This is a genomic window from Agarivorans sp. MS3-6 (assembly GCF_054112545.1).
On sequence record NZ_CM134202.1, the window covers coordinates 1993529 to 2108105 of the forward strand.

Sequence of the window (114577 nt, forward strand, 5' to 3'; positions counted from 1 at the left end):
GCATATGCAGTGGTAGCAAAGACCATGACGATCAGAGTTAACAATACTTTTCTCATTTTACAAACTTCCTTGTTTAATAACTAAAAGATAGCGCCGCCGTAGGCAGCCATGTTGAATCGGTCTGTTTGTGATAGAAAAACGAAGCCAAACCACAAAGCTGACAACAACCATAATATCAATTTTCACTATTTTTATCAGATACCTAGAACACAAAATGACAAAAAAGTCATTAATAGACATAGTGAAATGAAGGGAAAGGAGGAGCAGTCATTCGCTGGTATACAATTGCTAAGCGTGAAGGGACAACTCAATCAAAGGTCTGCCGCATAGGCTTAGTGGTTTGCTGAAACAGCAGACATAAAAAAAGCGCCCTTAGGCGCTTTTTCGTTACTGTATAGCGTAAATAAGGCTGGCTTATTTTTTGCCCAGTACAGCGAATTTCTTGTTGAAACGATCAACACGACCACCAGTATCAACGTTACGTTGCTTACCAGTGTAGAACGGGTGACATTTGTCACATACGTCTAGGAACATAGTACCAGTGCGAGTAGATTTAGTTTCGATTACGTTACCGCAAGAACAAGTAGCAGTAAGTACTTCGTAAGTTGGATGGATATCAGTTTTCATGGATTACCTCAATACTTGGGCCGTATCGCCATTTGGTCGTCACAATTGACACCAAACACCATACGAAAGCAACTCTATCAGAGCCTATAAATTTTAGGTGGCGGATCATATAAGAAGCCACCTAGCTTAGCAAGTACCCTGAGGCAATAAGCGAATAAAAAAACAACAAGGGCTTAATTTGCCCCACAGCGCACTCTACCAGTAGAATGAGTTAGGTTTTTCCTTGAGTTTACTAATTAGTGTCTATCGTTCGTGTTGCTTTAGCTATACCCCTGCGTCGCCTATTTGATTACAGCGTGCCTGACAACAGCCCTATGCCGGTAATTGGCAGCCGGGTTAAGGTACCGTTTGGCAAAGGTGAAAAAGTAGGTTTAGTGGTTGAGCACCCCGATGAAAGCGACATTGCTTTAGATAAGCTTAAGCCTTTCAGCGAAACCTTAGATAACCAAGCCTTATTACCAGAGAGCTTGTTTAAGCTACTTAATTGGGCCAGTTCTTACTATCACCACAGCTTAGGCGATGTATTAAACCAAGCGCTTCCTAGCTTATTACGCAAAGGTGACCCCGCTAAGCCTAAAACCGTGGTGGCGTGGCAACTTAGCGAGCAAGGCCAACAAGCTGAGCTAACCCGTTTTAGTCGCGCCCCCAAACAAGGGGTGATTATTGGCGCGTTGCAGCAACAGGCTAATTATCAGCTTAGTGATGAACAGTGTAAAAAAAGTGACTTTTCTCGCCCTGCCTTAAAAGCCTTACAAGAAAAAGGCTTTATTACGAAGCTTGAAGTAGCCCCCAAGGTTGAAGATTGGACTCAACAAGACACCAAAAAAACCCAGCCGCTAAACCTCAACGCAGAGCAAGCTATTGCCGTCGCCGCCATTAACCAAAGCTTGTCGAGCTTTCAGGCTTTTCTTATTGAAGGCATTACAGGCTCGGGTAAAACCGAAGTCTACCTCAACGTAATAGCCGAAGTGCTGGCAAAAGGGCAGCAGGCCTTAGTACTGGTACCTGAAATAGGCTTAACCCCACAAACGCTAGCCCGATTTGCCGAGCGTTTCAATGTACCGGTGTATGCCATTCACTCAGGCTTAAATGATAGCGAGCGCCTCAATGCATGGATAAAAGCCAAGCAAGGCGAGGCGGGCATTATTATTGGTACACGCTCGGCGGTATTTACGCCAATGGCAAGGCCTGGGGTGATTATTATCGACGAAGAACACGACAGCTCATTTAAGCAACAAGACAGCTTTCGCTATCATGCTCGCGATCTTGCCATTGTGCGGGCTCGCTTAGAAAAGATCCCTATAGTGTTAGGCTCGGCGACCCCTTCTTTAGAGAGTTTACATAATGCGCTATCGGGGCGTTACTCTCACCTTGAGCTAAAACAGCGGGCTGGCAGTGCCTCTTTAGCCGAGCAACAACTGCTCGACATTCGCCAGCAACCCTTGTCTTCGGGCTTATCTCCGGCCTTAATTAAAGCCATGCGCATAGAGCTAAAAGCTGGCCGCCAAGTGATGCTGTTTCTTAACCGCCGTGGTTACGCGCCAGCACTGTTATGTCACGAATGTGGCCATGTGTGTGAATGTGAACGCTGCGAAGCCTATTTTACCTATCACCAACAACCAAGGCACCTTGCTTGCCACCACTGCGGTAGCCAACGAGCGGTGCCCCATCAGTGTACTCAGTGTGGTTCTACCAACTTGGTCACTACCGGTTTAGGCACCGAGCAGCTGCAAGAAGCCCTGTTAGACATTTTTCCTGAATACAAGGTGGCCCGCATTGATCGTGACAGCACTCGCCGTAAGGGCAGCTTAGAGCAGCTACTCAATGACATTCACGCTAATCAATATCAGATCTTAATTGGTACGCAAATGCTAGCCAAAGGCCACCACTTTCCCAATGTTACCTTAGTGGCATTATTGGATATTGACCATGCCCTGTTCTGTTCTGATTTTCGTGCGCCCGAGCGTTTAGCTCAGCTTTACGTGCAAGTGGCCGGGCGTGCTGGCCGCGCCAACCTGCTAGGCAAGGTATTGTTACAATCGCACCACCCAGAACACGAGCTGCTGCAAGATTTAATCAACAATGGCTACCAACATTTTGCTCGCTTTGCGTTAACTGAACGCAAAGACACCGAGTTACCGCCCTTTAGTTTTCAGGCGCTGTTTCGCTTTGAAGCCATCGACGGCAATGCAGTCACCGAGCTTAGCCAGCAGCTTTATCAAATAGCCCAGCCACTACAACAAGGCAACACTTGGGTATTTCCACCGATGCCTGCCCCGCAGGCGCGCCGTGCCGGAAAATATAGAATGCAGCTGCTGATTCAAGCTGAGCATCGCCCTAACTTGCATCAACTGGTTCATCAATTACTGCCGCAATTAGAAAGCCTAAAACTGAGCAGAAAAGTGCGCTGGTCTTTAGATATAGACCCTTACGACATGCAATAAGCCGTGTAGTTTTAAATCGGCAATCGGCGGCTTTCAGCCAACAAGCTCCAGCATTGACTTCAGGCGATTTGAGCCGGTGAGGCGAAGTAAGCAGAATTAGCCTAGATAAGAGATAGTTTTCACGGCAAATTGTCGGTAAAATGCCCGCTTTGTACATTCTATTTACGCGAGATTGGTGTCAGCCTACATGAAAGAGCTTATTCAACAACTTCTGGAACAAACGGTCACAGCCCTGAAACAACAACAGGTGCTTCCTGAAGGATTCGAACCACGTATCCAAGTAGACCGAACCAAAGATAAAGCTCACGGTGACTTGGCGACCAATTTAGCCTTAATGGCTGCCAAACCTGCAGGCAAAAATCCACGAGAGTTAGCCCAGCTAATTGTTGATAACCTACCGGCATCAAGCTTGGTAGAAAAAACCAATATTGCTGGCCCTGGATTTATTAACTTCTACCTAAATAACGATTGGTTAGCCGCGCAAATCGAAGCCATGGCAACCTCTGCTACGGCCAACGTTAAGCCTGTTGAAAAAGCCCAAACCATTGTGGTGGATTATTCAGCCCCTAACGTAGCCAAAGAAATGCACGTAGGTCACCTGCGCTCAACCATTATTGGTGACGCGGTAGTGCGTACGCTCGAATTTTTAGGTCACAAAGTCGTTCGCGCTAATCACATTGGTGATTGGGGAACGCAGTTCGGTATGTTAATTGCCAACTTAGAAGAAGTAGAAGCCCGTGGTACCGATGCCGGTGACATTGAACTGGCCGACTTAGAAGTGTTTTACCGTGAATCTAAAGCCCGTTACGACAGCGATGAAGTATTTGCCGAACGCGCCCGTAACTACGTGGTTAAGCTACAAAGTGGCGATGAATACTGCAACACAATGTGGCGCAAATTGGTCGACATTACTCTTAGCCACAACCAAGCCGTATACGATCGCCTAAATGTATCACTCACTAAAAATGATGTGATGGGTGAGAGCATGTATAACAACATGCTACATGACGTGGTCAACGATCTTAAACAACAAGGTTTAGCGGTTGAAGATAACGGCGCCACGGTAGTATTCCTTGATGAATACAAGAATAAAGATGGTGACCCTATGGGAGTTATCATTCAGAAAAAAGATGGTGGCTTCCTGTATACCACTACCGATATTGCCTGTGCCAAATACCGCTATCAAACACTGCATGCCGATCGCGTGTTGTACTTCATTGACTCGCGCCAGCACCAGCATTTAATGCAAGCATGGAATATTGTTCGCAAAGCCGGTTACGTGCCTGAAGACGTACCGCTAGAGCACCATGCTTTTGGCATGATGTTGGGTAAAGATGGTCGTCCATTTAAAACCCGCAGTGGCGGCACGGTTAAATTAGTTGATTTACTAGAAGAAGCGGAGCAACGCGCGCAAACCTTGGTGGCCGAAAAATCTCGCGATTTAGATGCCGAGCAACAAGTACAAGCAGCAAAAGCTATCGCTATGGGCGCAGTAAAATACGCCGATCTATCTAAAAACCGCACCACCGATTACATCTTTGATTGGGAAAACATGTTGGCCTTTAACGGCAACACGGCTCCGTACCTGCAGTACGCTTATACCCGTATCCAATCAATCATTCGCCGCTCAGAAATTGACGTAGCCAACTTGCAACAAGCGGTTAGCCTTGACCAAGATGCTGAAATTGCCTTAGCGCAAAAGTTAATTCAGTTTAGCGACGCGGTGCATAACGTAGCCAACAAAGGAATGCCACACATGATGTGTAACTACCTTTACGAGCTAGCCGGTGCATTTATGACCCTTTACGAAGCCTGCCCAATCCTTAAAGACGATGTTGAGACCGAGGTAAAACACAGCCGCTTACGTTTAGCGGCGTTAACTGCCAAGGTACTTGATCAAGGGCTCTCATTATTAGGAATTGAGACCCTGGAACGCATGTAAGCATGGCTAAAGACTATGTAGGCCGTAGCAAGCCTAAGAAAAAACCGGCGGCTAAATCTAGCCGCGCGGTGAGCAACCAAAAACGCTTCCCTTTTGCCCTAGCAATTACCGTGTTGCTGGCGATTGCTGGGTTTTCGGTATTGCTATTTAACATTAAAGGCACGGCCCCGACACCGGCGCTAGAGTTAAGTGAAATAGTCAAACCGACTAAACCCGCTAAACCGGCAGCGGTATTGCCTGACCTGCCTAAAGAGCGACCTTACGTCAAAGAGTTAGAACAAAAACAGGTAGAAGTAGAACTGGCCGCCAAACCCAGCAAGCCAGCCAAACCCTATCAAATGCAGTGTGCGTCTTTCCGTAGCCGCGATAAAGCAGAAGAGAGTAAAGCCTTAATTGCTTTTGCTGGTTTAGAGAGCCAAATTCGCCGTACCGACGGAAAAAATGGCGCTTGGTATCGCGTGGTGCTAGGGCCCTATCCAACCAAACGTGACGCAGAGCGTGATAGGCACATTTTGCAACGAGCCAAAATTAACGGCTGCCAAATTTGGCATTGGAACTTTTAAGCCATTAATGATTAATTACGCCAAACTCACTTAGTTTGGCGTAATTAATAACCCCTTTATCATCACCAGCAATCTGCCCTCAGCATTTACCCTCTGGCACTCTCGAAAAGCTCAATACCGCATCGTTAAAGTCGATGATGTTGATAAAAAACACATGTAATTAGTCATAATTTTCAAAAAATACAACGCTAAACGATTAAAAATATTACTTATTTGAACTTGTTCTCAAATATGTTATAAAAATGTAGCTAGGCTAGTATGTTAGGTACAACTAAAATATGCGGCAGGACTATTTAGCTCATTGACCGCTACTCGGACAGGAACGCGAAGTAATGGAAAACACCGATCTAGAGCAACTAGAACGACGCCGATCTATGCGACTCGACTTAGAAAACGAACCCGTACTGCTAAAATGGATGGATAGCAACGGTGACGCCCAGCAATTAGAGGCTACCTGCATCGACATTTCGCGCCGCGGCATGTTGATTTTGCATAGTGACGATCTACAGATAGGCACCAAGCTAACGGTATTATTCACCTCTGAGCATTCTGAAGCAAAAGAGATGCAAGCCAAAGTAGCGCGCTGCCATCGTAAAAACTTTTCTACTTACCATATGTTTCTGTTATTGCTATAAAAAGTACATCTAAGTAAGCAAACTTAGTACTTTGTCTTATACTTATTAAATCACTACCAACAGACAAGATTGGTAGCAAGGAAATATTTAGTAAGGAGAAGGCCATGTTGATATTAGTAGGTGGGGAAAAAGGTGGTAGCGGTAAAAGCTGCTTGGCCCAAAATATCGCCGTACACCTTAAAACCGATCTTGACGCTAATATCTTGATGGTTGATTGTGATCCACAGCGCACCACCTCAGATTGGATCCAAGCGCGTAACGAAGATGAATCTCTCCCCAGTATTAACTGCATTCAACTGTACGGTAAAATTCGAAAAGACCTGTTAAGCCTAGAAAGCGCTTATGATTTCGTGATTGTTGACTGTGGCGGACAAGATAACCTAGCGATGCGCGCGGCTATGTCGGTCGCCAAATACGTGCTTATACCCCTTCGGCCCAAGCGACGAGACTTAAAAACCTTGCCTCACATGGAAGACATGTTAAGTACCTGCAAAATGGTTAACCCCAAAATGGTGGCCAATTTTGTTATCACCCAGTGCCCAGCCCTACCCAGCCAAGCCAAACGAATTTTAGATGCTAAAGATGTCTGCCGGTCCTTTGGCTTAGACGTGCTTGATTCGGTCACCTTCACGCGAAATATCTACGATGATAGCGAAGAGAGTGGGCGCTCAGTGATAGAAATCGAGCAAGATGGTAAGGCGGCAGCCGAAATAAAAGCCATTGTTACCGAGATGCTAGCTATTCAACAAGAAGACTCTCATGAGTTTAACTGATTTAAAAAAACAATCGCTGTCTCGTAACAAGCGTAAAAAAATATCAGTCGATGATTTCATCAACGATGCTGAGAATTATGCCCAAGGCAAACCCAGTGTCGCCACACTAAAAGCCGAAGCAAAGCCGCCCAAAAAAGCACACCCCAATTTTCGTCACTGCACCTTTACCTTTGATAATCTTGCGATTGTTCAGCTGCAGCAAGCATCAACTCAACATACACTCCCAAAATCAAAGTTATTGAGGATGCTACTAAAACAATTTTCCTCGCTTGATATCCAACAGCAACAACAATTGTTAGACAAACTGCAAGACAACTAAATCCGCTCAAACCTTGAAAATAGTCTAAAGCTCCCCCATCTCATTTTTATAACAAAGCTAACTCTTAGAGTAAGCCAAATTAAATGAGGAAATAACGTGACTACTATCGTCTCCGTCCGCCGCAACGGCAAAGTGATCATCGCTGGTGATGGCCAAGTATCACTTGGCAACACAGTAATGAAAGGTAACGCTAAAAAAGTCCGTCGCTTGTATCACGGTCAAGTATTAGCGGGTTTCGCCGGTGGTACAGCCGATGCCTTCACGCTATTCGAGCGCTTTGAAGCTAAGCTTGAAATGCACCAAGGCCATCTCACCAAGGCCGCTGTAGAACTGGCCAAAGATTGGCGAACTGATCGCATGTTGCGCAAATTAGAGGCCTTACTGGCAGTGGCCGACAGCGAAGCATCATTAATCATTACCGGGAACGGTGATGTGGTTCAGCCAGAAAACGACTTAATCGCCATTGGTTCAGGTGGCCCGTTTGCTCAATCAGCAGCGCTCGCTTTGCTTGAGAACACCGATTTAGGTGCTCGTGAAATTGCCGAAAAAAGCCTAACCATCGCAGGCAATATTTGTGTGTTTACTAACCTAAACCATACTATTGAAGAATTAGACGCTAAAGCCTAAGGCTTTGCAGGAAGAAATTATGTCGGAAATGACCCCAAGAGAAATCGTCTCAGAATTAGACAACCACATTATCGGCCAAGCCGATGCTAAACGTGCAGTAGCCATCGCCTTACGTAACCGCTGGCGCCGTATGCAGTTAGGCGATGAATTACGTCAAGAAGTGACCCCTAAAAATATCTTGATGATTGGCCCAACGGGTGTCGGTAAAACTGAGATTGCACGCCGATTAGCTAAGCTTGCTCATGCACCGTTTATCAAAGTGGAAGCGACCAAATTTACTGAAGTAGGTTATGTAGGTAAAGAAGTTGAAACCATTATTCGTGACCTCGCCGATGTCGCGTTTAAGTTAACGCGTGAACAAGAAACTGAAAAGTTTCGTTTTCGCGCCGAAGACCAAGCTGAAGACCGCATTTTAGACGCCTTGCTCCCCCCCGCGAAAGACAGCTTTGGCCACGATGAGAAAAAAGAAGATAACTCTACTCGCCAAGCATTTCGCAAAAAGCTACGCGAAGGCCAGCTAGATGATAAAGAAATTGAAATTGATGTTGCCCAACCCCAAGTTGGCGTAGAGATCATGGCGCCTCCAGGTATGGAAGAGATGACCAATCAATTACAAGGCATGTTCCAAAACCTATCGGGTAATAAAGACAGCAAAAAGCGTAAGGTAAAAATCAAAGAAGCCTTCAAGTTATTGATCGAAGAAGAAGCCGCTAAAATGGTTAACCCTGAAGAGCTAAAAGAAAAAGCCCTTCACGCGGTAGAAAATAACGGCATTGTATTCTTAGATGAAATAGACAAAATTTGTAAACGTGGTGACACCTCAGGTCCAGATGTTAGCCGTGAAGGCGTACAGCGCGACCTACTACCCTTAGTAGAAGGCTCAACCGTTAGTACTAAGCACGGCATGGTAAAAACTGACCACATCTTGTTTATTGCTTCAGGGGCGTTTCAAGTGGCGAAGCCTTCAGACCTTATTCCTGAACTACAAGGCCGATTACCGATTCGAGTAAGCTTAGATGCTTTAACCGCTGAAGATTTTGTCAGAATTTTAACCGAGCCAAACGCCTCATTAACCGAGCAGTATAAAGCCTTAATGGCCACAGAAGGTTTGAACATCGAGTTCACCGAAGACGGCATTCGCCGCATTGCTGATGCCGCTTGGCAAGTAAATGAACGTACCGAAAACATTGGTGCGCGTCGCTTACACACAGTGATGGAAAAGCTGATGGAAGAGTTAAGCTTTGTAGCATCGGATAGTGCAGGCCAACAAATCACTATTGACGCTGACTATGTAAATAACTCGCTAGATGATTTAGTGGCCGACGAAGATCTAAGCCGCTTTATTCTGTAAGCACTGTAACGCTGCTTCAGTCTGTAAGTACGATAAAGCCGCCGCTAAGGCGGCTTTATTCGTTCCACCTTCTCTCTCGCTATACCTTTGCCCTTGGGCATTCCTGAATAGATCTCATTTCTTAATTGAAAACCGCCACTTAGCGTTTATACTGGTAGCGCTAACTCGGCCAAAATCAGGATCCAAACCATGGAATATAATACCTCAGAACTTTGTGACCTATACGCAGATACGGTTGACGTTGTAGAACCCATGTTTGCCAGCTTCGGTGGCAGAAACTCTTTTGGGGGAGAAATCACTACGGTTAAGTGCTTTGAACACGCAGGGGTAATCTCACAAGTGGTACAAGAGTCGGGAACTGGTCGAGTATTACTGATTGATGGTGGTGGTTCGCTACGCCGTGCCCTGGTCGATATAAACATTGCCGAAACAGCCGCTGAAAATGAGTGGGACGGTATTATTGTTTATGGTTGCGTACGTGATGTAGACGCCTTGGAAGATTTAGATATCGGCATTCAAGCCTTGGCTTCTATTCCGGTTGGCGCTGACGTCAACGAAGAAATTGGCGATGTAAATATCCCGGTAAACTTTGGTGGAGTGACCTTCCTTCCAGAAGATCACATCTACGCAGATACCACAGGGGTAATCTTGTCACCTGAGCCCCTCGACATCGAGTAAAGGCTCAAGGTAAGCATTTACACCTACTCGGCGTGAACGTCTTCAATACGGCCTAATAAGGCTTTTAGACGTTCCTGCCAAGATTGCTGCTCTTGTAATAAACGGCCATTTTCATCACTTAGCTGGCTGTTTTGTTCTTTCAGTTCATCAATTTCCATACGTAAAAGCTCAATGCTATCTACTGCTACTTGAACTTTCGCTTCTAATTTTTCTAAAACATCAAAAGACATCTACATTACTCCCATTAACTGTGTCGAGCTTCGCTTAAGCATTTCTTTGCCAAGCTAGCGTCATGTATAAATGAACCCTAATTGGCGCCCACGTATTGATAAGAACGGCTTTAAAGCAGCATACTCTTGTCATCTTTAGCCAACAAGGGTAGAACAGTATTTACCTAACTAGTTGTCGAATTTATAGTCATGAAATTAAAGAAAGGCCGTTACCAGCATTACAAAGGTGCTGATTACCAGGTTATTGATACCGTTATTCACTCTGAAACCGAAGAGTTACTAGTACTGTACCGCCCACTTTATGGGGAAGGCAAACTGTGGGTAAGGCCCTATGAGATGTTTTTTGAAACGGTGAATGTGAACGGAGAGCAAGTGCCACGATTTGCGTTCATCGAGGCACTTAAAGAATAGGCCTAAATATTTTGTCCCATGTCGATAGCCGGCATATCGCAACTTGGCGTACCCACTACTTTTGCGGGCACGCCTGCAACGGTGGTGTGAGCCGGTACATTTTCAAGTACCACACTGCCCGCGCCCACTTTAGCGCCACGCCCCACTTCGATATTACCTAAAATTTTTGCCCCTGCACCAATCAGTACCCCTTGACGAATTTTAGGGTGACGGTCACCACGATCTTTACCGGTACCGCCTAGCGTCACCGATTGTAAAATAGAGACATCATTCTCAATCACTGCTGTTTCACCCACCACAATTCCAGTGGCGTGATCGAGCATAATGCCTTTACCAATGGTTGCAGCTGGGTGTATATCCACCGAGAAAACGGCAGATATTTGGTTCTGAATATAGCGTGCTAAAGCCAAACGCCCCTGATGCCACAACCAGTTAGCCACTCGGTAACCTTGCAGGGCATGAAAGCCTTTTAAATATAACAAAGGAATAGCGTAATATTTCACTGCTGGATCTCGATCTTTTACCGCCACAATGTCGGCGGCTACCGCTTCCAATATGCAAGGGTCAGCAATTAAGGCTTCTTCGATAAACTCGCGCAACAAGATGGCCTGAACCGTTGAGCTATCTAATTTACTGGCCAACTGAAAACTCAAGGCCGAGGCAAGAGTATGGTGATTCAAAATCGTTGAATAGAAAAAGCTCGATAGCATCGGTTCATCTTCAGCCATACGGTGTGCTTCATCGCGTACTTGTAGCCACACGGTTTCCGCTAACGTTTGTTTGATTTGATAGTCCTTTAACTTTTCCTTTGCCACACTTTCACCTTACTCGAGCTCTAATTTCTTTTCTAGCGGAACCACCGACTGAGGGTCTTGGTGGATCAATACATCGGCTTCAGGCCATTGTTCAATCATTGCATCCTCAACCTTATCAGCAATGATATGCGCCTGATAAAGACTAAGTTTATCATCTAGTTCTAAATGAAGCTGAATAAATTTTGTCTGCCCTGACTGACGGGTTCTAATATCGTGAGCACCTAAAACATCGGGCACAGACAACGCGGTATTATATACCTGTAACTGGAAGGATTCTGGCAGTTCTCTGTCTAGTAGATTCTGTACTGAGTCTTTGGCTATTCCATAAGCGCCATAACAAATGTAAAGCGCAATCAAGATAGCAAACAAGCCATCGGCCCAATACCAGCCATACTGGCTAAGTAGCAAAGCAATCAACACCGCCGCGTTCATGTAAATATCCATGGCGTAATGCATCGAGTCGGCTTTAATCACACTGTTGTTGGTTTTAGCGACCACATAGCGCTGAAACAACACCAAAGCGATGGTGATTACAGTCGATATTATCATCACAATAATACCCAACTGGCTATGCTCTAGGGCTTTAGGGTGAAGCAGTTCGGTGGCGCCGCCATATAACAGCATGCATGCCGAACCGGTGATAAAGGCCGCTTGGGCCACCCCCGCTAAGTGCTCGGCTTTGCCGTGACCAAAACGATGTTCTTTATCAGGGGGTTGTAAGGCGTAGCGGATCGCCAGTAGATTGACTAACGACATGCCAATATCCATTAGCGAATCAATCAGAGAGGCTAATATACTGACCGCGCCAGTATAAAAAAATGCAGCGCTTTTAATCACCAATAAAGCCACCGCTACACAGGTGGCAACCCATGTAGCTAAAGTGACTAAGCGTTTATAACTTTGCGGTTCCACGTTAATACTTCAGCGAGGTGTTTGCTAAAGTATAACGTTTAGTTAGTTTGAAGTTTGACCTTTTTTGCCGCCCTTCTCCATACGCTGCTGGTGTTTTTCCATTTTTTGGTTCACCAACTCTTGGTATTTTGTCTGCTGTTCAGGCGTTAGTAATTGATATACCTGATGCTGAGCTTCTAACTTATCTAGCATGCGGCTTTGTTTCATCGCTTGCTGCTGAGTAATCAGTGTTTGGGCCGCGTCTTTATCGAACGTCGCTGAAGTGATAATAGCCATGCGCTGCTCATGCATCATTGCGCGCTGTTCAGTATTTGGCTGTTGCTTCTTCTGCGCTTGCATAATTGCTTTCACTTGCTGTTTTTGCTCTGCACTTAAGTCTAACTGTTTCATCATATGCATTTCAGCGCGCTGATCTTGTTTACCGCCTTGTTTTTCACCTTTAGCAGCGAAAGCAACAGGGGCCACAACTAACGCACCTACAAGTGCTGTTACTAGTAATTTTTTCATGATGTATTCCTCGGGTTTGTTAAGTCCTATTAAGTGTACATATGGCAATGCAAACAAATGCCAGCAAAGTGTAAAGCAATGTAAAAGCGCCAAATAAACCCTACAAAGCTCATTAAGTTTTGTACAATTTAACTACCAGTCAAATCAAAGAGAATCATTAGTGAAGCTGCTATTAATAGACGACGATAAAGAGTTAACTGAATTACTCGGTGAATTATTAGAACTTGAGGGCTTTGCTTGTGACATTAGAAATGACGGTATCAGCGGCTTAGCGCAGCTGCAGCAGCAGTCTTACGATTTAGTATTACTAGATGTAATGATGCCCGGAAAAAATGGCTTTGAAGTATTAAAAGACCTACGTAAGAACAACCAGCAGCCAGTATTAATGCTAACCGCAAAAGGCGATGAAATAGACCGAGTACTAGGTTTAGAGCTGGGAGCCGATGACTACCTTGCCAAGCCATTTAGCGAACGCGAGTTATTGGCAAGAATTCGCGCCATTTTGCGTCGCACCCAAGTGCCGGTAGCCACAGACAATCATACAGAGCTTATTTGCCACCAAGACTTAAGCTTGTCTATCGCTAAACAACAAGCTCACTGCGATGAACAAGAGCTGGACCTCACCAGTACTGAGCTATTACTACTTCAACAGCTGCTTGAGCATCCCGGGCAATTGTTAGATAAACACGATTTAAATAAAAAGGTGCTAGGCAAACGCCTACAAGCTTTTGACCGCAGCTTAGATATGCACATTAGTAATTTAAGAAAGAAGATCCCGGCTAGAAAAGACCAGCTACCCAGAATTAAAACGGTTCGGGGTAAAGGCTACATGTGGCTAGAGTGGTAAGCATGAAACGTTTCATAAACAACTTATTTGTAAAAATATTTGTCTCGTTTTGGATGATTTTGCTGGTGACGGCATTTGTATCCATTAACCTGTCGCAAATGCTCAGTACCGATAACTTTCCTGCGCCGAGCTGGGCCACCAAGAGCTTAGCCGAATTCTCAAAACGCATTGAAAGAAGCCCACAAAAAGCGCTACAACCAAGGCAAGATTCACACTTCAAAGCACGGTTTGGCAAGCCCTTCTTAGTGGACGCAGAAGGCGTGGTGGTTAATCAACCCCAAGTGAGTCGCAGTATGCGCCGTTTTATCGCTAACCATGATGCACTCAGCAACCCTAGAGTCACCTTAGACAAGCAACATATCTTAATGGGACCACAGGCTGTTACCCTGAATGACAAAAACTATTTGTTATATGTTGAGCGACGCAGCAACCCAGAACAAATGAATGCCTTACGCCACTTTGGGGTATCCCCGTGGTTTCTCTCCATGGTGGCTATCGCCTTGAGTTTAGCGCTGTGTTTTCTGCTAACAAGGCATATCGTTAATCCTTTAAAGCGGCTTCAAGCGGCGGCCAACAAAGTATCATTAGGACAGCTAGATACCCCATTACCTGAGATATCGCGCGGTGACGAGATTGGCCAACTATCTGACAGCTTACAACGTATGGTCGATACCCTTAATCAAGCCATTAGTAACCAACAGCGCTTATTGAGCGACATATCGCATGAGCTTCGCTCGCCCTTAACTCGCTTAAACATGGCCTTAGCCATCAGTAAGAAGCGCCAAACCAGCACCCCTGAAATGGAACGCATCGAGCGCGAATCTCAACGCCTCGCAGAGATGATCAATGCTTTATTGTCATTATCTCGCATGCAGGTAAACGCTAAGCAACAATCAATAGCGTTAAGCGATGTAATGAATGACTTAGTCAATGACTGTGAGTTTGAAGCAGAGCAACTACATAAGCAGTTTTCAGCCCGTTTTCCAGAAGAAACAACACTGGTGTGTTACCCGCAGTTGCTCAGTTCGGCTATCGAAAACATTTGTCGCAATGCATTGAAATACGCCAGTAAAACGGTCTCGCTAAGCGCCACCATTGAACAGCAGCAGTTATTGATTACGGTGCGTGATGACGGGCCGGGGCTTGACGACAGTGAGCTCAGCAATATCTTCCGCCCTTTTTATCGTAGTGGCGAAGCGCGCGACCGAGACAGCGGCGGTGTGGGCTTGGGTTTAGCTATCGCTGAATCAGCCATTCGCCAACACGGCGGCGAGATCAGCGCCAAAAATCGTCACAGCGAACTGAATCAATTGAGCAAAGGGCTAGAAGTTAACCTGCGCTTGCCACTACAATAGCGCTTTTGCAGCGACTTGGACTAACCATGATTAACATTGTGCTATATGAACCAGAAATACCACAAAATACCGGCGCAATTATCCGTTTAGCGGCGAACAGCGGCTGTAACCTGCATTTAATCGAACCCTTAGGTTTCGCTTGGGACGATAAGAAAGTAAAACGCGCCGGGCTAGACTATCACGAGTTTGCTGAGGTTAAGCGCCATGCTAATTACCAAGCCTTTCTAGATAATGAGCAACCCAAGCGCTTATTAGCCTGCACCACCAAAGGCAGCGGTTTTCATAGTGACTTTAGCTTTGAAGCGGGTGATTACTTGATGTTTGGTCCTGAAACTCGCGGGCTACCCGACGAAGTATTATTGCAAATAAGCAGTGAGTTTCGTTTACGGATCCCCATGCTGGCCGACAGCCGCAGCATGAATTTGTCTAATGCGGTATCAGTATTTGCTTACGAAGCGTGGCGCCAACTAGGCTATATCGACGCAGTATAATAGCCTTGCTACTCCCAATATGACTATTTATGGCGCCTTAAACCAGCGATGCTGAATGAGGGCGCGATAATAGATATACCCCAAACTCAGCCCTCTTGCCGCCATAAAGCCACTCATGGCAAACCATAAAGCATGATTGCCCCAGGCTTGGCTTAGCCACCAAAGCGGAAAAAATACCGCGACACTGGCCAGTAACATTGAATTTCGCATGATTCGGCCTTCGGCAGTGGCAATAAACACGCCGTCTAAGATAAAACACCATACCGCCACCAGCGGCAGTAAAACCATCCAAGGCAGATATTGGTTGGCCGTTGTTCTGATGTCGGCAATGTCGGTTAATAGGGCCACCAAGGCCTCACCAAACACGGCAAATAAGCCACTAAACCCAATGCCAGCAAACAAGGCTAGCAACAAACATCGGTTTATCACCGACACAAATTGCTGCCGGTCTTGTTGGCCTTTGGCCTTGCCCGCCAGCGCTTCAACAGCATAGGCTAAGCCGTCTAAACCAAAAGACACAAACATCAAAAAGTTTAGTAATACCGCATTGGCTGCCACAATATTGTCACCAAGGCGCGAGCCCTGAAAAGTGATAAAAGCAAAGCAAGCCTGTAAAGCCAGTGAACGAACAAATATGTCTCTATTGAGTCTAAACAAGCCACCTAATTGCAAACGGTTAAACCCGCTAAAACACTCAGCCCAATCAGGTAAACCCTCAAAGCGACGCAAAAATTGCTGCCGACACAGATACAAGCCAACGGCTAAGCCAAGATAATCAGAGATGACCGTGGCTAAGGCCGCGCCAAACACGTTCATGTCAAAACCAACCACTAACAGTACATCTAAGGCAATATTCAGGCTGTTGGTTAGCATTACCAATAGCATCGGCGCGCGTGCGTTTTGCATGCCCAGCAACCACCCCAGTAATACCATATTAAGCAGGGCTGCTGGCGCCCCCCAAATCCGCGTAGCGAAGTATTCTCTGGCGTAAAATTGTACCTGATCACTGCCACCAGCTAAGCGCATCCCTAAATCTAAAATGGGAGTTTGTAACAACAACAGCATTAAACCTAAGCTAAGCGCGATAAGCCCTGAGTTAATCCCTAGATGAATAAGCTGACGTCGATCGTTCGCACCCGACGCTTGAGCCGCAAGCCCAGTGGTAGACATACGCAAAAAGCCACATAGCCAAAACACCAGCGTGATCATAATCGAACCCAGCGCCACCCCAGCCAAATAGTATGAGTGGTCTAAATGACCGATCACCGCGGTATCCACTAAGCCCAGTAATGGAATCGTAATATTCGACAAAATCATCGGAATAGCGATAGCGGCAATAGCCGAAAAACGAGAAGAATGCATATAGGCTTAAACGAGGGGCAATAAGCAGAGTTTAAGAGCTGGCGATAACAGCGGCAACCGTTAAATGGTTAGACGCTGATAAAGAATACATCGATGACGATAAAGCGAGAAAAATAACACTAGCCGAACAGCAGTGTTCGGCTAGTGACGGGTGGGTATCACAGCATTGCAAACAACCAATGGTCGGCCAACAAGGCCACAAACAACAACATCAAGTAAACGATCGAATAACCAAATAGTCGCATTGCATCTCGCTGGTTGTCCCCTTTGTATAAACGCCACGCCAAATAAATAAAGCGCAAGTTAAGCACACAACTGGCAGCCAAATAGAGTAAGCCGCTCATGCCGACTAAAAACGGCAACCAACACACGGCAAACAACAAAAAGCTATACAGCAGGGTTAAGATTTTAGTAAATGGAATGCCGTGAGTGACCGGCAACATCGGAATATTCACTTTGGCGTAGTCATCACGACGGGCGATAGCCAACGCCCAAAAATGCGGAGGCGTCCACGTAAAAATTAGCATCACCAATAACAATGGCTCGGCCGACACGCTGTTGTTTACCGCTGTCCAACCTAATAAGGGCGGCATGGCGCCAGCTAAACCGCCAATCACAATGTTTTGCGGTGTGGCGCGCTTTAACCACAAGGTATAAACCACGGCATACCCCACCAAACTGGCCGCGGTTAGCCACGCTGTTAAGGGATTAACCCACCAATAAAGCATGGCAAAACCGACTATTGATAATAGCGAGGCCCAGCTAAGTGCTTGCCAACTGGCAATGGCGCCGGTGGGTAATGGTCGCTTATGGGTTCGCGCCATTGCCGCGTCGGCTTCACTATCAATGTAGTGATTAAACGCCGCAGCCCCGCCCGCCATTAAGCCAATACCCAGATTACCTATCAGCAATGCCTGCCAAGGAGGAAGCCCAGAGGTAGCTAAACAAGCCCCTACCACAGAGGTAAGCACTATCAGTGCCACCACTTTAGGTTTGGTAAGCTTATACAGTGCTCGCCAATTGATCCCTTTGTTTAACTGCCTAGGCTGGGTTAGCGCGTTCGATTTCGCCATAATGCCTCTCCTTCTGCAATACACGCTTACTACTCAGTGTAGCGCTTTGATAATGCGCAACCACTAAACTAATCAGACACAGCAGCAACATCGCCGCCATTAAATTATGTGCCACCGCTACCGCCAGCGGCACCTGCCAAAGCACGTTAGCCACACCTAAACCAACCTGCATCAGTAATACAAAAATTAAGCGCGAGGCTCGCCCGCGAGTAATGTCACTGTGACGCTGCTGAATAAGGCTCAAGGCCAGCACTAACAAGTAAAAAGCCGTTACGCCGGCCCAAATTCTATGGGTGACATGCACGGTGATTCGTTGTTGGTGACTCAATACCCCAAACTCGTAGTTATCACCGCTTCGTTCAGGTAAAGGGTGAAAAGCATCCACTTGATAACTGGCGGTCCAGTCTTCATGACATAGCGGTAAGCCTTGGCACGATATGGCTGAATAATTGGCCGATGTCCAACCACCTAACGCAATTTGCACCACCAATATCGCCAAACCTAACCATAGCAAGCGTCCAGAACGAACATTTCTTGCCAACGGTCGCTGACTTATCAGCAACCAAGTAAACAATAGCGCAAGCATCGAAAAGCCTCCCAGCAAATGCCCCATTACAACAATGGGCATTAAGCCAAGCGTAACGGTAAGCATTCCCAGCAGGGCTTGAAAAACAATCAGCACTACCGACGCCACCGCAATAAATCGGTGTTGTTTGCGCCACAAGGCAACGCCCGCTAAGCCCACCACCAGCAAACCTAAACTACCGGCGAAATAACGATGAATCATCTCGTTCCACGCTTTGTGCGCTTCTAGTGGTCGCTCGGGGAAGGCGTTTTCGGCATGCTCAATATGCTCCGCCGTTTGCGGAACCGCCAATCGGCCATAACAACCTGGCCAATCGGGGCAACCTAATCCAGCATCGGTTAAGCGGGTAAATGCGCCTAAACCAATCACCACCACCGCGAGTAAAATTGCGGCAATCAATCCTTTTTGCATAACTCTCCCTCTAACTACTGAAAACGAGAATTTTTAATTAAGCGTTTTAGGTCGGTAATCAAGCCTTTAACCTGCTCGTCACCCAAACTAGGTTGATAGCTCAAAATCACCCAACCGGTGGGGTCTACCACTAACCACTGTTGATCATAACCCGCCAAAGCCTGATTACGTTGGGTAAGACGTAACTGAGCAACCCCTTCATCAATGGTCGCTAATTGCTCAACACTTAGCTGAACATCATTGAGAAGCGCCATCCGTTGCGTTTTTTGCTTAGCAATACCTAAGGCTAACCAGGCATTATCTAACTTGCTCCACTGCTCAACACACTGCTCTTCACACTGTTGATGTACCACTTGAGCAATTGACCATTTTCCGGGGGTGTAGTTTTCTAACTGCAAGGGGGGCTCTAACCATTGCCCATGGCTTAATACACCACGCTCAAACCAGCCCATATTTAATACCAACCAAGCCAGTAGCAATGGCACTAAAAACACCGAAGCCACGAGTAACATGGTTTTTTGATGACTCTTCATGACGTTTCCTTGTCTCGGTTATGCCAGTAAAAATAGCCCGTTAAGCCTGCAGCGACTAAAGCCATAAGCAACCATTGCACTGCATAGCCTAGGTGTTTTGCAGGCGATATAGAGACCAACTGCTTAGGCGAGTGGTCTATTTGGCTATCTAATACAAAGGGTAATAAGTCTATTTGCCAATATTTGGCTACCGCCTCAATATTGAGCTGCTGAACCCTTAGGCCTTGCGGTAAATCTTCTAACCAATACTGCTGATCTAGCACCAAGGGCAAACTTACTTGGCGTAAGCGATATTGCTCAGGCAATGCTTGAGCCACATCGGTTAGCGGTAATTGGCTTCTATCGTAAGACGCTTTATACCAAGCTAAACGCACCAATACATTGCCCTGCGGCGTATGCCCAACCACATACGCGTCGTAACCTACTTGGCCATCTTGTACTTGGTTATCTAACCAGAGTGAGTAATTTGAACGCTGCATGTCTGAAACATGCACCAACTGAAAGGGCACGGGGCCTTGCTCTAGGGCTTGCGGCAAACTGGTTTGCACTAACGATTGCTGCTGATATTGGTCTAACAACTGCTGTTTTTGCTCGCTCCGTTGCCATTGCCATAATGAAAGCTTGACCATCAAGACTATCAGCGCAAACATAAGCAACACAAACAGCAGCATGCGGTAAGACGCTGTTTTTTTATTAGCCTGTAGAGAGAACTTTGTTATGGTCATAAAACTTCTAATCACCGCACTCATTCTGTTTGTGGTTATTAATATGGTGTTTGCACTACGGGTAATGCTAAAAGGCGGCGATAAACCCATGAGCCATTATTTAGGCCGCCGCCTTATATTAAGTGTTATCGCTATCGCCATTGTATTGCTGGCGCTAGCCACGGGCTTAATTCAGCCCAACCCCCGTCCTTATTAGTGTTTACCCAAAGCGCTTTACAGCACGTACACAAAGATAAATAGTGTTAACCACACTACGTCTACAAAGTGCCAGTACCAACTCGACGCCATAAACGCAAAGTGACTCTTACCGGTAAAATGGCCCTTTAATACGCGCAAGAACATTACCGTTAACATGATTGCGCCTAAGGTCACGTGCAAACCATGAAAGCCAGTCAGCAAGAAGAAAGTATTGCCATAAATGCCCGAGTCGAGTCGTAGGTTCATTTCTTGATAGGCATGAACATATTCTTCAACTTGAAAAAACAAAAAGGCAAAACCCAATACCAAGGTAATGGCTAACCACAGCTTTAGCGGGCCGCGTTTATCTTTTTCTAAACTCACGTGAGCAAAGTGCAAAGTGATAGAAGAAATCACCAGAATCACCGTATTCAACAAAGGCAAGCCGTACCAGCCCATGGCTTCGGTGGTGGTGCCACCTGGGGTTTGAATTAGTGGCCATATGGCTTCAAATTCCGGCCACAATACCGCGCCGGTCATTTCGTTATTACCGGCCCCACCTAACCATGGCACCGCAATCATTCGGGCGTAGAACAAGGCCCCAAAAAAGGCGCCAAAAAACATCACTTCAGAAAAAATAAACCAGCTCATGCCTTGGCGAAACGAACGATCCATTTGCGCGCTGTACAAGCCGTCCATGCTTTCTTGAATAACATTGCCAAACCAACCAAACATCATGGTGATGATCACCACAAAGCCACAGGACAATATCCATACTCCATAGCTTTGTTCACTGTTCATCTGCTGTACGGTAAATCCTGCCCCCATTGCGATTAAAAATAGGCCTACTGCGCCAACAATCGGCCAAACACTTTGGGCAGGAACATAATACTTATCATAAGGCTGCGTCATTGCTCACCTCTCCCTCTGCACTCGCTTGTGCGGTTTTCGATTCATTTAGCTCAACGCCCTCTACGGCAAATAAGGTGTAAGCTAAGGTTAATGTGTTTATATCTTTGGGTAACTCCGGGTCAACGTAGAAAAATAACGGCATGTCTTGTTGCTGACCAGGCGCCAGCGTTTGTTGTTCAAAACAAAAACAACTGACTTTTTTAAGATGATTAGCGGCCAAGCCGGGGCTAACCGACGGCACCGCCTGCACAGTTGAGCGCTTAGCCGTTTGATTAGTAGCACTAAAGTCCACTTGCAGCGTTTCACCGGGATGCACTTTGACCCGATTAACTTTAGGGCCAAATTTCCAATTTAACCCCTGTGGTACGTAGCTGATAAATTCTACGGTCACGGTGCGCAGTTCATCGGTGCTCATGCTCACTTCGCTAGCTTGCTTAGCCGTTTTGCCATTTATACCAGTAACTTTACAAAATACGTCGTACAAAGGTACTAAGGCATAGCCAAAGCCGAACATGGCAACCACTACAATCAGTAGTCGCACCACTAAGCGGCGATGGCCTTGCATGTTACTTAATCTCCGGTGGAGTGGTGAAGCTATGGTAAGGCGCGGGTGAGGGTAAGTTATCCCACTCTAGCCCTTCTGCACCTTCCCAAGGTTTGGCTGGCGCAGGCTCACCACTACGAATACATTTAATCACCATGTATAAGAAAATAAACTGTGATAAACCAAAGGCAAAGCCACCAATACTGACAATCGCATTCACATCAGCAAACTGCAGTGCGTAGTCAGGTATTCGCCGTGGCATGCCCCCTAGACCTAAAAAGTGCATTGGGAAGAACAACACGTTTACCGACACCAGCGAGCACCAAAAATGCAAACGGCCTAAACCTTCGTCGTACATTTTACCGGTCCATTTAGGTAGCCAGTAATAGGCCGCGGCCATAATCGAGAATATGGCACCAGTAACCAGAACATAGTGGAAGTGCGCCACCACGAAATAGGTATCGTGGTATTGGAAGTCAACCGGGGTAATGGCCAGCATCAACCCCGAGAAACCACCAATGGTAAACAACACGATAAAGGCGATAGCAAACAACATGGGGGTTTCAAAAGAAATTGAGCCTTTCCACATTGTGGCAACCCAGTTAAAGACTTTTACCCCTGTAGGCACCGAGATCAACATGGTGGCGTACATGAAGAACAGCTCGGCTTGCACCGGCATCCCCGTGGTAAACATGTGGTGAGCCCATACCACAAAACTTAAACCGGCAATGGATGCGGTGGCGTAAACCATCGACGAATAACCAAACAACTTCTTACGCGAGAAGGCAGGAACAATCGCCGAGATAATACCAAACGACGGCAAAATCATAATGTACACTTCAGGGTGACCAAAGAACCAAAAGATGTGTTGGAACAACACCGGATCTCCGCCACCAGCAGCATCGAAAAAGGAAGTACCAAAGTACTTATCGGTCAATACCATGGTGACCGCCCCTGCCAATACAGGCATCACCGCAATCAACAAAAATGCGGTAATAAACCATGTCCATACAAACAGCGGCAACTTCATGTAAGTCATACCCGGAGCGCGCAAGTTCATAATGGTAACAATCACGTTGATCGCCCCCATAATCGAGCTAATCCCCATAATATGAACCGAAAATACAAACAGAGCAGTACTATCAGGGCTGTAGGTAGTAGACAACGGCGCGTAGAAGGTCCAACCAAAGTTAGGGCCACCACCTTCCATAAATAATGACGCTAACAACATGGTAAAGGCGAACGGTAAGATCCAAAAGCTCCAGTTGTTCATCCGGGGTAATGCCATATCTGGCGCACCAATCATCATAGGTATCAGCCAGTTCGCTAAACCTGTAAATGCTGGCATTACTGCACCAAACACCATAATTAAACCGTGCATGGTAGTCATTTGGTTGAAGAAGTTTGGTTCAACTAATTGTAACCCCGGCTGAAATAGCTCAGCCCGAATCACCATCGCCATCGCGCCGCCAGTAATAAACATGGCAAAGGCGAACCAAAGATACATCGAGCCAATATCTTTGTGGTTAGTGGTTAATACCCAGCGCATTAAGCCGCGAGGGGCGTGATGATGGTCGTCATGCTCTGCATGAACGTCACTAATCGTGCTCATTATTACTCTCCCTACTGCGCTGCATTCTGCACGGCCACAACATCCTTGGCCTGCACTAGATCACCCGTATCATTACCCCAAGCATTTCGCTCATAGGTAATCACCGCCGCCAACTCTTTTAAGCCCAGTTGTTTACCAAAGGCCTGCATCGCGGTACCCGGCACACCATTTACCACCACATCAATGTGTTTGCTCACGTCGCCCACGGCGATTGGGCTAGCTTTTAGCCCAGGGAATACTCCCGGCAAACCTTCACCATTAACCTGATGACAAGCAGCACAGCTTTTCTCATAAACTTTTTCGCCCAGAGACATCAACTCGTCTTGCTCCATGGTCATCGCCACTAATGCAAGCTCTTGTGCCTGTTTGGCTTGATAAGCGGCTTCTTCTTCAGCCAGCCACGCATCGTATTCTGCTTGCGGTTTGGCTATCACTACAATGGGCATGAAGCCGTGGTCTTTACCACATAGCTCTGCACATTGGCCGCGGTAGATGCCCGGTTTATCGATAATCGTCCACGCTTCGTTAATAAAGCCTGGATTGGCATCTTTTTTAACCGCAAAGTCTGGCACCCACCAAGAGTGAATAACATCTTCAGAGGTCATTAAGAAGCGAACCTTCTTACCCACAGGCAACACTAAGGGCCGATCAACCTCGAGTAGATAATTAGCGCGTTTGCTCAGCTTGCCGTTCACTTCGTCCCAATCAGATGCCAGTACACTGTAATACTCTAACTCTTGGTCAAAGTACTTGTAGTGCCACTTCCATTGCGAGCCGGTAACTTGAATCGTTAGGTCTGCATCGGAGGGATCTTCCATGGCGAGTAAGGTTTTAGTCGCAGGGATCGCCATACCAATCAAAATAACGAAAGGGATGACCGTCCAAATAATCTCGACTTTGGTACTTTCATGAAACTGAGCCGGAACGGCCCCTTTAGATTTTCTATGATGAAAAATGGCCCAAAACATTGCGCCAAACACCAGAGCACCAATTGCACAACAAATATAAAAAATTGTCATGTGCAAGCCATAGACTTGCTCGCTTATTGAGGTGACACCTGGACGTAAATTGAATGACATTTCTTCCGCGTATGCTTGCGACGTAAAGAATGTCAGCAGTAATAGCTGTATCCATCGGCCCACAGCGCTCTCCTTTGCTAGTAGCCAACGACAACAACTTCCCAAATCAGGAAGTGGCTGCGAATAAAGGGATAACTCCCACCCCGAACCAACAGGTTGCAACCGCTAAACACAACCTACTGCTTATAAATTAACCTTTAAGTTATGGAATTGTAAATAAAATGTTTATTTTTTTATTGCGAGAGATAAAAGATGTGATGATAACGACAAAAGCCCAAATCAAATTGATTTGGGCTTTAAAATGCGGGAACTATTGTAAAACTTAAGCTTACATCCAATCGGCAGTGCGAATAATGCCGACAGCTAAGCCTTCAATTTCAATGCTCTGATACTCTAAATCTACCTCAATGGTACTGAGCTCTTGGTTTTCAGGATGCAAATAAACCATTTTGCCATCGCGCTCAAAACGTTTTACCGTGACATCATCTTCCAAGCGGGCTACCACCACTTGACCATTGTGAACATCGCTGGTTTTATGCACCGCCAATAGGTCGCCGTCCATAATACCAATGTCTTTCATGCTCATCCCTTGCACACGTAGCAAGTAATCTGCGTGCGGCTTAAATAAATTAGCATCAACCGCATAGTGAGACTCTACATGCTCTTGCGCCAAAATAGGCTCGCCAGCGGCAACCTGCCCAATCAGCGGTAAACCCGCTTCTTCAGGTTGTTGATTAGCAGCCGGTGTAGACAAATAGGCATCGGCAATGCGGATCCCGCGAGAGGCGCCAGGGATCATTTCAATTGCGCCTTTTTTCGCTAAGGCTCGTAGGTGTTCTTCGGCAGCATTGGCCGAGCGAAAACCCAGCTCTTTAGCTATCTCGGCACGAGTAGGCGGCATACCTGTATCTGATATATGTCGTTGAATAAGTTCAAACACTTCGGTCTGACGGGGCGTTAAGGGCTTCATAGTCTACCTGTAAGTTTATACAGCACACTGTTAGTATATACAGCATTAGCGATGAAGCAAGGTTTTATCTAGGATCAAGCTATAGTGTGTAGGTTTCAGTTTCATTGAAATGCTTTCCGCTACGTTGAAACTACACCCGATATTTCGTGACACCCGTGACAAATAAGTAGAGGTTGGGGTAATAGACGGATACGAACAGCCGAGCTAACTCATTTTTGGACAAATGCGTGTTACGTTATTAGCTCAAATATCGGTGGTTCGGATTAGATTCAGTACGGTTAGATCGGAGTTAACGCCCGGTTTTGGGGCGGACTTGGAGCTGCGAAGCAGCGGAAAGGCCGTCCCAGCCCCAACGGGGCGATAACAACCGCTTGTTAGGTGATTCATTTATGACAGCCGTAGAAAACTCTTATACTCAATCACGATATCGTACTTAACTCCCGCTTGCTTTAACCGACCTACGATATGATTCGCGACCTCATTTGGCCGCTCGTGCGCATATTGGACATCAACAACTAAGATATATTTCCCATCTCTCTTAAGTTCGACAAGCATGACGGCCTCCCCCTCATACTCACCACTCCAAGATCTCAACAACTCGTTACGAGGGCTGTTAGCCCAGCGGTTATAACTTCGTATCCAAGGCTTTTTATCCTGAACCAAGCCATTATCACTGCAAAAATTTTCAATGGCGCTATCAGTAATACCGTTGCTATCAGCTAATTCAATCACTGCAAAATTACCACATGCAGTCAACGGAAGGATAACGAAAAATAAAGCCACTCGAAGCATCATACTTTTCATCTGACATCACCTAGACATAATGATCCCCGGTGAAAGTGCCGACCTCCTGCGTTTATCGTGGGGTAGTCAAACTAGAGCCACACTGTTAGATGCAAAGTCTTAACAGAACAGGAGATCGACATGTCTACATCTAGCACGTTTTTTATTGGACCAGATGTTCACAAAGAAACCAAAGATGCCGCTTATTGTGTTGATAATTCGAGAGATGAGCCTGTGTTCCAAGGCACAATTCCCACCAATATTCGTTCTATCAACAAACTTATCAAAAAATACAAAGACTTGGCTAGTCATCTTTGTGTGGTTTATGACGTTGGGCTTTTTACATTGGGCTGCTGTTGCTTCAATACACATCGCGATCCAAACCGACAACAATAACAATGTCGTTACTCAGCTATGCCCTTGCTGCCAACACCCCATGCACTGCACTGCACTGGCACTGGCCTTAGCCGAACGAGCTAGCCGAAAGGCGAACAGTATAAGGAGAATGGCTGGGCTTAACATGAGGATGAAAATACACATAAAATAACAACTTAGCACTACGCCAAACGGGTAAGGGCTTAACGCCGTTGACCCCGTCTTAGCCAAACTCGCCTTGCGAAAACTAACAAGGCCTTGGCCCCGCCAACAGCAACACCGTTATTGACTATAGAAGGGAGCATCGGGCTTGTTCAACACCCGAATAAGGTGTCGGCTGCGCGACACCTATTCTTATTTGTTATGTGCACGACGCTCACTTACACCGAACTAGCTAACCAAACGAAAGACAAGCTTGCAAGAAAAACAGCAACAGGCACAACTGAACATACCCAAAAGTCAGAGTAAACAGCATGACGCCTTGCCCTGATGCCATCAACAAATGAAATAAGAATAAGCACCAAACAACCGACGCCGATATAGAAGTGCTTGCTGAATCCATCCTCTATTCCTATTTCCAAGAATACAGGAGAAATCAGAGCAGCAATCCAAGTAAATGCCACTGCTTTAGCGCCAATAAAGGTACTGTAAGAGTCTTTATTCATAGTTCCAAGTGCACATAACGCCGTAATTTGCGGCCGTAGTGTAGGTGCGAAGCACCGAAACGGAGGTCCAGTGAGGGCAGCGAACGAGGCAAGATTACCTTGTTAAGCGATTCTTGGCACACGACTGGAATCGTTTACCTGTTTATTTAGTTCTTTTAGTTTATTCAATGATATTTGAAACTGACCATTACTTGGAGTTTTCTTGCCGGCGAACTGCTTCCATACCAACTTGCCCGGCCCATTATAAGCTTCTTCAAATTTACCATTTGGAAGAATCTTAATAATAATTGTGTGTTCTGGCTCACTACGAAAAGCCACTGACTTTGCTTGAGTAGCTTTAATCTCTACTTCCTTTCCGTCTCTGGCTATAGCATCAAAGCCTTTGTTCGATGCTGTTTTTAATTCCAAACCATATGCATCTGCCACAAGGCATTCACCGATACTGCCGACCATATGACCGTCGGGCGTAAAGTGGCGCCCTGGAAACATAGCTTCTAGCTCGCTCACTGTTGAGTAAAGCTGCTTGATTAATCCTTGAAATTTATCGTGATCCATATTTTCGCTTCACGCCTTGCGAAGGGGTGAAGGGGCGAAGTGCGCAGCACTTTGTCCTGCTTGCGCAACTTGTTACATGCAGTCTCATGACTTGGCTGATTTAATTAGCTTACTGATTTGTTCAATTCCATCATAAGTTGATGGAAGGTTTCCTTCATCTGTTACTATTCCTGAAAAAATTACATTTTCAAATTTTTCAAGTGAATCGGCGTCCTGCTTTTTAATTTCACTAGAATAATCGGAATAGTGCTGAATAAAACGGCATAGTGTTTTTCGAAGGTCAATTTGTAAAAGTTGAGACTTTACTGATTTGTAGTTAAACAGTAATACCCTGAAATAATAGATTGCAATGGCGGCTAAAGATAGCATTGGGAATATTGATACTATAAGCCCATCTTTGATAACAGAAATATCGTCTATGTGCATGAAGATTATGACAAACTCAGCTAGAACCGGAAGGACGATAAGTACAGACAAAATCTTTAACCAGAAAAGTATATTGTCTCTTTCGGAAGATTTGGTTGTGGCGAGATCATCAAAGCCTTGATATAAACCTACAAAGTTAAAACCGTTTTCATATTTTTCCAGTGACTCCTTAAGCTTGTTTACTCTGATTTCTTTAGCGGACAGCTCAGTTTCCCAGTCCCCTTTGAGCTTTTCGGCCTTAGCCGAAACCGCGTTAAAGTCTTTAATGCTTTCAATAGAGTCGCTATTGGCAATTACTTTAAATATGGCAATTGGCATATCTCGAATAGCATATTCAATTTGCTCTTTAGCATCGTGCTCAAACGAATCGACATTATTGAATACAAAGCGTCTTGCAGCTTCAAACTCCATGGCAAGATCATTTTTCATTGACAGATAGAGCTCAAATAAGAATCTAAAACACATTGAGCAAATGTCATCTAACCGTTTCTTATCGAATTCTTTTTCTTCATTTGAAAGCCGGCTTATAAATTGATCGCCAATCCAATCGATATTTACTTCGCACAGTTCATCCCACTCTTTCGGCTTGTTGGCCATAGCACTTGTGACTAAGCGAATTAAGCTATTTCTTTGCTTTTCAAAGTCATCAACAGGTACAAGCCCATCGATTTTATGCTTAAACGTTGCAAGCACTGTTTTGCTTTGGCTAGTGTCGAAAAGAATCTTCATTTATTTACTCTTTAGTGCGCTGTAGGCATGTAACGCCTCAAACAGTGGCGCGCGCTAGCGCGTCCAGCCACACAGTGGCGTTGCTGCTTTGACTTGTTGAACGAAGCCGCTCTGCGGCAGAGTGCATAGCAGCAGATATCTCATACTCAATGTTACGCGGCCAATCGGTCGTGATTAACCGGAGTATGCAGCATGAACCCTAGCCAACAACATCGTTATAATGCTTTATATAAACAACACCTTACCAATTTAACCTTACAAGGGAAACGCCCAGCTACCATTGATGCGTATTCGCGTGCGGTACGTCGTATTTCTGCCCACTTTGACCGCTGCCCTGATACCTTAAGCACCGCTGATTTAAAGGCCTATTTTGCTCAACTGATTAGCAGCCATTCTTGGAGCACCGTGAAGTTAGACCGTAATGGCTTGCAGTTCTTTTATCGCTACACCCTCGATAAACAATGGCAGTGGTTAAACATTGTAAAACCCCCTCAAGTGAAACGCCTACCCGATATCTTAAGCCCTGCGCAAGTAGGCTTAGTGATTAGCATGACTCAACAACCCCGCTATCAAGTCTTCTTCTTGGTGTTGTATTCCATGGGGCTGCGCTTGAGCGAGGGCTTACAGTTAACCATTTATGATATTGACAGTCAGGCCATGCACGTCCATGTGCGTGATGCTAAAGGCGGTAAAGACCGCTTAGTGCCCATGCCGCATCGCACCCTTCAGGTTTTGCGTCACCATTGGCAAAGCCATCGCCATGCGAGTTTGTTATTTCCGCGCCAAGGTAAACAGGTGGATGTGCCTATGGATAAAGGCGGTGTACAAAAAGCCTTGAAGCGGGTATTGCGCGATTGCGGTATTCATAAACCCATTAGTCCTCACTCGCTGCGCCATTGTTATGCCACCCATCTGCTTGAGCAAGGCTTGGATTTACGCTCCTTGCAACACTTGCTGGGGCACGCCAGTTTAAACACCACCGCGCGCTATACCCAGTTGACCCAAGTGAAACAATTAGATACGGCAAGGGCGGTGAATACACTCACCGACTCTCTCACCTTAATGTGGCCGTAGCCATGAGCACCTTTATTGATTTACTTCACCAACATGGGGCCAAGCTTGCCCCGCTTTTAGGGGCGGATGCTAAACGGGCAATGTATGCCATGCTGCGCTGTAAAACTGAGCAACAAGGTCAGAGCCATTGGCAGTGTGAGCATTGCCCCCATCATGACCAATTGACGCTTTCTTGCGGCCACAGGCATTGCCCGCAGTGCCAACATCATTGCACCACTGGCTGGTTAACTCGCCAACAACATAAGCTGCTACCCACTACTTACTTTATGGTGACCTTTACCCTGCCTTATGAGCTAAGGGCTTTAGCCCGCGTGCAGCCTAAAGCCTTATACCAAATCATGTTCAAGGTGGCATCAAGCCTGTTAAAGGACTTTGCCAAACGCCAGAACAAGGGCGAATTAGGCTTTACCGCGGTACTGCATACCCATAGCCGCCAGCGTAATCTGCATCCTCATTTACATGTATTGGTGGCCGGCGGGCGCTATCACGTTGCTAAGCAGCAGTGGCATCACACCAACAAGCAGTACTTGTTTAACGCCTTTGCACTGGCCAAGGTATGGCGAGGGAGAATGCTGGATGCGATTAACCACCACAAGGCGCTGCCTCTGCCCAAGGCGATACCCGCTAAGTGGGTGGTAGATTGTCGCAACGTAGGTTTTGGACTGCCCGCGCTACAGTACTTATCTCGCTACTTGTATCGCGGGGTCTTGCCCGATAACGCCATCATCAGTACCCATAACGGCCAAGTGAGTTTTAGGTATCAAGATAGCCAAAGCCACACCACCAAAATCCGCACCCTGCCTACCTTGCAATTCTTAAAGCTTATCTTGCAGCATGTATTACCCAAGGGCTTACAGCGGGTGAGAGATTATGGTTTCTTACGGGGCAACGCCAAACAGGTATTGCGGCGTATTCAGTTACTACTGCGAGTGCCTCAACGCGTTAACCTCGCCGTGCTCCAAACCGACAACAACAGCGCGACCCGGCCATGCCCTTGCTGCCAACACCCCATGCATTGCACAGGCATTAGCCGAACGAGCTAGCCGAAAGGCGAACAGTATAAGGATAATGGCAGGGCTTAACACGAGGATGAAAACACAAAAAAACAACAACTTAGCACTACGCCAAACGGGTAAGGGCTTAACGCCATTCACCCCGTCTTAGCCAAACTCGCCTTGCGAAAACTAACAAGGCCTTGGCCCCGCCAACATCAACACCGTTATTTACTATAGAAGGGAGCATCGGGCTTGTTCAACACCCGAATAAGGTGTCGGCTGCGCGACACCTATTCTTATTCGTTATATTTTATGCTTTTGCACTATTTAATTTCTATTCTCACACAACTAGGAGGTAATGACTCAGGAGCGAGTCCTTCTCCATTTGTACAATCCCAGATGATTTTTCTTTGATCATTTTCTGCAGGGGTAAAGATAAGCTGTCCTTTATTGGTATTAACCGTCAGGGCCATATTATTATTATCGAGTGTCATCAAAGAACCGTCTGGCAATTCAGTTTGAATGTTTAATGCTTCTAATGATTCAGGAACTACTTGATTATTTTCATAGTAGAGTCCAAGAGCATCACGCGCAGCTTGTGACTCACTAATACTTACTGTCAATACTGCTTTGTTAGTATATTGTTGGTACGCAGGTAGCGCCACAGCGGCTAAAACACCGATAATATATACTAAGATTAAAACACCAAAGCCACCTCCCAATCGGCCAGCAAAGGGTACGAATACAGCTAAACAATATGAAAAGAAGCTACGTTTAGGCATCGTAGCTTCAACGTCCATTACTCTGGCAGCACGTTTAGTCAACCAAGGGTAACCAGCAGTCAATTCATGAAATGACATCCAAAAGCTAGACGAGTGATTAGCTTGCTTTACATATGAAATAATATCAATATTTTTCCAGCGTTCAACACCAGCAGCAAGGGCAGCAAGAGCACGAGCAGCGCCTTCAGGAGATTTGCAACAAGCTAATCCGTGTCTATCACATGTTGTTTCCCGCGCACGAGAGTAGGCTGCCCCCAATAGAGGTAACCAGAGAACAGGCCACCGTAGCAAACCGCCACTTAAATGCTTCTTACGCAGATGTCCAAGTTCATGACCGATATAAAAGCTAACTCCATCTTCATGTTTATCCATCGCATCAACTACATCAGTCATTAAAACTACATATTCTGAACCGAGGAATTTTGTTGCAAAAGCATTTAGGCCTCCATTTCCGTTTAATATATAAGCCTGTGGTCGTGATTTTATTTCTAGCTGTTCACAACAACTAACGAACTGTGCATATAAATCAGGGAATTGTTGCTCAGATAACTCAACACCATTACCTTTGATATGTGCAATTAGTGAAGATTGAGCGAATAAATATAGTATGAACCCAAGTGCTAATAAAATCAGAGCTATTCCAAAAGAGCCTATAATTAAAGCTAACCAAGCTATAAGACCTAGTACTAAGGTTATGGTTCCAAGTGTGCGCTCTCGTGGATATGTAAGGTGTTTCAATTTCAACTTCCTTTTGAGTGATTTAATGAGGAAACAAATGCTTACCCGTTTTAAAAATATAACGCCGCAATAAGCGGACTAAAAAAATGGGTTATAATGTGTAGCGAAGCGAAACGTAACCCACTGTTTTAGTTCCGTTTAATTGCCTTGTTATGTGCTGGAGCTAACAGCTAGCTTCAGCCCTAAAGCAACAAATACAGTACCAACAACTTTATCCAATAGTATACTTACCCGTTTACTACTTCTAATTTTGTTAGTCAGTTTGGATGCAAGTAATACATATGTAACTTCAACAATAACTGCGACTGCAACAACCAACAAACCCAAATAAAGTAACTGCATAGGAACAGCTCCATGCCCATCTCGAATAAATTGAGGTAAGAATGCCATAAAAAATATAGCAACTTTGGGATTCAGTATGTCGACCAGTACACCTTCCTTATACGCTTTCCAAGCGGACTCTTTCGGTTCACCATTTGATGTGATATTTAAACTAGTACCTGCCGAACGAAACGATTGATACGCGAGATATAATAAGTAGCCAACACCGATGTATTTAACGATTGTAAAAGCAATCGCAGATGAGACTAAAATTGCAGACAAACCTAGCGATGCAGATGCCACATGAAAAAGAGCACCAGTACAAACTCCAAGTGCAGACGCTATACCAACTTTTTTTCCGTTAGCAATTGTCTTAGTCAATATATATAAGAGATCAGGGCCAGGTGCAATATTCAGCGCCAAAGCAGTAGAGAGGAATAAAATCCAAAAATTCAAATCAGACACGAAAACTCCTTGTTTCGATAAATATAAAAAGGCACATAACAGCTTGTTAATAGGAAAAATTCCTTGTTTAAACAAGGGATTTTTCCTATTAACATACATTTGATAAAACCCAGATTATCACCTTTCCTAAGCTGTATCAGCCACCTAGCTCGAAAAATAACAAAAACATCAGCACAAAAGAATGCAAGCCTTTGTGGAAAGAAGGAATCACAATTTATATGTGTATAAGCACAGCGCTTTATCCACAACAGTAGAAAAATTATGGGTACATAAGACTCTGGGCAGTCCATTGAGAACCTTGAAAGGTTCGCTTAGCTACCACATAGCGTTTATGATCTAAGCGACTTGCAGGCATAATGAGTTAACACGCTGCCTCATTGAACAAAATAATCGCGACTCTACGCAAGTTGGTAGAAAAATAGGCGTTCAAATTTTGCCGCTATCTTATGTTACCGCTAGGCTTAAGCCATCTTTTCCTTAATGGATATTTTCTCAATGAGCATTAAAAAAAATCAAGTTATCGCCCTTTCATCGGTCATTTTACTGGCTACAGGGTGCTCACCAGCACCGGGTATAGCGTCCAGTGGAACTATCAGCGATTACCGTGGTTCAGCAAGTATTACGCAAGGTGCTGCTCACACCTTGGAATCGAATATATTTGAGTGTGAAAACGGCCGTAGCCGAGTTGCAGGTATCGGTGAGATTACCGATTCAGAAGGGACAGTTTGGACGGTTCCAGCTAAAAACCATTTTACTACAGCACCAAAAGCTATCGACTTATACGAAGAATGCGCAAGCATCACCCCGCAAAGCCTTGCTAACGTAGACGAAGCCTCTGTACCCGTCGCGGTGGTCGATACTGACGGTGAAGAAATCACAGGCTATATCTTTGCTGACAACTACTTTGAGTTATACATCAATGGCACGCTTGTAGCGGTAGATACCGTACCGTTCACCCCCTTTAACTCTAGCATTGTGAAATTTAAAGTTAAAAAGCCTTATACGATTGCAGTAAAAGTCATTGATTGGGAAGAACACTTAGGTTTGGGTACTGAAGATAACCGTGGAAAGGCCTATCACCCTGGTGACGGTGGCTTTATTGCAAGCTTTAGTGATGGAACGGTGACAGGTTCAGATTGGCAAGCTCAAACATTCTATACTGCGCCTATTTACGATCTAACCTGTCTGACAGAAGTTGAAAACAAACGTCTGTCAGAGACTTGTACTACAGAGGGTACAGATCACGGTGAGCATGCTTACGCTGCCCATTGGGCAACGCCAAGCAATTGGATGGCTAAAGAATTTGATTCAAGCTCTTGGCCTCAAGCAACCTTATATTCAGAAGATGAAATAGGTGTAAATAACAAAAAGGCCTACATGAATTTCATTGAAAAATTCAGCGGTGCAGGGGCCAGTTTTATTTGGTCAACTAATGTCGTACTGGATAATGAAGTGTTACTGAGATACGAAGTAAAATAAATCTTTGATAGCGCCTCTTTCTACATTGAAGCAGACAATGATGCGTGTAACGTCCATTCGGTTGCAGTGGCTCATGCACGGTAACAACCGTACTGAACACTCAGGCTACGCGTTAGCGAGTAAGCCCTTTTTCAACAAGGCCGCTAGTTGATTTTTTTCTTCTGCGTCGAACATATTTAACATTATATCCATGTTTACAATATGGGCATCGAGGGCTTCGTCGAGTTCTGTTGTGCCTTGCTCGGTGAGCTTTACCTTGCAGCTTCGGCGATCTTGCTGGCTGGCAATCCGCTCTATTAAGCCACGCTGAACCAGTTTCTCAATCCAAGTGCTCACTGCGCCCGATGACAACATTAAGGTTTTGTAGAGTTCGGTAGGGGTAAGAGGCACTTGGCTACGGCGCAGTGTTGCTAATATATCAAACTCGATACTGCTTAAATTGTGTTGCTCAAACACCCCGTCTAACTGCTTTTGCCACATAGCATTTACTTGCCGTAAACGCCCAATAATGCCCATTGCAGAGCAGTCCATATCGGGCTTTACCTTGCCCCACTGCTGCAAAATGTTGTCTACCGGATCCTTCATCGATAATGCCTAATTAACTATCTTTTTGAAAAGATACTTGAATAAAAGTGAAAATTCTATTACTTTTCACAAAGTGTCTTTTTGAAAAGATACATTATTGAAAGATAACTAAGCATGGCAAACCGTTATGACACTACGTGAAACCCTCAGCACAGTGGCACTTACCGCTATTGCACCCATTGTGTGGGGCAGTACTTATTTGGTCACCACAGAATTATTGCCGGCGAATAGCCCGCTAACCGCAGCCATGCTACGCGCACTGCCTGCTGGCATAGTGCTCGTGCTATTAACCCGAACACTGCCGCGTGGGCATTGGTGGCCTCGCCTATTGGTACTTGGTTTTCTAAATATTGGTTTCTTTTTTTACTGCTTGTTTTTTGCCGCCACACATCTACCCGGGGGGATGGCTGCGCTTGTCATGTCGATTCAACCGCTGCTGGTCATGGCCCTTAGCTACTTTTTGCTAAACAGTGCGTTAAGCATAAAACAGATGGTGGCAGGCTTGATGGGCATAGCTGGTATCGCTTTGTTGGTAGTAAACAATCAAGCTGAATTGAGTACCCAAGGTATTTTAATGGGCATGTTAGGGGCCGTCACCATGGCTTATGGCCTAGTAATGACCAAGCGCTGGGGCCGACCAAAAGGAATGACCTTGCTGGGTTTTACCGGTTGGCAACTGCTATTGGGCGGCTTAATGCTGCTACCTGTGGCTTGGTCAATTGAGGGCTTACCTAGCCAACTAAGCCTTAAAAGCCTTGCTGGGTATAGCTACCTGAGTATCATGGGCTCGGTGCTCGCCTATTCGTTATGGTTTCGTGGTATTGAAAAGCTGCCGACAATTACAGTGTCATTTTTAGGCCTGTTAAGCAGTGTGTCGGCTGTGGTGCTTGGCTATATAGTGTTAGGACAATCACTCACCTGGCTGCAGCTGTGTGGCGCATTAAGCATTTTTGTTTCTATTTTGCTCGCAGCATCAAAAGCCAACAGCACACCGCCAACCGGCATCTTGAAAACTCAAGCAAACGCTGCATAAGTTTCTTCATCTAGGCTGGCGCTCAAAGTATTGTTCAACCAGCTTCAAATGAATAAAACACTAGGCATGTAAGTTCTGATACTAAAGTAACCGTGACTCCAGAGGGTGGGTTCCCCAGCGAACCTACTCATCTATAGTTAACTGCAGGGCGGTTTACCTTTTCACAGCCAGTGCATTGCCTAATCAAGTACGAAGAATCTGCTAAGGTGGCTCTGCCCCAGAGCGGCCCCATTTATTCATTTATTTTGACAAAAAGTATAGAAAGTCTCTTTCTTACCGATTATCTTCAACTCAACAAAGTAATTTTTTCTCAAAGCAGAACAAGCCTTCCACCAAAAGTAATATAATAAACGGGCGTCTCCTCTTTTTGTTTTCTTCAAGTAAATATTTATCAGTAAAGATAACTTTTAAGCCCCATGCCAGTAAGTGAGGCTTATGCTTACTGGCACTCCCTCCCAATAACAGCCAATTAGCCAATTTAAGGCTCCGCCAAGCTTTTAGCCCTTGCTATTTACGAGTGTTTTAAACGCCCAAGTTTTAGTATTGCCTCAAAAAACTTGAGGCTTGCTCGAACAATAGCCAAAAACGAGAATCTCATCACGGCTAAAGTACTATCATTATAAAATAATACAATAACTAGCATGCTACATTTATTGGAAGGGATTGTATGAACGTAACTAAATCTATCGCTCTAGGTACCAGCTTACTTACCAGCTGTCTGGTTTTTTCTGCTCACGCTTATGTTCAAGATCCTCAGCTTACTGAATACCGAGCAAATAAAGGAAAAAGCTCAGTATGGCTATCTCATGAAGACTCTAAAGAAGGTTATGGGGATGTGGGTAGCTCTAAAGACAGTGCATTTGACGCCGAAGGCTCATCGCGCTTTCGCTTTAAGCGCGATGTGGCCTATCATGACTTCAATTCGACTCCAGGCTTAAGCCAAATTGTTAGTGGACTACCCAAGAATACTGACATGACCTACTCACTCTATTACTGTGATAAAAAAGGGAATAACTCGCCAACTAAATTGCACTTTGGTGTAAGAACAGTGGCTGATAGTGCTCCCTTGACCGGTGATGTCATTGCCGATAGCAAAGCGCATGTCAGTGAGTTAGCTATGGCTCCTCAAGGTAACAAGAAGTGTTTCCGCCAAGTGAGTGTAGACTTCAACACCGGAGCCAATACTAGCGTTGAAATATTCAGCTTACTGGAAGTCGATACCTCGGCCGAGCTCAGCCTAGATAAAGAGCTTGAAGTCAGGGTTGATGAGTTCTCGATTACCAAGAAGTAAACTGCTAAACACTAGGTAGCATTTAGTATTAACGCTACCTAGTACTGCCCCAATACTTTCGTAAGCTAAACCATCCTCACACCATCTTGCTGATGACTTTGTGCTCATCGCAATTCAGCTACAGCTATTTGCCAGTTGCCATGTAATAATTGCTGCTTGAACCATCCACTCTAGCTGAGCTTGTAACCCCAAGCCGATAGGCCATAAGTGAAAAAAATAGCCATATTCGCCGATGTGCAAAACATCTATTACACCTGCCGTGAAGCTTATGCCAAACAGTTTAACTATCGTCGTCTTTGGCAACAGTTGCAGCACCAAGGAGACATCGTTGCCGCCTATGCTTATGCTATTGATCGCGGCGATAATCAGCAGCTTAAATTTCAAAGCGCCCTAAAACACATTGGTTTTGAGGTGAAACTTAAGCCTTTTATTCAACGCAGTGACGGCTCAGCGAAAGGTGATTGGGATGTGGGGATAACCATTGATGTACTAGAAGCTGCGCGCGAAGTAGATATAGTGGTGCTACTCTCCGGCGACGGTGACTTTGCGATTCTGCTTGATAAGATCACCCAAGACTACTCCGTTGAAGCCTTGGTTTACGGCGTACCGAGTTTAACCGCGCATGCTTTAGTTAATGCTGCTAGTAACTTTCAAGCTATTGAGCAAGACTTATTGCTGTAAATGGTCGCTCTCTATATTACTGTTTAACCACATTAAACTAAGCTAAGCACCGTTAATCTGTAAAAAGCTGTCATTTTTTACCCAATTTGTAATCAATTTCAGCTATCATCGCGCCCCACTGTAAATTCTACAGCGATATACACTTTATCTTTAACCCTCGAAGAGGACGCCATTTTGAGCCAAACCGATTTTTCTACTTTAACGCTACATGCGGATTTATTAAGTAATCTAGAGACCCTAGGTTATAGCTCAATGACGCCTATTCAAGCGCAAAGCCTGCCAGAAATTCTAGCTGGTAAAGACGTTATTGCGCAGGGTAAAACTGGTTCAGGTAAAACTGCAGCCTTTGGTTTAGGTTTATTAAATGCTTTAGACGTTAAACGCTTCCGTATTCAAAGCTTAGTATTATGCCCAACTCGCGAGTTAGCCGACCAGGTGGCTAAAGAAATCCGTAAACTGGCTCGTGGCATTCACAACATTAAAGTACTAACGCTTTGTGGTGGCATGCCATTTGGCCCACAAATTGGCTCACTGGAGCATGGTGCGCACATTGTGGTCGGCACTCCTGGGCGCGTAGAAGAACACTTAAGCAAAGGCACTTTAAAGCTCGATAATATTAAAAACCTGATTCTAGATGAAGCCGACCGCATGCTAGAAATGGGCTTTCAAAGCGCCATTGATGCGATCATTGATTTGGCTCCAAGCGATCGTCAAACCTTATTGTTTAGCGCCACCTTCCCTGAACAAATTGAAAGCATTTCTAAACATATCATGCGAGATCCGGTGCGAGTTGAAGTCGCCAGCACCCATGATAACTCTTCGATATCTCAGCACTTTTTTAAAGTAGACGACAATGAACAGCGGATGCTAGCTTTGCGCTTACTGCTATTAGAACATCGCCCTACCTCTAGTGTAGTGTTTTGTAATACCAAGCGAGAAGCCCAAGAAGTGGCCGACGAATTGCTCCAGTTTGGCTTTAGTGCATTAGCGCTACACGGTGATTTAGAGCAACGCGATCGTGACCAAACCCTGCTGCAATTTGCCAATAATAGCGCCTCGGTGTTAGTGGCCACCGACGTAGCTGCACGAGGTTTAGATATTGATTCGCTAGATGCAGTGATTAACTATCATATTGCGCGTGATGTTGAAATCCATGTGCACCGCATTGGCCGTACTGGTCGTGCCGGTAGTAAAGGCATAGCCTGTTCGTTATTTAGCGATAAGGAACACTTCAAAATTGCCTTGTTAGAAGATTATTTAGAGCGCCCTATCGAAGATGAAGACCTACCATCAATGGCCTTGCTAAATAAAACACCTAACCAACCATTAATGGCTACCTTGCAGATTGATGGCGGCAAAAAGCAAAAAGTAAGAGCTGGCGATATTTTAGGGGCTTTAACCGGTGAAAATGGTATTGCCGGCTCTCAGGTAGGTAAAATCAACCTATTCGATAACCGCGCTTATGTCGCGGTAGAGCGTGAAGTACTTAAGCGTGCACGTAAAAAACTAGAACACGGTAAAATGAAAGGCCGCTCGTTCCGCGTGAGGCACTTAACGCTATAAGTGCAGAACAACGTTAAACGCCAGCTCGCAGCTGGCGTTTTAATAGGTATTGTAATTAAGCACCAAACTGCCACCTTTAAGCACACTGCCATAATTAAACAGTAAACCAATACTAACATTGTCTAACCAACCCGCTCCGTAATGCCCCGTGCCCATTAACAAATCAACACCAAATTCGTAATAATGCGGTGTTTGAAAGGCTTCATTGGTATTCCCCGTAAGATCGACACGAGACGCCGACAGCTCTCCAGAAAATGCGATGTCCCAGATTCGTCCAATGGGATGAGAGTAATACAGGGTATTGCGCCACGAACTGGCTTGTATATCTACTTGGTGGCTAGCAATGTCAGAGCCATAAGATTGGCCATAAATATATGAATAACGAGAGCGATATTTAAGCTTATGATTGGTCCAACGTTTCTGATATTGCAAAGCTAAACTGGGTTGTAACATCCACGCATTTAGCGAAAAATTAGTGAGAACGCCATCGAAAACAGGCTGAAATATTTGGCTAACAGAATTATTGTAAGTGTAGCGCTGCTCTAACCTGCGAATACTGCCACCTAATTCACCACTAAAGCGCCAGTTAGCAAAGCTATCCCAATGAATTCCACCGGCTAAATACCCTGAGTACAGTTTCAACTTTTCTTGATCGCGAGTCGGATCTAGCTCCTCAAACAGTGTGATGTCATGGAAACGCTGGGTATACCCCAAACGTCCGGTCGTGTAAGTTTCCCAACCTTGACCACGCCAAGGTAAGCGCAAGGTTAGCGGTAGGGTGAGCGTTTTGAGCTCGTTTTTTAATCGGTTGGCATCATCCCCCCCTAGGTTATCGTCGTCTATTGGAATAAAACCTGAGGGGTCAAAATTCACAAAGCCAATGGTCACTGTTTCGCGATCATGAATCACCGCGTCAGCGGCAAAAGTTCCCGCTATATTACGTTCAAGAATCGGCAAAATTTCATTTTCTAAATGACCGTCTTTTAAGGCTGCCCGAGAACTAGCGGCTACTCCACAGGCCAAGCATATAAGCCATAAGCTGTTTAGCCATTTCGCCTTATTCATCCTTGAATAACCTTTCAATATACACCTCATCTACGCGGTAAAGGCTGAGACCTTGCTCGCTTTTATTTATCTCGTTCTCGCGATAGCGCTCATTTAGCTTAGCCTACTGGTTTTTGATTTAACAAACTAAGGATGTTGTTTAAGCAATCAACTACCATTTTTTTGCTTCAAGCAATGCTTGTTGAAACAGCGGCCAATTCACCAAGTGTTGCTGATAGCGCCCTGCATTACCATCAAGAGTTACACCATATTGCAGCAAGCGTAACGCCATCAGCGAATAAAAGGCATCAACCGCGCCTGCATGTCCAAACGCGAAACTCGGACCAAATGGTTGCCAAATACAGGTTAAGCGCGCTATTTCAGACTGGAGTGGAATAGTTGAAGCGGTATCTGGCGTCTGTAAAAGTTGAAAAGGTAATTGGCTGCGAATCAGTGAAAAACCCGAATGCAACTCTGCTAAATAACTTCGGGCGATAGCACGTTTACTGGCGCTGGCTGGATAAAGACCGCCATTACACAGCTCATTGGCAAACTCTGTTATCGCCAAAGAGTCATGAACGCTCACCTCTTTAGTGTGTAACACCGGCACTAACATCGTCGCAGATTCAGCTCGTAGCTGCTGCTGATAACCTGCATCACCCAAAGCAATCGTAGTAATATCAAAATCTAACTTGGCCAACTGCAGGCACAAATAGGCGCGAATCGACCAGGTAGACTCACGCCCTACCACGAGATTTAATTTTGGCTGCATTCTATTCTACGCCCGCGGTGACTTTTAATGCACGCTGGCGACTATAGATGGTAAGCATAATGCCCCCTAACACCAAACTGGCAGATAACACAAAAGTAAGCCCCAAGGGCTCGCTAGCAAATAACCAACCACCAACGGCGGCAATAATCGGCACTAATAGCTGCAATACTGCGGCTTGGCTCGCCGAAAGACCCGATAATGCGACATACCAAATCCAATAACCTAAACCCGAAGCCAACGCGCCCGACATAACCGCAAGTAAAATACCTTGCAGACTTAGGCTTGACTGGCTGGCTAGCCACGGCAACAACAGCACTAAAAAGGCTAAACTACGCCAAAAATTAAAACAAGTATCGCGGCTGGGGCTGGTCGACCTGCGCCCATTTAAGGTGTAAACACCCCAAGCACAGCCCGCCAGCAACATTAAGATAAAACCGACAATAGATATTGAGCGTTGCTCGGACGGGGCCAATAACAGCACCAAACCACTAAAGGCTAAGGCTATACCTAAACCCTCACCCAACTTTAAGCGAGCCCCCTTAAAAATAGAAATGCCCACCATGGTGAGTTGCACCGCAGCAAACAAAATCAAAGCACCAATGCCGGTATCCAAATACACATAAGCGAAAGAAAAACAGCTGGCATAAATAAACAGCATTAAACCTGACAACCAACTGCCTTTAGCCTTGCTAGCATTGTTATCTTGCTTAAGGGTAATCAGTAAAGCGAGCGTGAATGCGCCAGCAATTAAGCGAATACTGGTGAAGCTTGCCGCGTCAATTTGTTGCTCACCCAACGCTAAACGGCACAATACCGAGTTGCCCGCAAACGCAATTAAAGCGATAGAGGTACTCAACCAAGTCAGTAAAGGTGCAGGTTTATTCAATGTCTGACCACACAGCAAACTCATTACCGCTAGGTTCACAAAAATGAAAGCGCCGCCCCCCCGGAAAACTAAAAATAGTTTTAGTGATTTGCCCGCCAGCAGCCTCTACCTTAGCCAAGGTTTGCTCAAGTTGCTGGCTATAAAACACCAGCAGCGCTGCGCCGTTTTCGCTCGACGATTTAAGAGCCGCTTGATAAAACCCTCCATCTAAGCCTTGCCCCGAGAACGCAGTGTATTGCTCACCAAAGTCGACGAACTGCCAGCCAAAAGCCTGAGTAAAAAACTGTTTAGTCGCCGTTAAATCGGCACTGGGAAATTCCACATAATTAAGCTTTTCGTGTTGGTTCATCTTTATTTCCTTATCCGCTTATCGCTTAAGCCTGCCTATACAAACAGGGTTCCTTGCATGTAGGTGGTTGCATGTCCTGCGACAGTGACACTCTGCTTGTTTAAGGTACAGTGCAAAACACCTCCCCGAGCAGAAGCTTGGTAAGCCAGCAATGTTGTTTTATTTAAGCGCTTTGCCCAAAAAGGCGTAAGACCGGCATAAGCAGAACCCGTCACCGGATCTTCATAACCACCATTAGCCGGCCAAAAATAACGCGAAACAAAATCATATTGCTTACCTTTGGCGGTGACCACAACATCATAAGGAGCCAGCGTTTTGATCAATGCTTCGTCTATTTCAACCGCCTCAACGTCGGCTTGCTGATCATAGACCGCAAAATACGCTTGCTGATTTCGTAATATTTCTAGTGGTTTAATCGATAAGCCGTCTAACAACGCGCTAGGTATTGGCTGCAGGCTTGGTTCATGTATCGGGAAGTCCATTTCAATCAACCCCCCCTCTGCGCGACGAGCCAATAAATCCCCCACTTGCGAGGTTGAGAACTGCAGCTTGTGCAATGTTGGCTGCTGGCTAAACAAAAGATGTGCAGCCGCTAGCGTGGCGTGACCACAAAAATCGACCTCACAGATAGGGGAAAACCAGCGAATAGAATAGTGAGCCGAGCCCAAAGGGATCAGGAATGCTGTTTCTGAAAGATTATTTTCTATAGCGATGTTCTGCATCAAACTGTCATCTAACCAGCTGTCTAAAATGATCACCGCAGCAGGATTACCTTTGAATAAACCCTGACTAAAGCTATCTATTTGATAAATATTTAAAGTCATTACATTCCTTGTTATTAGACTAATTGCCAATAGCCCAAGTACTTAGCAATATGCGTCTGTCAACTTTACACAACGCACTCATCTGAACAGTTGGAGAAAGATCACACATACACCTTTACATTACCCCAATATACGTTACACTTCTCTCGCTGGTAAAGGTTACAGCGGATATTTATGCCCCATCAAGCGCGTTGATTTTTCGAAATTTATACCTGTTTGTTCGTAAGTAATTTCTGCATCTTTCGGCACCCTATAATTTACCCGTTTTTGGTGTGAATTTTATTTATTATATTTTGGAGATTACTCATGGCTACAGGTCGCGTAAAATGGTTTGACGAGCAAAAAGGTTTTGGTTTCATCGAGCGTCCAGACGGTAAAGATGTATTCGTACATTTCCGTGCTATCAAAAGCGATGGTTACAAAACTTTGGCTGAAGGCCAAGAAGTACAGTTTGAAGTAGAAGAAGGTCCTAAGGGTCCTCAAGCTGCTAACGTAACTGTTGCTTAATTTGCTTTTAAGGCATTAGTATCCATTTAGTCTTAGACTAATTAGACACTAGCTTTAAGCTAAAAAAACGGTCCTTGTGACCGTTTTTTGTTTTCTGGCGTTTAGTCAATTTAATTGGCTTTACAGTTAAAAGCCTGCTGAGCTGCAGCCGCTACATGAATCGCCGTAGTATCGTAAAGTGGTACTTGAGTATGTTGCTGCTGAACCAATAAGGCTATTTCAGTACAACCCAAAATAATTGCTTGTGCCCCACGAGCCTGTAAATGCTCAATCTCAGCCAAATAACTCTGTCTCGACGCTGATGAGATGATCCCCTGACACAATTCTTGATAAATAATCTGATGTACTTGTTCCATAGCAGCACTTTCAGGCACTAATACCTCAATGCCTTGCTCAGCAATGCTTCCTTTATAAAAATCTTGCTCCATTGTGAAACGTGTCCCTAACAAGCCTACCCGCTGAACGCCATCTTTAAGTAAACTTGCGGCCGTTGCATCGGCAATATGCAATAACGGAATATTAATCGCCTGCGCTACTTGCGGGGCCACTTTATGCATAGTGTTAGTAGCAATCAGTAAAAAATCAGCACCCGATGCTTCAACAGACAAAGCGGCTTCTATCATCTTGTCGGCAAGTGCGAGCCAATCCCCTTGATGTTGTAGTGATTCAATTTCTGCAAAATCTACGCTAACAAGGTTGATCTTGGCTGAATGCAGCCCGCCTTTTATTCGCTTTGCGGCCACATTGAGTTGTTGATAGTAACTTAGGGTCGACTCCCAACTCATGCCACCAATAATACCAATAGTAAGCATGACAGCTCCTTATTTCTGGTTTACCACTTAGTGGGTTGCTCGATTTCATATAAATCGTCGGCGACATTATCCATCCGCTTTTGGATCACTACCTGAGCATCTTGTAGACCTTGGTTATAATAAAACGCGCCCAGTTCTTCAGAGAAGAAATCTAACAGAAACTCGGCATCAAACTGACCCACTTCAATATCCAGCTGTTGTTCGCAATAAGCTTGAAGCTTGTCGACTAAGGCGGTTTTTTGCTCACGAGAGAACGCTATTTTAGACATGTTTAACTTTCCTCTGCGACTCGTTGCTCTAAGGCTTCAATTTGTTGCTCAGTTTTTATTTGTCGCTGCCAATAACCCACATTTACCCAACGACCAAACTTACGTCCAATCCGCTCGAACTCTGCCACTTTGTGAAAACCTAAACGCTCATGTAACGCAATGCTTGCTGGGTTAGGCAAAGCAATCCCACCAATCAAGGTGGCAATTGGGTAGTCTTCAAGTAAGTCTATTAACTGGCTATATAGTGCCTTTCCCACCCCTTTACCTGCGGCATCCTTGGCTAAATAAATGGAGCATTCGGCAGCAAATCGATAGGCGCTCCTCGGCTTCCATTGCCCTGCATAGGCATAGCCGAGTATTTTTTCATCGCGCTCAAAAACCAACCATACATAATGTTGTTGTAGCTGGGATATTCGCGCTGCAATTTGCGCTACATCCAGTTCCACTTCCTCGAACGTCGCACTAGAGTGCCGAATATAGTGATTATAGATATCACAAATTTGCTGACTATCCGCCTGCTCGGCATCTCTGATCATGGCTGCTTCCCTTACTGCTATGCAACAAACACTTAGGTTCAATTTATCGGCAATTATTGGTTTTCACAATAATTAGTTCAAGCATCTTTGCATAGGGAGTATTTTTAGTGGCAATTACAAGCGCTTAGGGAGTGCATTTCAGCGTTTGGTAAACTCGTAAGCGAACCCTTTCACATCATCGCCTTCATCGAGAACGGCTAGCTACGCTAATTTATATTGCGAGTGAAATGGTGACTTTTAATATCAAAGCCGTTGCGTAAATAGAAGCGATGGGCAGCAAATCGCTGTACCCCCGACCCCAAATGCAGCTGCTGACACTGTTGCTGTTTAGCATAATCTATCAGCCAATTTAGTAGTACTTGTCCAGCGCCTTGTGAACGCATAGCTTCAATAGTCACCAAATCATCAAGGTAGAGATGCTTTCCCCAAGATAGCTTCCAGCCAATAACAAAGCCAGCGACAGCGATTACCTGCTGGTTGTGACAAAGATACGCAAGCTGATAACCATGCTGACGTTGCAGCTGAATCTGTTCAACTAATTGCGCTAAGGAAAAACTGGGCCTTAGCTCCTGCATTACTGCTGCCACGCTCGGCAATTCGGCCTCTGATTCAAGTCGTTTAACCTGCATGACTTGCTTCCTCGATAGATTTACTTATGGCGCCAGTTGCTTGATCATCCATACATCACAGCCCTGATGAATTGAACCACTGAAGGGTTTATCTAGATGATCAAACCCTAAAGCTTGGTATAAGCTAATAGCCGCTTTCATCGTACTCAAGGTGTCCAAATAACACTGCTGATAACTCATCTGCTTCGCCGCCTTTAAACAGTGTTCTGTCATGGCTTTACCGATGCCGAGACCTCGGTGGCGAGGAGCGACAAACAATTTGCGTAACTCACAGGTCGCCGATGCTTGATCAAAGGGGGCTATGCCACCACATCCCACCACTTGCTGGTCTAACATCGCCACCCAATAAGCGCTACCTGGCAGCGTGTAGTGTTGACTCATGGCTTTTACTTCAGCATCTGAAGGACCAAACCCTTCACCCACTGCACCAAATTCTAGGCCGCCCTGCTCAATAAGCTCGCACACTGCACGATCATGAACAGCTTCAATGGGAATAATCAAAAAACTCACATTGAGCTCCAAACAAGAAATTTAACGCTAACAGTAAAACCTAACAGAGGAGCTGTATAGCCTTGAAAGCTTAGCTTAACAAGGCTATATGACATTATGGTTTCGCGGTGTCGGTTTCTGGCTCAGCAAATACTTCTGCTACCGAGCTGCGGGTTAACTCACCTTTCAAGTTGCCTTCTTCATCTACCACAGGTAGTGAGAAGTGGGTTTCTAATGAGTCGGTTAACACACTTTCAATCACCGCATCAGGAGAGATGGTAGGTACGTCTTGGTATTCGCTAACTTCTAACTTGGCTTCGCCAGGAATTTTAGACGCTTCTTCCAGTGAATCTTGAGTTACGATCCCCTGATAACCTTCTTCTGTGACATGGTAGGCATAATCGCCTTTTAGGCGTTTCATTTGCTGTAGGGCTTCGCCAATGGTATCAGCCGTAATCCGACGCGCTGGCGGTTGCATCACCGTTTCAACGGTAAGCGCTCGTGCGCGGTTCACGTCTTTGACAAACGCTTCCACATAATCAGTTGCTGGATGCAATAGAATATCGTCAGGTGTACCTTGCTGAACCATTTCGCCATCTTTAAGAATGGCAATTTTATCCCCCAAGCGAAGGGCTTCATCCAAGTCATGGGTAATGAAGATAATGGTTTTGTGCAGGCTCTCTTGCAGCTCAATCAATTGGTCTTGCATCTCGCTGCGAATCAGCGGATCAAGCGCCGAAAACGCTTCGTCCATTAATAAGATTTCAGCATCAGTACACAACGCCCGTGCTAAGCCAACTCGTTGCTGTTGGCCACCAGATAGTTGCGAGGGGTACTGCTGTGCATAGCCTTCTAGACCTACAGTATCTAACCACTGCTGAGCTTTAGCCAAACGTTCTTCTTTAGCAATGCCTTGAACCGACAAGCCATAAGCGACATTATCAATCACACTGCGGTGAGGCATCAAACCAAAGCGTTGAAATACCATCGACATTTTGTGACGACGGAAGTCTTGAAGTTGCTTCGGACTCAACTTCATCACGTCTGTGCCTTCAACGCTAATAACCCCTTCGGTAGGGTCTATCAAACGGTTAAAGTGACGAATTAAGGTAGATTTACCTGAGCCAGATAGACCCATGATGACAAAAATCTCACCCTGATTAATTTCTAGATTAATGTCTTTCAGGCCTAAGGTATGACCGGTTTCAGCGAGTATTTTGTCTTTTGACTCGCCCGCTTTTACCCGCGACATAACTTCTTTAGAGTTATGACCAAATAGCTTGTATAAGCCCTCAATTTTAATTAGTGGCTCAGTCATGCTTTAGTCCTTGCAGATGCGCTTGAGTTCGTTTTGCGTAGGCTTGAGACACGCGATCAAAAATGATGGCCAGTGCCACAATCGCTAAACCATTGAGCAAACCCAAGGTGAAATACTGGTTAGTAATTGATTTTAATACCGGTTGACCTAAACCTTTCACACCAATCATTGAGGCAATAACAACCATCGATAAGGCCATCATAATGGTTTGGTTAATCCCCGCCATAATTGTAGGCATAGCTAAGGGAATTTGCACACCAAACAAACGCTGTGAGGAGCTCGCACCGTAGGCAGTGGCAGCCTCTAAGACTTCTTTATCTACTAAGCGAATGCCTAGATTAGTAAGACGTATAACTGGGGGGATACCATAAATAACCACGGCGATAACACCCGGTATTTTACCAATGCCCAATAACATCACGACAGGGATCAGATAAACGAAAGCGGGTAACGTTTGCATCACATCTAACATTGGAGTAATGATTGCCTGAGCACGATTTGAGCGCGCCATAACAACACCAATAGGTATACCCAAGGCTATCGCTAACATTGTACACACGGTAATAATGCTCATTGTTCGCATCATATCTTCCCACATGCCAAAGTAGCCTACCAACAACAGTGATACAACCGAGCCGATGACCAGCTTCCAAGAGCGGCTAGCTAAATACACCAAGCCTGCGCATACAATTAACACCAGCCACCACGGCGTGGTGATTAACAACTTTTCGAACCAAACTAAAAATTGTAGGAGGGGATCAAAAAACGATTCGATGGCTTCACCATACTCTCGCGAAAAATTACGATATGCACCATCTAACGACTTACGAATAACAGTGAGATCGGCTCGGCTCATTTGTGGAAAACTTTCTAACCACGACGAATCCGCCATAAAAAATACCTCTAAATAAAAAACGCGAAAGGCCAACGTTACGTTGGCCTTTTTTTTAACTCAAATTACATACTAGCTAAAGCTTTACTTACCTTCGCTGCTACATCTGTTGATACCCATGCTTTCCAAGTATCGGGGTACTCAGTCAAAAAGTGATACATGCTGGCATCACCATCGGCCTGGTTATCTTCCATCCAAGCTAATAGTTCATTCATTTGCGCATTAGTGAAACTACGTTTAGTTATGTAGTCATAAGCTTGCGGTGCTTTACTCGCAAAACTTTCAGTCGTCACCGAATGTACTGGTGAAGGTGGGTACATAGTGACTTTAGGGTTTTCACACCCTTCTTGGGTGGTACAATTTAGAAATTCTTGCTCATCAATACCGTTCCCAGTATCAACCTTAACCATTTCGTATTTACCCAATACAGCCGTTGGCGCCCAGTAGTAACCAAACCAACCTTGCTCACGGTTATACGCTTTAGCAATGGAGCCTGATAAACCAGCACCTGAACCTGGATCGATCAGTTCAAAACCAGATTTTTCGAGTTCTAATGCTTCAAAAAGGTTATTAGCAGAAATTTGGCAGTTCCAGCCTGCTGGACAGCCATAAAAACCTGACAGTTCTTTGCTTTCTGGGTGAACAAATAGTTTAGCGTGCTTTTTTACACCTTCAATGGTGGCTATCTCTGGGTATTTATCAACTAAATACTTTGGCACCCAAAAACCTTCTTCGCCACCGTCAGACAAAGACTTACCAGCAAAACGAATACGCTTTTCAGCTACGCCGCGGTCAAGTACTTCTTTGGCTGAATTACTCCACAATTCAGGAGCAATATCCGGCTCGCCTTTTTCCATCATAGAAACAGTGGTTGGCATGGTATCGCCTGGCACGAGCTCGGCATCACAACCATAGCCATGTTCCAGAATAAATTTGTCTACGTTGGCAATCACCGTCGCTGAACTCCAGTTCATATCTGCGATGGTCACACTGCCACAGCTTTCTTCGGCTTGAGCAAAAGTGCTCACCAATAATAATGCTGCATATCTTAACTTCATATCCCTATCCTTCCCTGTTTAACTTGCTTTACCTAAAGAATCATACACGTCTAATAGTTAGAGCTCAAACTAACCACTGTATATATCCACTCGTTTCACTATAGGATATACTTCGGCAAAACCAATAAGGCCTGTTTTTATCCATGCAAAAATCTGCTTACTGGCAAGATGTATTGATTTCACTTCGCAAAATTATTCGCGCTACTGACCTGCAATCTAAGCGTATAGTAAAAGCCTGTGGCTTAACAATTCCGCAGGTAATGGTGCTTAGAGCCATTGAAGAATTAGGCACAGTAACGGTAAAACGTTTATCCGATCAGGTATCTTTAAGCCAAGCAACCGTTACTACTATTCTCAATCGCTTAGAAGAACGTCAACTCATAGAAAGAGTTCGCAGTAGTACCGACCGACGTATTGTTAACCCAAGGTTGACCGAGCGAGGGGTGGATATTCTTACTACCGTACCGCCACTGCTGCATGAAGAGTTTATTCAGCGTTTCGAAGGTTTAGAAGATTGGGAAAAAACCCAAATTCTTTCTTCGTTGCAGCATATCGCTTCAATGATGGACGCTGAATCGATCGACGCTTCACCTTTATTGGATATTGAGCCACCGATAAAAGATCTACAGCGCTAGTCAATTTACTTTCAACTCAAATCAATTTGAGGTGTTAATCAGCTATTTTTGACCGGGCTAGAATATTGGTTTCTACACCATCTAAACTATGTTGGTTTTTCTTAGCCCAATATTTTTGTATGCCGTCATCACCTTGCTTTAGCGCCCACTTGCTTAGCTCTTCACGCGGAGCCACATAGTCGAAAAACGGCACCGCCATACCACAAGAGCTTTGCACCATATCAATATCCAACAAGTACAATTGACGAGCGCCATCCCGATTAGGAAATAACCCTATGTGTTCTTTCCAGCCTTGATCAGCTCGATGGATAGCTTGAGCTTTACCGTATAAGCGCAAAATAACGGGCTTCCCCTCAAACGCGCAGAACATAATGGTCATGCGAGGGTCTTGACTAACATGCGCGGCGGTTTCATTGCCACTGCCAGTAAAATTCAGCCAAAGCACCTGATGTTGATTAAGCACTCGAAACGAATCCATCCCTTTTGGTGAAGTATTCACCCTGCCTGTTGCGGCTGCAGTGGCTACAAAAAACATCTGTTGTTGCGCTATAAACTCAATGTGCGCCGGGATCATGGCACTAAATTGCTTGCCCATGTTGTCTTTATCCTTAAAAACCATGCTCTGAGTATGACAAGCTACAAACTTATCAATTAATCATCATAAAACAGTGCTATCGCTTTGTTATGAAATAAAAGAAGATCTAGTTCACGTTTTTTATGCCTCTCATAACCCTAACTCTATAGCAGACCTAAGATTAGACAAAGCATGGAGGCTATATGTACAGACTTCTCTATTTATTGATATTTTTTACGGCACTTGGTGCCACCAAGCCACTCAATATTCCCGGGTCATCAGCGGGAAATACTCTACCCATAGTTTTAGCCCAAGAGATTGTAAAGCGCAGTGATGTTTATAGTTCACTAAGTTTCCCCTATGGTGAAATCGGTGACATTTCTTTTGCAAAAACCCTCGCAGACCTCAATGGGGGAGTGGTTGACTTACTTTGGACCGCTACCTCGGCCGATCGAGAAGCAGCACAGACGGCTGTTTATTTCCCCCTATATCGCGGTACCTTAGGTATGCGCTTAGGCATTATTGAGCAAGCCAATCGCGAAATATTTAGCCAAGTCACTAGCTTTTCACAAATGCAGCAATTCATTCCTTGTCAGGGCAAACTTTGGGCTGATACTGCGATACTTGAAGCCAACGGTATTAAGGTAGCCAAAAGCCTCGGCTACGGTAATATATTTGCCATGTTAGAAGCTGACCGCTGTGATTATTTCCCACGCGGAATTTTTGAACCTTGGAGCGAAATTAAACGTGAAGCTAAGTACAATTTAACTGTCGATTCTTATGTCATGCTGCGCTACAAAATGCCTTTCTTCTTTTTTGTGAAAAAAGATAATCAAGCCTTAGCCAAACACCTTAATGACATCCTCTATCAAATGTTTGAAGACGGCAGTTATCAAACATTATTTCTCAATGATCCTGATGTAAAAAACGCACTCAATCTCGGAAAGTTAGAGAAACGCACCGTGTTTGATTTAGACAACCCCTACCTCACCGATAAAGTAAATGCCATTCCACAGAAGGTATGGTTCGACCCATTAGCAGGAAAATAAATTATGAAAACAATTACTTCAAAACTGATCGTCCTGCTTAGCGTAACCATTTTAAGCTTAGGAATTGTTGCTGTTAGTATTCTTTATTGGGCCACTAAATCAACCCTTACAGAAGGTTATGACAGCAGCAAGCAAGCCCTGACTAAACAGATGACCATCATTCTTAAAGAGCCGGTATTTGTCTATGACCTTGATGTGATTCAATCCATCATCGATGCCTTTATCGATGAGCCGATGATTGTTGGTATTAAAGTGAGCGACCAGCGCGGCAAGTTAATGGCCGAAAATCATAACTCGGGCTTCAGCTCCGATGAAACCATTAGTATCGATTTAGATTGGGATGGCAAGCCCTTAGGTACCATTGAAATAGGGGTAACAAAGCAAGCCATTAATTCGGCCCTAGCCAATGAACTAACTGAAGATGTGCTCACCATCATTTTGCTAATGGGCCTAATCATTATTCTAATTGTGTTCTCGCTACGTAAGTTGGTAACAACCCCCCTCGCTGAAGTCAACAAAGTGCTGGCGGGTATTGCTCAGGGCGATGGTGATTTAACCGCTCGCATTCCCATTAACACCGAAGACGAAATTGGCCAATTGGGCGATAACTTTAATAGCTTTATCGAAACCGTACAAACCATTGTGCAAGACATGGCCGAGGCAGCCACACAATTAGAGTTAGTATCGGAAAACGTACGGGTGATTAACGACAAAAATACCGCCAATACCTTTGAGCAAACAGAACTCACCTCAACCTCTTTGAGCAACCTACAACAGTTAGGGGTGGCCACCAAAGAGATTGCAGGCAACGCCGAAAATACCGCAGGCCGAACCCAAGAAGCTTATCAACTATCACTCGATGGGCGAAAGGCAATTGATGCCAATATTGTGCAGGTCACCGAGTTGGTTGAAAACCTTGACCGCACCGCCGAAGAGGTGACGAACCTAAAACAAGTGAGCGATAACATTGGCAGTGTACTTGATGTGATAAAAGGGATCGCCGAACAAACCAACTTACTGGCACTGAACGCCGCTATCGAAGCCGCCCGCGCCGGAGAATCTGGCAGAGGTTTTGCGGTGGTCGCCGATGAAGTGCGCGCTTTAGCCAGTAAAACCCATGAATCAACCACTGAAATTGAATCTATTATTGGTGACTTACAAAGCCAAGCGGAAACCTCATATCAAGCAACCCAAGAAAGTAAAAAAATGGTAGGCCAGACGATTTCTTCTGCTGAGGGCACTGGTGAGTCATTAGTACAAATCAACCAAGAAATGAACTCAGTAAACGACATGATTACCATGATAGCCAGCGCCAGTGAGGAACAAGCCAATGTGACGAGCGCGGTCACCAACGATATGGAATCTTTAAGTATGGGCGCGCAGTCGTTAAGTGACGATAGCAAGCAGCTACAACAAGCTACCGAGGACCTACTGGAAGTGGGCCAGCAATTGGTTACCCAAGTCAATCGCTTTAAGTATTAAGCCGCTAGCCACTGTTCAAGCAATAGCTTAAGCGCTCAGGCTTAAGCTATTTTTTTGCTTGGCACTTAGACAATATAGAATCTAAATGACTGGCGAAGGCTTTGCGATCAGCTTGATTAAGCGCAGCTGGCCCACCCGTATGCACCCCGCTAGAGCGCAAAGTATCCATGAAATCACGCATGTTAAGCCGCGACTTAATATTACTTTTAGTATAAAGCTCACCGCGTGGGCTTAATGCCTGCCCTTGCTTAGTAATAACTTCATCGGCCAGCGGAATATCCGCGGTGATCACTAAGTCACCTTCGGCGACCCGCGCGACTATTTCGTTGTCGGCTTCATCAAAACCCGCACTAACTTGCAGGCTAGATATCACCTTAGATGGCGGCGTTTTAATATATTGGTTGGCCACCAGTATCAAAGGTATTTGAGTGCGCTCGGCGGCGCGAAACAATATTTCTTTGATCACCACCGGACAGGCGTCTGCATCAACCCAAATCTTCATCTACAGTTACTCATTCATATTGTTTGCTGGCTACTATGCCAAGTTAATTATCGATTACAAGATCGCCCGCATATCGATATTTTCGAGCTCGGTGTTAAAACGGCCATATTCAACAAAACCACAGGCTTGATAAAAATGACGAGCACGCTGATTGGTTGCTTGGGTTCCTCCCATTAATACCATACTGCGCGCACCCTGCTGTTTTAGCTGCTGCATCAATGGACGGATAGCAGCAGAAGCTAAGCCTAGATTTTGATATGCATCGGCAATACAGGGCGCAAATATTACATCGAGTGGCGAGACTAAACTGACCCCTTGTGCCGAATAACGCTTAGCTTCATCCTCAGAAATGTTGTGCTCTAGAATGAAGTAACCGGCAATAATGCCTTTATCTTCTATCACCCAACGCTGCGCACTGTCTTGCTTAAGACCTTGGCAGAGAATTGTTGCGTGTTGCGGGGTGAGAGGATGTGGACCAAAGCGGCGAGTTGTCGCGGGGCTTAATGTCTGCAAGAATTCGCCAAACGCCTCGCTGTCGCTCGCCTCTAATAAACGCAAATTATATTGACGGCCGTCTTTCGCTTGAATAAGTATTGCCGACATCCTCCCTCCTATTTAACATTAACACTAGGCAGTGCACGCTTATGGCCTGCTATTGCCTCACCGCAACAAATACGTTTGATAGCGACATTTTTAGTAACACTATCACGAACATCAAGCCTAGGCTCAAGTGGTATGGACGCACATGCAAACTAAACCTTCAAGGGCTTAGCAACATCCTTTTAGCGTTGTTGGATACTAGAAACACCCTCACTGCTCTCAAATAACCAGTAGCCATTCAAAGGCAACCTTACGGTACTTCCGCAGATAACCATAGCAACTACCTATCTGGCTGTTCAGCCTTTAAAACAGGAAAAACACCCGTGTAACTGCCATACTCAGCCAAGCAATCCTAACAATTCTTTATTAATAAATAATTGTTAGGCTTAACTCTGCCAGCAATGATGGCGCAAACAGCTAAGTTACTGTAAGCTGCACGCCCCGCTAATTCTGCGGCCATGCTTAAACCACTTATCATAAGAGACGATTCTATGAGCTTTGACTCCCTGGGTTTATCTAAACCCCTTCTTGAAGCCGTTGCCTCACAAGGCTACGACACACCTTCGCCTATTCAAGCCAAAGCCATCCCTGTGATTTTAGAAGGTAAAGACATCATGGCTGCCGCGCAAACCGGTACCGGTAAAACCGCTGGCTTCACTCTGCCTTTACTAGAATTACTAAGTAAAGGGCCTAAAGCACGCGCAAACCAAGTGCGCGCCTTAGTATTAACACCAACCCGTGAGCTAGCCGCTCAAGTGGGTGAAAGTGTGAGCACCTACGGGAAGAACTTACCATTAAGCTCAACCGTGGTATTTGGTGGTGTTAAAATTAATCCACAAATGCAAAAACTACGTCGCGGTGCAGACGTGTTAGTAGCGACTCCAGGCCGTTTATTAGACCTTTACCAACAAAATGCCTTCCGCTTTCAACAGCTAGAAGTGATTGTGTTTGATGAAGCAGATCGCATGTTGGACATGGGCTTTATCCACGACATCAAAAAGATTTTGGCTCTGCTGCCTAAAAAGCGTCAAACCTTAATGTTTTCAGCCACCTTCTCTAACGACATTCGCACCTTAGCGAAAAGCTTAGTGAACAACCCCGTAGAGATATCGGTAACCCCTGCCAATGCAGCGGCTCCCACCGTTGAACAGTGGATTGTTCCTGTCGACAAGTCAAAGAAATCAAGTTTGCTGACTCGGCTGATTCACGATAACAAGTGGCAGCAAGTATTGGTATTTAGCCGCACTAAACACGGTGCTAACCGCTTGGCCAAGCACCTAGACCATAGCCAAATTACCGCAGCAGCAATTCATGGTAATAAAAGCCAAGGCGCGCGAACTCGCGCACTAGCAGATTTTAAAAGTGGTGATGTAAGAGTATTAGTGGCGACCGACATTGCAGCGCGTGGTTTAGATATCGACCAATTACCACAAGTGGTTAACTTTGACCTACCTAATGTATCTGAAGATTACGTGCACCGGATTGGTAGAACTGGCCGAGCAGGTTCTACCGGCGAAGCCATTTCATTAGTATCAGCTGATGAGATTGCTGAATTAAGTGGCATAGAGCATCTAACCGGCAAATTATTAGAGCGGCGCATCATGGAAGGTTTTGAACCTTCGGCTATCTTACCGCCAACCACACTCAGTGGTAAGCCAATCAAACCGAAGAAGCCGAAGAAACCAAAGCAGGGGCGTAATGACCACCGAGATGGTCAACGTTCAAGCGAAAATGCGCGTGGCAATAAGCCTGTAGGTAAAAACCGCCGTCATACCGGTGGTGGTACCGCTAAATCTAGCGCGCGTTTTTCAAAACCGGCCGCTAAATAAGCCTGCCCCCCAGCGCTCGCTGGGGGAACTATCTACCCTAGAAACTCTCTTCTCACGGATTTACTCGACTTAAACTGTCCGCCAAAGGCCGAGGTTTGCGTGCTAGAACTGGCGTCCATGACCCCCCGTGATTTAACACAGTAATGGGTAGCGACCATAGAAACCGCCACATCGTCAGTGCCTAACAAGCTTTGTAATGCCACCAAAATCTGTTGAGTTAAGCGCTCTTGCACCTGCGGACGTTGAGCGAAGAAACGCACGATGCGATTAATTTTAGATAAACCAATAATGTTATCTTTGGGAATATAAGCCACTTTGGCGAGGCCATCAATGGTGACAAAGTGATGCTCACAAGTGCTGGTGAAGGCAATATCAGAGATCTTGACCATCTCTTCTACGGACATTTTGTTCTCAATAATGCTAATTTTTGGGAAACGGGAGTAATCCAAACCCGAAAACACTTCATCAACAAACATTTTAGCAATGCGGTGTGGTGTTTCAGCCAAGCTATCGTCACTTAAGTCTAAGCCTAAGGTTGCTACTACATCGGTCAACGAGGCTTTGATCTTCTGGTACTTCTGCTCATTGCTTAATTGATTGTCAACCAAAGGGGTCTCAATACCCTTTTCAATCAATGCTTGGCGAACTTGGATTGCCTCAGGTGACAAGCAGGCGTCTTTTCTAAATTGTTTTTCGGCTAACGCTACTTTCATAATCACTTCCTTTAGATAGTCTTTCTTGTTTTATCCACCACACTCAAATTAACAACACTATTAACCCTAGACCAGATGTCGGCCGCCGTCTAAACCGATTGTTCGACCGGTTATATACTGACTGTTCATAATGTAGTTAACCGCTTCTACGGCTTCAATTGCACCAGGCTCAATCGCCATTAACGATTTAGCCAGGGCTTTAACTTTGTATTCTGCTTTGTCACCTTGGTTAAACATCAGCAACGAGGGCGCAATACTATTCACTTTTACCGCAGGTGCAAGCTGTGCAGCAAAAGAATGAGTAAGATTAGCTAAGCCAGCTTTACTCGCTGCATAAGCAATATGCTTCGCGCTGCCTTTGTCTGCGACAAAATCTGTCATATGAATAATGTCGCTAACTTGTTGGTTGTTCTTGAGCAACTCGCTAAACGCTAAGTTCATTTGATAAGGGGCACTGACATGCACACACCACATCAAACGCATTAATTGGTGTTGGTTGTCCATAGCCGCATTGTTAAGCCATTGAGAGGCGTTGTGAATCACTGCACGCAAAGATGGGTAGTGCTGCAATATATGGCTTATAAACGCATTAATGCCGCTTTCATCGCTAAAATCGGCCTGCACACAATCGGCTCCCAGCTCTCGCAATGCCTGCACTGCGGGTTTGTCACTTCGATAAGTGATAATCACCGGGTATCCCTGCTGCAGTAAATTTTCTGCAATGGCTAAGCCCAGCCGCTGTGATCCACCAGTAATCAGCACCGGCGCTTGACTAATCGGCGCCTTAAACACTGTTACGCGATCCAGATAAGGTCACTGATACCGAGTCAGCAAAACGCAGCGCGTGCGGTTTATCCACGGTAATACTGGCTTTAATCACCCGCGGTTCATCCATCGCTAACGTGAGTAAGTCAGCACACAGTTTCTCTAGTAAACGAAAATGCCCCTGCTCTACATGCGCGATCATCGCTTTAGTAATAACCTTGTAATTGAGCGCCAAATCTTCACTGTCGGCTTCACAAGCCTTGGTAGCCTGATAGCGAATTTCGGCATTTATGACAACATCTTGCTGCTTACTGAGCTCTTCTTCGTTAAAACCAATATAAGTACGCAAGCGCAAATTGGTGATAGTAATCAGCGCAGGGTCTAAACTAAAACTGCTCGCCAGTGGTGCAAGATTAGATACATTAGTCATTCATTTCTCTCTTGTAATTTAATTCTGTTACTACATACCTAGCGCAGTTTAACTAGGAATAACAAGCCTGGGTCTTTATTTAATTGGCTTTTGTGCTGTCGACAAGCTTAACTTGATGGCTGCTTATTTATCACCAAACTGACCGAACCCACTTCAAAACCAAACTTACGCATCACCGATTCATTAACAATGGTTGTTGAATTGACTAAGTACATCTTGTCTTCAACCACTATGTCTAAAGGTTTGTCTCGGTACTGAATGGTTAATACATAGTCCATAAACAAGGCATTACCGGCTAAATGCATTTCTGCCGGCTGGTTAACATCGTTAGCACTAGCCAAATAGCCACCATCAGCTTGCTTCTTTAAGGTCCAAATGCGTTGCTGTGACTCGCCGTCATCAAAAATGAATTGTTCGTCGAGCGTGCCAACCCCTTGTTCATCCCAACTGGCGTCAATGGTGACATTGAAATAACGAATTAATTCACCGGAGCGATTTTTGACAATGCCATGCGCTGTTAAACTGCCGGAAAAAAAATCTTCCAACACTAATTTGGGTTGGTTACTCGCATAACTGTCGACATCGGCGCTTGAACAGCCCCATAAGCCCGCCATTAAACCGAACAGCAATAAAAAGCGTCGATAAACACTGGATGCCAATTGCATAAAATTCTGCGCCACTTTTAGAATATATAATGATTACGGGAGGGCTTATAGAAACGATCTACTTGTTTAAAAGAATAGTTAGTTCCAATCTCGGGGCGCTAAGTCTAAACATTTGGTACACGACAAATGCAGGCCTAACATGCTTGAGCGCCCTTTGTAGGTGGTGACCCAAGGACGGTTTTGCCAAGGTGGGATATGCCGTACATGTTGAACATGACCACAAGCTAGGCGAGCCACCCAGTGTTGCTCACTATCAAGCTGAAAACCCACAATCACTCTTTTCATGGCCACCCTTAGCGCCTGAACATATCCCGCAACACCATGTGAGTGCGCACCATCACCATTTTGTCCATCTGTTCCAACTGCAGGCGAATCTCTTCTAGGCGAGCCATGGAAGGCACTTCAACATACAACAACATATCGACGTCTCCCGAAATCGCCTGACACCGCTTTATTTCAGGAATACCACGCATAAATGCGGCATAAGCTTCGCAATTGTGTTCGTTATAGCGTAGTTCGAAATGAGCAGCAATAGGCGAATCTTGCTTAGCCTGACCAACGCTTGCATGATAGCCACTGATGATGCCTAGCTTTTCAAGATTGCTGATTCGCTCAGCGGTAGCTGAACGAGATAGGTTGATCGCCCTGGCGATTTGACTCACGGGTGTGCGTGCATTGTCGACTAACAAGGCCACTATCTTTTGATCGAACTTATCCAAATATTTACTTCCGTTTAGTTACTGGTATGGCTGCGCCAACTCGCTTTGGTTATATCAGGCCTATCGACTTGGCTCAAGTTACACCATTAGCTTCAGCGTAAAATTTGCCGTGCCAGGCGGTACACCAAGAAAACCAAAAAACCGTAAGACATTGCTTAAAAAGATATTAACCAACCAAAATAAGTTTTAAGTCAATAAATTAAACTGACTCAACAATTATCATGCACACGCCTCTAAACTCAATCAAGGAATGATATGTTTTACCGAATAATGTTAGGCAGCCTATTACTATGTTTGTCGGCGGTAGTCAGCGCCGACAATGTTGATGACAGTGAATACTTAAACTGGGCTAGCGAAGTGTGGCAATCGTTAGACCGACAAACTGGCGAAATCACTTTAGACCAAGCAAACGCGACACTAAATGTACCAGAGTCATTCTATTTTCTTAATGCCGAAGACACAGAAAAAGTGCTTGTCGATGTATGGGGAAATCCACCAGGCCAATCGGCTTTAGGCATGTTATTTCCAGCGGATTCCACCCCGTTTGATGACGACGCCTGGGCGGTCACCATTCAATATGAAGAAGATGGCTATGTATCTGACAGTGATGCCCACGATATTGATTAATCTGAGTTACTACAAGACATGCAAGCCGATGCTCGCACTGATAGTAAAGAGCGTGTCCAGCAAGGCTATCAGCCTATTCAGCTGATTGGCTGGGCAGCGAACCCCTATTATGATAGCCAGCATCACAAGCTACATTGGGCAAAAGAACTGAAATTTGGCGATGATGAACTGCACGTGCTTAATTACAACATTCGAGTGCTTGGCCGCAAAGGGGTATTAGTCCTTAACTTTATTGCAGGAATGGACCAATTAGCCGTTATTTCGGCTAACTTAAACTCCGTATTAGCTTTAGCCAACTTTAACCAAGGCGCAAGTTACACAGACTTTAATCCTGAAATGGATAAAGTGGCCGCTTACGGACTCGGCGCACTGGTAGCCGGTAAAGTTATCGCTAAAACCGGTTTCTTTGCGTTAGCCTTGGTATTTCTGAAGAAATTCGGCGTCTTTATCATCGTTGGCTTAGGCGCGCTACTTAAAAACCTATTTCGTAACAAACGCGCCAACTAGTTATTAATAGGACCTATGAAGGTAAACCACTTCACGCCAGCCATCGGCTGGCTTGATAGGTAAAGGTCTATTCAGGCTTATACCAGGCTAGCTCTTGATGCAGCTCTGTGACACTGCCCACGACGATTAATGATGGGCTTTCTGCTTGCCCAGCTAATTGCGCTAATTCGGCTAAGGGGCCAGTTAATACTCGCTGTTGTGGCGTAGCGCCCTTTTCAATGATGGCGCAGGGCGTGCTTTCTGCTAAGCCGTTTACCACTAAGTTAGCTTGAATTTGTGGGCACTGTTTTAAGCCCATATAAAACACTAAGGTGTGGTTAGATTGAGCTAAAGATGGCCAATCAATGTCTTCACCATGTTGCTTTAAATGGCCGGTAATAAATTGCACACTTTGCGCATGATCGCGATGAGTTAAAGGGATACCCGCATAGGCTGTACAACCCACTGCTGCGGTTATGCCCGGCACCACTTCAAAAGCGATACTTTCTGCCGCTAAAGACTGTAACTCTTCACCACCACGACCAAAAATAAAGGGGTCTCCGCCTTTTAAACGCACCACGTGCTTGCCCAACTGGGCTTGGTCAACCAAAATCTGGTTAATTTTTGGCTGCGGTACAAAGTGATGGTCTAGCTTCTTACCTACATACACCATCTCGGCGGTAGGCGAGGCTAAGTCAAGGATGTCTTGTGACACTAAACGATCGTACACGATAACGTCGGCGGTGCGGATCCGCTTTACCGCTTTTACCGTGAGTAAATCTGGATCGCCAGGGCCAGCGCCAACTAATGAAACAAAACCCTGAGCATGACTTAGGCTAGATGGAGAATCGGGCATCAACGGCGTCCTATGAAAATTGCTTACTAAATATGGTACGAATGAACAAGTATTCTGGCCAAAAACGTAGAATATCAGTTCAGTGAGTTGCTGCCCACTTTAGCCTTAGTAGAAGATAGTCTTTAATATACAAAAAGCCCCTAAGCACAAATTGGCTAGAGGCTTTTTTATCTTGCTATTGGGGCGATAGCTTTGGCTAATTAAGCCGCATTACGCTGTGGCAAGGTTTTACCGTGAGTGAAGTAAATGCTCATACCCGTCACTAATAAACCACCTACGATGTTGCCAAGGATGACAGGAATAAGGTTCCAAGTTAACCAATCAGCAATCGTGAACTCTGCACCTAACATCATACCTAATGGGAACAGGTACATGTTTACTACCGCGTGTTCAAATACCAAACCAAAGAAGATAAAGATAGGGAACCACATCGCCAGTACTTTACCGCCAACGGTTTTAGAGGTCATAGCGCCCACGACACCTAGGCATACCATCCAGTTACATAAGATGCCTTTTACAAATACGGTGATCCAGCCATTTAAGCCATGCTCTGCAAAGCCTAAAGTTCGCGCGGTAGACGCTTTAATGAAGGCTTGGCCAACAGCGCCAGGCTCTACACTGAAATTCATGGTAAAGGTTAAGGCAACCAAAAACGCTACCGATACTGAGCCAATCAAGTTACCTAGACCCACTAAACCCCAGTTACGCAATACGCCAGCTTTGGTTACGCCTGGGCGTTTTTCTAACAAGGGTAATGGCGCTAGCGCAAATACACCGGTCATTAAATCAAAGCCCATTAGGTTCAAAATACAAAAGCCCACCGGAAATACCAAAGCACCCACAATTGGCATGCCGGTTTGCACTGCCGCTGTAATCGCGACCGCTACAGCGATAGCTAAAATAGCACCCGCCATGATGCCGCGAATAATGGTATCGCGGGTAGACATAAATACTTTGCTTTCACCGGCATCGATCATCATCTGAGCGAATTCAGCAGGTTTTACATAAGACATATTGGTCCTTAATTTAACGTTAAATCGAAATTCTTTACGCGCTTACAGCAACCTTGCCGGCGCTCACTTTTACTGGATAACTAGCCACTGACACCGTTGGGTTTTCTAAGCATTTACCGCTCTCTAAGTGGAAGCGTTGCTTTTTTAGTGGGCTAGCGACCCAAAGTTGGCCTTGATGCTCACAAATCAAACCGCGTGATAACACGTTAGATTGAGCAAAAGGGTCCATATTATTAATGGCGAATACTTGTTCATCATCTCGTGGACGGAACAAGGCAACTTGAGCTCCATTCACCAAGGCGCAAATACCCGTACCGGGGGTGATGTCGTTTAGTTTACAAACGGTTTCAAAGCTCATGATTATGCCTCCAACTCAACATGTAGGATGTCGCCTTTTGCGCTCGGATTTTTTTCTGTAAAGCTAGCGGGGCGATGCTGTTCGCGTTCAGCCACAAACACCACGTTGTCATCACGCTGGTCACTGTTAATGAAGTGAGCAAAGCGCTTAAGCTGAGCTTCATCATTAATGGTATCGGTCCATTCACAACTGAAGTTTTCGATAAGCTTGGCGACATCGGCTTCTAGCTGCTGATTAATGCCTAACTTGTCATTCTCGATCACTTCACGCAGGTAATCTACGCCGCCTTCCAAATTTTCTAACCACACAGAAGTACGTTGTAATTTGTCAGCGGTACGGATGTAGAACATCATGAAACGGTCTACATACTTAATTAAGGTTGCTTGGTCTAAGTCAGCGGCTAGCAAATCACCGTGGCGAGGTTTCATGCCACCATTACCGCCAACATACATGTTCCACCCAGCATCGGTGGCAATAATGCCTAAATCTTTACCTTGAGCTTCAGCACACTCGCGAGTACAGCCTGATACACCAAACTTCATTTTGTGCGGAGTACGAATACCTTTATAGCGGTTTTCTAGCATTACCCCTAGACCAACACTGTCTTGCACACCAAAACGACACCAGGTGCTACCTACGCAGGTTTTCGCCATACGCAATGCTTTACCGTAGGCTTGGCCAGTTTCGTAACCCGCCTCAACAAGCTTGCGCCAAATGGTGGGTAAATCGTCTTTTTGTGCGCCAAATAAACCAATCCGCTGGGCACCGGTTACTTTGGTGTAAAGTGTGTACTCTTCCGCGACTTCCGCTAATACGGCCAGTGCTTTAGGCGTGACTTCGCCGCCAGGCATACGTGGAATAACCGAGTAAGTGCCATCTTTTTGCATGTTGCCAAGGAAATTATCATTGGTATCTTGCAGGCTAACCAGTTGTGGCGTTAATACGTGGTCCCCCCAGCATGACGCCATAATTGAGCCAACCGCAGGTTTACATACTTCACAGCCATAACCTTTACCATGTTTAGTCAGTACTTGGTCAAAGCTTTTTAGGCCTTCAATACGGATCAGGTGGAATAACTCTTGGCGTGAATATTCAAAGTGTTCACAGAGGTGGTTTTTGACTTCAACACCCGCTTTGGCAAGCTCGGCGTTAAGCACTTGGCCAATTAGCGGTAAACAACCACCACACCCCGTGCCGGCATTGGTAGAGGCCTTAATCTCAGCCACCGTGGTTTGTCCGTCGGCAACCGCTGCCGCTATCTTACCCTTGGTAACATCGAAGCAAGAACAAATCACAGCACTATCAGGCAATGAGTCAGCCCCCATTGTGGGTTTTTCACCCCCCGCATGAGCAGGCAAAATCAATGAATCGGGGTGTTCTGGCAGATCCATATTGTTCAGTTTAAGCTGAAGCAAGTTGCCGTAATCAGCAGTGTCACCCACCAATACCGCACCTAATAATTTTTTGCCATCTTCGGAAACGATTAAGCGTTTGTAAACGCCCTCTTCATCATTTTGGTATACGAAACTCTTACAGCCCGGCGTGCGACCATTAGCATCACCGATGCTACCTACCTTTACCCCGAGTAACTTAAGCTTGGCGCTCATGTCGGCGCCTTCAAAGGCATTATCTCGGTCTAATAAATGATCAACCGCCACTTGCGCCATTTTGTAACCAGGCGCCACTAAACCAAAGAAGCTTTCATTCCAAGAAGCACACTCGCCGATGGCGTAGATGTTCTGGTCTGAACTTAAACATTGATCATTAATGGCGATGCCGCCGCGCGGGGCTATCGCCAACTCTGACTGACGCGCTAATTTGTCTTGTGGGCGAATACCGGTAGAGAAAACGATGAAGTCAACTTCAAGTTTCGTGTCGTCAGCAAACTGCATCGTATTGCGCGCTTGCTCGCCTTGCGCCTGAATTTCTAAGGTATTTTTGCTGGTGTGCACTTGCACGCCCATACGTTCAATTTTATTGCGTAGTAATAAACCACCTTGCTGGTCTAATTGCTCAGCCATTAATACCGGTGCAAACTCAATCACGTGAGTTTCTACACCTAGCGCTTTTAGTGCGCCAGCGGCTTCTAGACCCAATAAGCCTCCGCCAACAACGGCACCACTTTTACTCTTTTTAGAGCAGGCCTCAATCGCTTTTAGATCTTCAATGGTGCGGTAGACAAAACAATCTTTGTTCTCACTGCCTTTAATCGGCGGCACCCACGGATAAGAGCCAGTGGCCATAACCAGTTTGTCATAGTTAATTTCACGACCCGTGCTTGAGTAAACCACTTGTTGGTCGCGATTGATGTTAATTGCGCGTTCACCCAACAATACTTCAATGCCGTGCTTCTCGTAGAAACCATGTTTAACTAACGACAACTCTTCAGCGGTGTGATGAGAAAAGTATGAAGACAAATGAACGCGGTCATAAGCGACGCGAGGTTCTTCACAGAAAACCGTCACGTCGAACTGGCTCAAATCGGCCTTTTCAACTAAATCTTCTAGGTAGCGATGACCAACCATACCGTTACCAATGACAACTAGCTTCAACTTGCTCATAGACTTCCTAGGGACAAAATCAAAATAATGCGCGGATAATAGGATGTAACAAAAATAAATAAATGATGTAGATCAATAACAACTTCAAACTACCCTAAAGAGGTATATCGCTCAAAAACCACACAGATGATGTAATTTCATTACACTTTGGTAATAAAGTGCCGCTAAAATAGACGTTTTTCTGAGAACGTGTTTTTGTAAACAAGACAAATTATTTTTTACAAAATCGCTATAAGTAACCAATATCAGCAAGTTTTGAAGCTCAATCATGCAAGCGAAGGGGCAGATAAAATCATAGTAAGGTTAACTAAATGTTATTTGACGCATCTGATGATTAATGACGGTTTACGCTCGACTTCCTGTGAGTCTTAAATGATGGATGGGGCGGCAATAGCTGCCACTAAAAGGCCCTAAACCACTGACCGTTAATTTCACGGTCACTACCGACAATATTTCTTTTATTTCCGATAACTTAACAGCTAACCCAGCGCCACTTCAGGCGTATCATCATAAATTCAAAGCCGCCAGAGCAAAATCAAATGAGCCGTCTAAAGCAACAATTAGGAATTAGCCAAGGAGTCGCCTTATTGGCTACCTCATTATTAGGAACAGGGATATTTGTGGTTCCAGCCATTGCTGCCAGTGTGGCCGAACGCCACTCGCTGGTTGCTTGGCTGCTGCTGATTGCCTTGGTATTACCTATCGCTTTTACTTTTGCCGCCTTAGGTAAGCGCTACCCACATGCCGGTGGAGCCGCGCACTTCGTAGGCAAAGCCTTGGGTGGGCATAGCGAAAAACTCACGGCGTTTTTGTTTATTTCCGTGCTACCTGTGGGTTTGCCTGCCGCCTTAGTCATGGCAACGGGCTTTTGGCAATCTTTATTCTCAATCAGCCCATTAATGGCTTTAGTCATTCAACTTGGTACGCTGCTCGCCATCCTATTACTGGGTTTAGGTGGTGCCAAGCTATCAGGGAATGTGCAAGGGCTTATTGCTTTAGCCATCATCGCTTTAGTGGCCGCACTGTGGTGGCAAGCGGATATAGTCATCACTGATTACGCCCTACCGGAGCAGCTCTCCAGCCCAAGTATCGCACCAGCACTAGCGGTAATGTTTTGGTGCTTTGTCGGCATTGAAGCTTTTGCCCATATGGGGGAAGAGTTTCGCCAGCCCAAGCGTGATTTCCCCATCGCTTTAATACTCGGGGTATTCGTGGCTGGTGCTGTCTATTGGGCAGCTTCGGTTGTGGTACTAAAATATGGTGCTTATGGTGACCAATTAGCCAATACTCAATCCCTGCCGCACATCGTTGCACTGCTGTTTGGTCAACAAGCCAGCTGGTTAGCCGCGATAATTGGTTATTTTGCTTGTTTCGCCAGCATCAATATTTACATTCAAGGATTCGCCCGATTATTGTGGAGCATGGCTGACGAGGGGCAACTTCCCAAAAAGCTGGCTTACTTATCGCCAAATAAAGTGCCAACTTATGCCTTATTTGCCATTGTGTTGGCCTGTGTGCTCAGTTGTTTTGTGGCTTGGTCATTTCAGTTAGCGCTAGATGATTTGATCCGCTATGCCAACGGTAACTTCATTATGGTGTATTTGCTCAGCATGCTGGCAGGCGTGGTTTTGCTTAAAGGCTTTGTGCGAATACTCGCTCTGATAGGCTGTGCATTATGCTGCTTGTTACTGCTCGCTCTGGGACTACAAAGTGTATATGCCTTGCTGTTATCGGTGATCTTTTTAGTGCTTGGTAGCGGCTGGGATAAATTGTCACAACGAAAGCTTGCTCAAAACAAAACTATTTCGTAGGCTAAAACTTCACCATCAAGGAAAAGCTATGACATGGTTAACCACACTGCCGCTAATCAGTCAGCTCGCGCTAATCACGCCCGCGACGTTAGCTAAACTGTGGCTGCTGCTTACCTTTTGCAGCGGTGAAGATTTGTTATAGATTGCTCACTGGCTGCGAAGCGCAGCCAGACTTTTGCCCTTCGTAGCCATTATTAAACACCAGAAATAAGGCACGAAGGACATGAATATAAGTAACTCACACCAGCGGGTAAGCGCTGTTATCGCCCGAATACCTCCCACAACCATCGGCTTAGCCTTAGCCTTACTCGCCACCGCGTTGTTTTCTTTAAAAGGTATTTGGATCAAGCTGGCTTACCTCGATGGCATTGATCCGGCAAGCCTTATGACTCTGCGCATGGCCTTTAGCTTACCAATATATTTAGCATTAGGCTTATTTTGGTGGCTGCGCGGACGGTTTACCAATAAACCCATCGCTAGCCATTTGCTCACCGCATCGTTGGTCGGCATTGCTGGTTATTACCTTGCCAGCTATTTAGATTTAAGTGGCTTACAGTATATCTCTGCCCCACTCGAGCGAGTGGTGCTTTATGTCTATCCCAGCTTTACCATTTTATTAGCCTGGTTAGTGTATCAGCACAAACCACAAGCGGTGTTTATAGTAGCGCTGCCGATAAGTTGGTTAGGTGTAGCCTTAATGATGTGGAGTGAAACCAGCAACCAAGGCTTAAGCCAAGGAGTACTGCTTGGCACTGGCTTGGTGGTAGCGAGTGCATTTAGTTTTGCTTTCTATTTGGTCTTTAGTAAAGCCATTGTTAACCAAATAGGCAGCCAAGCTTTTACCTGTATAGCAATGATTGCTGCTAGCTTGGCAATATTCATTCACTTTTTCCTGCAGGATAGCTTAAACCCTCTAGACTCCTACCCTGAGCAGGTATATGTCTATGCTTTATACATGGCGATATTTTCAACGGTGATCCCTTCGTTTCTATTTAGCGAAGCGATTAACCGCATTGGCGCACAGCGCACTGCAATTTCAGGTAGTGCCGGCCCGGTGTTTACACTGTTAATGGCTAACTGGGTATTAGGCGACAGTATTAGCCTTTATCAGTTGGTCGGCATTGCGTTAGTGATTATGGCGGTGGCAATGCTCAACCGAAAATAGTCAAAGGCCTTAAGGCATCGCTAAACGGCTTGGCTATGCCTTAGCCTTTTACCCAGTTACACTGGGGGAACAGTGAAACAATGAACACCACGATGAGCACCCTTAAATACCTCAACGCTTACCCCGCAGAGTTAACTGAAAAAATCCAAATGCTGCTCGACCAGCAAAGGCTGGCCGAATTTTTGTTAACTAAATATCCAACAGTGCACACCATTCATAACGACAAAGAATTACGCGACTATGCGACCGAGCTTAAAAGTCGCTATATGCGAAAATCGGCCCCACTCAGCAAGGTCATTTACGACAAAAAAATCCATGTGGTGAAACATGCTTTAGGCTTACATAGCTATGTCTCGCGAGTACAGGGTAACAAGCTAAAAAGTAAAAATGAGATCCGCATAAGCAGCCTATTTCAAAAGGTGCCAGAACCATTTTTAAACATGATAGTGGTGCATGAACTGGCTCACTTAAAAGAAAAACAGCACGACAAAGCCTTTTATCAACTCTGCCAACATATGCTGCCTAATTATCACCAACTGGAGTTTGATACACGAGTATATTTAACCCAGTTAGAAATAATTGGGCCCATTTACTAACTCTTTTTAAAGGAGACTCTAACTGGCGATTTTAGCCTCCTGTTTACACAAAATAACCAAGCTATGTTTGGGCAAGCTACTTGCTTAGCCTATAGAGCAGGAACACCGGCCATGCCTATACTTCATCTAAATGCACTATCGCTTATGTTCCTTCGTGCCAATTGAGCTTAAATTAGCTATTGAGCTTATATAACTCTAAGCTAGAGGAACAAAGCGCTAAATAGCTTGAATGAAATACGCAACTTAAGATAGAGTAAATACTCTAATCCCATAAGGACAATGGCTCTGTGATTCAATACGTTTTTAGCCCATTACTCAAAACAATGTGGCCAATGTTATTATTGGCATTCTTTGCCACTCCCCCCGCGTTGGCGATTAGCTTTGAACAAGCTTGGCTTGAGGTGTTAGAGAAAAACGAAAGCCTGGCAGCCAATAAAGCTAGCGTAGCAAGATCAGAAGCGATGCGTGATGCCGCCAAAGACTTGTATTACCCCAAGGTAGATTTAACCGGTAACTATACGCGTTTAGAAAAACCGGTGTCTTTAGATTTAAAAGACTTGGAGCCGCTAGCGTCACTCGATTTAAGTGGCTTAGACCCTGCATTAGGGCAAATACTCGCACCATTATTAAACTTACCAACAGTCACTAATTTTACTGAACAAGATATTACTACCAGCTCGATTCGAGCCATTTGGCCTTTGTATACTGGTGGGCGGCGTGGTGCAGCGATAGATATCGCTCGCGAGCAAAATATTGAAGCAGGCAAAGTATTAGCCATGCAACAGCAGGCTAAATTTGAAGATTTAGCCAAAGTTTACTTTGGCGTAGTATTAGCCGCTCAAGTGGCTGAAACTTACAAAGATGTAGAAGATGGCCTAAGAAAACACCAGCGCAACGCTCTTAAACTTGAACAACAAGGCCAAATAGCCTTTGTTGAAAGACTACAGGCCGATGCGTCATTTGATAAAGCTAAAGTAGATACTAAAAAAGCCCTACGTAATTATGAGATTGCCCAACTGGCCCTGCGAGAGTTATTGCACAGCCAACAGGCGGTTGAACCCAGTACTCGCTTATTTACCGAAGAACAAATTCCCGAACTAGAAAGCTTTATGTCGCACACTTTAAATGGTTATCCGGGTTTAGCTATTCTTGACAGTAAAGCCGAGCAGGCCAAAAAAATGGTGACCATTGCTAAAGGAAGCTACCTACCCGAGGTGTATATGTTTGGTAACTACGACATCTACAAGGGCGATAGCTTAGCCGCCAAATATGCCCCCGATTGGATGGTAGGTGTAGGAGTGTCTGTCCCCCTAATTGATAACTCTGGTCGCTCAGGCAAAGTGTTGGCAGCCAATAGTACGCTGGTTCAAATTGGCTATATTCGCGCGCAAGCCGAGCGCGATTTGGGTTTGTTGGTGGAGAAGACTTATCGAGAAGCAGAGCAAGCACTAGAAGAATACCAAGGCTTAGAATCTACCTTGGCGCTATCGAAAGAAAATTTACGGATCCGCCTTAAAGCTTTTAGCCAAGGTTTAGCCACCTCATTAGATGTAGTGGATGCAGAAATGTATCAAGCCAGTGTAAAAACACAGCGTCAATCGGCGGCTTACCACCATGTCATTGCCTTAGCAAAACTCACCGCATTGAGCGGTGAAATGGCACAATTTTCACAATATTACCGTTTTGATTAGGGTTTAATTATTATGCGCAAGTTTTCTGCCGTTTTACCCATTGTTCCACTGATCGCGATTATCGCTTGGGTGGCGTACTCCTTTTGGCAAGCCTACCAGCCTAAACCGCATATTTTGCAGGGTCAAATTGAGGCTCAGCAATACAACATCTCGTCGAAAGTGGCAGGGCGCATTGACCAAGTGTTAGTGAGAAAAGGCGATAAAGTTGAGCCGGGGCAGTTGATTTTCTCTATCACTAGCCCAGAGTTAGACGCCAAATTAGAGCAAGCAAAAGCCGGGCAAGAAGCCGCCACTGCGATGGCCGATCAAGCTGAAAACGGTGCCCGCAGCCAAGAAATATCAGCCGCTAAAGATCAATGGCAAAAAGCACTCGCCGCTTCTAAGCTCGCTGAAAAAACCTACCAGCGCGTAGACAATTTATTTAATGATGGCGTAGTGTCTGAACAAAAACGTGATGAGGCATATACCCAATGGCAAGCGTCTCGTTATACCGAAAATGCCGCCTCACAAATGTATCAACTAGCCAAAGAAGGTGCTCGCGACGAAACTAAACGCGCCGCCTTAGAGCAAGTTCGCGCTGCTGCCGGCGTGGTTGCCGAAGTTGAAGCATTCTCTAGCGATACCTTAGTGAAAAGTTGGCACTCGGGTGAAGTAAGCCAGTTATTACTGCAAACGGGCGAATTAGCCCCTACTGGCTTTCCTGTGGTATCCATTATCGACATGCAAGACGCTTGGTTAATTTTACATGTGCGTGAAGACCAACTGAGCCAGTTCCAAAAAGGTCAGCAATTTAGTGCGAGCCTGCCCGCATTAGATCATCAAAGCTTCAAATTTGAAGTAGCGCATGTAGCAGTCATGGGCGACTTTGCCACTTGGCGTGCTACCGATAGCCGTACCGGCTTTGATTTACGCACGTTTGAAGTTGAAGCCAGACCCCTACAGCAGATTGAACAACTGCGTGTAGGCATGAGCGCAATCGTACAATTAGAGCAATAAGCTGATGCAGCCCTCAGCCACTAACAGATTGAGCGTCGGCCAATTATTTGCCCAGCAATGGTGCCTGCTGCGAGATAACCGCTGGCTAATGGCAATGCTCACTTGGTTGCCTTTAGTGGCCTTTCTTGGTGTGTGGTGGGTATTTTCTTCGGGCCTAACCCGTGATTTACACATAGCAGTGGTTGACCGCGACCATAGCCAGTTATCGCGCAGTTTAATTGCCCATTATGATGCGAACCCAAGCCTACAAGTGATTAGCGTAGCAGACGAAATCGAAGCGCGGCGGTTACTTCGCACAGCCGAAGTATCGGCTTTGGTGGTCATTCCTACAGATTTAGAGAAGCACACTAAACTGGCTCAAACGCCAACAGTTGCCGCTTATTACAATAGTCAGTTTATGGTGTTAGGTAAGCAGGTTAACTCAGCCCTACAGCAAAGCCATGGTACTTTTTCGGCTAAGGTAGGCGTGGCCCGAGCGCTAAGCCAAGGCAATACCCAAGTATTGCAAGCACTCAGTTCATCGGTGCCTATTCGCAATCAAATCAGCGCACTCTATAACGGTAACAGCAACTATGCGCAGTTCATTGTTTCTGCCGCTCTGCCCGCTTTTTGGCAAATACTGATCATGGTAGTGATGATTTTGGCCTTAAACGCTGAATTGCGAGACAACAGCTATAAACACTGGCTAGCCAATCAAGCTTGGCAAAAAATATCCGTGAAATTACTCTTCTTTGGCGGGCTACTTTGGCTCCAAGGTATTTTGTTATGTACCTTGATGTTTCATGGCTTTGACTGGCCGATGCGCGGCTCTTGGAGCGTATTATTACTGGCTTTGTTATTGTGTGTTATTGCTTCTCAGGCAATTGCTTTAATCTTCATGCTACTGTTTGAAGATATGGCGCGAGCATTAAGTTTTGCTGGCGCGCTTACCGCCCCCAGCTTCGCCTTTATGGGTATCACCTTTCCGGTGAGTGACATGCCATGGTTTGCGCAGTTTTGGCGACAACTCATCCCGGTAACTCACTACATTGAAGTTCAGGTTTCACAGGCTAACTATGGGGCAGGCTTATTACAATCACTCCCCTCATTACACACCCTACTGCTATTTTTTCTGGCTTTTATCAGCGCAGCCTGGCTAGTTAAAATTCGCTTCAGTTGTTCAGCAACAAGTGAGGTAAAAGCATGACTTGGTTAGTATTATTACAAATAGAAGCCCGCCGTATTTTAGCCAACCGAGCTTTATTGCTAACGGTATTTGGCGGGCTACTGTTATATGCTTTTTTATACCCGCAACCATACATTAAACAAACCCCTCTGCAGCAACCCATTGCGGTGATTAATGCCGATGGCAGCCAACTAAGCCGGCAACTCATTAGAATGGTGAATGCTAATCCGCTGCTCCAAGTGAGCCAGCAAGTATCCAGTATTGAAGAGGCCCAGCAACTATTGGTAGAGCGTCAGGTGGGTGGTTTACTGGTAATCCCTAAGCATTTTTATCGCGATGTATTAATGGGCCGCTCACCAACCCTCTCTTACGCCGGTGATGCCTCTTATTTCTTGGTGTATGGCACCATTGTACAAGGCTTAGCGACGACCTCAGCCACCCTAGCGGCACAAGTCAAGGTGGCTAAAATGGTGGTTGACGGCGTGCCTAGCTCTCTAGCTAGCACCTTATATTCACCGGTGAAACTGAGCGCTAACGCTGCCTTTAATACCCATCAAGGGTATTTGGATTATGTCATTCCCGCTGTATTTATTGTTATTTTGCACCAAACCTTACTGATTGCCATTGGCTTGCATGCTGGCCCCAGCATCCCAGCCACCAAACCCAACATGGGCCGCTTCTTTCCTGCATGGAAAATAGTGACTGTACGTAGCTTGTTGTTTGTTGCGATATATTGGTTAATGAGCAGCTTTTATATTGGTGTGGTTTTAGATTTTTACGGTGTACACCATTGGGCCAGTATTGGTGACATCAACAAACTATTGCTGCCTTTTTTACTCGCCACCAGTGGCTTGGCCATGTGCATCGCGGCCATATTACCTAATCGTGATTATGCCACCATTGTGGGTGTGATGACCTCGCTACCTATAGTATTTTTATGTGGGTTTATTTGGCCTATTAGTTCAATTCCTATGCCGCTCAACATTATTGCCGACTTAGTGCCCGCCAAACCAATGGTGCAAGGCATGTTAAAGATGAACCAGATGGGCGCGAGCTTTCAAGAAATACAGACACACTTTACCCATTTATGGATATTGGCCGCTTGCTACTTCAGTTTGGCCACTGCCATATTGTACCGGCAAACCCAATCATCACCGAAAATGGCTTTAATAAGCTCTGAAAAAGAGCCTCTGTAGATGAATCATTAATGGCCTACGTTTGTAGGCCGAGCTTGAGCTAATGATTAAAATCATAATATTCAATAGCTTAAACCAAACAACTCGCCATCACAAAAAACATACACAGAAGTAACAAATCATCAACACCGCTCACAGATCTATTTGTTTAAACTGTAAACAATTGTAGCCATGGTGGTATCTTAGCTAGGTAGAGCAATACGCTCGCACCTTACAGTCTGGTATTAGCCGGCTGTACGTGTGATTAGGCTGTTAGCCTAACGCATCAGTGATTAACATTGGATGGTGGGAAAAAATATGGAACAGTTTTATTTTACTTATTACGTGAATTACTTCGCTCGAAAAGCCAACAAGCTCAAGAAGGTCAAAGTACATTCATAATTGCTCTCGACACAACAGCCTGAAATTTAGTCACTTTTATTTTAGGTTTAAAGCCAGTGCCCTGTATGAGCACTGGCTTTTTTTATACGCCCCATAAACCCGAGTTGGCTAGAAAGTCACCGCAACCCGTAAGCCGGGCCGATTATTTTCCAATTTAATCTCCCCGCCATGCAAGCGAATAATGGCTCGTACTAAGGGTAAACCCAAGCCATAACCGGGGCTATTTCTGCTACTTTCCAAACGATACAAACGCTGGAACACCTTATCGGTTTCCTCCTCTGGGATCCCCGGGCCAGTGTCATTTAAGGCAAAACCATCACCGTTAATCATCAACTCAATATCACTCTGCTCTCCTGCATATTTACTGGCATTTTCCAGCAAATTATAAATAGCTCGAAACAACAAAGTGGCATCACCACTTATAGTACAAGGCTGCAAAATAGTGAGCTGTAAGTTTTGCTGCCTGTCTTGGCAGAGAGGCTGAATAAGCTCGATGGCATCTTCAGCAACGGTAGCTAAATCGACCGCTTTAAACGAAGATTTTTGTTGATGTTGCTCTAAACGCGTTAACTCTAACATCGCTGTAAAGGTGCTGAGTATTTGGTCTAACTCAGCTAACATTTGCGCCAATTGCTTGGCACCTATATCTTGATGTTCAACATCCAATAAGGCCTGCTCTATACGCAAGCGTAAGCGACTTAATGGGGTACGTAAATCATGAGCGACCGCGTCAGTAACACCCGCGATAGCTTGAAAAGAGTGCTCCACTTGGGCGAGCATTTTGTTGATGTGTTTAGCCATATGATCAAATTCATCATTACGCGGCCCGATCGGTACCCGCGCACTCAACTCCCCGGCTTCAACTTGCTGAGCAATATGATTAAAACTGTTTACTCTGCGCAATACTTGCGCCGAAAAAAACCAACCGGTCATTAAACCTAAGCCTAGTGCTAAGGCCAAAGCAACCATGCTGGCTTGAAGAAACAGCTCGCGTAAATCAAACAGGGCTTCATCATCGGTAGCCACCAGCAATTGGCCATTACTAAGGCTTTGAACACAGCCAGAAAACAACCGAATTTCATTATAGTTATATACCGGAAAGCGAGCGAGGCGCGGGCAAGTTTTAGCTCGTTTGGGGATAGAAGCCAAACGCCCATAGGTAGTATTGCCATCACTGTAAGCTAAAACAAACTGCTTAGATTGCTTTGCCTGCAAAGTAAATTGGCTAATGAAATCTTGCTGATTAAGCTCTTCGGCTAACAGCTGCTGCTGTTGCACTAATTGGCTTAATTGCTGGCTTTGGCTACGACCAAGTTGGCCAACGCTTAATTGATACAGCACCCACAGCAAAATACCCACCACCAGCATCAATAAGCCAGTATAAAGGCGGGTCAATCGCCAAACAGAGCTTGCTCGGTGGTTATTGCGCCACCATCCGGTAACCCACGCCACGTACGGTTTCAAGTAGTGGGCTAAGACCATCAAGTTCTACCTTTTTTCTTAAGCGTGCCACATGCACATCAATCACATTGGTTTGCGGGTCAAAATCATAATTCCATACGGCCTCAAACAACAAGGTACGAGTCACTACCTGACCAGCATGTTCCATTAAATAGCGAAGTAATTTAAATTCTTTTGGCTGTAACTGTATTTCTTGTTGGCCTCGCCATACTCTCCGTGCCAGTAAGTCCATACTCAAATCAGCTACCTGCAGTGTATTGGTTTGCGAATCAAGCTGACCACGTTGGCGTTGGGTTAAAATCTCAATTCGCACTAACAATTCAGCTAAGGCAAAAGGCTTCACTAAGTAATCATCACCGCCTTCTCGTAAGCCCTTGACCCGCTCATCTACGCTATCTAAGGCACTAAGGATGATCACTGGCAGAGTTTTATTGGCACTACGTAAAGTAGACAACACCGTCAGCCCATCAAGCTTTGGCAGCATTCGGTCCAATACAATGAGTTGGTAATCGTGCTCCAAGGCGAAAAATAAGCCTTGCTGACCATCACTGGCTACATCCACCTGATAACCTTGCTCAGTTAAAGCCCGTTGCAAGAATTGCTGGGTGGTTAAATCATCTTCTACAACGAGTATTCGCACGCAAACCTGCCCTTTGTTAGAAAGTCTTTGGCCAGTGCGAACACTGACCCTGCAGTGAATAACTTAGTGTTTAAGTACCGGTATCGTTTCACCGGTGGCCACATCAACAATAATTCGTTGTTTACCCTGTTCGCCTAGCAACTTGAATTTATAGAAAGTGATACCTTTCTCATTCTCCAATTCAAACTCCAGGACCTGCGCTTGATACTTAGTATTAAGCATAGCGACTGTTTGCTGCAAAGATAATTCTGATTGCGCTAATTGTTCTAAGGCTAAACGCTCATCATCATCTATTTTACTCACACCTAAAATACTGAGCTTACTGCTTTCATTTTTGAGCATTTCACCATCAGCTAAACTGAACTTAAGTTTGTGTTTTTGCTGTTGCGCTAAATTAATCACATCAAACTCGTAAACCGCTTGCCCCTTGTAGTCATCAAGCTCTAATTCTGTAATCTGGCCGGGGTAGCTATTGTGCACTTTTTCAATGGCTTGCTCTAAGCTAAAGCCGGCTTTTTTAATTGCTAAAGCCGATAAGGCATCATCATCAGCGACTGCAGCGGCGGAAGTAACAGCAATAACAGCGGCAACACATATTTTTTTCGACAGTTTAATAGGTAATTTCATTGGCTTATCCCAGTGAGTTAATTGACGCTGATTAGTTTACTAAAGGCAGCCTTACCGCAAGGTGGCTGCCAGATTACATTTTGTTCATGTTGGCCAAAGCGTAAATTACCCAGCACAGCAACAGCACAAAAGGGTAGTTAAGCACAAGCGCTCACAAACTTAAAATGATAAGTAGTAGCGCGAGACAAAGACTAATAAGCCTGATTCTTCACCAAGTGAGCATCTACCTGCTTGCTCAGTGCTTGGGTAAGATTACCGGCTATCGCATGGTGCTTTTGGTGAAGGTAATGATACAGCGGAACATAATCTAAAGCAGGACTAACCATTTTTACCTGAGAGTGCCAATTTTGTTTTACTACATATTCCCCCATGGTCTGCGGCAAAATAACCACATCTAGCCGCCCTCTGCTTAACATAGTTAAGGCTTGGTTAGCACTGCTAAGAAACAACAGCTTGTTGTGGTTTTTTAGTTTCGACTCTATGAACAAATGACCACGGACACCACCCACGCCATAGGCCTGTAGGCTTTGCCAGTTAACAATTTCCAGATCATCTCGCATCACAAAAGCTGCGATCGTGATGTATGCAATGGGTATAGGGATACGCAAATGATTTGGCAGAAATGGAGCGGCATATTCAGTTCTGGCCAGCTCAGCATCGATATCAATATTTTCTTTAGCTTGACGCAGTGAACGCTTGGCTGGCATTGGCACCAGCTCAATGTGATAACCCAATTCAGCATAAGCACGAGACAGCATGTTGACCACCTCAGGGTAGGCTGCAACATTTTCTACGGTAGAAATACGTAGATGTGGCTCATCGGCATACACCTTAGTGATAGCCAAAACCAGCATAAGTAGCAGAACAATTCTCATGCGTATGCCTATTCCTTAACCCATAAGGAGAGCAATAAAGACAACTTACCTTTTATTGTAGTTGACTAAATACTAACTAAGGTGAATAACGTGGCAAAAATTATCGTTAACTCAACTTAGCTTACTCACCCTTACTCAACCTATCGCTAAACCAATGAATTAACGCTTTATTTGAGTCTGTTTCTCGAGGTAACTTACCGCTACCATAATACAGAGCAAAGGCATCTTCGTGATAACTGTGAAAGTTAAAATGAGTTTGATATTCATCTACAACATCTAATACATCACTTATCCATTGCAAGCCTCCACGTTGCTGTTCAAAGCAAGCGCGAATACACCCAAATTCACCGAGGTATAGAGGGACTTGTTGCTGCTCGCCCCAACGCTCGATGGGTTCAATAAGGGTTTTGATTAGCGGCTTATCCCAAGCCACAATACCCTTAACCCCATGTTGAAAATCTAAGCGCAACTGCACACGGCTAGCCAGGCCTGTGCCCTGAGTTTTTATCCAACCAGATATTTGATAATAATGGTCGGCTTTAGGCACCACAAATTGTTGTGAACTGCCATTATTGGCATCACTAGAGGTAGCGCTAATTTGCAGCACATCCTCACCCGCTTGGCGAAAATGCTGAGAGCGTCCTCTTTGATTGGCCGACCACAAATACCAACCGGCTTGTTGGCTTAGGTCTATGTTAATTTCACGCAGTAACTGTTTGCCGTCTGGCGCGTATTCATTAATAACAACTTGCTTAAACCAGCTATCACCGGCGTTGTTTGCCGATACTAAGGCAGGGTAAATTAAGTCAACGTTTGGGTCTTTATATTGCAGCTTCTTCCCTTCAATGTATTGCCAATCATTGTTGCTGCTTACGATGGGGTTATCAAATTGTGCGCCGTACCAAGACGGAGAACCCACTACTTTTAAGCGCTGCAAATCAGGATAATAAGTGGGCGTTTGGTATTGACGCAACCAAGATGCTTGCTGATGGCTAAACGCCATGGGTTCATAGAAGTGGTATTGATAAACAATATTGGGGTCATTTAACTTAAAAAAGTTTTGCTGCTCATCAAGCTGCCATTGATTTTTCACCGCCAGCAACCGTTCTACAAAAATCATTTGCTGAGAATTTACCTGCCTAATTGCCGTCACTAACTCATTAGCTAAACGTTCCCATTGTTGCTTACTATGAGTAGTCACAGGTTCGTTAAGTAAATCTAAGGCCGCCACATTAGGGTGACCTTGATAACGCTTAGCAATGGCTTGCCATAAGCTAATCAAACGCAGCTGATTGTCTCGCTTATCCCACAAAGCGTCGCCTGCGCCGTTCGACTGAAAACCGCCTTGAGGAACATGTATATTAAGCACTAAATAAATGCCATGTTTCTCCGCCCACTGCACATTTTTATCTAACCAATCCCAGCCAGATTGATGGTATTGATATGGCGCGCTGTCACTCTCAAAGGTGTGATAATTTAGGTAAAAACGAATGCTATTAAAGCCCATGTCTTTCAGGCGCTTAAAGTCTTTTTCGTTATGATGTTGTGTTGGAATGCGGGTGTTAGCCCATACTTGGTTGCCAAAAGCCACGCCCTTCAAACGGACTTTTTCACCTTTTCCGTTAACAATATAACGGCCATCTACCCGTAGGCGTAAGTTGTCATCATAGCTTGACGGTGAGCGGTAAATATCTACGCTGTTTAGGCTGTCGGAGGGGGGAAATACTGGGTCATTAACGCTACAAGCACACAGTAAGACTAGGCCAGCGACACAGACCAGTAAGCGTTGAATAATTGTATTTATACCGTTGTGCATACTCTCTCACCAAGGTTTCTGAGCAGTATAGGCAATAACAAGGTCGATAAATGCGAGCCCAATCACTCTGACAACAGCAGGTTCCTCGTCACAATGAGCAACAACAGAGAATCAAACAAAAAATAATCCCGCTACCACATTTAGCAACTGGTGGTGTCTATTTGGTAAGTCATCGAAGGGGGAATAGTATATTTTTCTTGTATGTAAGATCTTATCTCGCTCTCACACCACACCACTGCCCGTTCATATTCTTGATAGCCGTTACCATAAGCGTTCCAGCATTGTAGTTCATCATTATAGCGATCCCACGGAAGCAGCGCTTTTGACTCGACAATGCGACAAGATGAATAAGTATTGGGATCGTCTCCGCCACCTGGGTCTAAGCAGCCAAATAAAAGTGCACTGGCAACGATCACTAAATATTGTGGTATCGAGTTATTAATCCGCATTGAGTTGAAAACCTTTTTTGAACGTCACTACGCTGGAACACGGCACACTGAAAAATACCGCCTCACGATCAACAACTGTTATTTCCAAATCTGAAAATGCTTGGCAAGCGACTAATGCACCGGACCTAGGAGCCAAACTGATATCTTGACCATAAATATCTAGAGAGATGTCTACTGAAGAATAATTTCTCAATTTGAGATAACTTTCGGCATGTTCAGCCACGACTACATGATTCAAAGGGCTGGTATCTACCCCCGCATTGGCGCTAAAGCCCCAGAACAGCAACACAGCCCCAAATAGTCTAAGCACTTCAGTTCTCCCTAACAAAAAAGCCACTTTAACAAGTGGCTTTTAATAATTCAATCAACAAGTTAATTACTATGCTTTATCAAGCGCTTGGCTCACATCGTTAATAATGTCACCGATGTTTTCAATACCTACCGAGATTCGAATCAAGTCGGCACTGACCCCTGCTTTGGCTAGCTCTTCGTCGTTTAACTGACGGTGAGTCGTAGAGGCCGGGTGACAAGCCAATGACTTAGCATCGCCTATGTTTACCAAGCGAAGAATCATTTCTAAGGCATCAATGAATCGACCACCAGCTTCTTTACCGCCTTTAATACCAAAGCTCAAAATACCCGAAGCTTTACCACCCGAGATTTTCTGGCAAATCTCATGGTATGGGCTGCTCGGCAAGGCCGCATAGTTTACCCACTCCACCTTAGGGTGCTGTTTTAAGTAGGCAGCCAAATGCTCGGCATTCTCACAATGACGCTCCATACGCAGGCCTAAAGTTTCTAAACCCTGTAAGATTTGGAAAGCGTTATAAGGTGAAATAGCCGCGCCAGTATTACGTAAAGGCACCACTCGACAACGGCCAATATATGCCACTGGGCCTAGCGCCTCGGTATATACCACGCCGTGGTAAGAAGGATCGGGCTCATTTAAGATTTTAAAACGGTCTTTGTTAGCCACCCAATCAAATTTGCCTGAATCAACGATAATGCCACCAATTGAGGTGCCATGGCCGCCGATATATTTGGTGAGAGAATGAATAACAATATCGGCACCTAACTCTATTGGCCGACACAAAAACGGCGTGGCTACGGTATTGTCTACCATTAAAGGCAGGCCATGCTTGTGCGCAATGTCGGCCAGTTTGACTAAGTCAACCACGTTACCGGCAGGGTTACCAATCGATTCACAGAAGATCGCACGGGTGTTTTCATCAATCGCGGCTTCAAAACCGGCAAAGTCATCCGCCGATACCATACGTACGTCAATCCCCTGCTTAGGGAAGCTGTGTGCAAACAGGTTATAGCTGCCGCCATAAAGCTGGCTGGTACTCACGATGTTGGTGCCTACTTCGCAGATACATTGAATGGCATAGGTAATGGCTGCCATGCCAGAGGCAAGAGCGAGACCAGCGATGCCGCCTTCCATGGCCGCTACACGCTTCTCTAAAACGTCAGTAGTGGGGTTCATAATGCGGGTATAAATGTTACCCGGCACTTTTAAATCAAACAGATCGGCACCGTGCTGAGTATCGTCAAAAGTGTATGAAGTTGTTTGGTAAATAGGCACTGCGGCGGCTTTGGTGGTAGCTTCTGATTCATAACCATGGTGAAGCGCTAAAGACTCTAATTTCATTACTGTTCTCGCTGCTTAGAGGAATAAAACAACCCTGCTTGCCATTACTGTAGATACTGGCAATTCCATTTACTGCTGGCCAACAGCAATAAACCAAGGATCACGTAGGTGACATTTAGTTTTAGCGCAATTTACGCCAAAGGAAAGAACAAAATAGCGAAACACGGTGATGTATCACTTAGCCAATCAGCATTTGTTGTTAAACAATGCCCTTGTGATGCCAACGATAGGTTTTCCAGCGCCAATGATTAATCACACCACGAAGCACTTCATCTACGGCAAAGCAGGCCCAAGCGCCAATAATGCCCAGCTGCCAAGAGATAGAACATAAATAGATAATCGGCACTACCCCCCAGATAAAGGCAATGCCCACGGTGGCAGCAAAACGCCCATCACCTACCGCTTTTAGTGCCATTCCGGCAACAATATTAATCGCTCTAAAGGGCTCCATCACAATACAAATAATCAGTAACCACTTTGCATAAAAAGCCACTTGAGGGTCATCACTAAAAAAGCCGATTAAGGGCTGATACAAGTAAGCAAACACCGCCATATTCACAAAGGCGAATACCATCGACAAACTAATACAGCGATTATAGGTCGCGTCGACTTGTTGTAGTTTTCGAGCCCCCATGTGATGCGCCATGATAATTTGGCCCGCCGCAGCTAAAGACCAACTCACCGCCATTGAAATAAACAAGAAACGCAGCACAAAGGTATATGAAGAGACAGCCAAAACACCCAGGCTGGCTAGAATGCCGGCCACCACTATCTGCTGTAGAGTGTAATTGGCTGGTTCGGCGGCCGAGGGAATGGCGATTTTCATTAAAGGTTTAAACACCGCACGCATTTGCGGCACCATTGAGCGCGTAAATTCAAATTTCACTTGCGCTTTAATGTGCACAATCGCCATCACTACCAAACAGGCAATTGCATAAGACAATACGGTGCCTAAGGCAATGCCCTTTAACCCCATAGGGGCGATACCAAACCAACCAAAGAAGAAGGTCGCATTTAAGAAAATATTCAGCGCATTAGTGATTAACGACGCCAGCATATTCCAATTGGTCATCGCTTTAGCCGCCAAAATCGAGCCATAGGCGCAGCGTAAACCAAAGAAACCAAAGGTGAATGCCATAATAGCCAGATAGTCTGCAGCGTATACTTGCATACTATTGGGGAAGTTTAACCAACCACCAATATTGTCTGCATTTAGCCAAGTGAACACACTAAACGCCGTGCCAGCCACACCCAATAGCAATACGTTGGTCATGAATACAGGCACAACCTTGTGAAATTGCTTTGCGCCATAATATTGCGAGGCAGCAGCAGTGCCGCCGGTAGACAACATCGGCAAGACAAAAAAGCCAATCCACAAATAAGGCATCAATAAACCAGCGGTTGCCGCGACATCTTCACCAAGTAGGCTTAAAAAATAGATATCGGCCATCACAACCACTCCACTGGTCAGCTGCTCAATCAAAATGGGCCAAGCTAAGCTAAACAGTTTTAGTTTATTAACAGCGCCTTGTGGCATGGTCATCTTCCATTGATAAGCAACAAATCATTGTAACTAGCTGAGTAGACAGTCACCTTACTTTTTATCGTTTATCACTTATGTTTTTGGGTAAATTGTTATTAAGGGCCTCTTGGCCCGCCACCAATTGCCCAGAAAACGGTGGCTTATTGCTCAACACTGGCTAAACGCTCAGCCAAAAAGTCCATCAGTACTCGAATTTTTTTATTATGTTGTACATCGCGATGACACACTAAATAAATAGGTAGGGCGGGTAGTTTAAGCTCACCACAAACTTCGATTAAACCGGCCTGTTCACAGACAGGTTTATGGCTAACAACAATGCCCCCGTGATGCTTGGCTAGCTCTAGGTGTAACGGCATAAAATCGGTACGTAGCATGAACTGCTCGTTTTTGATGGGGATACCTAGTTGCCGACCGCCGTCTTCAAATTGAGGATCGCGGTCATAACCCAATACCCTATGAGCAAACAAATCTGATGCGCCGCTTGGCGTGCCATGTTGCGCTAAATACTGTTTACTCGCATAAAAGCCCAGCGGAATATCGAATAAATGGCGGCAAATAAGATCAAGTTGAGTAGGCGCAAACATACGAACCGCCACATCGGCATCACGTTTATCCAAATTGCTGGCGCGATTACTCACCTCTACCTCAACGGACACCTGCGGATAAGCCTGCATAAAATCGGGTAATATTTTAGGTAGATAATACAAGGCCACAGGCTCGTTAACCGCCAAGCGCACCCGCCCACTTAAGGTGTGCGCCTGCCCTGCAGCTAGTCGCTGTAAGCGTTCAGCACTGGCTTGCATGGTTTGGCACTCTTCTAACATCCCTCGGCCAAATTCAGTAAGCCGCAGGCCTTGGGTGCTTCGGTCAAATAAGGGCTGGCCTAACTGTTTTTCCATCGCTTGTAATTGGCGGCTCAAGGTGGGTTGTGACACCCTTAATTGCTCTGCGGCACGGCTTAAACTGCCCCACTGGGCGATGCTTAAAAAATATTGCCACCACTGCCAATTCTCGCCATTCATTTATGCATACCCATTGGTAATATTTTGCCATTCATTATTTGTTTATGAATATTAAAATAGACCTACAACGAATAGGAGGCAACATGAAAACAGCATTAATTTTAGGCATCACCGGTAATTTTGGTTTGCAAATGGCCTTAGCGCTAAAGGCCGAAGGCTGGCAGATCAAAGCCTTGATACGCGATCCATCCAAGGCCCCACAGTGGTTAGGCAAACAACACATACTGGTTGCAGATGCCTTAGATGAACCACAAGTGGCCGCCGCAGCCAGCGGCGTAGACTTGATTGTTTACGGGCTAAACCCTGCTTACCACCGCTGGCACAGCGACGCCATGAAGCTACTTGAACCGAGCATCACTGTGGCAGAGCGTTTAGGTTTACGGTTATTGTTTCCGGGCAATGTTTATAACTTTAGTCCCTGTGAGCAGCGCATCACAGAATCGCAAGGTATGCGGCCAGTGAGCGATAAAGGGGCCATTAGAGTCGCCATGGAGCAACGCTTAAAGCTGGCCACTCAACGCGGCGCCCTCGTCACGATTGTTAGGGCGGGTGATTTTATCGGGCCCAATACCCACTTAAGCTGGCTAGATATGCTAATTAAACGAAAACATGGCAAAACCACCATGGCTTTTCCACATAACAATCAGCATGTTCATTATTGGTCCTATCTGCCCGACCTATGCCACAACACCGCGAAACTGATGGCTATTCCTCAGGCTAATTTCGAAGTATGGCACGATCCTGGTTTAGCGCTCACGGCTGAACACTGGCAACAAGCCTTTGCCGCAAATGGACAAACACTTAACACCCGCAAATTTGCTTGGTGGGGGCTAGTGTTGATGGCGCCCTTTGTACCAACCATCAAAGAAGTGCTGAAAATGCGCTATTTGTGGCAACAGCCGGTAGTACTCGACGGTGAAAAAATGAAACGAGCCTTGCCACAAGGCTTTCAAGCCACCCCATTAGCCAGCATACTGACTCAACTACAGCCTGAAACATGAACATGAGTGACTTAACCAGCAGGCCTTATTTAATCAGCTTCTGTAGTAGCCGATCACAAGCTAGCTTTAAGGCTTGTAACTCTTCAAGCGGTAAATCGGCTTGGCATAACATTGCCTTTGGCACACTCTCTGCTGCTTGGCGTAACGCGGTGCCTTGCGGTGTGAGAGTGATAACGCGCACCCGCTCATCATGTTCACTACGAGCACGCAGCACTAAACTTTTGGCTTCAAGCCTTTTAAGTAGCGGCGTTAAAGTGCCCGAATCTAAGTGCACTCTTTCGCCCAAGCTTTTCACACTCACGCTATCGTGCTCCCACAACACCATCATCACTATGTACTGTAGATAAGTTAAGTCGAGTTTATCGAGTAATGGCCTATAAGCCCGCCCCATCGCATTTGACGCGCTATATAGAGAGAAGCAAAGTTGATTATCTAAGCGCAGGGCTAGCCCTTGGTCAGATTGCTCAGCAAATTTGCTCATTGTAACACTCCCTTAAAAATAAATTGTGCACAATATACTTGCAATTGCTTTCACTCTCAACTAAAGTTGCAAACAATTCAATTGCGCACAATCTAAATAATAGGATATCAATATGACAACGTTATACACTACTTCAGCTACCGCATTGGCAGGTCGTAACGGCCAAGTAACTACCGACGACAACAAACTCGACTTAGCCCTAAGCTACCCTAAAGAAATGGGTGGAAGTGGCGAAGCCACTAACCCAGAACAGCTATTTGCTGCTGGCTATGCTGCGTGTTTCTCAAACGCTATTCTACATGTAGCCAAAGAAGGCAAGGTAGCGATTAAAGCCGCACCTACCACTGCAACAGTAGGCATTGGCCCAAATGAAACGGGTGGTTTTGCCCTAACAGTTGCCCTAGCGGTAGAGCTAGATTTAGCGCAAGCAGCAGCAGTAGAGCTTGTCAAAGTAGCACACCAAGTATGCCCATACTCAAACGCTACCCGTGGCAACATTGATGTGAAGTTATCGGTAAACGGCCAAGCGCTATAAGCCTTACCGTTAAATCAAAAAAACCAAGCTTTGGCTTGGTTTTTTAGTTTTATTGTAAGCTTATGTGTCACTAGCGCTGGTTAACGTGTTTTTGTGCAAAGCCAATAGGCCGTATGCTAGCGCCCCTAACCTTAACCACACTTGTCTTGTGAAAAGTAACAAGGCGTTGGCCCCGCCAACAGCAACACATTTATTGACTATAGAAAGACGCCTCGGGCTTATTCAACACCTGAAAAAGTGTCGGCTACACGACAGCTATGTTTATCTGTTATATACCTGTTGCCTAAGTATATTTATGCACATCATTAATGCGCATAGGGTATCGGCATGAGAAACAACGACAAAACTCAGGCACCACAAAAGCCTACCAATTCGAGTCTTAACAGCGAGTTACTTGCTGAAGCTAGATTGCTGTTAGATAGTTAACGGCTTATCTAAGGTAAAATTTGTGAGCGTTTGCCCTGCTCTTGCCACTTGGTTTTCACGTATTTGCGTAAAGCCATGTTTCTCAAAAAAGGGCTTGGCCACTATTGAGGCGTCCACCCTTAAGTGCTCATAACCGCGTTGCTTGGCGATAGCTTCTATATGTTGGTACAAGCGAGTAGCCACACCTTGCGCTTGAAACCTTGGATGCACATAACAGCAATCAATATCGTTACCGTCTAACTCGATAAACCCCAGCAGTTGATCGCCCATTAAGGCCAGATAACATCGCTCACTGCTTAGACGCGCTTGCCACTGGTAATGGTCTATCGGTATAGGTGCCCAAGCTTGCTGTTGCTCAACTGAGTAGATGCTGCTGTCGATGGCATGCACCGCAGCGGTAAATAGCTCAGCAACCGCTGCTGCATATTCATTAGAATAGACTTCAATGGTAATCATTGCGCTGCGTCATTTTGTAGGAAACCTGAAGGTATTAATCATTAGTTTGGCTATGCAAAAACTCCAGATAGCCTCCAACTTGAGGGTGACCCGCTTTCTTCGCCAAGCTAAGCCATTTTACTGCTGCTTCATATTTAGCGCTCTCAGCGTAAATCATACCTAACTGGTATTGAGCACGAACATGTTCTTGCTCAGCAGCTAGCGTTAGATACTGTATTGCGCTTTCAGTGCTTTGAGCTCGCTCCAAACCATTGAGATAAATTAACCCTAAAGCGTACTGCGCCGAGGAGTCATCGCAATTTGCTTGCTCTTTTAACCAGCGAAGCTCTTCTTTTTTAATTTTAACATGGGCCACAGGGCTAACTGAGTCACCATGAAAAACATTGCTATATTGCCAATGGCTGATAAAAGCAGCGTCACCATTAGGGTTCTGATTAAAGAGTAAATAGTCATGATACAGTGAAGACAGATTAATAAACTCTACATTTTCCGTACTTGTTTTATATTCATTCATTAGCGCTTGAACAGATATGGATCCAACACCTTGATTAAATTGTAACTGTTGCTTCCATGCTCTAGCAAAATGACTATTGCGCATAGATGACGAATAAGTCCCTAAATCTGCACAGGCATGATAAGCATCAGTTTCTAATTTAACGCTTTCTACCGGTTTAATTGTAGAGCTGCAACCAAATAGCCCGGAGAGAGCGGTAAGCACTACTACAGCCTTTAACATTTTTAAATCCTTAAAATTAACTATAGATAAACCAATTTAGCCACGATTTTCTGCAGGCTTTGTAGAAATGGCGCACCGTGAGGCGTTAATAAATAGGCCAGCGCAGCACAATTTAGTAACACTGTTGCATAGTAAACCCAGCGAAAATCTTGTTTTTGAGTTTTATGCCGTAAAAATTGTTGGGCAAGCATAGCGCCCGGCCAACCACCGAGAAAGGCAAACACATGCAGTTTAAACTCTTGAACTCGCCAACGACCTGCTTGAGCAGCAGATTTATCAAGGGCATACAGGATAAAAGTGATGGTGCTCATGACCAAATATATAACCAGCAAGGCAGCGGGTACCTTCGCCGTTAACACCAAGCTGAGCAATAGCGCTAGAAACAATGCGGCTTTCAAACTGGCGGCTCGCGCTGCTTGATTGGGTTTATTGGCAAAGGCGGGTTTAGCACCCACTAATTTCAGCTGCTTAGCACAAGGTCTACCTTGCTTGTCGGTAGCTAAAGTATAGGTAAACCAATGACCGACTAGCTTATCGGGAGAACAACGCTGATCAACAAAGCCACTCCGGTGCACAAACACATCCTGGTTCCCCTCTGAGCCTTGGGGGTGCAAGAAACCAAAGCCTTTTTTACTGTTCCAGTTTAGTAATTTTCCTTTGGCCATCAGCTAGCATTTTTTCCTTTGGTCATTTGCGCGTTCGCATGTTGTTGAATTAACTCGGCCATCACTGGCTGGTGACTCGCTAAGCCATTAGCCACGCCTTGCTGGTTCTCTACACTTTGGTTTTGGCTAAGTTTGTACTTGGCTTGTAGGTTGTCGATGCTGATTTCGATACCCACTATCGCCTTGTTTAAGCCTTCGATAAATGTGGAGGGCGCATCGTTGATTTGCCAAGGCTTAGCTTGTGTTTGCTCATGGGCCTTGGTTAAACGTTGCAATAAATCAAGCTTCCATGTGCCATCGTCAATCGCGGTCATCAGGCCATTTACATGCACTGCTTGGTAATTCCAAGTGGGCACTACTTTAGGGTTAACCGCTTTAGTGGGGTAATAGTTAGGCGAAACATAAGCGCTCTCACCTTGAAACACCACCAATGTGGGCAGCGGGGTATCCAAGCGTTTAGCTAAAGGGTTGGCTCTAGCAATATGGCCTTGCAAACACCATTGACCCGCAAGGTTTTTGGCCAGCAATAAGGGAATATGTTCGGCCACCAAGCCCGTATCACTGAGCGTAGTGAGGCAAGCTAATGGGTAGTGGCCAATTAACTGCGATATATTTTTCCAGTCGTCTTGCTTGAACTGCTTGGGTAAGTGCATGGTTTATCTAACTCCCTGATTGTGAGTTAGATACTCTCATAAAAAACTACCAGCGAGCTAGCGCTGTTTTAACACTATCAATTAGCGCTTAAGGCGCATAAAACTCAATGTCTTTTTTTAAATTCATGGCATAACCAGCACTCGCCACCCCTTCAATTTGGGCATGTTGTACCAATAACTCACCTTCTATCCAAACAACTTGCCAAGGCTCAACCATATCAATGCCAGCGGCATGTTTCACATGAATAATTTGGTTAGGCGGTGGTGGCGGAAAATGTAAACAAGCGCCAAAGAATGGCACTAAGAAAAACTCAGTAATTTTGTCGCCATTGGTTTCTAAAGGCACCACAAACCCCGGCATACGCATGTTTTGGCCGTGTAGCGCTTGCACCATCGTACCTTGAGTATTTTGCTCTGCTTGCTGATCAAGAGACTGCTGATGGTTAACTTGAAATACTTGGCTAGTGCGCTCTAACTCTGGAACTAAACTCAGCCACGGGTTGCCCGATGCCTGACCAACAAAGCTGCACAACAAACCCAATAAAACAAAAATTCTCATTACTTTACCTATATGCCCCCGGACTAGCCGGGGGACATTGCTGAGTACTTATTGAGCGTCTAAGGCGCCACGTATAACATTATAAATCGCGGTATTTTCTACAGTGCGACCGACAAAGGCGTGTGAGTTGAGACCCCAAGAAGCAATTGGCACGTCTGCATTAGTGTGGCTTCCCCACTTCCAACTGACTTCTGGCACTTGACCAATACCGTTGGTTTTTTCTAATGCTAAGCCGCCCGTCTCATGGTCGGCGGTAACAATAACCATAGCGTCACTGCGCAATTCAGCCCAGTTCGCCACTTCTGCTACCGTTTTATCAAAGGCGATGGTTTCGTGAATGACACGCTCTTCGTCGTTGATATGGCCTGCAAAGTCGATTTGCGAGCCTTCAACCATCAGTACAAAGCCATTCGGATTTTTCGATAAGATCTCGATAGCTATCTCAGTCATTTCATTCAGCTGTGGAATGTCTTGCTCTGCATAGCTTTTCTGGCCTTCCATCGGCAATACATAGGGAATTTCGTCTTCACCAAAAATACCAGCGAATAAAATCTCTGCGTTTGGATCTGTCGCTGGCAATGCAGCCACCGCAGGAATTAGGTCCGTTTTGTTTTTAACCACAGTGTAACCAGCAGTTGTCGCTTCAGCGCTAATCACGTCTACGCCGTCAACTAGCTTGCTGCCACATAGGGTAACGTTAGGTTGAACATCACCGTACATGCTTTGTGACAAAGTCACGAAGTCATTACGGTTTGGACCATGCGAAGCAAAAGCGGCAGGCGTAGCGTGTACACAGTGTGACGTAGCAACAATACCTACTGATTTACCCAAGCTTTGTGCGTATTCCAAAATGGTTTCTAAATCAGAGCCATCACCAGGACGGGCTTGAGCAATAGTGCCTGAAATTACTTTACGGCCAGTGGCCATCGCAGTAGCGGCGGCGGCAGAGTCGGTGTAGTAATTCATGCCAAGCTCAGCAAGGTTTTCGTAGCCTAAGGTATCAGCACTGGCTGTTTTAATATCACCACGGTGTTTACCCGACTCTAGGAATAATGCCTCTCCTTGATAAGCGCGTGTAACATCTAACTGCGGGTATCCCATACCATCACCAATCATCATTACAATGTTATTGGCATTGTCTAGCTCAATGACATCCACGTCGTGGCTGGCGCTAGCTTCTGAAGTAAGGTCTTTGTTGGTAGTCAGCGTTACCGTGTAGCGACCTTCTGCATCGGCTGTGGCCATTTGGCGAACCGTGGCAGGCGTTTGCGTAGCATCATCACTCAAGCTTACAGTCATATCTCCTTCGGCATTCCAAGCGTAGCTTTGGGCAAAGGTACTACCGTCGGCGGTAATGTTTGTGGCAACATTAGCGGCAGTAATGGTGTCGTGGCCAATTACTGCTCTCACTTTAGCGATAGACAACGGCACAGCCAACTGGCCATCACCTAATATCGATAGTGAAAATACATAGCTCCCCGCTTCAACTTGGGCAGACATTTTGCCGCCAGGGTAAGTGGTTAAAGCCGATGCACCCTCGGTTAAGCTAATTGGCTGATTATCTAACGAACCATAGACGTTCGCTTTATCCATACCTTGGTGGACATTAAAGCTAACCGTACCCGCTTCAGCAAAAGTCACTTCAGCTTCGTAGTTACCTGCACCTTTATAAATGAATGCACTGCTATCAGTGGCGGTCCAATCGTTAAATGTGCCCACAATGTACATGGCTTCAGACAGTTTGTCGGCATCTGTGTCGGTAATGTTTTCAATCAACAAACTGGGGTTATTTATGCCCGCTGAAGAATCTAAAGTGAAACGATAAACTTGGTCTTCATCGCTGGCTACGGTGATGTCCATGTTTTGGTTACTAAAGTCGTCGTACTTACGCTGTAGTTCCATAGGGGTGTCGAATATTACTTCAGGATCAGCTTCATCACTAATCGCTAAGTCACGTTCCGCACTCCAGCTAGGATCAGAGATTTTGAATGAATACTCGCCCGGCTGCATGCTAAATAAGGCGATGTATTCGCCTTCGCCTTGATAATGCAGTTGCGCCTCAGGGCGAGATGACCAACTGTTCATTGAGCCCTTAATGTACAAACGGCAATCTTTAGCGGCATCTGCGGCTAACTCTTCGTCAGTACACTTAAATGGGCCTAAATCAATGGTGTCGGCGATCGGTGGATCTAGGTACACATATTCAGTGTCGTCTGAGCAACCCACTACCGTTGAAGCAATAGCGATCCCCGCGACGACTTTAATTACATTTCTAACTTGCATTAACTTTCCTTAATAAATATCAATATTGATTTATATATTTTTATGTGGGCTTATATTTATGCGTTTATTTTTGCTCACAACAAAAACATAGCACGATAAATTACCCACCATTTATTAAAGAAATATTAAAATGTGAAGCTAAACCAAAGAACACTCACAATAAAAATTTAATAAAAATCTCTTTACAAACATACATTTATGATCAAGGAAACCTTATCCCCTCAAGCTTAAGTATCACCCAGAGTTATTTTGTGAAAATAAAATAAAATAAATAACTTGATGCAGAATAATATCTTGAATTAACTAAAAACATAATACTAAAAGCATAAACCACGTCTAATCACGCAGCATGAAAATGCTTTCAAAATAAAAAGAATGGTATTAGTTTATTTTCACAATGATTATCGTTATTGGCTAACAATGCACATTTGGCAATTTCAAGCGGTTGATTTAAGAAACTGACTAAGAGAGGGGGTACTCATTACTGGAACACAAAGCTACACTTTAAAATTGGCGATACTGGCTTGGATTAAGTCACTTAGCTGGCCAACCTTAACTGCTTGCTCGGCGGTTTGCTCGGTTCCCTCTAAACTGCGCTGCGCGGCTGACTCTATATCTTGCATCTCATGAACCACCGTATCCGAAGTATGTAGCTGCGCATCACAAGCGGCACTCACATCATCTAACAAGCGGGTAATGTCACTGACAAGTTGATGGGTGGTTTCGACCGATTGCTGCATCTTCGACATCAGCTCAAAGCTGGCACTGGCTTGACTGCGGCCTTGGCGCATTTGACCTTCGGTTTTTTCCGCACCTTTCACTAGCTCATTCATCATCAGTTCAATTTGATCAGTCGACCCACGCGTTTGTTTGGCCAGATTACGTACTTCATCGGCAACCACTGCGAAGCCTCGCCCATGTTCACCCGCCCGGGCTGATTCAATGGCGGCATTTAATGCCAGTAAATTGGTTTGATCGGCAATATTGTTTATAACCTCTAAGATTTTACTGGCATCTTTACTGTTTTTTGCCAATTCACGCATATCTTCAGAAGCACTGTCGACTTGGTTTACCAAGTGCTTAATCTCTGTGGTTGCTGATTGGGTGAGCTGATTACCTTGATTGGATGCTTGATCGATGGCAATGGCCGACGAATCGGCACTGCGCACATGCTGAGCCACCTCATTAAAGCCTTGTGATAACTGACCAATATGCTTGCTCACCTCGCCAACCACTTGCTGCTGCTGGCCCATTTGATCTTTTGATTGTTGGGCTAACTGGTTTAGTTGACCGGCGGCGAGATTAAGCGCTGCAACATTTTGGTTAATGGTAGTCACTGTAGTTTGCAGCAGTTCAATAAATTGGTTAAAGGCTTGCGCTAGTTGCGCTAGCTCATCTTTCCCTTTTACGTTTAAACGCTGGGTAAGGTCCCCATCTCCTTGAGCAATGGCCTGCATCGCTTCCACCATAGTCACAATTGGCTGGCGAATTAAGCGAGTAATCAGCCAACCCATTAGCAAAGATATCACCACTATCGATAGGCCAAAGGCCATATTGGTCCATGCCGTTTGTTGTAACTGCTGGCTAATGGCTCGGCTCGACTCACTTAATACCTGCCACTGGCTTTGTTGGCTATTACCCGCCTGTTGCACCACTTGTTCGGCAGCAGGGTTAAGCAGCTCTTCCATCAGTAAGTGTTGTTCGAGCAACAGATCGAATAACCGACTGGCTGAATCAGCCAGTTGATTAACATTACTGGCAACTTGTCCAATCCACACTTTATGATGCTCTCGGTTTAAACCTTTGGTGAGATCGAGCAACGCATTCTGGGCACCAAACAATTCCAAATAAAAGCGGTCTTTACTGCGGCTGTCTTGACGCTTGAGGTGGCTCATTAACGCAATGGCCGACGCTTGAATATGGTTGGCGAGATTAATGGTGAGTCCCGGTAAACGGCCAGAATTAAGCGGGTCTAAGGTGGCATGAATATCAGAACTCTTGGCTAGGGCCTGTGGGACAACTTGGCTCAATACTAGGCTTTCTAAGCGGCTAACTTCGGCCAATAAAGGCACCAATTCATCAGCAAAATACTGGTCGAGTAATTGGCTATTGCTGGTAATTTGCTCGGCATTACTAAATCCAGCAAGATGGGGGCTGTTATCTAAGTTTTCGGCTTGCTCTGCTAATTGCTGATACGCATGCAGCAAATTGGGGTCTTCTGTTTGGCTATAACGAGATTGCACCACCAAACGCTGCAAAGCATTCACCGATAACTCTCCGGCTAAGCGCGCGCTAGGTTCTACATTCTCAGAAAAAGCGACGGCTTGCTGCTCAACATTTCTTAGTGCTGAGGTACTACTCCACAACATAATGCCAAGCAACAGAACGATACCGATTGGAATTAGGGCGATTTTTTGACTCAAGCTTAATTTGTCCATCATAGGGCTTTCGCTCCCACCATTGTCAACAGACCGCTACGCAATTGCTCAAGCTGAGCATAGGCCTGATTAGCATTAGTCACGCTGATTTGTGCTTGAGCCTCACTGTCTTGTTCAATTTGCAACAGGGTTTTGGCGCGATGTAATTCCGCCCGTAAATTGACGGTGGTATCTACCAGTTGGTAAATATTTGATTCGGCGGTAGGTAAACGGCCAGGCTTGCTTGGCTCAATGGCTAATTGGCGAAACAAACGCTCTAGCAAATACAAGCATTGAAAGGCCACAATATTGGCATCTGTGACTTCTCGATTCTGATAGGCGCTAACAGAAGCAAACTCTAGCGGCAGGTCTTTTTGCTGACTAATTTGCTGTAAATCGCCTTTAATGATGGTTAAGTTACGTGCCAGAGCAACGTTAGCCTCACGTTCAAGCAAATCAGCAAAAAGCTGCTCTATCATCACCAACTGCTGATAAACATCATTAACCGATTTCCCCAAAGGGCGCTCTATATCAGCAGTTTTAGCTAGCTGAAGTTTGCGGGTTACGCTGGCTAACTGCTGTTCTAAACTCTCTAAATAAGGCATCACGCTGCGCGGACGAATCACCGCGTAGGCAATGGCATCTACTGGGGTGGCTGCCACACCATGCTGGCTTTGTAGCTTTGCCGCCAGCTCATTGAGTTGCTGAGTTTTAAACACTAAATGAATGGCCAATTTGTCGGCAACAATTTGTGGCTCGCTGTTAAGCGCTGGCAGGTTTTTTTGAGCACGAATCACAGCCAATTGCTGGCTAATCTGCTGAGTTTTTTGATAGAGGTGATTATTGTTAACGATAGCCGCCATTGCAGCCGGCGTGAGCAGCAATAAATAAACGACCACTAAACAGTAACGCTTAAGAAATAACACCAGAATAGTCAAAATATAGCCTCGTCCTTGAGTGGGTATTTCAACACCGCTTTGTTTTACATTTCAGTGAAATTACAGACCTATCTTTCAAGCATAGGAATGTTTTAACGATATAGCCAAGCCCCCCGCTTCTGATAGCGGTAATCCGATAGCGCTAGGTTAAGACACAAGGTAGAGAGACACTAAAGTTGAAATAGGCGGGCGGCGTTTTGCTGCACTTGTTGTTGTAGCTCTGGTAGGGCTTGCTGGCGTAAATCAGCGACGCGCTGGTAGATGTGACCCAAATAACACGGTTCGTTGCGGCGACTTTTCGGTTTTGGCCTTAAGTCTCTAGGCAATAAATAGGGAGCGTCGGTTTCTAATAACAAACGATTAGCAGGGATCTCCTTTACGCGCTGTTGTAGATCTAGGCCACGGCGCTCGTCACATACCCAGCCGGTAATGCCGATGTATAAATCAAGGTCCAAGCAGGCTGTTAGGGCGCTTTTATCGCTAGTAAAGCAATGCAGAACCGCAGCCGGCAGTTTGTCTCGCCACGGTTTTAATATATCAATAAAGCGTTGGTGCGCATCACGCTCGTGCATCACCACTGGCATATTTAGCTCGGCAGCTAGGGCTAACTGCGCTTCAAAAATGGCTTCTTGTTGCGGGCGAGGAGAAAAATCACGATTGAAATCCAGGCCACATTCGCCCACAGCAAGCACCTGTGATTGAGCCAACAGGGGTGTTAAACCTTGAATTTGTTCAACAGAAACAGATTTTGCATCGTGCGGGTGAACACCAGCGGTGGCGTAGCAAAGCTGCGGCCACTGCAAGGCTAACTCGGCAACCACTTTGCTCTCGTCCATATCACTGGCCAATAGCAACATACCGCTTACGCCGGCTAACTGAGCGCGCTCAATCACGGCATCTCGGTCTTTATCAAACTGAGAACTACTTAGGTTTAAGGCTATATCAAACATCTGGCTAATTAGGCCTCTGTTTGTTCAGTGTCGTCATCTTTGCTCACATAAAATCGCGAGAAGAATAGACCCACCTCAAAGAGTAACCACATAGGTAAGGCCAACAGGGTTTGTGAAATTACATCTGGCGGCGTGAGTAACATGCCCACCACAAAAGCCCCTACAATTACATAAGCCCGTTTGCTGCGTAACTTTTCTGGTGACGTAGCGCCTGACCAACATAACAACACTGTGGCAACCGGGATCTCAAAAGCCAAACCAAAGGCAAAAAACAGCTTTAATACAAAGTCGAGGTAATTAGAGATATCGGTAGCAATGGTGACCCCTTCGGGCGCCACCGCAGTGAAAAAGGAAAATGCGAGCGGAAACACCACAAAAAAGGCAAATGCCACTCCAGCATAAAATAATACCCCAGAGCCGAAGACTAAAGGAATAAGCAACTTACGTTCATGCTGATATAAACCTGGCGCGATAAAGCTCCACGCTTGCGCCAACAAATAAGGCATCGCTAGAAATACCGACGCCACTAAAGTTAACTTAATCGGGGTAAAAAAGGGTGCGGCCACATCGGTGGCAATCATACTGGCATTGTCAGGCAATACCTGTAACAAAGGCTCAGCCACTAATGAATAGATGTCGTTTGCAAAATAAACGAGGCAAAGAAATACAATTAAACAGGCCATAACACCACGCAACAAGCGATTGCGTAACTCAACTAAATGCTCGATTAGGGGCTGCGCTGGGGCATCACTCATAAGTTATTTTTTATCTTCTTGGCTGGCTTCAGATGGCGGTTCGGCAGGCATTTTCACCGTGTCTGGCTGGTGCTGTTCTTCTGGTTCAACTTTTTGATAAGGTCGAGTCACCGACTCAGCGCGGGCTTTTAGCGTTTCAAAAGACTCGCTCAAATCACTGTTTAATGATTCAAGGCCCTGCTGCTCAGCTTTTTTTAGGTTTTGGTGCAACTCATCTAACTCGAGCTCTTGTTTTAACTCGGTAGTGACCGCCGACACCGACTGTTTAACCTTACGCACCACCGCCAATACACTGCGAATGGCACTCGGCAAGCGTTCGGGGCCTAAGACCACTAAGCCCATTATCGAGATCAACACTAATTCCCAAAAACCAATATCAAACATGCTTAACCTTGTTGGTCTTTTTCTTTGCTTTTACTGGCGTCTTCAGCCTGCTGTTTCTTTTGGTCAAGCTGCTCAGGGGTAGATTTTTCAGCTGGCTTAGTCTCATCATCACTCATCGCATTTTTAAAGCCTTTAACGGCAGAACCGAGATCGCCACCCATGTTGCGTAATTTCTTGGTTCCAAATAACAACACCACAATGACCGCTACGATCAACAGTTGCCAAATACTAATTCCACCCATTATTTTTTCCTTTTTGTTTCATCAGGCCAACAAGACCTTATTATCTATTTTAGTTGTTGCCAGCCAATAAACCCAGCTAACACACTGGCAGCCGTTAAGCCCAAGGCCAAGATTGGCAAGCTGGGGTAAATAACGGCTGCTGAAATCAAACTGGCTGCGCCCGCTAAGCCCAGCAATAAACTGCGTTGCCGTTGTTTTTGCTGCTGTAAATAGCGCTCGGTAAAGCGTTGAAACTTCAGTTGCTGCTGTTTAGCTAACTGCAGGTTATCATAAACCAACTCTGGTAGATGCGGCAGCGTTTCTAACCAATATGGCGCCTTTTCTTTCAAAGCTGAAAATACCGCTTCTGGCCCTACTTGTTTGCGCATCCAGCGCTCTAGAAATGGCTTGGCGGTCGCCCATAAATCAAGCTCTGGATATAGCTGACGGCCTAAGCCTTCAATATATAACAAGGTTTTTTGCAATAGTACCAGCTGTGGCTGTACTTGCATGTCAAATCGACGCGCGGTATTGAACAAGTTAAGTAATACATGACCAAAAGAGATCTCAGACAAGGGTTTTGCAAAGATAGGCTCACATACGGTGCGAATGGCAGCTTCAAATTCTTCCACTTTGGTATCTGAAGGCACCCAACCTGAATCAACATGCAATTGCGCCACTTTACGGTAGTCACGATTAAAAAAGGCCAAAAAGTTTTCGGCTAAGTAGCGCTGATCTTCTTTGTTTAAGGTCCCCACAATGCCACAATCTATCCCGATATACATCGGGTCTTCAGGGTGCTCTCGTGATACAAAAATATTGCCCGGATGCATGTCAGCATGAAAGAAGCTATCGCGAAACACTTGGGTAAAGAATACCTCTACGCCGCGCTCAGCCAACAACTTCATGTTGGTACCTTGCGCCTCTAGCTCGTCAATATTGGCCACCGGAATACCATAAATTCGCTCCATCACTAACAGTGTTTTACTGCAGTAGTCGCTATATACTTCCGGTACGTATAACTCTTTAGCATTAGTAAAGTTGCGACGTAGCTGAATCGCATTTGAGGCTTCGCGGGCTAAATCTAATTCATCAACAATGGTCTTACGATACTCTTCCACCACTTCTTTGGGGCGCAAGCGGCGACCATCGGCAAAAAAGCGGGCAAAAAAGCTAGCGACGCGTTGCATTAAGGCAATATCAGATAAGATAGTGGCTTCAATACCCGGGCGGATAATTTTAAGTACAACCTCGGCGCCATTTTCTTTTAAGCGAGCAGTGTGTACTTGCGCAATTGAAGCGGAGGCTAAGGGCTGCATATCGAAGTCATCAAATAACTGGTCGATAGGCTGTGCTAAGGCTAATTCGATTTGTTGTTTAGCCAACTCACCGCTAAAAGGAGAAACTTGATCTTGTAACAGCGCTAGCTCATTGGCAATATCAGGCGGCAGTAAATCCCGCCGAGTAGACATCATCTGACCAAACTTGATAAATACTGGGCCTAGCTCTTCCATGGCTAAGCGGATACGCTCGCCAGCAGGACGCTGTTGGTGCTGATTACGCCACCAAAAAACTAAGGCACGCAGCAAACGCAATGGCCAAGGCCAAAATCGTTTAGGCAATAATTGATCGATACCATAGTGGCAAAGAGTGCGATTAATTTGGCGAAAACGAGCAAACTCTTTAGGGGTCATTCACTCAATTCCTGGATACGCGCAGCCAAACTGTCGAGGTCTTTAGCTAATGTTTGCACTTGTTGCTGCCACGCTTGGTATTCCAACTGACCCACCAGCAATTTCCACTCTTCGCTGGCAAGTTCGGTGATTTTATCGGGGGCTTTGCTAAATGCACGGTTGAGCACGTCAGCCACCATACGGCCTTTAGACACCACTTGATATGCGGCTACATCACCAATGCGTTGTGATAATTTTTCTTCAAAATCAGGGTCGAGCTGCAAAAACAAATCAGCAAACTGTTGGGCCAATTTAATGTCACCTTCCAACTGCAATTTATCTTGTTTGATCAGGTTGGGAATTCGGTCAGCTTGTTTAAGCTCAGCCAAAGTAAACAAGGACATGCTCAAACTACAATCAGCCACCGCCTCATATTGGTTAAGCACATCGAGTTGTTGCTCGCTAATCACAAAATAAAAACACGGCAAAGGCTGGATTTTAATCGCTAACACTTTACCTGTTAGCTGGCTACGACGCTGGCTGCTGCTTTCATCGAGCGACAATACTTGATTACTGAGTGCTTCAACACCAGCGCTGATCAATGAAGATAAGGGCATAGGGGCCTCTTAGAATTTATAACCACGGTGTAAGGCAACTACACCACCGGTTAAGTTGTAATATTCAACGCCATCAAAGCCCGCATCTTGCATCATCTGTTTCAAGGTTTCTTGATCAGGGTGCATACGAATAGACTCGGCTAAATACTGATAACTTTCAGCGTCGTTGGCAATTAGCTGACCCATTTTAGGTAACAGATGAAATGAGTACGCATCGTAAACCTTACTCACCGCTTCGATTTCTGGTTTAGAGAATTCTAGTACCAATAAACGACCGCCCGGCTTAAGCACCCGATACATCGAACGCAAAGCCGCGTCTTTATCAGTCACGTTACGTAAACCGAAGCTAATGGTAATCACGTCAAAGGTATTGTCGGGGAACGGTAAGGCTTCTGCATTGGCTTGTACGTAACGTACGTTACCCACAATGCCTTTATCGCGTAGCTTGCTGCGACCCATTTTTAACATTGAGTCATTAATGTCAGCCAGTACAACCTCACCGCTACTACCAACAATTCGCGAAAACTTAGCGGTTAAATCACCGGTGCCACCAGCTAAATCTAACACTTTTTGACCAGGGCGAACGCCGCTGCAATCAATAGTAAAACGCTTCCATAAACGATGAATACCACCCGACATTAAGTCATTCATTACATCATATTTAGCTGCAACTGAATGGAATACTTCGGCAACCATGCCTACTTTTTCTTCACGGTTTACTGTTTTATAACCGAAATGGGTGGTTTCTTGCTCGACGCTCATGTTTGCTTCCTACTAATGCGATCTGTCGCTAGTGTACTGTAGCCAACCCAATGCTCCAAGGCTTGCACCGCTTAAGCTTCAGCTTTTTTGAAAAAACAGCGACCAACCTTAAAATATCAGTGCCTGAACAGCAATTTAACTTCTCTCAGGCTGTGGAGCCAGTATTGTTTATAACCTAATTCCCCCTAACAATAGCGGCACCTCAGCAAGCAGAGTTTGGCTTAGAGTTGCCACTTACCCTGCCCAATCAGCCATTTTCTGAGGGCATAAGCCACTAAATCAGAGGCTTAAATAAGCGCGCCCCTTGGGGCGCGCTTCATTCACGTTTTAATATTCACCGCTCTCTGTCGAATGCGCACACTTTTGCGACTTAACACCGGTTTATTCTGTTGACGTGCACTGGCTGCATCAACTGGTTGTAGTTTAGCCCTAAATCGACCATCGGGATCGGCACCAATATCTTTAGCAATGTGGGCGCTAATACCCTCTACTCGCCAGCTTTGTTGGCGTTGCTGCTTGAGCCATTTTTGAGTTTCTAAATGCTGCTGGTAGCGCAACAATAACTCTACTGTAAATGTGAGTAAGCGAATTTTAAGTGACATCATGTCTCGTTCTCCTTGATAGAGAGCGAAGTGACACAGATTATAACAGGAGGGGTATGACTATTTCCTTACTGCGACACTTCGCAGCTCGGATAAAATTGGGGTGGTTCTCAATCTTAATTTAGCTGCTTAGCCTGCGTACTCGGCTGCCATGTTTATTATTTGCCATGGCGAGCGAAGTGACAGACATAAGTCGAATTGAACGATATGCTGAACATAAACAATGTTTCATATTTTCCTCGACTCATGCAGTAATTGACTGAAAACATAACATAACGCGACAATGCTCAAATAACAAGCAAGCAGCCCTTTTTTTATTTGCTTATTACATAATCTACACTGTAAGTGACTATGATTTGACTATTAACCCTCAGTACTTTGAACAATGTGAGCTTATCAATGCAGCCTACCGGCCATGGTTATTATCAATTACACAGCCATAACAGCCTTTTGCTGGCTCAGCTCTATGACAGCTGGAATGTTACCACTACCAAAGAGTACCAAGCCGAGTTACAGCACGTGGTAGGTCAATACTGCCATCAACCTTGGGCAGCCATTTTTGATATACGCCACTGGCAATTTCTCACCCCCGAAAGCATTCCTATTATGCAGCAGCAGATAAGCTGGTGTTTACAAAACCAACTTAGCCACTGCATTTATCTATCCAGCAACTCTGGAATTTTTGAATACATAAAACAGCAAATGCATGCTCATATCGGCCAGCATACCTGCAAATTTGCACAACTCTCCTCTGTAGAAGAAAGCTTCGCCACTCTGCAACGCTGGCAAGTACAGATACCGAAATCTATCAGCACTATTTTGGAGAACTAAGCGCCTTCCACACTCATTACTAGATTGTCTACAATCTCAACGCCAAACCTCACTTTGTAAACAATAACCACTAAAGCAGCGGTAAAAACTCAACTAAAACTAAAGTATAACTACATATTGTCGACAATTATTTGATCAAGCAATAACAGTTGATCTACACTGTGCAACATTCAATCAACCTGAGTGTAACGTCAATATGCCTGAGCTTAGTCAAGCTAAAAGCCCGAACGACAAACAAAGCCTGTTGTCGCAAAACCTTAGCGATACGCTGATTGAAGCCATTGTGAGCGGTCAAATAGCCCAAGGGAAAAAGATCTCAGAGCCTGAGCTAGCGCGCCATTACGGAGTAAGCCGAGGCCCATTGCGAGAAGCAATTCTAAAATTGCAGGGCATGGGGTTAGTGGAACGGGTGCCACACGTAGGCGCGCGAGTCGTACAGCTAAATCAACAGCAGTTACTGGATATTTACTCGGTGCGTGAGGCGCTTGAAGGCATGGCCTGCCGTTTAGCGGCCAGTCAATTGTCGACAGAACAGCTCAACGAGCTTAAAGCCCTGCTCGAACATCACCAAAGTTACTTACAGCAGCATCAAGGTAAAGCTTACTTTGAGCAACAGGGCGACTTTGATTTTCACTACCTCATTATTAAAGGTAGTGCCAACCAGCGCTTAGTGAACCTGCTATGTGATGAGCTTTATCACCTGCTGCGTATGTACCGCTATCAAGCCAGTAAACAAGTTTCGCGCCCCGAGCGCGCCCTACAAGAACACTGGGCAATTTGGCATGCCCTCGCCGACCGTGATGGCGAGCTGGCCGAGATGCTAATGCGCCGCCACATTGCCCGTGCGCGCAAAGCCATTGAACAACAACACTTAACGAATCCGACCGACCAAAGCCAAGAAGCCATAACATCGGCTACGCAAATTATCCAAGGAGTGAACTAATGAGCACATTAACCTCGCCTGGCGCACGCTTTCGCCAAGCTGTAGCCGAACAAAACCCACTGCAAATAGTAGGAACGATTAACCCTTACTGCGCCATGATGGCTAAACGCGAAGGCCACCAAGCTATTTACCTATCGGGTGGCGGCATAGCTAATGCGTCTTATGGTTTGCCTGATTTAGGCATTACCACCATGAACGATGTACTAGAAGATGTACGCCGTATTACTGCCGCCTGTGATTTACCCTTGTTGGTCGACATTGATGTTGGTTTTGGTGGCGCATTTAATATTGCTCGCACCGTTAAAGAAATGATCCGCTCAGACGCTGCCGCCGTGCACATGGAAGACCAAGTGGCGCAGAAACGCTGTGGTCACCGCCCCAATAAAGCGATTGTCTCTAGCCAAGAGATGGTAGATAGAATTAAAGCTGCGGTTGATGCCCGAGTAGATCCTGATTTTGTAGTGATGGCCCGTACCGACGCCCTACAAATTGAAGGTATGGGCGGCGCAATTGAACGTGCTTGCCAATATGTTGAAGCCGGTGCCGATATGATCTTCCCTGAAGCGATGCTTACTTTAGAGCAATACCAGCAGTTTGCCGACGCAGTAAAAGTGCCCATTTTGGCCAATATTACAGAGTTTGGGCAAACGCCCTTATTTAGTGGTGAAGAACTCGCCGCCGTGGGAGTAGACATGGTGCTCTACCCGCTATCGGCTTTTCGAGCAATGAACCAAGCCGCAGTCAACGTTTACCGCAGCCTACGTGATAACGGCCACCAGCGAGATGTTGTCGACAGTATGCAAACTCGCACCCAGCTATATGACTACCTTGGCTACCACGACTACGAACAAAAGCTCGACCAATTATTTAAACAAGAATAAACCGTCAACCACACTACGTGAAGGCGCTTAGCCAAGCTCAGATGCAGCGGCGGCTAAGCCACAATATTTAGCAAGCAAAACAACAAGGCGCAACAGACGCCAAGCTTGTTAACCAAAGGAATGAAGGAGAATATCATGGTACAAAAAGCTATTGGAGGCGCAGGTCTACGAGGCCAAAGCGCCGGCGAAACCAAATTATGCACCGTAGGCCAAAGTGGCTCAGGCCTGACCTATTGTGGTTACGATATTAGTGAGCTCGCCGACCAAGCCACCTTTGAAGAAGTTGCCTACTTACTGTTTCACGGTGAACTGCCTAATCGTGAGCAACTGGCGGCTTACCACGACACGCTGCACAACTTACGTGAACTACCTGAAGCACTAAAAGCGGTGTTGGAGCTGATCCCAGCAGATGCTCACCCTATGGATGTAATGCGCACCGGTGTCTCCATGCTAGGTAACTTAGAAACCGAAGCCAGCTTTGCCGAACAGCAACATCATAGCGATCGACTACTGGCCACCTTACCCGGCATTATTTGTTACTGGTATCGCTTTAGCCACGATGGGGTACGTATTTCTACTCAAAGTTCGGCTAACTCTATTGCTGCGCATTTCTTAGAGCTGTTACACGGCAAACCGGCAGACCCACTGCATGAACAAGTGATGCAATGTTCGTTGATACTTTATGCAGAACATGAATTTAATGCCTCTACCTTTACCGGACGAGTGATAGCCTCAACCCTATCGGATATGCACTCTGCGGTATCGGGGGCAATTGGTGCCTTACGCGGCCCTTTACATGGCGGTGCTAACGAAGCCGCTATGGCGATGATTGAAAACTGGACCAGTGCCGAGCAAGCTGAAGCCGAAATCATGGCGATGCTAGCGCGCAAAGACAAAATCATGGGTTTTGGCCATGCGATTTACCGCACTAGCGACCCGCGTAATGCATTGATTAAAGCGTGGTCGAAAAAACTCAGTGAAGCCACTGGTGATACGCATTTATTTGCGGTGTCTGAGCGAGTAGAAGCGGTAATGTGGCGCGAGAAAGAGCTGTTTTGCAATGCCGATTTCTTCCATGCCAGCGCCTACCATTTTATGCATATACCCACCCCCTTATTCACGCCGATTTTTGTTTGCTCAAGAGTCAGCGGCTGGGCAGCTCATATTATGGAACAGCGGGCTAACAACCGCATTATTCGACCTAGCGCCGATTATACCGGTAGCGAACCACGTAGTTACGTGCCTGTTGAACAGCGCTCTTAACGCTGTTTCCCGGTGGAGCCCTCGCTCCACCGTGCTCTCTTTTCGCTGTGGATACGCTTATGAATACTGAATACAGAAAACCCCTAGCCAATAGCACCTTAGATTACTTTGATACTCGCGCGGCCATTGAAGCCATTCAACCCGGAGCCTACGCTGGCCTACCTTATACCTCACGGGTATTTGCTGAAAACCTCGTACGCCGTTGCCCGCCCGCGCAGCTACATGCCGCGCTTAGCCAAATTATCCAGCGCAAGCGCGACTTAGATTTCCCTTGGTACCCGGCACGGGTGGTCTGCCATGACATTCTTGGCCAAACCGCGTTAGTAGATTTAGCCGGTTTGCGTGATGCCATTGCAGATAAAGGCGGTGACCCCGCTAAAGTTAATCCGGTGGTGCCTACCCAACTGATTGTGGATCATTCCTTAGCGGTAGAACATGCCGGTTTTGAAGTCGATGCCTTTGAAAAGAACCGAGCAATTGAAGACCGTCGTAATGACGACCGTTTTCACTTTATTAACTGGTGTAAAACCGCCTTTGAGAATGTCGATGTTATCCCGCCGGGTAATGGCATCATGCATCAAATCAACCTTGAGAAGATGTCACCGGTTATTCAAGCGCGTGACGGTGTCGCCTTTCCCGACACCTTGGTCGGAACCGATAGCCATACCCCGCACGTTGACGCCTTAGGAGTGATTGCTATTGGTGTAGGTGGTTTAGAAGCCGAGAATGTGATGCTGGGGCGTGCCTCATACATGCGCTTACCCGACATTATTGGTGTAGAGCTTACCGGTCAACGCCAACCGGGCATTACCGCCACCGACATAGTGTTAGCCATCACCGAATTTTTGCGTGAACAACGCGTTGTATCAAGTTACCTCGAGTTTTACGGTGAGGGCGCAAGCCAGCTTACCTTAGGAGACCGAGCGACCATCTCCAATATGACCCCTGAGTTTGGCGCTACTGCCGCGATGTTTTACATCGACGATAACACCATTGATTACCTTACCCTTACCGGCCGTGCTGCCGAGCAAGTGGCATTAGTTGAAAACTACGCCAAAACCACTGGCTTATGGGCCGATGACTTGGCCGCAGCTGAATATGAGCGCGTGCTCACTTTCGATCTATCCAGTGTAGGCCGCAATATCGCGGGTCCGTCTAACCCGCATCGTCGCGTCCCCACCAGCGAACTGGCAAGCCGAGGCATTGCCGCTCCAGTACCTAAACAACAAGGTTTGATGCCAGACGGTGCCTGTATTATTGCCGCTATTACCAGCTGTACCAATACCTCCAACCCACGAAATGTGATTGCTGCAGGGCTACTGGCACGTAACGCTAACCAGTTAGGATTAAGCCGCAAACCATGGGTAAAAACCTCATTAGCGCCGGGCTCTAAAGCTGTGCAACTGTATCTAGAAGACGCTCAATTACTCACCGAGTTAGAACAATTGGGTTTTGGTATTGTTGGTTTTGCCTGTACCACCTGTAACGGCATGAGCGGTGCACTTGATCCAGTGATTCAACAAGAAGTCATTGACCGCGACCTCTATGCCACCGCAGTGTTGTCGGGTAACCGTAACTTTGATGGGCGTATTCACCCCTATGCCAAACAAGCCTTCTTAGCCTCACCGCCATTGGTAGTGGCTTACGCCATTGCTGGTACTATTCGTTTTGATATTGAAAAGGATGCCTTAGGCCACGATGCCCAAGGCAAACCGATTACCTTAAAAGACATCTGGCCCAGTGATGAAGAAATTGACGCAGTGGTTAAGCAGAGCGTTAAGCCTGAGCAGTTTCGCAAAGTTTATCAGCCAATGTTTGACCTAAAAGTGGACTACGGCACCAGCGGTTCACCCCTTTACGAATGGCGCCCACAAAGTACCTATATTCGTCGCCCACCCTACTGGGAAGGCGCGCTAGCAGGCGAGCGAACCTTGCGCGGCATGCGACCTTTGGCTGTATTAGGTGACAATATCACCACCGATCACCTCTCTCCTTCTAACGCTATTATGCTCGACAGCGCTGCCGGGGCTTACCTAGATAAAATGGGTTTACCTGAAGTCGACTTTAACTCCTACGCCACCCACCGCGGCGACCACCTTACTGCGCAACGGGCCACCTTTGCTAATCCCAAACTGTTTAATGAGATGGTTAAACATGATGGTGAAGTAAAACAAGGTTCGCTGGCACGGGTCGAGCCAGAAGGCCAAGAGATGCGCATGTGGGAAGCCATTGAGATCTACATGCAACGCAAACAGCCACTGCTTATTGTTGCTGGCGCTGATTACGGCCAAGGCTCGTCGCGTGACTGGGCCGCTAAAGGGGTGCGCCTAGCCGGAGTAGAAGTGATTGTAGCCGAAGGATTTGAACGAATACACCGCACCAACTTAGTGGGTATGGGCGTATTACCGTTAGAGTTTACCAAGGGTAACAATCGCCATAGCTACCGCATTGATGGCAGCGAAACCTATGACGTAATCGGTACTCCTGCACCGGGCGAATTACTGACCTTAGTGATTACCCGCAGCAGCGGTGAACGTATCGACCTGCCGGTAGTATGTCGTCTAGATACTGCAGAAGAAGTCTCGGTTTATCAGGCGGGAGGCGTATTACAACGCTTTGCTCAAGACTTTCTTGAAAACCAAAACCAGCATTAGGGAGGCGACATGAGCCACATTAAGCAGCTTCGCATCCCTGCCACTTATATGCGTGGAGGCACCAGTAAAGGGGTGTTTTTTAAACTGGATGACTTACCAGAAGTCGCCCAACAGCCAGGTAGCGCCCGCGATAATTTGTTGCTACGGGTCATTGGCAGCCCTGACGCTTATGCCAAGCAAATCGACGGCATGGGGGGCGCAACCTCTAGCACCAGCAAAACCGTGATCGTCTCTAAAAGCCAGCAAGCTAATCACCAAGTGGATTATCTGTTTGGCCAAGTATCGATAGACAACGCTTTTGTTGATTGGAGCGGCAACTGCGGCAACCTTACCGCGGCAGTGGGCGCTTTTGCGATTAACGCCGGATTAGTGGATGCCGAGTTCATTCCAAACAACGGCCTTGCCAGTGTGCGAATTTGGCAAGCCAATATTCAAAAAACCATTATCGCCCATGTGCCAATTAGCAATGGTGAAGTGCAAGAATGTGGTGATTTTGAATTAGATGGCGTGACCTTTCCTGCAGCCGAAGTACAGATTGAGTTTATCAACCCAGCCGACGGCGATGGCGCGTTATTTCCAACCGGTCAGTTAACTGAGCAACTCGACGTACCGGGCATGGGTAAGCTAAATGCCACACTAATTAATGCTGGTATCCCTACCATTTTCTTAGATGCCGAACAGCTTGGCTATACAGGAACCGAACTACAAGACGACATCAATAACGATGATAAAGCCTTGGCCATGTTTGAAACCATTCGCGCTTATGGCGCAGTAAAGATGGGCCTAATTGAACATATTGATCAAGCGGCCCAGCGCCAACACACCCCCAAAGTGGCTTTTGTGGCTAAGTCACAAGACTATTTAAGCAGCAGCGGTAAAGCGGTTAAAGCCAGCGACAACGACTTATTAGTGCGCGCCCTGTCTATGGGCAAACTTCACCACGCCATGATGGGCACCGCCGCGGTAGCTATTGGAACGGCCGCCGCCATTCCCGGCACCTTAGTTAACCTTGCCGCAGGCGGTGGAGCACGAGAAGCGGTGCGCTTTGGCCACCCCTCTGGCAGCTTAAAGGTGGGAGCCCAAGCACAACAACACGATCAGCAATGGCAAGTGACCACCGTAAGCATGAGTCGCAGCGCCCGAATACTAATGGAAGGTTGGGTGCGAGTACCCAGCGACAGCTTTTAAGTCGCCGAACCCGCACACTTAAACATATTAGCCCCTTGCCAAGTCGTAGCCAGCTAGGGACCAGGAGGACATTATGAGTTATCAGCAACAAGCAGATTACGCTAAGCAGCAACCTGAACAATTTTGGTTAGAACAAGCCCAACAACTGGCTTGGTTTAAACAACCTGAACGCGCCTTAAGCCAAGACGAACATGGCAACTATCGCTGGTTTAAGGGTGGCAGTATGAACACCGCGTATTTGGCGCTAGATTACCATTGCGAACAAGGGCGCGGCGAACAAACCGCGCTAATTTACGACTCGCCAGTTAGCGGTCAACAACAGCACTTTAGCTATTCGCAATTACGTGACGAAGTGGCCACGACTGCCGGTATGCTAGTGGCTCAAGGGGTAAGTAAAGGCGACCGAGTGGTGTTGTATATGCCAATGATCCCTCAAGCCGCCATTGCCATGTTGGCCTGCGCGCGTTTAGGTGCGATTCACTCGGTCGTATTTGGCGGCTTTGCCGCACAAGAGCTGGCGGTGCGTATTGATGATGCCCAACCCAAGGTGATTCTTACCGCGAGTTGCGGCTTAGAAGGCGCCAAAGTCATTAATTACATGCCCATGGTGAGCCTAGCCTTAGAGCAAAGCCAACAAATGGATACCCCCGTATTGGTCTGGCAGCGCCCCGAGCAAGCGGTAGACTTTAATCAGCAATATTTAAACTGGCAAAGCCTGCAACAGCAAGCCAGCCCAGCCGATTGTGTACCGGTAGATGCCACCGACCCCTTATATATTTTGTATACCTCGGGCACCACTGGCAAACCCAAAGGCGTAGTACGGGACAATGGTGGCCACGCCGTTGCCATGAACTACTCGATGCAAGCAGTATACAACGTAAAACCCGGGGACGTATTTTGGGCCGCTTCAGACGTTGGCTGGGTAGTGGGACACTCTTATATTGTTTACGCCCCGTTGATTTTTGGCTGCACCACTATTTTGTACGAAGGAAAACCGGTACGCACTCCCGATGCTGGCGCCTTTTGGCGAGTGGCTAGCGAACATAAAGTAAAAGTATTGTTTGCTGCGCCCACCGCGTTTAGAGCCATCAAAAAAGAAGACCCAGAAGGCCTGTTGGTAAAAGACTACGACTTAAGCCAATTACGCGATATTTTCATGGCAGGTGAACGCCTAGACCCACCTACGCTCGAGTGGACGGTAAATAAAACCGACAAACCGGTTACCGATCACTGGTGGCAAACCGAGACTGGCTGGGCGATTGCCGGCAACCCACTGGGCCTAGAACGAATGCCAGTTAAAGCCGGTAGCGCCACCAAAGCCCTACCCGGTTTTCAAGTCAGCATATTGGACGAAATGGGCGAAGTATGCGGCCCTATGGCGCAAGGGTTTATTGCCATAAAACTGCCCTTACCCCCAGGCTGTTTACCCACCGTTTGGGCCGACCAAGCGCGCTTTGAATCAGCCTATTTGAAACAGTTCCCCGGTTATTATGTATCTGGAGATGGCGGCTACATCGACCAAGATGACTACCTGTTTGTAATGGGGCGCATTGATGACGTGATCAATGTAGCGGGCCACCGTTTATCTACTGGCGAAATGGAAGAAATTGTTGGCGCCCACCCCGCTGTCGCCGAATGTGCGGTGATCGCCAGCCACGACGACCTAAAAGGCCAAGTGCCCTTTGGCTTAGTAGTACTGAAAGATGGCGTGACCCAAAGCGACCAAGACATCTCGAAAGAGCTGATCTTAAAAGTACGTAATGAAATAGGTCCCATTGCCTGCTTTACCCAAGCGATTATCGTGCAACGCTTACCCAAAACCCGCTCAGGAAAAATCCTCCGCCGTACCTTACGTCAACTGGCCGACGGCGAAGAATACGCCATCCCATCCACCATCGATGATCCCGCCAGCTTAGGGGAAATTGAAGAACTGATGCGCCAAGGCAGAACCATGATTTAGTACTTGTCACTTGGATAAAGACCTACTCACAGCTACCAGCAGGTGGCTGTGGCTTACATTGCGTTTTAAATCAATAAGCTCTACTATCTTTTCACTTAATTACACGGGATGTATCAGTGAAACGAATTATCTTTATGTTTATCGGCGCATGCATCGGCGTCGCCTTGAGCATCGCCCTAGCCTATGTAATTGGACAATTCTGGGGCCCTATTGCGCAAGGAGAAGATGAGGCTGCAAGGCACTTCAAGATATTTATTTTTGTGACTAGCCTACTGTTGGTGAGCGGCGGGTGGCTTGGATTTAGACTAGCAAAACCCAAACAAAACAACGCGTATTAACCCGCTAACGCCTGCATAAAGGCCTCAATATAAAAGCGGCAATCAGCGAGCGTTCAAACAATGGCCTGCATGAGCGGAGCCTTCACTTTATGATAAAAAGCGCGCTGGATGACGCGCAACACAGGATAAAGGTGATGCGGGGCGGGCTTTCTTATGCTTACTGTTCTTTGCCCGTCAAAGCTTAGTATGTGGCCAGCGGCGAAACCTAGACACCAGTTCAAAAAGCTATATTCAAATTTGTCGAATCCCCAAGACAAGCCTTTATGTTCTTTGTTTCTTGAAAAGCGCGAGTAACAATAATCCCACAAACATTAAGGTAAGAAAAACAGCGATGAGATTGGCCAACATCGAATTCTCAAATTGTTTAAACAGGCCACTTTCATTAAGACCAACAACAATAAGAAATAAGAGAAATGCGACCCACGCAACGGTATTAGCTTTAGCCCTCTTAATGCGCTGATAGATAGTTTTGCCATAAAACTGACTAAGCCCATTACCTATCAATAGACTAGCAACGAGAAGCCCGTGTAACAAAGTAGCTAGCTGAGCATCTAATCGAAAACCTGCTGAACCAACGTTTAGATTAACATCACCAAAGGACCTGATACTTTCAAACATTAACATCAAGCCAAACGCCACACCGAAAACTGAAATAACTTGCTGTCGCTTATCATCTGATTTCAAATCAACCACTGGCGCAGGCACAGGCTGTCGCACACCAGTTAGCGGTAAGATTGAATGACGAATATCAGCATGAGACTGTTTGGGCAATTTACAAAGTTTAAGCGTATAGCGAGCCTGATCCTTGGTGACTAAATAAAGCGCCTGCTTCTTCAGGTACGCTTTTTCGAGTTTATACAAATCTACATATGCGGTGACCATTCCAAGACGTGAAATAGTGAGATAAGAGTTGGCTAATACCACTTTATAGTGACCTTTAATGGCCACGAAAACCGCTACGAGAAACAAAATAAAGTAATTATCGTTTAAGCTTTGATTTCCCGTCATTAAACCCGTTAATTGATTAAAGCCGAACCAAACAGACAACCCAATTACTGTGGTTTTCAACCAATACATTTTTGAGCTAGAGTAACTCCAATCACCCCCCATATTTCATCCCTTGAAACAAAAAAGCAGCCCTAAAGCTGCTTTCCAAACTCATCAATCACTGCAAATAACTACTTATCTGCACGACTCATAAATTTCTTCTCAGTGGTACTTACCTTAATCTTCTCACCACTGGCAATATACTCCGGCACTTGCACCGACAAACCGGTGCTTAAAATAGCGGGTTTCGTACGGGCACTAGCTGAAGCACCTTTAATTGATGGGTCGGTTTCTACAATCACCAATTCAACGCTAGCAGGAAGCTCTACAGCTACCGGTGCACCGTCTACTGTTACCACTTGAATACCAGCGGTATCTTCAGTAATAAATTGCACTTCGTCGGCAATGGTGTCTTTGTTTAGGTTGAATGGAGTGTAGTCTTCGTTATCCATAAACACGTATTCGTCACCGTCGATGTAAGAGAACATCACTTGATGGCGACTAACGTCGGCCAAGTTGATCATTTCATCGGCTTTAAAGCTCTCGTCGGCTTTGGCTCCGGTAGCTACATCGTACAAACGCATACGGTATAAACTGGCGCCAGCACGGCCACTAGGGGTAAGTTTGGCGATGTCTTTAACAAAGTAAACTTTGTCGTTATGTTCAATGGCGGCGTTCTTTTTTATTTCACTAGCCTTTGGCATGGCGTGAGCTCCTAATATAAATCGTGATGTGAAAATATCATGTACAGATTTTTAGGCAACCGTTAGCGCATTTTGGCTCAGCTTATTAATAAGCGTTCTGTTATTAATCTCGCAAAAAACAAAGAAAATACCGCTAGTTAAGCGACAAGTAAAAGTTTCACTTGCTTAGCCTTGCCGCTTTCTGTAAAAAGCTCAGTAATTACTCAAGGATGAATATTACTCACAGGAAGTCGGTCTTTTTCTAGGAGTTATTATGTTATCCCTGCGTA

Annotated in this window: 123 protein-coding genes and 1 pseudogene (2 of these 124 cut by a window edge); 46 read left to right on the forward strand and 78 right to left on the reverse strand. The window is 45.7% G+C overall.

Going from position 1 to position 114577, the window contains the following annotated elements; all coding sequences use genetic code 11:
* Both ACVFI8_RS08990 and rpmE read right to left on the reverse strand, forming a co-directional pair.
* Positions 1-56: the start of a hypothetical protein gene (locus tag ACVFI8_RS08990; RefSeq protein ID WP_248713802.1), read on the reverse strand. Its footprint begins 265 nt before the window's first position; the window shows 56 of its 321 coding nt (coding positions 1-56); it begins with the start codon at positions 54-56; its stop codon lies off the left edge, out of view.
* 358 nt (positions 57-414) lie between these two features.
* Positions 415-627 (reverse strand): 50S ribosomal protein L31, encoded by a 213-nt coding sequence (rpmE, locus tag ACVFI8_RS08995; RefSeq protein WP_248713801.1) that lies wholly within the window; start codon positions 625-627, stop codon positions 415-417.
* Positions 628-866: 239 nt separating this feature from the next.
* Here rpmE and priA point away from each other — a divergent pair, with 239 nt between their 5' ends.
* The 9 genes from priA to rraA all read left to right on the forward strand — a co-directional run bounded on the left by priA (position 867) and on the right by rraA (position 9959).
* The gene (gene priA, locus ACVFI8_RS09000; protein ID WP_248713800.1) at positions 867-3071 is read left to right on the forward strand and encodes a primosomal protein N'; all 2205 of its coding nucleotides are present in this window, start codon (positions 867-869) and stop codon (positions 3069-3071) included.
* Positions 3072-3258: 187 nt separating this feature from the next.
* A complete protein-coding gene (gene argS, locus ACVFI8_RS09005; RefSeq protein WP_248713799.1) occupies positions 3259-5013 on the forward strand; it encodes an arginine--tRNA ligase in 1755 nt (584 codons plus the stop codon).
* A gap of 2 nt (positions 5014-5015) precedes the next feature.
* Complete coding sequence (locus ACVFI8_RS09010; protein WP_457873641.1) at positions 5016-5576, forward strand: SPOR domain-containing protein; 561 nt, start codon at positions 5016-5018, stop codon at positions 5574-5576.
* Between the two features lie 332 nt (positions 5577-5908).
* Positions 5909-6211 (forward strand): PilZ domain-containing protein, encoded by a 303-nt coding sequence (locus tag ACVFI8_RS09015; protein ID WP_248713797.1) that lies wholly within the window; start codon positions 5909-5911, stop codon positions 6209-6211.
* A gap of 104 nt (positions 6212-6315) precedes the next feature.
* Complete coding sequence (locus tag ACVFI8_RS09020; RefSeq protein ID WP_248713796.1) at positions 6316-6984, forward strand: AAA family ATPase; 669 nt, start codon at positions 6316-6318, stop codon at positions 6982-6984.
* Positions 6971-7303, forward strand: coding sequence for a replication protein RepA (locus ACVFI8_RS09025; protein ID WP_248713795.1), 333 nt, complete (start codon positions 6971-6973; stop codon positions 7301-7303). Before ACVFI8_RS09020 ends, ACVFI8_RS09025 begins: the two co-directional genes overlap by 14 nt.
* A 96-nt stretch (positions 7304-7399) precedes the next feature.
* Positions 7400-7930, forward strand: a complete 531-nt coding sequence (gene hslV, locus ACVFI8_RS09030; protein ID WP_248713794.1) for an ATP-dependent protease subunit HslV — start codon at positions 7400-7402, stop codon at positions 7928-7930.
* A 19-nt stretch (positions 7931-7949) separates the two neighbouring features.
* The gene (gene hslU / locus ACVFI8_RS09035) at positions 7950-9281 is read left to right on the forward strand and encodes an HslU--HslV peptidase ATPase subunit (RefSeq protein ID WP_248713793.1); all 1332 of its coding nucleotides are present in this window, start codon (positions 7950-7952) and stop codon (positions 9279-9281) included.
* A gap of 189 nt (positions 9282-9470) precedes the next feature.
* Positions 9471-9959, forward strand: a complete 489-nt coding sequence (gene rraA, locus ACVFI8_RS09040; RefSeq protein ID WP_248713792.1) for a ribonuclease E activity regulator RraA — start codon at positions 9471-9473, stop codon at positions 9957-9959.
* A gap of 23 nt (positions 9960-9982) precedes the next feature.
* On the opposite strand, the gene ACVFI8_RS09045 is transcribed toward rraA, so the two are convergent.
* Positions 9983-10189 carry a cell division protein ZapB gene (locus ACVFI8_RS09045; RefSeq protein WP_248713791.1) on the reverse strand — a complete coding sequence of 69 codons (207 nt, stop codon included), beginning with the start codon at positions 10187-10189 and terminating at the stop codon, positions 9983-9985.
* A 189-nt stretch (positions 10190-10378) separates the two neighbouring features.
* On the opposite strand from ACVFI8_RS09045, the gene ACVFI8_RS09050 reads away from it, so the two are divergent.
* Positions 10379-10600 carry a DUF1653 domain-containing protein gene (locus ACVFI8_RS09050; RefSeq protein ID WP_457873642.1) on the forward strand — a complete coding sequence of 74 codons (222 nt, stop codon included), beginning with the start codon at positions 10379-10381 and terminating at the stop codon, positions 10598-10600.
* 2 nt (positions 10601-10602) lie between these two features.
* Here ACVFI8_RS09050 and cysE read toward each other — a convergent pair whose 3' ends face one another.
* The 3 genes from cysE to ACVFI8_RS09065 are packed head-to-tail and all read right to left on the reverse strand — an operon-like array spanning position 10603 to position 12834.
* Positions 10603-11415 carry a serine O-acetyltransferase gene (gene cysE / locus ACVFI8_RS09055; RefSeq protein WP_455905857.1) on the reverse strand — a complete coding sequence of 271 codons (813 nt, stop codon included), beginning with the start codon at positions 11413-11415 and terminating at the stop codon, positions 10603-10605.
* A 9-nt stretch (positions 11416-11424) separates the two neighbouring features.
* Complete coding sequence (locus tag ACVFI8_RS09060; protein ID WP_248713789.1) at positions 11425-12327, reverse strand: cation diffusion facilitator family transporter; 903 nt, start codon at positions 12325-12327, stop codon at positions 11425-11427.
* Positions 12328-12369: 42 nt separating this feature from the next.
* Positions 12370-12834, reverse strand: a complete 465-nt coding sequence (locus ACVFI8_RS09065; RefSeq protein ID WP_248713788.1) for a Spy/CpxP family protein refolding chaperone — start codon at positions 12832-12834, stop codon at positions 12370-12372.
* Positions 12835-12994: 160 nt separating this feature from the next.
* On the opposite strand from ACVFI8_RS09065, the gene ACVFI8_RS09070 reads away from it, so the two are divergent.
* From ACVFI8_RS09070 to trmL, 3 genes are read left to right on the forward strand one after another with little or no spacing between them, the layout of a single operon-like run.
* Entirely contained in the window at positions 12995-13681 is a 687-nt protein-coding gene (locus ACVFI8_RS09070; RefSeq protein ID WP_248713787.1) for a response regulator, read from the forward strand.
* A 2-nt stretch (positions 13682-13683) separates the two neighbouring features.
* On the forward strand, positions 13684-15036 hold the full coding sequence (locus ACVFI8_RS09075; RefSeq protein WP_248713786.1) for an ATP-binding protein: 1353 nt from the start codon (positions 13684-13686) through the stop codon (positions 15034-15036).
* 26 nt (positions 15037-15062) lie between these two features.
* Entirely contained in the window at positions 15063-15527 is a 465-nt protein-coding gene (trmL, locus tag ACVFI8_RS09080; protein ID WP_248713785.1) for a tRNA (uridine(34)/cytosine(34)/5-carboxymethylaminomethyluridine(34)-2'-O)-methyltransferase TrmL, read from the forward strand.
* A 27-nt stretch (positions 15528-15554) separates the two neighbouring features.
* Here trmL and dinF read toward each other — a convergent pair whose 3' ends face one another.
* The 5 genes from dinF to ACVFI8_RS09105 all read right to left on the reverse strand — a co-directional run bounded on the left by dinF (position 15555) and on the right by ACVFI8_RS09105 (position 20217).
* Positions 15555-16889: an MATE family efflux transporter DinF gene (dinF, locus tag ACVFI8_RS09085; protein WP_457873643.1), complete on the reverse strand. Its 1335-nt coding sequence runs from the start codon at positions 16887-16889 to the stop codon at positions 15555-15557.
* A 158-nt stretch (positions 16890-17047) separates the two neighbouring features.
* Entirely contained in the window at positions 17048-17962 is a 915-nt protein-coding gene (gene cyoE, locus ACVFI8_RS09090; protein ID WP_457873644.1) for a heme o synthase, read from the reverse strand.
* Positions 17931-18959, reverse strand: a complete 1029-nt coding sequence (locus tag ACVFI8_RS09095; protein WP_457873645.1) for a COX15/CtaA family protein — start codon at positions 18957-18959, stop codon at positions 17931-17933. The genes cyoE and ACVFI8_RS09095 overlap by 32 nt, the downstream gene beginning before the upstream one ends.
* A gap of 14 nt (positions 18960-18973) precedes the next feature.
* The gene (locus ACVFI8_RS09100) at positions 18974-19492 is read right to left on the reverse strand and encodes a hypothetical protein (protein ID WP_457873646.1); all 519 of its coding nucleotides are present in this window, start codon (positions 19490-19492) and stop codon (positions 18974-18976) included.
* The gene (locus ACVFI8_RS09105) at positions 19489-20217 is read right to left on the reverse strand and encodes an SURF1 family protein (protein WP_248713780.1); all 729 of its coding nucleotides are present in this window, start codon (positions 20215-20217) and stop codon (positions 19489-19491) included. The genes ACVFI8_RS09100 and ACVFI8_RS09105 overlap by 4 nt, the downstream gene beginning before the upstream one ends.
* Between ACVFI8_RS09105 and ACVFI8_RS09110 the strand changes: the two genes are divergently transcribed.
* Positions 20210-20413: a DUF2909 domain-containing protein gene (locus tag ACVFI8_RS09110; protein WP_248713779.1), complete on the forward strand. Its 204-nt coding sequence runs from the start codon at positions 20210-20212 to the stop codon at positions 20411-20413. The genes ACVFI8_RS09105 and ACVFI8_RS09110 overlap by 8 nt on opposite strands.
* Before the next feature lie 17 nt (positions 20414-20430).
* Here ACVFI8_RS09110 and ACVFI8_RS09115 read toward each other — a convergent pair whose 3' ends face one another.
* The 6 genes from ACVFI8_RS09115 to ACVFI8_RS09140 all read right to left on the reverse strand — a co-directional run bounded on the left by ACVFI8_RS09115 (position 20431) and on the right by ACVFI8_RS09140 (position 26315).
* Positions 20431-21306, reverse strand: coding sequence for a cytochrome c oxidase subunit 3 (locus tag ACVFI8_RS09115; RefSeq protein ID WP_248713778.1), 876 nt, complete (start codon positions 21304-21306; stop codon positions 20431-20433).
* The gene (locus ACVFI8_RS09120) at positions 21290-21871 is read right to left on the reverse strand and encodes a cytochrome c oxidase assembly protein (RefSeq protein ID WP_248713777.1); all 582 of its coding nucleotides are present in this window, start codon (positions 21869-21871) and stop codon (positions 21290-21292) included. Before ACVFI8_RS09120 ends, ACVFI8_RS09115 begins: the two co-directional genes overlap by 17 nt.
* A 1-nt stretch (position 21872) precedes the next feature.
* Positions 21873-23462 carry a cytochrome c oxidase subunit I gene (ctaD, locus tag ACVFI8_RS09125; RefSeq protein ID WP_457873647.1) on the reverse strand — a complete coding sequence of 530 codons (1590 nt, stop codon included), beginning with the start codon at positions 23460-23462 and terminating at the stop codon, positions 21873-21875.
* Positions 23463-23473: 11 nt separating this feature from the next.
* Positions 23474-24541 (reverse strand): cytochrome c oxidase subunit II, encoded by a 1068-nt coding sequence (coxB, locus tag ACVFI8_RS09130; RefSeq protein ID WP_457873817.1) that lies wholly within the window; start codon positions 24539-24541, stop codon positions 23474-23476.
* Between the two features lie 328 nt (positions 24542-24869).
* Positions 24870-25511 (reverse strand): transcriptional repressor LexA, encoded by a 642-nt coding sequence (gene lexA, locus ACVFI8_RS09135; protein WP_248713775.1) that lies wholly within the window; start codon positions 25509-25511, stop codon positions 24870-24872.
* Positions 25512-25898: 387 nt separating this feature from the next.
* Positions 25899-26315 (reverse strand): hypothetical protein, encoded by a 417-nt coding sequence (locus ACVFI8_RS09140; RefSeq protein WP_432454226.1) that lies wholly within the window; start codon positions 26313-26315, stop codon positions 25899-25901.
* A gap of 120 nt (positions 26316-26435) precedes the next feature.
* Here ACVFI8_RS09140 and ACVFI8_RS09145 point away from each other — a divergent pair, with 120 nt between their 5' ends.
* Entirely contained in the window at positions 26436-26690 is a 255-nt protein-coding gene (locus ACVFI8_RS09145) for a hypothetical protein (protein ID WP_248713773.1), read from the forward strand.
* A gap of 359 nt (positions 26691-27049) precedes the next feature.
* Here ACVFI8_RS09145 and ACVFI8_RS09150 read toward each other — a convergent pair whose 3' ends face one another.
* The 3 genes from ACVFI8_RS09150 to ACVFI8_RS09160 form a co-directional block, all read right to left on the reverse strand.
* Positions 27050-27334, reverse strand: coding sequence for a hypothetical protein (locus tag ACVFI8_RS09150; protein WP_457873648.1), 285 nt, complete (start codon positions 27332-27334; stop codon positions 27050-27052).
* 102 nt (positions 27335-27436) lie between these two features.
* A complete protein-coding gene (locus ACVFI8_RS09155) occupies positions 27437-27889 on the reverse strand; it encodes a DUF6998 domain-containing protein (protein WP_457873649.1) in 453 nt (150 codons plus the stop codon).
* Positions 27890-27973: 84 nt separating this feature from the next.
* Positions 27974-29044, reverse strand: a complete 1071-nt coding sequence (locus tag ACVFI8_RS09160; protein ID WP_457873650.1) for a hypothetical protein — start codon at positions 29042-29044, stop codon at positions 27974-27976.
* A gap of 192 nt (positions 29045-29236) precedes the next feature.
* Here ACVFI8_RS09160 and ACVFI8_RS09165 point away from each other — a divergent pair, with 192 nt between their 5' ends.
* Positions 29237-30118, forward strand: coding sequence for a site-specific integrase (locus tag ACVFI8_RS09165; RefSeq protein ID WP_457873651.1), 882 nt, complete (start codon positions 29237-29239; stop codon positions 30116-30118).
* A 2-nt stretch (positions 30119-30120) separates the two neighbouring features.
* Positions 30121-31161 carry an IS91 family transposase gene (locus ACVFI8_RS09170; RefSeq protein ID WP_457873652.1) on the forward strand — a complete coding sequence of 347 codons (1041 nt, stop codon included), beginning with the start codon at positions 30121-30123 and terminating at the stop codon, positions 31159-31161.
* A 275-nt stretch (positions 31162-31436) separates the two neighbouring features.
* Here the strand turns inward: ACVFI8_RS09170 and ACVFI8_RS09175 are convergent, their stop codons facing one another.
* Together ACVFI8_RS09175 and ACVFI8_RS09180 are read right to left on the reverse strand one after the other, a co-directional pair.
* Positions 31437-32633 (reverse strand): M48 family metalloprotease, encoded by a 1197-nt coding sequence (locus ACVFI8_RS09175; RefSeq protein ID WP_457873653.1) that lies wholly within the window; start codon positions 32631-32633, stop codon positions 31437-31439.
* 150 nt (positions 32634-32783) lie between these two features.
* On the reverse strand, positions 32784-33419 hold the full coding sequence (locus tag ACVFI8_RS09180) for a LysE family translocator (protein WP_457873654.1): 636 nt from the start codon (positions 33417-33419) through the stop codon (positions 32784-32786).
* A 495-nt stretch (positions 33420-33914) separates the two neighbouring features.
* Here ACVFI8_RS09180 and ACVFI8_RS09185 point away from each other — a divergent pair, with 495 nt between their 5' ends.
* The gene (locus tag ACVFI8_RS09185) at positions 33915-34898 is read left to right on the forward strand and encodes a hypothetical protein (RefSeq protein ID WP_457873655.1); all 984 of its coding nucleotides are present in this window, start codon (positions 33915-33917) and stop codon (positions 34896-34898) included.
* 105 nt (positions 34899-35003) lie between these two features.
* Here the strand turns inward: ACVFI8_RS09185 and ACVFI8_RS09190 are convergent, their stop codons facing one another.
* A complete protein-coding gene (locus ACVFI8_RS09190) occupies positions 35004-35483 on the reverse strand; it encodes a MarR family winged helix-turn-helix transcriptional regulator (RefSeq protein WP_248713770.1) in 480 nt (159 codons plus the stop codon).
* A 127-nt stretch (positions 35484-35610) separates the two neighbouring features.
* On the opposite strand from ACVFI8_RS09190, the gene ACVFI8_RS09195 reads away from it, so the two are divergent.
* The 4 genes from ACVFI8_RS09195 (at position 35611) to dbpA (ending at position 40051) form a co-directional block, all read left to right on the forward strand.
* Positions 35611-36516 carry an EamA family transporter gene (locus ACVFI8_RS09195; protein WP_248713769.1) on the forward strand — a complete coding sequence of 302 codons (906 nt, stop codon included), beginning with the start codon at positions 35611-35613 and terminating at the stop codon, positions 36514-36516.
* A gap of 667 nt (positions 36517-37183) precedes the next feature.
* The gene (locus tag ACVFI8_RS09200) at positions 37184-37807 is read left to right on the forward strand and encodes a hypothetical protein (protein WP_457873656.1); all 624 of its coding nucleotides are present in this window, start codon (positions 37184-37186) and stop codon (positions 37805-37807) included.
* A 207-nt stretch (positions 37808-38014) separates the two neighbouring features.
* Positions 38015-38488 (forward strand): NYN domain-containing protein, encoded by a 474-nt coding sequence (locus ACVFI8_RS09205; protein WP_248713767.1) that lies wholly within the window; start codon positions 38015-38017, stop codon positions 38486-38488.
* Between the two features lie 174 nt (positions 38489-38662).
* On the forward strand, positions 38663-40051 hold the full coding sequence (gene dbpA / locus ACVFI8_RS09210) for an ATP-dependent RNA helicase DbpA (protein WP_248713766.1): 1389 nt from the start codon (positions 38663-38665) through the stop codon (positions 40049-40051).
* Positions 40052-40090: 39 nt separating this feature from the next.
* On the opposite strand, the gene ACVFI8_RS09215 is transcribed toward dbpA, so the two are convergent.
* The 5 genes from ACVFI8_RS09215 to ACVFI8_RS09235 form a co-directional block, all read right to left on the reverse strand.
* Complete coding sequence (locus ACVFI8_RS09215) at positions 40091-41116, reverse strand: Solitary outer membrane autotransporter beta-barrel domain (RefSeq protein WP_457873657.1); 1026 nt, start codon at positions 41114-41116, stop codon at positions 40091-40093.
* Positions 41117-41267: 151 nt separating this feature from the next.
* Positions 41268-41867, reverse strand: coding sequence for a hypothetical protein (locus ACVFI8_RS09220; RefSeq protein WP_457873658.1), 600 nt, complete (start codon positions 41865-41867; stop codon positions 41268-41270).
* Between the two features lies 1 nt (position 41868).
* Positions 41869-42753 (reverse strand): DMT family transporter, encoded by an 885-nt coding sequence (locus ACVFI8_RS09225; RefSeq protein ID WP_457873659.1) that lies wholly within the window; start codon positions 42751-42753, stop codon positions 41869-41871.
* Positions 42746-43102 carry a VOC family protein gene (locus ACVFI8_RS09230; RefSeq protein ID WP_248713762.1) on the reverse strand — a complete coding sequence of 119 codons (357 nt, stop codon included), beginning with the start codon at positions 43100-43102 and terminating at the stop codon, positions 42746-42748. Before ACVFI8_RS09230 ends, ACVFI8_RS09225 begins: the two co-directional genes overlap by 8 nt.
* A gap of 35 nt (positions 43103-43137) precedes the next feature.
* A complete protein-coding gene (locus ACVFI8_RS09235) occupies positions 43138-43926 on the reverse strand; it encodes a PhzF family phenazine biosynthesis protein (RefSeq protein WP_248713761.1) in 789 nt (262 codons plus the stop codon).
* A 306-nt stretch (positions 43927-44232) separates the two neighbouring features.
* Here ACVFI8_RS09235 and ACVFI8_RS09240 point away from each other — a divergent pair, with 306 nt between their 5' ends.
* Positions 44233-44433 (forward strand): cold-shock protein, encoded by a 201-nt coding sequence (locus ACVFI8_RS09240; RefSeq protein ID WP_137672498.1) that lies wholly within the window; start codon positions 44233-44235, stop codon positions 44431-44433.
* A gap of 110 nt (positions 44434-44543) precedes the next feature.
* Here the strand turns inward: ACVFI8_RS09240 and ACVFI8_RS09245 are convergent, their stop codons facing one another.
* From ACVFI8_RS09245 to ACVFI8_RS09280, 8 genes are all read right to left on the reverse strand, one after another.
* Complete coding sequence (locus ACVFI8_RS09245) at positions 44544-45245, reverse strand: aspartate/glutamate racemase family protein (protein WP_248713760.1); 702 nt, start codon at positions 45243-45245, stop codon at positions 44544-44546.
* Positions 45246-45265: 20 nt separating this feature from the next.
* The gene (locus ACVFI8_RS09250) at positions 45266-45514 is read right to left on the reverse strand and encodes a DUF2164 domain-containing protein (RefSeq protein WP_248713759.1); all 249 of its coding nucleotides are present in this window, start codon (positions 45512-45514) and stop codon (positions 45266-45268) included.
* A 2-nt stretch (positions 45515-45516) separates the two neighbouring features.
* Entirely contained in the window at positions 45517-46050 is a 534-nt protein-coding gene (locus tag ACVFI8_RS09255) for a GNAT family N-acetyltransferase (protein WP_248713758.1), read from the reverse strand.
* Between the two features lie 206 nt (positions 46051-46256).
* Positions 46257-46679 (reverse strand): GNAT family N-acetyltransferase, encoded by a 423-nt coding sequence (locus ACVFI8_RS09260; RefSeq protein WP_457873660.1) that lies wholly within the window; start codon positions 46677-46679, stop codon positions 46257-46259.
* Positions 46680-46703: 24 nt separating this feature from the next.
* Positions 46704-47189, reverse strand: coding sequence for a GNAT family N-acetyltransferase (locus tag ACVFI8_RS09265; protein WP_248713756.1), 486 nt, complete (start codon positions 47187-47189; stop codon positions 46704-46706).
* Between the two features lie 94 nt (positions 47190-47283).
* Entirely contained in the window at positions 47284-48486 is a 1203-nt protein-coding gene (locus tag ACVFI8_RS09270) for a quaternary amine ABC transporter ATP-binding protein (protein ID WP_248713755.1), read from the reverse strand.
* Positions 48479-49378, reverse strand: coding sequence for an ABC transporter permease (locus tag ACVFI8_RS09275; RefSeq protein ID WP_248713754.1), 900 nt, complete (start codon positions 49376-49378; stop codon positions 48479-48481). The genes ACVFI8_RS09270 and ACVFI8_RS09275 overlap by 8 nt, the downstream gene beginning before the upstream one ends.
* Before the next feature lie 65 nt (positions 49379-49443).
* Positions 49444-50436, reverse strand: coding sequence for an ABC transporter substrate-binding protein (locus ACVFI8_RS09280; RefSeq protein ID WP_248713753.1), 993 nt, complete (start codon positions 50434-50436; stop codon positions 49444-49446).
* Positions 50437-50579: 143 nt separating this feature from the next.
* Here ACVFI8_RS09280 and ACVFI8_RS09285 point away from each other — a divergent pair, with 143 nt between their 5' ends.
* Positions 50580-51071 carry a MarR family winged helix-turn-helix transcriptional regulator gene (locus ACVFI8_RS09285; RefSeq protein WP_248713752.1) on the forward strand — a complete coding sequence of 164 codons (492 nt, stop codon included), beginning with the start codon at positions 50580-50582 and terminating at the stop codon, positions 51069-51071.
* Between the two features lie 34 nt (positions 51072-51105).
* On the opposite strand, the gene ACVFI8_RS09290 is transcribed toward ACVFI8_RS09285, so the two are convergent.
* Positions 51106-51666: a pyridoxamine 5'-phosphate oxidase family protein gene (locus ACVFI8_RS09290; protein ID WP_457873661.1), complete on the reverse strand. Its 561-nt coding sequence runs from the start codon at positions 51664-51666 to the stop codon at positions 51106-51108.
* A gap of 182 nt (positions 51667-51848) precedes the next feature.
* Here ACVFI8_RS09290 and ACVFI8_RS09295 point away from each other — a divergent pair, with 182 nt between their 5' ends.
* Positions 51849-52694, forward strand: a complete 846-nt coding sequence (locus tag ACVFI8_RS09295) for a type 2 periplasmic-binding domain-containing protein (protein WP_248713750.1) — start codon at positions 51849-51851, stop codon at positions 52692-52694.
* 3 nt (positions 52695-52697) lie between these two features.
* A complete protein-coding gene (locus tag ACVFI8_RS09300) occupies positions 52698-54176 on the forward strand; it encodes a methyl-accepting chemotaxis protein (protein WP_248713749.1) in 1479 nt (492 codons plus the stop codon).
* Between the two features lie 46 nt (positions 54177-54222).
* On the opposite strand, the gene ACVFI8_RS09305 is transcribed toward ACVFI8_RS09300, so the two are convergent.
* Both ACVFI8_RS09305 and ACVFI8_RS09310 read right to left on the reverse strand, forming a co-directional pair.
* A complete protein-coding gene (locus ACVFI8_RS09305; RefSeq protein ID WP_248713748.1) occupies positions 54223-54678 on the reverse strand; it encodes a YaiI/YqxD family protein in 456 nt (151 codons plus the stop codon).
* Between the two features lie 54 nt (positions 54679-54732).
* Entirely contained in the window at positions 54733-55281 is a 549-nt protein-coding gene (locus ACVFI8_RS09310) for an N-acetyltransferase family protein (RefSeq protein WP_457873662.1), read from the reverse strand.
* A gap of 488 nt (positions 55282-55769) precedes the next feature.
* On the opposite strand from ACVFI8_RS09310, the gene ACVFI8_RS09315 reads away from it, so the two are divergent.
* The gene (locus tag ACVFI8_RS09315) at positions 55770-57107 is read left to right on the forward strand and encodes a DEAD/DEAH box helicase (RefSeq protein WP_457873663.1); all 1338 of its coding nucleotides are present in this window, start codon (positions 55770-55772) and stop codon (positions 57105-57107) included.
* 32 nt (positions 57108-57139) lie between these two features.
* Here the strand turns inward: ACVFI8_RS09315 and folE are convergent, their stop codons facing one another.
* The 6 genes from folE to ACVFI8_RS09345 form a co-directional block, all read right to left on the reverse strand.
* Complete coding sequence (gene folE, locus ACVFI8_RS09320) at positions 57140-57820, reverse strand: GTP cyclohydrolase I FolE (protein WP_248713745.1); 681 nt, start codon at positions 57818-57820, stop codon at positions 57140-57142.
* Between the two features lie 66 nt (positions 57821-57886).
* Entirely contained in the window at positions 57887-58612 is a 726-nt protein-coding gene (gene folM, locus ACVFI8_RS09325; RefSeq protein WP_457873664.1) for a dihydromonapterin reductase, read from the reverse strand.
* The gene (gene folX, locus ACVFI8_RS09330; RefSeq protein ID WP_248713743.1) at positions 58605-59015 is read right to left on the reverse strand and encodes a dihydroneopterin triphosphate 2'-epimerase; all 411 of its coding nucleotides are present in this window, start codon (positions 59013-59015) and stop codon (positions 58605-58607) included. Before folX ends, folM begins: the two co-directional genes overlap by 8 nt.
* Before the next feature lie 107 nt (positions 59016-59122).
* On the reverse strand, positions 59123-59680 hold the full coding sequence (locus ACVFI8_RS09335; protein WP_457873665.1) for a DUF3833 domain-containing protein: 558 nt from the start codon (positions 59678-59680) through the stop codon (positions 59123-59125).
* Positions 59681-59758: 78 nt separating this feature from the next.
* Positions 59759-59965: a DUF3565 domain-containing protein gene (locus tag ACVFI8_RS09340; protein WP_457873666.1), complete on the reverse strand. Its 207-nt coding sequence runs from the start codon at positions 59963-59965 to the stop codon at positions 59759-59761.
* Between the two features lie 8 nt (positions 59966-59973).
* Positions 59974-60399 carry an Lrp/AsnC family transcriptional regulator gene (locus tag ACVFI8_RS09345; protein ID WP_457873667.1) on the reverse strand — a complete coding sequence of 142 codons (426 nt, stop codon included), beginning with the start codon at positions 60397-60399 and terminating at the stop codon, positions 59974-59976.
* A 270-nt stretch (positions 60400-60669) separates the two neighbouring features.
* On the opposite strand from ACVFI8_RS09345, the pseudogene ACVFI8_RS09350 reads away from it, so the two are divergent.
* Positions 60670-61533, forward strand: a pseudogene (locus tag ACVFI8_RS09350) (DUF2167 domain-containing protein).
* 67 nt (positions 61534-61600) lie between these two features.
* On the opposite strand, the gene cobA reads toward ACVFI8_RS09350, so the two are convergent.
* The 4 genes from cobA to nirB form a co-directional block, all read right to left on the reverse strand.
* The gene (gene cobA / locus ACVFI8_RS09355) at positions 61601-62368 is read right to left on the reverse strand and encodes a uroporphyrinogen-III C-methyltransferase (RefSeq protein WP_457873668.1); all 768 of its coding nucleotides are present in this window, start codon (positions 62366-62368) and stop codon (positions 61601-61603) included.
* A gap of 200 nt (positions 62369-62568) precedes the next feature.
* A complete protein-coding gene (locus ACVFI8_RS09360; RefSeq protein WP_248713727.1) occupies positions 62569-63381 on the reverse strand; it encodes a formate/nitrite transporter family protein in 813 nt (270 codons plus the stop codon).
* Between the two features lie 34 nt (positions 63382-63415).
* Complete coding sequence (gene nirD / locus ACVFI8_RS09365; protein WP_457873669.1) at positions 63416-63739, reverse strand: nitrite reductase small subunit NirD; 324 nt, start codon at positions 63737-63739, stop codon at positions 63416-63418.
* Positions 63740-63741: 2 nt separating this feature from the next.
* Complete coding sequence (gene nirB, locus ACVFI8_RS09370) at positions 63742-66300, reverse strand: nitrite reductase large subunit NirB (protein WP_457873670.1); 2559 nt, start codon at positions 66298-66300, stop codon at positions 63742-63744.
* A gap of 539 nt (positions 66301-66839) precedes the next feature.
* Between nirB and yjeH the strand changes: the two genes are divergently transcribed.
* From yjeH to ACVFI8_RS09405, 7 genes are all read left to right on the forward strand, one after another.
* Entirely contained in the window at positions 66840-68111 is a 1272-nt protein-coding gene (gene yjeH, locus ACVFI8_RS09375; protein ID WP_248713725.1) for an L-methionine/branched-chain amino acid transporter, read from the forward strand.
* Between the two features lie 223 nt (positions 68112-68334).
* Entirely contained in the window at positions 68335-69276 is a 942-nt protein-coding gene (locus ACVFI8_RS09380) for a DMT family transporter (RefSeq protein ID WP_248713724.1), read from the forward strand.
* A gap of 80 nt (positions 69277-69356) precedes the next feature.
* On the forward strand, positions 69357-69872 hold the full coding sequence (locus ACVFI8_RS09385; RefSeq protein ID WP_248713723.1) for a M48 metallopeptidase family protein: 516 nt from the start codon (positions 69357-69359) through the stop codon (positions 69870-69872).
* 287 nt (positions 69873-70159) lie between these two features.
* On the forward strand, positions 70160-71563 hold the full coding sequence (locus ACVFI8_RS09390; RefSeq protein ID WP_457873671.1) for a TolC family protein: 1404 nt from the start codon (positions 70160-70162) through the stop codon (positions 71561-71563).
* Between the two features lie 12 nt (positions 71564-71575).
* Positions 71576-72559 carry an HlyD family secretion protein gene (locus tag ACVFI8_RS09395; protein WP_457873672.1) on the forward strand — a complete coding sequence of 328 codons (984 nt, stop codon included), beginning with the start codon at positions 71576-71578 and terminating at the stop codon, positions 72557-72559.
* Positions 72560-72563: 4 nt separating this feature from the next.
* On the forward strand, positions 72564-73745 hold the full coding sequence (locus tag ACVFI8_RS09400) for an ABC transporter permease (protein ID WP_457873673.1): 1182 nt from the start codon (positions 72564-72566) through the stop codon (positions 73743-73745).
* Positions 73742-74920, forward strand: a complete 1179-nt coding sequence (locus tag ACVFI8_RS09405) for an ABC transporter permease (RefSeq protein ID WP_457873674.1) — start codon at positions 73742-73744, stop codon at positions 74918-74920. The genes ACVFI8_RS09400 and ACVFI8_RS09405 overlap by 4 nt, the downstream gene beginning before the upstream one ends.
* 489 nt (positions 74921-75409) lie before the next feature.
* Here ACVFI8_RS09405 and ACVFI8_RS09410 read toward each other — a convergent pair whose 3' ends face one another.
* From ACVFI8_RS09410 to ACVFI8_RS09455, 10 genes are all read right to left on the reverse strand, one after another.
* The gene (locus ACVFI8_RS09410; protein ID WP_457873675.1) at positions 75410-76753 is read right to left on the reverse strand and encodes an ATP-binding protein; all 1344 of its coding nucleotides are present in this window, start codon (positions 76751-76753) and stop codon (positions 75410-75412) included.
* The gene (locus tag ACVFI8_RS09415) at positions 76722-77402 is read right to left on the reverse strand and encodes a response regulator transcription factor (RefSeq protein ID WP_248713717.1); all 681 of its coding nucleotides are present in this window, start codon (positions 77400-77402) and stop codon (positions 76722-76724) included. The genes ACVFI8_RS09410 and ACVFI8_RS09415 overlap by 32 nt, the downstream gene beginning before the upstream one ends.
* Before the next feature lie 63 nt (positions 77403-77465).
* The gene (locus tag ACVFI8_RS09420) at positions 77466-78029 is read right to left on the reverse strand and encodes a PepSY domain-containing protein (RefSeq protein WP_248713716.1); all 564 of its coding nucleotides are present in this window, start codon (positions 78027-78029) and stop codon (positions 77466-77468) included.
* 191 nt (positions 78030-78220) lie between these two features.
* Positions 78221-78904 carry a substrate-binding periplasmic protein gene (locus tag ACVFI8_RS09425; protein WP_457873676.1) on the reverse strand — a complete coding sequence of 228 codons (684 nt, stop codon included), beginning with the start codon at positions 78902-78904 and terminating at the stop codon, positions 78221-78223.
* Positions 78905-79025: 121 nt separating this feature from the next.
* On the reverse strand, positions 79026-80720 hold the full coding sequence (locus ACVFI8_RS09430) for a glycoside hydrolase family 5 protein (protein WP_457873677.1): 1695 nt from the start codon (positions 80718-80720) through the stop codon (positions 79026-79028).
* 140 nt (positions 80721-80860) lie between these two features.
* Positions 80861-81169, reverse strand: coding sequence for a hypothetical protein (locus ACVFI8_RS09435; protein WP_457873678.1), 309 nt, complete (start codon positions 81167-81169; stop codon positions 80861-80863).
* Positions 81159-81479: a hypothetical protein gene (locus tag ACVFI8_RS09440; RefSeq protein WP_457873679.1), complete on the reverse strand. Its 321-nt coding sequence runs from the start codon at positions 81477-81479 to the stop codon at positions 81159-81161. Before ACVFI8_RS09440 ends, ACVFI8_RS09435 begins: the two co-directional genes overlap by 11 nt.
* 69 nt (positions 81480-81548) lie before the next feature.
* On the reverse strand, positions 81549-82820 hold the full coding sequence (locus ACVFI8_RS09445) for an O-acetylhomoserine aminocarboxypropyltransferase/cysteine synthase family protein (RefSeq protein WP_457873680.1): 1272 nt from the start codon (positions 82818-82820) through the stop codon (positions 81549-81551).
* A 199-nt stretch (positions 82821-83019) separates the two neighbouring features.
* Positions 83020-84357: an MATE family efflux transporter gene (locus ACVFI8_RS09450; RefSeq protein ID WP_457873681.1), complete on the reverse strand. Its 1338-nt coding sequence runs from the start codon at positions 84355-84357 to the stop codon at positions 83020-83022.
* A 146-nt stretch (positions 84358-84503) separates the two neighbouring features.
* Positions 84504-85385 (reverse strand): LysR family transcriptional regulator, encoded by an 882-nt coding sequence (locus ACVFI8_RS09455; protein WP_457873682.1) that lies wholly within the window; start codon positions 85383-85385, stop codon positions 84504-84506.
* A gap of 83 nt (positions 85386-85468) precedes the next feature.
* Between ACVFI8_RS09455 and ACVFI8_RS09460 the strand changes: the two genes are divergently transcribed.
* On the forward strand, positions 85469-86386 hold the full coding sequence (locus ACVFI8_RS09460; RefSeq protein WP_457873683.1) for an NAD(P)H-binding protein: 918 nt from the start codon (positions 85469-85471) through the stop codon (positions 86384-86386).
* 25 nt (positions 86387-86411) lie between these two features.
* Here the strand turns inward: ACVFI8_RS09460 and ACVFI8_RS09465 are convergent, their stop codons facing one another.
* The gene (locus tag ACVFI8_RS09465) at positions 86412-86867 is read right to left on the reverse strand and encodes a MarR family winged helix-turn-helix transcriptional regulator (RefSeq protein ID WP_248713706.1); all 456 of its coding nucleotides are present in this window, start codon (positions 86865-86867) and stop codon (positions 86412-86414) included.
* Positions 86868-86979: 112 nt separating this feature from the next.
* Between ACVFI8_RS09465 and ACVFI8_RS09470 the strand changes: the two genes are divergently transcribed.
* Entirely contained in the window at positions 86980-87402 is a 423-nt protein-coding gene (locus tag ACVFI8_RS09470; RefSeq protein WP_248713705.1) for an organic hydroperoxide resistance protein, read from the forward strand.
* A 414-nt stretch (positions 87403-87816) separates the two neighbouring features.
* Here ACVFI8_RS09470 and ACVFI8_RS09475 read toward each other — a convergent pair whose 3' ends face one another.
* The 16 genes from ACVFI8_RS09475 to ACVFI8_RS09550 all read right to left on the reverse strand — a co-directional run bounded on the left by ACVFI8_RS09475 (position 87817) and on the right by ACVFI8_RS09550 (position 102502).
* The gene (locus ACVFI8_RS09475) at positions 87817-88284 is read right to left on the reverse strand and encodes a GNAT family N-acetyltransferase (protein WP_457873684.1); all 468 of its coding nucleotides are present in this window, start codon (positions 88282-88284) and stop codon (positions 87817-87819) included.
* 34 nt (positions 88285-88318) lie between these two features.
* Positions 88319-89020 (reverse strand): tetratricopeptide repeat protein, encoded by a 702-nt coding sequence (locus ACVFI8_RS09480; protein WP_457873685.1) that lies wholly within the window; start codon positions 89018-89020, stop codon positions 88319-88321.
* 20 nt (positions 89021-89040) lie between these two features.
* Positions 89041-89685: a DUF1294 domain-containing protein gene (locus tag ACVFI8_RS09485; RefSeq protein ID WP_457873686.1), complete on the reverse strand. Its 645-nt coding sequence runs from the start codon at positions 89683-89685 to the stop codon at positions 89041-89043.
* The gene (locus ACVFI8_RS09490; RefSeq protein ID WP_457873687.1) at positions 89685-90338 is read right to left on the reverse strand and encodes an FMN-binding negative transcriptional regulator; all 654 of its coding nucleotides are present in this window, start codon (positions 90336-90338) and stop codon (positions 89685-89687) included. Before ACVFI8_RS09490 ends, ACVFI8_RS09485 begins: the two co-directional genes overlap by 1 nt.
* 88 nt (positions 90339-90426) lie before the next feature.
* Positions 90427-90897 carry a DUF3299 domain-containing protein gene (locus tag ACVFI8_RS09495; RefSeq protein ID WP_457873688.1) on the reverse strand — a complete coding sequence of 157 codons (471 nt, stop codon included), beginning with the start codon at positions 90895-90897 and terminating at the stop codon, positions 90427-90429.
* Positions 90898-90945: 48 nt separating this feature from the next.
* Positions 90946-93180, reverse strand: coding sequence for an alkaline phosphatase (locus ACVFI8_RS09500; protein ID WP_457873689.1), 2235 nt, complete (start codon positions 93178-93180; stop codon positions 90946-90948).
* Positions 93181-93677: 497 nt separating this feature from the next.
* A complete protein-coding gene (locus ACVFI8_RS09505) occupies positions 93678-95621 on the reverse strand; it encodes a methyl-accepting chemotaxis protein (protein ID WP_457873690.1) in 1944 nt (647 codons plus the stop codon).
* Positions 95618-96535, reverse strand: a complete 918-nt coding sequence (locus ACVFI8_RS09510) for a hypothetical protein (RefSeq protein WP_457873691.1) — start codon at positions 96533-96535, stop codon at positions 95618-95620. The genes ACVFI8_RS09505 and ACVFI8_RS09510 overlap by 4 nt, the downstream gene beginning before the upstream one ends.
* Positions 96536-96705: 170 nt before the next feature.
* Complete coding sequence (locus tag ACVFI8_RS09515; protein WP_248713696.1) at positions 96706-97485, reverse strand: TatD family hydrolase; 780 nt, start codon at positions 97483-97485, stop codon at positions 96706-96708.
* A gap of 8 nt (positions 97486-97493) precedes the next feature.
* The gene (gene tatC / locus ACVFI8_RS09520) at positions 97494-98240 is read right to left on the reverse strand and encodes a twin-arginine translocase subunit TatC (protein ID WP_248713695.1); all 747 of its coding nucleotides are present in this window, start codon (positions 98238-98240) and stop codon (positions 97494-97496) included.
* A 3-nt stretch (positions 98241-98243) separates the two neighbouring features.
* A complete protein-coding gene (tatB, locus tag ACVFI8_RS09525; RefSeq protein ID WP_457873692.1) occupies positions 98244-98624 on the reverse strand; it encodes a Sec-independent protein translocase protein TatB in 381 nt (126 codons plus the stop codon).
* Positions 98625-98626: 2 nt separating this feature from the next.
* Entirely contained in the window at positions 98627-98866 is a 240-nt protein-coding gene (gene tatA / locus ACVFI8_RS09530; protein ID WP_248713693.1) for a Sec-independent protein translocase subunit TatA, read from the reverse strand.
* Between the two features lie 44 nt (positions 98867-98910).
* Complete coding sequence (gene ubiB, locus ACVFI8_RS09535; RefSeq protein WP_248713692.1) at positions 98911-100539, reverse strand: ubiquinone biosynthesis regulatory protein kinase UbiB; 1629 nt, start codon at positions 100537-100539, stop codon at positions 98911-98913.
* A complete protein-coding gene (locus tag ACVFI8_RS09540) occupies positions 100536-101135 on the reverse strand; it encodes a ubiquinone biosynthesis accessory factor UbiJ (RefSeq protein ID WP_248713691.1) in 600 nt (199 codons plus the stop codon). The genes ubiB and ACVFI8_RS09540 overlap by 4 nt, the downstream gene beginning before the upstream one ends.
* Positions 101136-101144: 9 nt before the next feature.
* Positions 101145-101897, reverse strand: a complete 753-nt coding sequence (gene ubiE / locus ACVFI8_RS09545; RefSeq protein WP_248713690.1) for a bifunctional demethylmenaquinone methyltransferase/2-methoxy-6-polyprenyl-1,4-benzoquinol methylase UbiE — start codon at positions 101895-101897, stop codon at positions 101145-101147.
* Between the two features lie 320 nt (positions 101898-102217).
* Positions 102218-102502 (reverse strand): hypothetical protein, encoded by a 285-nt coding sequence (locus ACVFI8_RS09550; protein WP_457873693.1) that lies wholly within the window; start codon positions 102500-102502, stop codon positions 102218-102220.
* Between the two features lie 396 nt (positions 102503-102898).
* Here ACVFI8_RS09550 and ACVFI8_RS09555 point away from each other — a divergent pair, with 396 nt between their 5' ends.
* From ACVFI8_RS09555 to ACVFI8_RS09590, 8 genes are all read left to right on the forward strand, one after another.
* Complete coding sequence (locus tag ACVFI8_RS09555) at positions 102899-103330, forward strand: hypothetical protein (RefSeq protein ID WP_457873694.1); 432 nt, start codon at positions 102899-102901, stop codon at positions 103328-103330.
* A gap of 196 nt (positions 103331-103526) precedes the next feature.
* Positions 103527-104273: a GntR family transcriptional regulator gene (locus ACVFI8_RS09560; protein ID WP_457873695.1), complete on the forward strand. Its 747-nt coding sequence runs from the start codon at positions 103527-103529 to the stop codon at positions 104271-104273.
* Complete coding sequence (gene prpB, locus ACVFI8_RS09565; RefSeq protein ID WP_248713685.1) at positions 104273-105154, forward strand: methylisocitrate lyase; 882 nt, start codon at positions 104273-104275, stop codon at positions 105152-105154. The genes ACVFI8_RS09560 and prpB overlap by 1 nt, the downstream gene beginning before the upstream one ends.
* A gap of 135 nt (positions 105155-105289) precedes the next feature.
* Positions 105290-106417, forward strand: coding sequence for a bifunctional 2-methylcitrate synthase/citrate synthase (prpC, locus tag ACVFI8_RS09570; protein WP_457873696.1), 1128 nt, complete (start codon positions 105290-105292; stop codon positions 106415-106417).
* Positions 106418-106476: 59 nt separating this feature from the next.
* Positions 106477-109071 carry a Fe/S-dependent 2-methylisocitrate dehydratase AcnD gene (acnD, locus tag ACVFI8_RS09575; RefSeq protein WP_457873697.1) on the forward strand — a complete coding sequence of 865 codons (2595 nt, stop codon included), beginning with the start codon at positions 106477-106479 and terminating at the stop codon, positions 109069-109071.
* A gap of 9 nt (positions 109072-109080) precedes the next feature.
* Positions 109081-110259, forward strand: a complete 1179-nt coding sequence (prpF, locus tag ACVFI8_RS09580) for a 2-methylaconitate cis-trans isomerase PrpF (RefSeq protein WP_457873698.1) — start codon at positions 109081-109083, stop codon at positions 110257-110259.
* A gap of 73 nt (positions 110260-110332) precedes the next feature.
* A complete protein-coding gene (locus tag ACVFI8_RS09585) occupies positions 110333-112219 on the forward strand; it encodes a propionyl-CoA synthetase (RefSeq protein ID WP_248713681.1) in 1887 nt (628 codons plus the stop codon).
* 116 nt (positions 112220-112335) lie between these two features.
* Positions 112336-112557 (forward strand): hypothetical protein, encoded by a 222-nt coding sequence (locus tag ACVFI8_RS09590; protein WP_248713680.1) that lies wholly within the window; start codon positions 112336-112338, stop codon positions 112555-112557.
* A gap of 261 nt (positions 112558-112818) precedes the next feature.
* On the opposite strand, the gene ACVFI8_RS09595 is transcribed toward ACVFI8_RS09590, so the two are convergent.
* Positions 112819-113667, reverse strand: coding sequence for a hypothetical protein (locus ACVFI8_RS09595; RefSeq protein WP_457873699.1), 849 nt, complete (start codon positions 113665-113667; stop codon positions 112819-112821).
* A gap of 68 nt (positions 113668-113735) precedes the next feature.
* A complete protein-coding gene (efpL, locus tag ACVFI8_RS09600) occupies positions 113736-114308 on the reverse strand; it encodes an elongation factor P-like protein EfpL (protein WP_248713678.1) in 573 nt (190 codons plus the stop codon).
* Between the two features lie 253 nt (positions 114309-114561).
* Between efpL and ACVFI8_RS09605 the strand changes: the two genes are divergently transcribed.
* On the forward strand, positions 114562-114577 hold the beginning of the coding sequence (locus ACVFI8_RS09605) for a hypothetical protein (RefSeq protein ID WP_248713677.1). 503 nt of this gene lie beyond the right edge of the window; 16 of the gene's 519 nt are visible here — the first part of the coding sequence; it begins with the start codon at positions 114562-114564; the stop codon falls past the right edge of the window.

Bases quoted from the DNA above. Each gene is read 5' to 3' on its own strand.
- rpmE (WP_248713801.1), bottom strand. From the start codon at position 627: ATGAAAACTGATATCCATCCAACTTACGAAGTACTTACTGCTACTTGT.
- argS (WP_248713799.1), top strand. From the start codon at position 3,259: ATGAAAGAGCTTATTCAACAACTTCTGGAACAAACGGTCACAGCCCTG.
- ACVFI8_RS09010 (WP_457873641.1), top strand. From the start codon at position 5,016: ATGGCTAAAGACTATGTAGGCCGTAGCAAGCCTAAGAAAAAACCGGCG.
- ACVFI8_RS09015 (WP_248713797.1), top strand. From the start codon at position 5,909: ATGGAAAACACCGATCTAGAGCAACTAGAACGACGCCGATCTATGCGA.
- ACVFI8_RS09020 (WP_248713796.1), top strand. From the start codon at position 6,316: ATGTTGATATTAGTAGGTGGGGAAAAAGGTGGTAGCGGTAAAAGCTGC.
- ACVFI8_RS09025 (WP_248713795.1), top strand. From the start codon at position 6,971: ATGAGTTTAACTGATTTAAAAAAACAATCGCTGTCTCGTAACAAGCGT.
- hslU (WP_248713793.1), top strand. From the start codon at position 7,950: ATGTCGGAAATGACCCCAAGAGAAATCGTCTCAGAATTAGACAACCAC.
- rraA (WP_248713792.1), top strand. From the start codon at position 9,471: ATGGAATATAATACCTCAGAACTTTGTGACCTATACGCAGATACGGTT.
- ACVFI8_RS09045 (WP_248713791.1), bottom strand. From the start codon at position 10,189: ATGTCTTTTGATGTTTTAGAAAAATTAGAAGCGAAAGTTCAAGTAGCA.
- ACVFI8_RS09050 (WP_457873642.1), top strand. From the start codon at position 10,379: ATGAAATTAAAGAAAGGCCGTTACCAGCATTACAAAGGTGCTGATTAC.
- ACVFI8_RS09065 (WP_248713788.1), bottom strand. From the start codon at position 12,834: ATGAAAAAATTACTAGTAACAGCACTTGTAGGTGCGTTAGTTGTGGCC.
- ACVFI8_RS09075 (WP_248713786.1), top strand. From the start codon at position 13,684: ATGAAACGTTTCATAAACAACTTATTTGTAAAAATATTTGTCTCGTTT.
- trmL (WP_248713785.1), top strand. From the start codon at position 15,063: ATGATTAACATTGTGCTATATGAACCAGAAATACCACAAAATACCGGC.
- dinF (WP_457873643.1), bottom strand. From the start codon at position 16,889: ATGCATTCTTCTCGTTTTTCGGCTATTGCCGCTATCGCTATTCCGATG.
- cyoE (WP_457873644.1), bottom strand. From the start codon at position 17,962: ATGGCGAAATCGAACGCGCTAACCCAGCCTAGGCAGTTAAACAAAGGG.
- ACVFI8_RS09095 (WP_457873645.1), bottom strand. From the start codon at position 18,959: ATGCAAAAAGGATTGATTGCCGCAATTTTACTCGCGGTGGTGGTGATT.
- ACVFI8_RS09100 (WP_457873646.1), bottom strand. From the start codon at position 19,492: ATGAAGAGTCATCAAAAAACCATGTTACTCGTGGCTTCGGTGTTTTTA.
- ACVFI8_RS09110 (WP_248713779.1), top strand. From the start codon at position 20,210: ATGGTCATAAAACTTCTAATCACCGCACTCATTCTGTTTGTGGTTATT.
- ACVFI8_RS09105 (WP_248713780.1), bottom strand. From the start codon at position 20,217: ATGACCATAACAAAGTTCTCTCTACAGGCTAATAAAAAAACAGCGTCT.
- ACVFI8_RS09115 (WP_248713778.1), bottom strand. From the start codon at position 21,306: ATGACGCAGCCTTATGATAAGTATTATGTTCCTGCCCAAAGTGTTTGG.
- ACVFI8_RS09120 (WP_248713777.1), bottom strand. From the start codon at position 21,871: ATGCAAGGCCATCGCCGCTTAGTGGTGCGACTACTGATTGTAGTGGTT.
- ctaD (WP_457873647.1), bottom strand. From the start codon at position 23,462: ATGAGCACGATTAGTGACGTTCATGCAGAGCATGACGACCATCATCAC.
- coxB (WP_457873817.1), bottom strand. From the start codon at position 24,541: ATGTCATTCAATTTACGTCCAGGTGTCACCTCAATAAGCGAGCAAGTC.
- lexA (WP_248713775.1), bottom strand. From the start codon at position 25,511: ATGAAGCCCTTAACGCCCCGTCAGACCGAAGTGTTTGAACTTATTCAA.
- ACVFI8_RS09140 (WP_432454226.1), bottom strand. From the start codon at position 26,315: ATGAAAAGTATGATGCTTCGAGTGGCTTTATTTTTCGTTATCCTTCCG.
- ACVFI8_RS09145 (WP_248713773.1), top strand. From the start codon at position 26,436: ATGTCTACATCTAGCACGTTTTTTATTGGACCAGATGTTCACAAAGAA.
- ACVFI8_RS09150 (WP_457873648.1), bottom strand. From the start codon at position 27,334: ATGAATAAAGACTCTTACAGTACCTTTATTGGCGCTAAAGCAGTGGCA.
- ACVFI8_RS09155 (WP_457873649.1), bottom strand. From the start codon at position 27,889: ATGGATCACGATAAATTTCAAGGATTAATCAAGCAGCTTTACTCAACA.
- ACVFI8_RS09160 (WP_457873650.1), bottom strand. From the start codon at position 29,044: ATGAAGATTCTTTTCGACACTAGCCAAAGCAAAACAGTGCTTGCAACG.
- ACVFI8_RS09165 (WP_457873651.1), top strand. From the start codon at position 29,237: ATGAACCCTAGCCAACAACATCGTTATAATGCTTTATATAAACAACAC.
- ACVFI8_RS09170 (WP_457873652.1), top strand. From the start codon at position 30,121: ATGAGCACCTTTATTGATTTACTTCACCAACATGGGGCCAAGCTTGCC.
- ACVFI8_RS09185 (WP_457873655.1), top strand. From the start codon at position 33,915: ATGAGCATTAAAAAAAATCAAGTTATCGCCCTTTCATCGGTCATTTTA.
- ACVFI8_RS09190 (WP_248713770.1), bottom strand. From the start codon at position 35,483: ATGAAGGATCCGGTAGACAACATTTTGCAGCAGTGGGGCAAGGTAAAG.
- ACVFI8_RS09195 (WP_248713769.1), top strand. From the start codon at position 35,611: ATGACACTACGTGAAACCCTCAGCACAGTGGCACTTACCGCTATTGCA.
- ACVFI8_RS09200 (WP_457873656.1), top strand. From the start codon at position 37,184: ATGAACGTAACTAAATCTATCGCTCTAGGTACCAGCTTACTTACCAGC.
- ACVFI8_RS09215 (WP_457873657.1), bottom strand. From the start codon at position 41,116: ATGAATAAGGCGAAATGGCTAAACAGCTTATGGCTTATATGCTTGGCC.
- ACVFI8_RS09220 (WP_457873658.1), bottom strand. From the start codon at position 41,867: ATGCAGCCAAAATTAAATCTCGTGGTAGGGCGTGAGTCTACCTGGTCG.
- ACVFI8_RS09230 (WP_248713762.1), bottom strand. From the start codon at position 43,102: ATGAACCAACACGAAAAGCTTAATTATGTGGAATTTCCCAGTGCCGAT.
- ACVFI8_RS09235 (WP_248713761.1), bottom strand. From the start codon at position 43,926: ATGACTTTAAATATTTATCAAATAGATAGCTTTAGTCAGGGTTTATTC.
- ACVFI8_RS09240 (WP_137672498.1), top strand. From the start codon at position 44,233: ATGGCTACAGGTCGCGTAAAATGGTTTGACGAGCAAAAAGGTTTTGGT.
- ACVFI8_RS09245 (WP_248713760.1), bottom strand. From the start codon at position 45,245: ATGCTTACTATTGGTATTATTGGTGGCATGAGTTGGGAGTCGACCCTA.
- ACVFI8_RS09250 (WP_248713759.1), bottom strand. From the start codon at position 45,514: ATGTCTAAAATAGCGTTCTCTCGTGAGCAAAAAACCGCCTTAGTCGAC.
- ACVFI8_RS09255 (WP_248713758.1), bottom strand. From the start codon at position 46,050: ATGATCAGAGATGCCGAGCAGGCGGATAGTCAGCAAATTTGTGATATC.
- ACVFI8_RS09260 (WP_457873660.1), bottom strand. From the start codon at position 46,679: ATGCAGGTTAAACGACTTGAATCAGAGGCCGAATTGCCGAGCGTGGCA.
- ACVFI8_RS09270 (WP_248713755.1), bottom strand. From the start codon at position 48,486: ATGACTGAGCCACTAATTAAAATTGAGGGCTTATACAAGCTATTTGGT.
- ACVFI8_RS09275 (WP_248713754.1), bottom strand. From the start codon at position 49,378: ATGGCGGATTCGTCGTGGTTAGAAAGTTTTCCACAAATGAGCCGAGCC.
- ACVFI8_RS09280 (WP_248713753.1), bottom strand. From the start codon at position 50,436: ATGAAGTTAAGATATGCAGCATTATTATTGGTGAGCACTTTTGCTCAA.
- ACVFI8_RS09285 (WP_248713752.1), top strand. From the start codon at position 50,580: ATGCAAAAATCTGCTTACTGGCAAGATGTATTGATTTCACTTCGCAAA.
- ACVFI8_RS09290 (WP_457873661.1), bottom strand. From the start codon at position 51,666: ATGGGCAAGCAATTTAGTGCCATGATCCCGGCGCACATTGAGTTTATA.
- ACVFI8_RS09295 (WP_248713750.1), top strand. From the start codon at position 51,849: ATGTACAGACTTCTCTATTTATTGATATTTTTTACGGCACTTGGTGCC.
- ACVFI8_RS09300 (WP_248713749.1), top strand. From the start codon at position 52,698: ATGAAAACAATTACTTCAAAACTGATCGTCCTGCTTAGCGTAACCATT.
- ACVFI8_RS09305 (WP_248713748.1), bottom strand. From the start codon at position 54,678: ATGAAGATTTGGGTTGATGCAGACGCCTGTCCGGTGGTGATCAAAGAA.
- ACVFI8_RS09310 (WP_457873662.1), bottom strand. From the start codon at position 55,281: ATGTCGGCAATACTTATTCAAGCGAAAGACGGCCGTCAATATAATTTG.
- ACVFI8_RS09315 (WP_457873663.1), top strand. From the start codon at position 55,770: ATGAGCTTTGACTCCCTGGGTTTATCTAAACCCCTTCTTGAAGCCGTT.
- folE (WP_248713745.1), bottom strand. From the start codon at position 57,820: ATGAAAGTAGCGTTAGCCGAAAAACAATTTAGAAAAGACGCCTGCTTG.
- folX (WP_248713743.1), bottom strand. From the start codon at position 59,015: ATGACTAATGTATCTAATCTTGCACCACTGGCGAGCAGTTTTAGTTTA.
- ACVFI8_RS09335 (WP_457873665.1), bottom strand. From the start codon at position 59,680: ATGCAATTGGCATCCAGTGTTTATCGACGCTTTTTATTGCTGTTCGGT.
- ACVFI8_RS09340 (WP_457873666.1), bottom strand. From the start codon at position 59,965: ATGAAAAGAGTGATTGTGGGTTTTCAGCTTGATAGTGAGCAACACTGG.
- cobA (WP_457873668.1), bottom strand. From the start codon at position 62,368: ATGCCCGATTCTCCATCTAGCCTAAGTCATGCTCAGGGTTTTGTTTCA.
- ACVFI8_RS09360 (WP_248713727.1), bottom strand. From the start codon at position 63,381: ATGTCTTATGTAAAACCTGCTGAATTCGCTCAGATGATGATCGATGCC.
- nirD (WP_457873669.1), bottom strand. From the start codon at position 63,739: ATGAGCTTTGAAACCGTTTGTAAACTAAACGACATCACCCCCGGTACG.
- nirB (WP_457873670.1), bottom strand. From the start codon at position 66,300: ATGAGCAAGTTGAAGCTAGTTGTCATTGGTAACGGTATGGTTGGTCAT.
- yjeH (WP_248713725.1), top strand. From the start codon at position 66,840: ATGAGCCGTCTAAAGCAACAATTAGGAATTAGCCAAGGAGTCGCCTTA.
- ACVFI8_RS09380 (WP_248713724.1), top strand. From the start codon at position 68,335: ATGAATATAAGTAACTCACACCAGCGGGTAAGCGCTGTTATCGCCCGA.
- ACVFI8_RS09385 (WP_248713723.1), top strand. From the start codon at position 69,357: ATGAACACCACGATGAGCACCCTTAAATACCTCAACGCTTACCCCGCA.
- ACVFI8_RS09395 (WP_457873672.1), top strand. From the start codon at position 71,576: ATGCGCAAGTTTTCTGCCGTTTTACCCATTGTTCCACTGATCGCGATT.
- ACVFI8_RS09400 (WP_457873673.1), top strand. From the start codon at position 72,564: ATGCAGCCCTCAGCCACTAACAGATTGAGCGTCGGCCAATTATTTGCC.
- ACVFI8_RS09405 (WP_457873674.1), top strand. From the start codon at position 73,742: ATGACTTGGTTAGTATTATTACAAATAGAAGCCCGCCGTATTTTAGCC.
- ACVFI8_RS09420 (WP_248713716.1), bottom strand. From the start codon at position 78,029: ATGAAATTACCTATTAAACTGTCGAAAAAAATATGTGTTGCCGCTGTT.
- ACVFI8_RS09425 (WP_457873676.1), bottom strand. From the start codon at position 78,904: ATGAGAATTGTTCTGCTACTTATGCTGGTTTTGGCTATCACTAAGGTG.
- ACVFI8_RS09430 (WP_457873677.1), bottom strand. From the start codon at position 80,720: ATGCACAACGGTATAAATACAATTATTCAACGCTTACTGGTCTGTGTC.
- ACVFI8_RS09435 (WP_457873678.1), bottom strand. From the start codon at position 81,169: ATGCGGATTAATAACTCGATACCACAATATTTAGTGATCGTTGCCAGT.
- ACVFI8_RS09445 (WP_457873680.1), bottom strand. From the start codon at position 82,820: ATGAAATTAGAGTCTTTAGCGCTTCACCATGGTTATGAATCAGAAGCT.
- ACVFI8_RS09450 (WP_457873681.1), bottom strand. From the start codon at position 84,357: ATGCCACAAGGCGCTGTTAATAAACTAAAACTGTTTAGCTTAGCTTGG.
- ACVFI8_RS09455 (WP_457873682.1), bottom strand. From the start codon at position 85,385: ATGAATGGCGAGAATTGGCAGTGGTGGCAATATTTTTTAAGCATCGCC.
- ACVFI8_RS09460 (WP_457873683.1), top strand. From the start codon at position 85,469: ATGAAAACAGCATTAATTTTAGGCATCACCGGTAATTTTGGTTTGCAA.
- ACVFI8_RS09465 (WP_248713706.1), bottom strand. From the start codon at position 86,867: ATGAGCAAATTTGCTGAGCAATCTGACCAAGGGCTAGCCCTGCGCTTA.
- ACVFI8_RS09470 (WP_248713705.1), top strand. From the start codon at position 86,980: ATGACAACGTTATACACTACTTCAGCTACCGCATTGGCAGGTCGTAAC.
- ACVFI8_RS09475 (WP_457873684.1), bottom strand. From the start codon at position 88,284: ATGATTACCATTGAAGTCTATTCTAATGAATATGCAGCAGCGGTTGCT.
- ACVFI8_RS09480 (WP_457873685.1), bottom strand. From the start codon at position 89,020: ATGTTAAAGGCTGTAGTAGTGCTTACCGCTCTCTCCGGGCTATTTGGT.
- ACVFI8_RS09485 (WP_457873686.1), bottom strand. From the start codon at position 89,685: ATGGCCAAAGGAAAATTACTAAACTGGAACAGTAAAAAAGGCTTTGGT.
- ACVFI8_RS09490 (WP_457873687.1), bottom strand. From the start codon at position 90,338: ATGCACTTACCCAAGCAGTTCAAGCAAGACGACTGGAAAAATATATCG.
- ACVFI8_RS09495 (WP_457873688.1), bottom strand. From the start codon at position 90,897: ATGAGAATTTTTGTTTTATTGGGTTTGTTGTGCAGCTTTGTTGGTCAG.
- ACVFI8_RS09500 (WP_457873689.1), bottom strand. From the start codon at position 93,180: ATGCAAGTTAGAAATGTAATTAAAGTCGTCGCGGGGATCGCTATTGCT.
- ACVFI8_RS09505 (WP_457873690.1), bottom strand. From the start codon at position 95,621: ATGATGGACAAATTAAGCTTGAGTCAAAAAATCGCCCTAATTCCAATC.
- ACVFI8_RS09515 (WP_248713696.1), bottom strand. From the start codon at position 97,485: ATGTTTGATATAGCCTTAAACCTAAGTAGTTCTCAGTTTGATAAAGAC.
- tatC (WP_248713695.1), bottom strand. From the start codon at position 98,240: ATGAGTGATGCCCCAGCGCAGCCCCTAATCGAGCATTTAGTTGAGTTA.
- tatB (WP_457873692.1), bottom strand. From the start codon at position 98,624: ATGTTTGATATTGGTTTTTGGGAATTAGTGTTGATCTCGATAATGGGC.
- tatA (WP_248713693.1), bottom strand. From the start codon at position 98,866: ATGGGTGGAATTAGTATTTGGCAACTGTTGATCGTAGCGGTCATTGTG.
- ubiB (WP_248713692.1), bottom strand. From the start codon at position 100,539: ATGACCCCTAAAGAGTTTGCTCGTTTTCGCCAAATTAATCGCACTCTT.
- ACVFI8_RS09540 (WP_248713691.1), bottom strand. From the start codon at position 101,135: ATGCCCTTATCTTCATTGATCAGCGCTGGTGTTGAAGCACTCAGTAAT.
- ubiE (WP_248713690.1), bottom strand. From the start codon at position 101,897: ATGAGCGTCGAGCAAGAAACCACCCATTTCGGTTATAAAACAGTAAAC.
- ACVFI8_RS09550 (WP_457873693.1), bottom strand. From the start codon at position 102,502: ATGATGTCACTTAAAATTCGCTTACTCACATTTACAGTAGAGTTATTG.
- ACVFI8_RS09555 (WP_457873694.1), top strand. From the start codon at position 102,899: ATGCAGCCTACCGGCCATGGTTATTATCAATTACACAGCCATAACAGC.
- ACVFI8_RS09560 (WP_457873695.1), top strand. From the start codon at position 103,527: ATGCCTGAGCTTAGTCAAGCTAAAAGCCCGAACGACAAACAAAGCCTG.
- prpB (WP_248713685.1), top strand. From the start codon at position 104,273: ATGAGCACATTAACCTCGCCTGGCGCACGCTTTCGCCAAGCTGTAGCC.
- prpC (WP_457873696.1), top strand. From the start codon at position 105,290: ATGGTACAAAAAGCTATTGGAGGCGCAGGTCTACGAGGCCAAAGCGCC.
- acnD (WP_457873697.1), top strand. From the start codon at position 106,477: ATGAATACTGAATACAGAAAACCCCTAGCCAATAGCACCTTAGATTAC.
- prpF (WP_457873698.1), top strand. From the start codon at position 109,081: ATGAGCCACATTAAGCAGCTTCGCATCCCTGCCACTTATATGCGTGGA.
- ACVFI8_RS09585 (WP_248713681.1), top strand. From the start codon at position 110,333: ATGAGTTATCAGCAACAAGCAGATTACGCTAAGCAGCAACCTGAACAA.
- ACVFI8_RS09595 (WP_457873699.1), bottom strand. From the start codon at position 113,667: ATGGGGGGTGATTGGAGTTACTCTAGCTCAAAAATGTATTGGTTGAAA.
- efpL (WP_248713678.1), bottom strand. From the start codon at position 114,308: ATGCCAAAGGCTAGTGAAATAAAAAAGAACGCCGCCATTGAACATAAC.